Source organism: Paenirhodobacter sp. (assembly GCF_050177655.1).
GTDB lineage: Bacteria > Pseudomonadota > Alphaproteobacteria > Rhodobacterales > Rhodobacteraceae > Rhodobacter.
Genome location: NZ_JBFXGV010000002.1, coordinates 1 through 110939, shown reverse-complemented (window position 1 = coordinate 110939; position 110939 = coordinate 1). Strand labels below are relative to the sequence as shown.

Annotated in this window: 106 protein-coding genes, 1 tRNA gene and 2 pseudogenes (1 of these 109 running past the window's edge); 58 read left to right on the top strand and 51 right to left on the bottom strand. The window is 67.6% G+C overall.

Annotated features, from left to right (window positions below):
* On the top strand, window positions 1-1168 hold the 3' portion of the coding sequence (locus tag AB7U46_RS01625; protein WP_428335180.1) for a TolC family outer membrane protein. The gene continues 233 nt to the left of window position 1, outside the view; 1168 of the gene's 1401 nt are visible here — the last part of the coding sequence; its start codon lies beyond the left edge, outside the window; the stop codon is at window positions 1166-1168.
* 134 nt (window positions 1169-1302) lie between these two features.
* Window positions 1303-2556: a hypothetical protein gene (locus AB7U46_RS01620; protein ID WP_428335179.1), complete on the top strand. Its 1254-nt coding sequence runs from the start codon at window positions 1303-1305 to the stop codon at window positions 2554-2556.
* Between the two features lie 92 nt (window positions 2557-2648).
* On the opposite strand, the gene AB7U46_RS01615 is transcribed toward AB7U46_RS01620, so the two are convergent.
* The 3 genes from AB7U46_RS01615 to AB7U46_RS01605 all read right to left on the bottom strand — a co-directional run bounded on the left by AB7U46_RS01615 (window position 2649) and on the right by AB7U46_RS01605 (window position 5828).
* Entirely contained in the window at window positions 2649-2969 is a 321-nt protein-coding gene (locus tag AB7U46_RS01615) for a DUF6280 family protein (RefSeq protein ID WP_068765522.1), read from the bottom strand.
* 347 nt (window positions 2970-3316) lie between these two features.
* Complete coding sequence (locus AB7U46_RS01610) at window positions 3317-4045, bottom strand: YgfZ/GcvT domain-containing protein (RefSeq protein WP_428335178.1); 729 nt, start codon at window positions 4043-4045, stop codon at window positions 3317-3319.
* A gap of 31 nt (window positions 4046-4076) precedes the next feature.
* Window positions 4077-5828: an ABC transporter ATP-binding protein gene (locus tag AB7U46_RS01605; protein ID WP_428335177.1), complete on the bottom strand. Its 1752-nt coding sequence runs from the start codon at window positions 5826-5828 to the stop codon at window positions 4077-4079.
* Between the two features lie 160 nt (window positions 5829-5988).
* Here AB7U46_RS01605 and AB7U46_RS01600 point away from each other — a divergent pair, with 160 nt between their 5' ends.
* Window positions 5989-7188 carry a pyridoxal-phosphate-dependent aminotransferase family protein gene (locus AB7U46_RS01600; RefSeq protein WP_428335176.1) on the top strand — a complete coding sequence of 400 codons (1200 nt, stop codon included), beginning with the start codon at window positions 5989-5991 and terminating at the stop codon, window positions 7186-7188.
* 91 nt (window positions 7189-7279) lie between these two features.
* On the opposite strand, the gene AB7U46_RS01595 is transcribed toward AB7U46_RS01600, so the two are convergent.
* From AB7U46_RS01595 to AB7U46_RS01585, 3 genes are all read right to left on the bottom strand, one after another.
* Complete coding sequence (locus AB7U46_RS01595; protein ID WP_428335175.1) at window positions 7280-7675, bottom strand: DUF305 domain-containing protein; 396 nt, start codon at window positions 7673-7675, stop codon at window positions 7280-7282.
* 109 nt (window positions 7676-7784) lie between these two features.
* Window positions 7785-8177: a DUF6858 family protein gene (locus tag AB7U46_RS01590; protein WP_428335174.1), complete on the bottom strand. Its 393-nt coding sequence runs from the start codon at window positions 8175-8177 to the stop codon at window positions 7785-7787.
* A 65-nt stretch (window positions 8178-8242) separates the two neighbouring features.
* On the bottom strand, window positions 8243-9361 hold the full coding sequence (locus AB7U46_RS01585; RefSeq protein WP_428335173.1) for a pyridoxal phosphate-dependent aminotransferase: 1119 nt from the start codon (window positions 9359-9361) through the stop codon (window positions 8243-8245).
* 120 nt (window positions 9362-9481) lie between these two features.
* On the opposite strand from AB7U46_RS01585, the gene AB7U46_RS01580 reads away from it, so the two are divergent.
* Window positions 9482-10267 (top strand): crotonase/enoyl-CoA hydratase family protein, encoded by a 786-nt coding sequence (locus tag AB7U46_RS01580; RefSeq protein WP_428335172.1) that lies wholly within the window; start codon window positions 9482-9484, stop codon window positions 10265-10267.
* Between the two features lie 158 nt (window positions 10268-10425).
* On the opposite strand, the gene AB7U46_RS01575 is transcribed toward AB7U46_RS01580, so the two are convergent.
* From AB7U46_RS01575 to AB7U46_RS01565, 3 genes are all read right to left on the bottom strand, one after another.
* Complete coding sequence (locus tag AB7U46_RS01575; RefSeq protein WP_428335171.1) at window positions 10426-13509, bottom strand: valine--tRNA ligase; 3084 nt, start codon at window positions 13507-13509, stop codon at window positions 10426-10428.
* A 73-nt stretch (window positions 13510-13582) separates the two neighbouring features.
* On the bottom strand, window positions 13583-14320 hold the full coding sequence (locus tag AB7U46_RS01570) for a VOC family protein (RefSeq protein ID WP_428335265.1): 738 nt from the start codon (window positions 14318-14320) through the stop codon (window positions 13583-13585).
* A gap of 92 nt (window positions 14321-14412) precedes the next feature.
* Entirely contained in the window at window positions 14413-14844 is a 432-nt protein-coding gene (locus AB7U46_RS01565; protein WP_428335170.1) for an Lrp/AsnC family transcriptional regulator, read from the bottom strand.
* A 226-nt stretch (window positions 14845-15070) separates the two neighbouring features.
* On the opposite strand from AB7U46_RS01565, the gene AB7U46_RS01560 reads away from it, so the two are divergent.
* Both AB7U46_RS01560 and AB7U46_RS01555 read left to right on the top strand, forming a co-directional pair.
* On the top strand, window positions 15071-16216 hold the full coding sequence (locus AB7U46_RS01560; RefSeq protein ID WP_428335169.1) for a type III PLP-dependent enzyme: 1146 nt from the start codon (window positions 15071-15073) through the stop codon (window positions 16214-16216).
* A 114-nt stretch (window positions 16217-16330) separates the two neighbouring features.
* Window positions 16331-17524 carry a DUF2235 domain-containing protein gene (locus tag AB7U46_RS01555; RefSeq protein ID WP_428335168.1) on the top strand — a complete coding sequence of 398 codons (1194 nt, stop codon included), beginning with the start codon at window positions 16331-16333 and terminating at the stop codon, window positions 17522-17524.
* On the opposite strand, the gene AB7U46_RS01550 is transcribed toward AB7U46_RS01555, so the two are convergent.
* Both AB7U46_RS01550 and metF read right to left on the bottom strand, forming a co-directional pair.
* On the bottom strand, window positions 17426-17917 hold the full coding sequence (locus AB7U46_RS01550) for a PaaI family thioesterase (RefSeq protein WP_428335167.1): 492 nt from the start codon (window positions 17915-17917) through the stop codon (window positions 17426-17428). The genes AB7U46_RS01555 and AB7U46_RS01550 overlap by 99 nt on opposite strands.
* Window positions 17918-18007: 90 nt before the next feature.
* Entirely contained in the window at window positions 18008-18874 is an 867-nt protein-coding gene (gene metF / locus AB7U46_RS01545) for a methylenetetrahydrofolate reductase [NAD(P)H] (RefSeq protein ID WP_428335166.1), read from the bottom strand.
* Window positions 18875-18965: 91 nt separating this feature from the next.
* Between metF and AB7U46_RS01540 the strand changes: the two genes are divergently transcribed.
* The 5 genes from AB7U46_RS01540 to AB7U46_RS01520 all read left to right on the top strand — a co-directional run bounded on the left by AB7U46_RS01540 (window position 18966) and on the right by AB7U46_RS01520 (window position 24700).
* On the top strand, window positions 18966-19871 hold the full coding sequence (locus tag AB7U46_RS01540) for a LysR family transcriptional regulator (protein WP_428335165.1): 906 nt from the start codon (window positions 18966-18968) through the stop codon (window positions 19869-19871).
* Between the two features lie 78 nt (window positions 19872-19949).
* Window positions 19950-21149, top strand: a complete 1200-nt coding sequence (locus tag AB7U46_RS01535) for an MFS transporter (protein WP_428335164.1) — start codon at window positions 19950-19952, stop codon at window positions 21147-21149.
* 63 nt (window positions 21150-21212) lie between these two features.
* Window positions 21213-23087, top strand: a complete 1875-nt coding sequence (locus tag AB7U46_RS01530) for a hypothetical protein (protein WP_428335163.1) — start codon at window positions 21213-21215, stop codon at window positions 23085-23087.
* A 70-nt stretch (window positions 23088-23157) separates the two neighbouring features.
* Window positions 23158-23949: an inositol monophosphatase family protein gene (locus AB7U46_RS01525; protein ID WP_428335162.1), complete on the top strand. Its 792-nt coding sequence runs from the start codon at window positions 23158-23160 to the stop codon at window positions 23947-23949.
* Between the two features lie 112 nt (window positions 23950-24061).
* Complete coding sequence (locus tag AB7U46_RS01520) at window positions 24062-24700, top strand: hypothetical protein (RefSeq protein WP_428335161.1); 639 nt, start codon at window positions 24062-24064, stop codon at window positions 24698-24700.
* A gap of 3 nt (window positions 24701-24703) precedes the next feature.
* Here the strand turns inward: AB7U46_RS01520 and AB7U46_RS01515 are convergent, their stop codons facing one another.
* The gene (locus tag AB7U46_RS01515) at window positions 24704-25399 is read right to left on the bottom strand and encodes a glutathione S-transferase N-terminal domain-containing protein (RefSeq protein WP_428335160.1); all 696 of its coding nucleotides are present in this window, start codon (window positions 25397-25399) and stop codon (window positions 24704-24706) included.
* A 119-nt stretch (window positions 25400-25518) separates the two neighbouring features.
* Here AB7U46_RS01515 and mscL point away from each other — a divergent pair, with 119 nt between their 5' ends.
* Window positions 25519-25938 carry a large conductance mechanosensitive channel protein MscL gene (gene mscL, locus AB7U46_RS01510; RefSeq protein WP_428335159.1) on the top strand — a complete coding sequence of 140 codons (420 nt, stop codon included), beginning with the start codon at window positions 25519-25521 and terminating at the stop codon, window positions 25936-25938.
* 51 nt (window positions 25939-25989) lie between these two features.
* On the opposite strand, the gene ald is transcribed toward mscL, so the two are convergent.
* The gene (ald, locus tag AB7U46_RS01505) at window positions 25990-27108 is read right to left on the bottom strand and encodes an alanine dehydrogenase (protein WP_428335158.1); all 1119 of its coding nucleotides are present in this window, start codon (window positions 27106-27108) and stop codon (window positions 25990-25992) included.
* 143 nt (window positions 27109-27251) lie between these two features.
* Here ald and AB7U46_RS01500 point away from each other — a divergent pair, with 143 nt between their 5' ends.
* Window positions 27252-27710, top strand: coding sequence for an Lrp/AsnC family transcriptional regulator (locus AB7U46_RS01500; RefSeq protein ID WP_428335157.1), 459 nt, complete (start codon window positions 27252-27254; stop codon window positions 27708-27710).
* Here the strand turns inward: AB7U46_RS01500 and AB7U46_RS01495 are convergent.
* Both AB7U46_RS01495 and rpsU read right to left on the bottom strand, forming a co-directional pair.
* Complete coding sequence (locus AB7U46_RS01495; RefSeq protein ID WP_428335156.1) at window positions 27707-29155, bottom strand: TrkH family potassium uptake protein; 1449 nt, start codon at window positions 29153-29155, stop codon at window positions 27707-27709. The two genes, AB7U46_RS01500 and AB7U46_RS01495, sit on opposite strands and share 4 nt — an antisense overlap.
* A 188-nt stretch (window positions 29156-29343) precedes the next feature.
* Window positions 29344-29550 (bottom strand): 30S ribosomal protein S21, encoded by a 207-nt coding sequence (gene rpsU / locus AB7U46_RS01490; protein WP_011748553.1) that lies wholly within the window; start codon window positions 29548-29550, stop codon window positions 29344-29346.
* Between the two features lie 105 nt (window positions 29551-29655).
* Between rpsU and AB7U46_RS01485 the strand changes: the two genes are divergently transcribed.
* Genes AB7U46_RS01485 through AB7U46_RS01475 form a run of 3 tightly spaced genes read left to right on the top strand, consistent with a single transcriptional unit; the run spans window position 29656 to window position 31810 of the window.
* Window positions 29656-30327: a COQ9 family protein gene (locus tag AB7U46_RS01485; protein ID WP_428335155.1), complete on the top strand. Its 672-nt coding sequence runs from the start codon at window positions 29656-29658 to the stop codon at window positions 30325-30327.
* Window positions 30327-31322, top strand: coding sequence for an NAD(P)H-quinone oxidoreductase (locus AB7U46_RS01480; RefSeq protein WP_428335154.1), 996 nt, complete (start codon window positions 30327-30329; stop codon window positions 31320-31322). Before AB7U46_RS01485 ends, AB7U46_RS01480 begins: the two co-directional genes overlap by 1 nt.
* 20 nt (window positions 31323-31342) lie before the next feature.
* Window positions 31343-31810 carry an STAS/SEC14 domain-containing protein gene (locus AB7U46_RS01475; protein WP_428335153.1) on the top strand — a complete coding sequence of 156 codons (468 nt, stop codon included), beginning with the start codon at window positions 31343-31345 and terminating at the stop codon, window positions 31808-31810.
* A 61-nt stretch (window positions 31811-31871) separates the two neighbouring features.
* Here AB7U46_RS01475 and AB7U46_RS01470 read toward each other — a convergent pair whose 3' ends face one another.
* Window positions 31872-32507 (bottom strand): ribonuclease T2 family protein, encoded by a 636-nt coding sequence (locus AB7U46_RS01470; RefSeq protein ID WP_428335152.1) that lies wholly within the window; start codon window positions 32505-32507, stop codon window positions 31872-31874.
* Between the two features lie 135 nt (window positions 32508-32642).
* On the opposite strand from AB7U46_RS01470, the gene AB7U46_RS01465 reads away from it, so the two are divergent.
* Entirely contained in the window at window positions 32643-33398 is a 756-nt protein-coding gene (locus tag AB7U46_RS01465; protein WP_428335151.1) for a DUF1013 domain-containing protein, read from the top strand.
* Between the two features lie 55 nt (window positions 33399-33453).
* Here the strand turns inward: AB7U46_RS01465 and AB7U46_RS01460 are convergent, their stop codons facing one another.
* Window positions 33454-33690, bottom strand: a complete 237-nt coding sequence (locus AB7U46_RS01460) for a hypothetical protein (protein WP_428335150.1) — start codon at window positions 33688-33690, stop codon at window positions 33454-33456.
* 111 nt (window positions 33691-33801) lie between these two features.
* Window positions 33802-35280: an NAD-dependent succinate-semialdehyde dehydrogenase gene (locus AB7U46_RS01455; RefSeq protein WP_428335149.1), complete on the bottom strand. Its 1479-nt coding sequence runs from the start codon at window positions 35278-35280 to the stop codon at window positions 33802-33804.
* Between the two features lie 89 nt (window positions 35281-35369).
* Here AB7U46_RS01455 and AB7U46_RS01450 point away from each other — a divergent pair, with 89 nt between their 5' ends.
* Window positions 35370-36158 carry an alpha/beta hydrolase gene (locus AB7U46_RS01450; RefSeq protein WP_428335148.1) on the top strand — a complete coding sequence of 263 codons (789 nt, stop codon included), beginning with the start codon at window positions 35370-35372 and terminating at the stop codon, window positions 36156-36158.
* Here the strand turns inward: AB7U46_RS01450 and AB7U46_RS01445 are convergent.
* From AB7U46_RS01445 to AB7U46_RS01400, 10 genes are all read right to left on the bottom strand, one after another.
* A complete protein-coding gene (locus AB7U46_RS01445; protein WP_428335147.1) occupies window positions 36155-37141 on the bottom strand; it encodes a P1 family peptidase in 987 nt (328 codons plus the stop codon). The two genes, AB7U46_RS01450 and AB7U46_RS01445, sit on opposite strands and share 4 nt — an antisense overlap.
* Window positions 37142-37154: 13 nt before the next feature.
* On the bottom strand, window positions 37155-38840 hold the full coding sequence (locus AB7U46_RS01440) for an ABC transporter ATP-binding protein (RefSeq protein ID WP_428335146.1): 1686 nt from the start codon (window positions 38838-38840) through the stop codon (window positions 37155-37157).
* The gene (locus AB7U46_RS01435) at window positions 38837-39652 is read right to left on the bottom strand and encodes an ABC transporter permease (protein WP_428335145.1); all 816 of its coding nucleotides are present in this window, start codon (window positions 39650-39652) and stop codon (window positions 38837-38839) included. The genes AB7U46_RS01440 and AB7U46_RS01435 overlap by 4 nt, the downstream gene beginning before the upstream one ends.
* A complete protein-coding gene (locus AB7U46_RS01430; RefSeq protein WP_428335144.1) occupies window positions 39649-40593 on the bottom strand; it encodes an ABC transporter permease in 945 nt (314 codons plus the stop codon). The genes AB7U46_RS01435 and AB7U46_RS01430 overlap by 4 nt, the downstream gene beginning before the upstream one ends.
* Window positions 40594-40625: 32 nt before the next feature.
* Window positions 40626-41861 (bottom strand): glycosyltransferase, encoded by a 1236-nt coding sequence (locus AB7U46_RS01425; protein ID WP_428335143.1) that lies wholly within the window; start codon window positions 41859-41861, stop codon window positions 40626-40628.
* The gene (locus AB7U46_RS01420; RefSeq protein WP_428335142.1) at window positions 41858-43450 is read right to left on the bottom strand and encodes an ABC transporter ATP-binding protein; all 1593 of its coding nucleotides are present in this window, start codon (window positions 43448-43450) and stop codon (window positions 41858-41860) included. The genes AB7U46_RS01425 and AB7U46_RS01420 overlap by 4 nt, the downstream gene beginning before the upstream one ends.
* Window positions 43447-44553: an ABC transporter permease gene (locus AB7U46_RS01415; protein WP_428335141.1), complete on the bottom strand. Its 1107-nt coding sequence runs from the start codon at window positions 44551-44553 to the stop codon at window positions 43447-43449. The genes AB7U46_RS01420 and AB7U46_RS01415 overlap by 4 nt, the downstream gene beginning before the upstream one ends.
* Complete coding sequence (locus tag AB7U46_RS01410) at window positions 44553-45707, bottom strand: microcin C ABC transporter permease YejB (RefSeq protein WP_428335140.1); 1155 nt, start codon at window positions 45705-45707, stop codon at window positions 44553-44555. The genes AB7U46_RS01415 and AB7U46_RS01410 overlap by 1 nt, the downstream gene beginning before the upstream one ends.
* A gap of 25 nt (window positions 45708-45732) precedes the next feature.
* Window positions 45733-47622, bottom strand: a complete 1890-nt coding sequence (locus tag AB7U46_RS01405; protein ID WP_428335139.1) for an extracellular solute-binding protein — start codon at window positions 47620-47622, stop codon at window positions 45733-45735.
* 142 nt (window positions 47623-47764) lie between these two features.
* Window positions 47765-48304, bottom strand: coding sequence for a c-type cytochrome (locus tag AB7U46_RS01400; protein ID WP_428335138.1), 540 nt, complete (start codon window positions 48302-48304; stop codon window positions 47765-47767).
* A 181-nt stretch (window positions 48305-48485) separates the two neighbouring features.
* Here AB7U46_RS01400 and AB7U46_RS01395 point away from each other — a divergent pair, with 181 nt between their 5' ends.
* From AB7U46_RS01395 to AB7U46_RS01385, 3 genes are all read left to right on the top strand, one after another.
* A complete protein-coding gene (locus tag AB7U46_RS01395; protein ID WP_428335137.1) occupies window positions 48486-49334 on the top strand; it encodes a prephenate dehydratase in 849 nt (282 codons plus the stop codon).
* A 152-nt stretch (window positions 49335-49486) separates the two neighbouring features.
* Window positions 49487-50692, top strand: coding sequence for an aminopeptidase P family protein (locus AB7U46_RS01390; RefSeq protein WP_428335136.1), 1206 nt, complete (start codon window positions 49487-49489; stop codon window positions 50690-50692).
* 261 nt (window positions 50693-50953) lie between these two features.
* The gene (locus AB7U46_RS01385; RefSeq protein ID WP_428335135.1) at window positions 50954-51811 is read left to right on the top strand and encodes a L,D-transpeptidase; all 858 of its coding nucleotides are present in this window, start codon (window positions 50954-50956) and stop codon (window positions 51809-51811) included.
* Between the two features lie 24 nt (window positions 51812-51835).
* Here the strand turns inward: AB7U46_RS01385 and AB7U46_RS01380 are convergent, their stop codons facing one another.
* Entirely contained in the window at window positions 51836-52174 is a 339-nt protein-coding gene (locus tag AB7U46_RS01380) for a cupin domain-containing protein (RefSeq protein WP_428335264.1), read from the bottom strand.
* 99 nt (window positions 52175-52273) lie between these two features.
* Window positions 52274-53743, bottom strand: a pseudogene (locus tag AB7U46_RS01375) (ABC transporter substrate-binding protein); the annotation flags it as partial.
* Between the two features lie 201 nt (window positions 53744-53944).
* Between AB7U46_RS01375 and panB the strand changes: the two are divergent.
* Both panB and panC read left to right on the top strand, forming a co-directional pair.
* The gene (gene panB / locus AB7U46_RS01370; protein WP_428335134.1) at window positions 53945-54769 is read left to right on the top strand and encodes a 3-methyl-2-oxobutanoate hydroxymethyltransferase; all 825 of its coding nucleotides are present in this window, start codon (window positions 53945-53947) and stop codon (window positions 54767-54769) included.
* Complete coding sequence (gene panC / locus AB7U46_RS01365) at window positions 54766-55605, top strand: pantoate--beta-alanine ligase (RefSeq protein WP_428335133.1); 840 nt, start codon at window positions 54766-54768, stop codon at window positions 55603-55605. Before panB ends, panC begins: the two co-directional genes overlap by 4 nt.
* Before the next feature lie 128 nt (window positions 55606-55733).
* Here panC and AB7U46_RS01360 read toward each other — a convergent pair whose 3' ends face one another.
* Window positions 55734-57014 (bottom strand): acetylornithine deacetylase/succinyl-diaminopimelate desuccinylase family protein, encoded by a 1281-nt coding sequence (locus tag AB7U46_RS01360; RefSeq protein ID WP_428335132.1) that lies wholly within the window; start codon window positions 57012-57014, stop codon window positions 55734-55736.
* Between the two features lie 147 nt (window positions 57015-57161).
* On the opposite strand from AB7U46_RS01360, the gene AB7U46_RS01355 reads away from it, so the two are divergent.
* From AB7U46_RS01355 to AB7U46_RS01310, 10 genes are read left to right on the top strand one after another with little or no spacing between them, the layout of a single operon-like run.
* Window positions 57162-58238, top strand: coding sequence for a hypothetical protein (locus AB7U46_RS01355; RefSeq protein ID WP_428335131.1), 1077 nt, complete (start codon window positions 57162-57164; stop codon window positions 58236-58238).
* Between the two features lie 50 nt (window positions 58239-58288).
* A complete protein-coding gene (locus AB7U46_RS01350; protein ID WP_428335130.1) occupies window positions 58289-59008 on the top strand; it encodes a hypothetical protein in 720 nt (239 codons plus the stop codon).
* A complete protein-coding gene (locus AB7U46_RS01345) occupies window positions 59001-60128 on the top strand; it encodes a hypothetical protein (protein WP_428335129.1) in 1128 nt (375 codons plus the stop codon). Before AB7U46_RS01350 ends, AB7U46_RS01345 begins: the two co-directional genes overlap by 8 nt.
* Window positions 60125-61693: a hypothetical protein gene (locus tag AB7U46_RS01340; protein WP_428335128.1), complete on the top strand. Its 1569-nt coding sequence runs from the start codon at window positions 60125-60127 to the stop codon at window positions 61691-61693. Before AB7U46_RS01345 ends, AB7U46_RS01340 begins: the two co-directional genes overlap by 4 nt.
* Window positions 61690-63627, top strand: coding sequence for an ATP-binding protein (locus AB7U46_RS01335; protein WP_428335127.1), 1938 nt, complete (start codon window positions 61690-61692; stop codon window positions 63625-63627). Before AB7U46_RS01340 ends, AB7U46_RS01335 begins: the two co-directional genes overlap by 4 nt.
* A complete protein-coding gene (locus AB7U46_RS01330) occupies window positions 63624-63983 on the top strand; it encodes a hypothetical protein (protein ID WP_428335126.1) in 360 nt (119 codons plus the stop codon). The genes AB7U46_RS01335 and AB7U46_RS01330 overlap by 4 nt, the downstream gene beginning before the upstream one ends.
* Window positions 63980-64291 (top strand): hypothetical protein, encoded by a 312-nt coding sequence (locus AB7U46_RS01325; protein WP_428335125.1) that lies wholly within the window; start codon window positions 63980-63982, stop codon window positions 64289-64291. Before AB7U46_RS01330 ends, AB7U46_RS01325 begins: the two co-directional genes overlap by 4 nt.
* A 4-nt stretch (window positions 64292-64295) precedes the next feature.
* On the top strand, window positions 64296-65690 hold the full coding sequence (locus AB7U46_RS01320) for a DUF6638 family protein (RefSeq protein WP_428335124.1): 1395 nt from the start codon (window positions 64296-64298) through the stop codon (window positions 65688-65690).
* Window positions 65687-65959, top strand: a complete 273-nt coding sequence (locus AB7U46_RS01315; RefSeq protein ID WP_428335123.1) for a hypothetical protein — start codon at window positions 65687-65689, stop codon at window positions 65957-65959. The genes AB7U46_RS01320 and AB7U46_RS01315 overlap by 4 nt, the downstream gene beginning before the upstream one ends.
* A 9-nt stretch (window positions 65960-65968) precedes the next feature.
* Entirely contained in the window at window positions 65969-66655 is a 687-nt protein-coding gene (locus tag AB7U46_RS01310; RefSeq protein ID WP_428335122.1) for a DUF1523 family protein, read from the top strand.
* A gap of 90 nt (window positions 66656-66745) precedes the next feature.
* On the opposite strand, the gene AB7U46_RS01305 is transcribed toward AB7U46_RS01310, so the two are convergent.
* Together AB7U46_RS01305 and deoC are read right to left on the bottom strand one after the other, a co-directional pair.
* Window positions 66746-69091, bottom strand: coding sequence for an aldehyde dehydrogenase family protein (locus tag AB7U46_RS01305; RefSeq protein WP_428335121.1), 2346 nt, complete (start codon window positions 69089-69091; stop codon window positions 66746-66748).
* Between the two features lie 21 nt (window positions 69092-69112).
* Window positions 69113-70063: a deoxyribose-phosphate aldolase gene (gene deoC / locus AB7U46_RS01300; protein WP_428335120.1), complete on the bottom strand. Its 951-nt coding sequence runs from the start codon at window positions 70061-70063 to the stop codon at window positions 69113-69115.
* 208 nt (window positions 70064-70271) lie between these two features.
* On the opposite strand from deoC, the gene AB7U46_RS01295 reads away from it, so the two are divergent.
* Window positions 70272-70613: a hypothetical protein gene (locus AB7U46_RS01295; protein WP_428335119.1), complete on the top strand. Its 342-nt coding sequence runs from the start codon at window positions 70272-70274 to the stop codon at window positions 70611-70613.
* 30 nt (window positions 70614-70643) lie between these two features.
* Here the strand turns inward: AB7U46_RS01295 and grxD are convergent, their stop codons facing one another.
* From grxD to AB7U46_RS01270, 5 genes are all read right to left on the bottom strand, one after another.
* Entirely contained in the window at window positions 70644-71003 is a 360-nt protein-coding gene (grxD, locus tag AB7U46_RS01290) for a Grx4 family monothiol glutaredoxin (protein WP_428335118.1), read from the bottom strand.
* A 28-nt stretch (window positions 71004-71031) separates the two neighbouring features.
* Entirely contained in the window at window positions 71032-71274 is a 243-nt protein-coding gene (locus AB7U46_RS01285) for a BolA/IbaG family iron-sulfur metabolism protein (protein ID WP_428335117.1), read from the bottom strand.
* Between the two features lie 209 nt (window positions 71275-71483).
* A complete protein-coding gene (gene purL, locus AB7U46_RS01280) occupies window positions 71484-73646 on the bottom strand; it encodes a phosphoribosylformylglycinamidine synthase subunit PurL (protein WP_428335116.1) in 2163 nt (720 codons plus the stop codon).
* Window positions 73647-73778: 132 nt separating this feature from the next.
* Window positions 73779-74342: a hypothetical protein gene (locus AB7U46_RS01275; RefSeq protein ID WP_428335115.1), complete on the bottom strand. Its 564-nt coding sequence runs from the start codon at window positions 74340-74342 to the stop codon at window positions 73779-73781.
* A 466-nt stretch (window positions 74343-74808) separates the two neighbouring features.
* A complete protein-coding gene (locus AB7U46_RS01270; RefSeq protein WP_428335114.1) occupies window positions 74809-75717 on the bottom strand; it encodes a LysR family transcriptional regulator in 909 nt (302 codons plus the stop codon).
* Window positions 75718-75874: 157 nt separating this feature from the next.
* On the opposite strand from AB7U46_RS01270, the gene AB7U46_RS01265 reads away from it, so the two are divergent.
* Both AB7U46_RS01265 and AB7U46_RS01260 read left to right on the top strand, forming a co-directional pair.
* Window positions 75875-79279 carry an indolepyruvate ferredoxin oxidoreductase family protein gene (locus AB7U46_RS01265; RefSeq protein ID WP_428335113.1) on the top strand — a complete coding sequence of 1135 codons (3405 nt, stop codon included), beginning with the start codon at window positions 75875-75877 and terminating at the stop codon, window positions 79277-79279.
* Window positions 79280-79359: 80 nt separating this feature from the next.
* Window positions 79360-80172, top strand: a complete 813-nt coding sequence (locus AB7U46_RS01260) for a glutamate racemase (protein WP_428335112.1) — start codon at window positions 79360-79362, stop codon at window positions 80170-80172.
* A 16-nt stretch (window positions 80173-80188) separates the two neighbouring features.
* Here AB7U46_RS01260 and AB7U46_RS01255 read toward each other — a convergent pair whose 3' ends face one another.
* Window positions 80189-80899 carry a DUF805 domain-containing protein gene (locus AB7U46_RS01255; RefSeq protein ID WP_428335111.1) on the bottom strand — a complete coding sequence of 237 codons (711 nt, stop codon included), beginning with the start codon at window positions 80897-80899 and terminating at the stop codon, window positions 80189-80191.
* A 104-nt stretch (window positions 80900-81003) separates the two neighbouring features.
* On the opposite strand from AB7U46_RS01255, the gene argC reads away from it, so the two are divergent.
* From argC to AB7U46_RS01235, 4 genes are all read left to right on the top strand, one after another.
* Window positions 81004-82032, top strand: coding sequence for an N-acetyl-gamma-glutamyl-phosphate reductase (gene argC, locus AB7U46_RS01250; RefSeq protein ID WP_428335110.1), 1029 nt, complete (start codon window positions 81004-81006; stop codon window positions 82030-82032).
* A gap of 73 nt (window positions 82033-82105) precedes the next feature.
* Window positions 82106-82558: a cytochrome c maturation protein CcmE gene (gene ccmE, locus AB7U46_RS01245; protein WP_428335109.1), complete on the top strand. Its 453-nt coding sequence runs from the start codon at window positions 82106-82108 to the stop codon at window positions 82556-82558.
* A 69-nt stretch (window positions 82559-82627) separates the two neighbouring features.
* Window positions 82628-83239 (top strand): holin-associated N-acetylmuramidase, encoded by a 612-nt coding sequence (locus AB7U46_RS01240; protein WP_428335108.1) that lies wholly within the window; start codon window positions 82628-82630, stop codon window positions 83237-83239.
* Window positions 83230-83745 carry a holin family protein gene (locus AB7U46_RS01235; protein WP_428335107.1) on the top strand — a complete coding sequence of 172 codons (516 nt, stop codon included), beginning with the start codon at window positions 83230-83232 and terminating at the stop codon, window positions 83743-83745. Before AB7U46_RS01240 ends, AB7U46_RS01235 begins: the two co-directional genes overlap by 10 nt.
* Here the strand turns inward: AB7U46_RS01235 and rocF are convergent, their stop codons facing one another.
* The 3 genes from rocF to nikR form a co-directional block, all read right to left on the bottom strand.
* Entirely contained in the window at window positions 83746-84669 is a 924-nt protein-coding gene (rocF, locus tag AB7U46_RS01230; RefSeq protein ID WP_428335106.1) for an arginase, read from the bottom strand.
* A 179-nt stretch (window positions 84670-84848) separates the two neighbouring features.
* Window positions 84849-86558: a methionine--tRNA ligase gene (gene metG, locus AB7U46_RS01225; protein ID WP_428335105.1), complete on the bottom strand. Its 1710-nt coding sequence runs from the start codon at window positions 86556-86558 to the stop codon at window positions 84849-84851.
* Between the two features lie 96 nt (window positions 86559-86654).
* Window positions 86655-87125, bottom strand: coding sequence for a nickel-responsive transcriptional regulator NikR (gene nikR / locus AB7U46_RS01220; RefSeq protein ID WP_428335104.1), 471 nt, complete (start codon window positions 87123-87125; stop codon window positions 86655-86657).
* 129 nt (window positions 87126-87254) lie between these two features.
* Between nikR and AB7U46_RS01215 the strand changes: the two genes are divergently transcribed.
* From AB7U46_RS01215 to AB7U46_RS01195, 5 genes are read left to right on the top strand one after another with little or no spacing between them, the layout of a single operon-like run.
* Entirely contained in the window at window positions 87255-88025 is a 771-nt protein-coding gene (locus AB7U46_RS01215) for a DUF4198 domain-containing protein (protein WP_428335103.1), read from the top strand.
* Window positions 88025-88639 (top strand): cobalt transporter CbiM, encoded by a 615-nt coding sequence (cbiM, locus tag AB7U46_RS01210; RefSeq protein ID WP_428335102.1) that lies wholly within the window; start codon window positions 88025-88027, stop codon window positions 88637-88639. The genes AB7U46_RS01215 and cbiM overlap by 1 nt, the downstream gene beginning before the upstream one ends.
* On the top strand, window positions 88636-89184 hold the full coding sequence (locus AB7U46_RS01205; RefSeq protein WP_428335101.1) for a cobalamin biosynthesis protein CbiL: 549 nt from the start codon (window positions 88636-88638) through the stop codon (window positions 89182-89184). The genes cbiM and AB7U46_RS01205 overlap by 4 nt, the downstream gene beginning before the upstream one ends.
* The gene (gene cbiQ, locus AB7U46_RS01200; RefSeq protein WP_428335100.1) at window positions 89181-89891 is read left to right on the top strand and encodes a cobalt ECF transporter T component CbiQ; all 711 of its coding nucleotides are present in this window, start codon (window positions 89181-89183) and stop codon (window positions 89889-89891) included. Before AB7U46_RS01205 ends, cbiQ begins: the two co-directional genes overlap by 4 nt.
* Window positions 89888-90595 carry an energy-coupling factor ABC transporter ATP-binding protein gene (locus AB7U46_RS01195; RefSeq protein ID WP_428335099.1) on the top strand — a complete coding sequence of 236 codons (708 nt, stop codon included), beginning with the start codon at window positions 89888-89890 and terminating at the stop codon, window positions 90593-90595. The genes cbiQ and AB7U46_RS01195 overlap by 4 nt, the downstream gene beginning before the upstream one ends.
* A gap of 6 nt (window positions 90596-90601) precedes the next feature.
* On the opposite strand, the gene AB7U46_RS01190 is transcribed toward AB7U46_RS01195, so the two are convergent.
* Together AB7U46_RS01190 and AB7U46_RS01185 are read right to left on the bottom strand one after the other, a co-directional pair.
* Window positions 90602-91057, bottom strand: coding sequence for a hypothetical protein (locus AB7U46_RS01190; protein WP_428335098.1), 456 nt, complete (start codon window positions 91055-91057; stop codon window positions 90602-90604).
* A gap of 82 nt (window positions 91058-91139) precedes the next feature.
* Window positions 91140-91214: transfer RNA gene (locus AB7U46_RS01185), tRNA-Gln, on the bottom strand.
* 97 nt (window positions 91215-91311) lie between these two features.
* Here AB7U46_RS01185 and AB7U46_RS01180 point away from each other — a divergent pair.
* Window positions 91312-92502 carry an NAD(P)/FAD-dependent oxidoreductase gene (locus tag AB7U46_RS01180; RefSeq protein WP_428335097.1) on the top strand — a complete coding sequence of 397 codons (1191 nt, stop codon included), beginning with the start codon at window positions 91312-91314 and terminating at the stop codon, window positions 92500-92502.
* 121 nt (window positions 92503-92623) lie between these two features.
* On the opposite strand, the gene kdsA is transcribed toward AB7U46_RS01180, so the two are convergent.
* The 3 genes from kdsA to AB7U46_RS01165 are packed head-to-tail and all read right to left on the bottom strand — an operon-like array spanning window position 92624 to window position 95963.
* Window positions 92624-93457 carry a 3-deoxy-8-phosphooctulonate synthase gene (gene kdsA / locus AB7U46_RS01175; RefSeq protein ID WP_428335096.1) on the bottom strand — a complete coding sequence of 278 codons (834 nt, stop codon included), beginning with the start codon at window positions 93455-93457 and terminating at the stop codon, window positions 92624-92626.
* A 12-nt stretch (window positions 93458-93469) separates the two neighbouring features.
* Window positions 93470-95326, bottom strand: coding sequence for a capsule biosynthesis protein (locus AB7U46_RS01170; RefSeq protein WP_428335095.1), 1857 nt, complete (start codon window positions 95324-95326; stop codon window positions 93470-93472).
* Window positions 95310-95963: an ABC transporter ATP-binding protein gene (locus AB7U46_RS01165; protein WP_428335094.1), complete on the bottom strand. Its 654-nt coding sequence runs from the start codon at window positions 95961-95963 to the stop codon at window positions 95310-95312. The genes AB7U46_RS01170 and AB7U46_RS01165 overlap by 17 nt, the downstream gene beginning before the upstream one ends.
* Window positions 95964-96128: 165 nt before the next feature.
* Between AB7U46_RS01165 and AB7U46_RS01160 the strand changes: the two genes are divergently transcribed.
* Window positions 96129-96713, top strand: a complete 585-nt coding sequence (locus tag AB7U46_RS01160) for a uracil-DNA glycosylase family protein (RefSeq protein WP_428335263.1) — start codon at window positions 96129-96131, stop codon at window positions 96711-96713.
* Window positions 96710-97507, top strand: coding sequence for an SseB family protein (locus tag AB7U46_RS01155; protein ID WP_428335093.1), 798 nt, complete (start codon window positions 96710-96712; stop codon window positions 97505-97507). The genes AB7U46_RS01160 and AB7U46_RS01155 overlap by 4 nt, the downstream gene beginning before the upstream one ends.
* Before the next feature lie 144 nt (window positions 97508-97651).
* On the opposite strand, the gene AB7U46_RS01150 is transcribed toward AB7U46_RS01155, so the two are convergent.
* Complete coding sequence (locus tag AB7U46_RS01150) at window positions 97652-98065, bottom strand: DUF1489 family protein (protein ID WP_428335092.1); 414 nt, start codon at window positions 98063-98065, stop codon at window positions 97652-97654.
* A gap of 205 nt (window positions 98066-98270) precedes the next feature.
* Between AB7U46_RS01150 and AB7U46_RS01145 the strand changes: the two genes are divergently transcribed.
* Complete coding sequence (locus AB7U46_RS01145) at window positions 98271-100535, top strand: adenosylcobalamin-dependent ribonucleoside-diphosphate reductase (protein ID WP_428335091.1); 2265 nt, start codon at window positions 98271-98273, stop codon at window positions 100533-100535.
* Window positions 100536-100943: 408 nt separating this feature from the next.
* Here AB7U46_RS01145 and AB7U46_RS01140 read toward each other — a convergent pair.
* Together AB7U46_RS01140 and AB7U46_RS01135 are read right to left on the bottom strand one after the other, a co-directional pair.
* Window positions 100944-101473: pseudogene (locus AB7U46_RS01140) on the bottom strand (IS5/IS1182 family transposase); the annotation flags it as partial.
* Window positions 101474-101521: 48 nt separating this feature from the next.
* Window positions 101522-102166, bottom strand: a complete 645-nt coding sequence (locus tag AB7U46_RS01135) for a TetR/AcrR family transcriptional regulator (protein WP_428335090.1) — start codon at window positions 102164-102166, stop codon at window positions 101522-101524.
* A 298-nt stretch (window positions 102167-102464) separates the two neighbouring features.
* Here AB7U46_RS01135 and AB7U46_RS01130 point away from each other — a divergent pair, with 298 nt between their 5' ends.
* The 9 genes from AB7U46_RS01130 to AB7U46_RS01090 all read left to right on the top strand — a co-directional run bounded on the left by AB7U46_RS01130 (window position 102465) and on the right by AB7U46_RS01090 (window position 110325).
* Complete coding sequence (locus AB7U46_RS01130; protein WP_428335089.1) at window positions 102465-103334, top strand: ABC transporter ATP-binding protein; 870 nt, start codon at window positions 102465-102467, stop codon at window positions 103332-103334.
* A gap of 14 nt (window positions 103335-103348) precedes the next feature.
* Entirely contained in the window at window positions 103349-104623 is a 1275-nt protein-coding gene (locus AB7U46_RS01125) for an ABC transporter substrate-binding protein (RefSeq protein ID WP_428335088.1), read from the top strand.
* Window positions 104620-105441, top strand: coding sequence for an ABC transporter permease (locus AB7U46_RS01120; protein WP_428335087.1), 822 nt, complete (start codon window positions 104620-104622; stop codon window positions 105439-105441). The genes AB7U46_RS01125 and AB7U46_RS01120 overlap by 4 nt, the downstream gene beginning before the upstream one ends.
* 35 nt (window positions 105442-105476) lie before the next feature.
* Complete coding sequence (locus AB7U46_RS01115) at window positions 105477-106040, top strand: OsmC family protein (RefSeq protein ID WP_428335086.1); 564 nt, start codon at window positions 105477-105479, stop codon at window positions 106038-106040.
* Between the two features lie 88 nt (window positions 106041-106128).
* Entirely contained in the window at window positions 106129-107238 is a 1110-nt protein-coding gene (locus tag AB7U46_RS01110; protein WP_428335085.1) for an acyl-CoA dehydrogenase family protein, read from the top strand.
* 111 nt (window positions 107239-107349) lie between these two features.
* On the top strand, window positions 107350-108207 hold the full coding sequence (locus AB7U46_RS01105; protein ID WP_428335084.1) for a sulfurtransferase: 858 nt from the start codon (window positions 107350-107352) through the stop codon (window positions 108205-108207).
* Between the two features lie 36 nt (window positions 108208-108243).
* Window positions 108244-108696, top strand: a complete 453-nt coding sequence (gene cynS / locus AB7U46_RS01100) for a cyanase (RefSeq protein WP_428335083.1) — start codon at window positions 108244-108246, stop codon at window positions 108694-108696.
* Between the two features lie 61 nt (window positions 108697-108757).
* The gene (locus AB7U46_RS01095; protein ID WP_428335082.1) at window positions 108758-110005 is read left to right on the top strand and encodes an NAD(P)/FAD-dependent oxidoreductase; all 1248 of its coding nucleotides are present in this window, start codon (window positions 108758-108760) and stop codon (window positions 110003-110005) included.
* Window positions 110002-110325 (top strand): 2Fe-2S iron-sulfur cluster-binding protein, encoded by a 324-nt coding sequence (locus tag AB7U46_RS01090; RefSeq protein ID WP_428335081.1) that lies wholly within the window; start codon window positions 110002-110004, stop codon window positions 110323-110325. Before AB7U46_RS01095 ends, AB7U46_RS01090 begins: the two co-directional genes overlap by 4 nt.
* A 261-nt stretch (window positions 110326-110586) precedes the next feature.
* Here AB7U46_RS01090 and AB7U46_RS01085 read toward each other — a convergent pair.
* Window positions 110587-110939: CHAT domain-containing protein (locus AB7U46_RS01085; protein ID WP_428335080.1), on the bottom strand; the 353-nt coding region annotated here is incomplete at its 5' end.

Below are 110939 nucleotides of genomic sequence, written 5' to 3'. Positions count from 1 at the left end.
TACGAAGAACGACGCGACCGCCGCGACCTACAAGGCCGCCGGTCGGACCTATGACCGGCTCACCGCCTACAGCTCGCTCGTCGCTTCGGTGACGCTGTTCGATTTCGGGCGCGGCCGTCTTGCCGTCGACATGAAGAAGGAAGCGGTGCTCTCCACCCGCGAGGGGCTGCGTTCGGTCGAGCAGCAGGTGCTGCTTTCCGCGATCTCCGCCTATACTTCGGTGAAAAGCACCGCGGAGCAGGTCGCGATCAACGAGAATTCGGTGCGCGTGATCGGCGAACAGCTGAAGGCGGCGCAGGATCGCTTCGATGTGGGCGAGGTGACGAAGACCGACGTGTCGCAGGCCGAGGCCTCCCTCGCCGGGGCGCGGGCTTCGCTCGCTGCGGCGCGCGGCAATTACCAGATCGCGCGCGAATCCTACAAGGCGGCGATCGGCCATTATCCGGAGAAGCTCTCGGCGCTGCCGAAGGCGCCGGTGCTGCCGAAAACGCTCGACACCGCGCGCACCACCGCGCTGCGGGCGCATCCCTCGATCAAGCAGGCGCAGCACAGCGTTTCGCTCGCCGAGCTGAGCGTTTCCGCCGCGGTGGCGGAGCGGCTGCCGGAGATCGACGGTTCGGCCAGCTTCACCGTCTATGAGCGCGGCACGAAGAACACCGCGGCCGGGGTCGGCCTGACGCAGACGATCTATGCCGGCGGCAAGCTCTCCTCGGTGCATCGCCAGGCGATCGCCGGGCGGGACCAGGCGAAGGCCGCGCTGCGCGAGGCCGGGGTCGAGGTGTCCGACGCGGTGGCGCAGGCCTGGGCCTCGATCGACGTCTACCGCGCGCAGATCCGCGCCTATGACGAGCAGATCCAGGCCGCCGACATCGCCTACAAGGGCGTGAAGGAAGAGGCGACGCTGGGCGCGCGCACCACGCTCGACGTGCTCGACGCGGAACAGACGCTGCTCGACGCGCGGGCGTCGCGGATCACGGCCGAGGCCGATTTGCAGGTAGGATATTATTCACTACTTTCCGCTATGGGTCTTCTTACGGTAGAAGACCTCAAGCTCGGGATCCCGACCTATGACCCCGCAGGCTATTACAATGCGGTGCAGAAAGCGCCGATCACCAGTGTTCAGGGCAAGAGCCTTGACCGTGTGCTCAGCGCGATCGGCAAGAACTGAGGTTCTTGCACCCCGGAGTGTAGCGCGGTGGGAGTCCCATTCGCTTGGTTGCGGCGCATGTCCTGCAGCGGCGTCTTCTGTATGCAACAGAGGGCTGGACAGAGTCGCAGCCGGATCGCAGGATTGGGGACATGATGTCTGAACCCGGAAAGACCCTTGAGATTGAAGATGTGCTGTCGTCGATCCGCCGGCTCGTGTCGCAGGATACGGCGGTGCCGCGTGCGGCCGGGGCGCCGCATCGCGCCGCAGCGGGGGGCGCGGAGGCGCAATGCCTGGTGCTGACGCCGGCGCTGCGCGTCGAGAGCGAGGAGGGGGCCGAGGAGCTTCCCGCGGTCGAGGCGGCGGAGGAGGCTCCGGAGGCTTTCGACGAGGCGCCCTTCGCGCAGGACGTGCCTGAGACGGCGGAGCCCATCGCGGAAGTCGTTGAATTCTCGACCGAGACGCCTGTGGAAGCCGCAGCGGAGATCGAGGATGCGGCGGAGCCGGAGATGTCCGAGGCGGCGATTCCCGAACCCGAGATGAGCGAGACCGAGGCGCTTCTGCGCGCGGCGGAATCGGCGCTTGCGGAGAGCGGGGCCCTGCTTGACGACGCCGATGCGGCGCTTGGCGAGGCGGTCGAGGAAGAGGATGCCGAGGCCGAGACGCTCGGCGACGAGCTCGCGCGGCTCGAGAGCACGATCGCGGAGATGGAGGCGGCCGTGACCGGAAGCGAGGTCGAGTTCGAGCCCGAGGAGGGCGACCGCTTCGAGGCGGAAGGGGCCGAGCCGCTCGTCGATCTGCCCGAGAATTTCGATGCGGAGGCCTTTGCGGAGGCCGCCGTGCTGAGCGAACCGGAGGCGGCGCCTGCGGTGGATGACGATGCCGAGGCCTTCGCTGCGGAGGAGGAGGCGCTGTCGATGGCGGCGCGTTTCGGCTCGCCCGCGGAGATCGACGAGGCCGAATTCGTCGAGGAGGCGCCCGAGGCGGTGGCCGAAGCTGACGGGGATGCGCCCGGAGAGGTCGATCCCGATCTGCAGGATGCCTCCTGGGCGGGGCAGGACGCCGGCATGGACTGGGCGGAGGCGGCGCTTTCGCTGGCGCAGCCGAAGACCGCGCGGCGGCTGCATCTCTCCGATGCGGAGGAGCCGGCGCATCGCCCGGAGATCCGGCGATCGAGCTACGACGAAATGCGCGCGGAATTCGAGCGTGACAGTGACGACGACGTCGCAGAGGCTGCCGAGGCGCCCTTTGCCGAGCCGCTGATCGACGAGGAGACGCTGCGCGAGATGGTGGCGCAGATGATCCGCGAGGAGCTGCGCGGCACGCTGGGCGAGCGGATCACCTCGAACGTGCGCCGTCTGGTGCGGCGCGAGATCCAGCGCGCGCTGATGGGCCAGGATTTCGACTGAGCGCGGTCGGCGCCGCGTCCCCCCGATGACCTTCTGAAAAAGCAGCGGCGCGCCCGAGGGCGCGCCGTCTGACTTTCGATGCCTGGGGCGGATCAGGCCGCCTCGGCCTCTTCCGCCGCCATCCGGCGCTCGCTTTCCTCCCGCGAGAGCGCGACCGAGGTCCGCACGCCCTTCGAGACGAATTCCATCAGGCCCTTCACCACGCGTTCGTTGGGGTCGATGCCGGCACAGGACAGAACCTCGCGCCCGTCGCGCGAGCGCGCCCAGCGGGCGATCTGTTCGGGTCCGTTGCCATATTTTTTGTCATCGGCAATCGCATCATCGAGAGCAGCGAGCACAACGGCGGCGAACAGCTTGCGCGCCCTTTGCCCTTGCTCATAGTTGAATGCGGAGCCGTCAACGAAATCGCGCATTATTCCGTCCTTTTTTATTGCTCTTGCGTTTCCTGGCGTGGGGGCCATCTAGGGCGCTTGGCCCCCGATTCGATATGGCTCCGAAGGCATGGCTGATATGCGTCGGTGACATGCCTCTCGCGGGCTCCCCACAGGATTTAGGTGCTGTTTGCGGAAACAACCGCGCATATGTAGGCACGCGAAGGGGTGGGTCAAGGCCGGAGCCAAGAAATAAAGGGGTTTGCGGAGGCCCGCGTCGCCCCGCTGTGCCGGCGATCGGGTGCGGCGGAGAGCTTTGCACCCCTTGCAGGACTGCGCCGATCCCCATGATTTCTCTGCATGGCTCGCGCAGAAGTGAACTGGAGAGTCTATTCCGCGAAGAGCCGTGCGGCGCCGGCGTTCAGCGGTCCCTCCAGCCGGTCGAACCGAAGCTGGGCAAGCGCCCGCCCGCCCGATTGCGTGAAGAGCGTGCCGACCGGTTTGCCCTCCGCCTCGATCGGGGTTCCGACCGCTGCGCTCCCCTCGATCCGCAGCCGCATGAGCCCCTTGCGCAGCTCGGTCTTGTGCTTCATCCGCGCCGTGACCTCCTGGCCGACATAGCAGCCCTTGCGGAAATCGACGCCATGCAGCCGCTCAAACCCGGCCTCGAGGATATAGGTCTCGGGCGTCAGCTCGATCCCGGTTTCGGGGATCAGATGCGCGACGCGGATCGCATCCCAATCGCTGCCGTCATCGCCCGAGGCTTCGCCGTAAAGCCGCCAGCCGAGCGCCGGATCGCGCGGATCGGCGATGGCCCCCTCGGGTGCCGCACCAGTGCCGCGGAAGACCTGCAGCGCGGAGGGGGCGATCTGCACATCGGCGCGCAGCCGATACATCATCAGCCGCTTCACCGTCGCCTCGGCGATGCCTTCGTCGATGTCGAGCAGGATCGCCTCGCCCCGCGGGACCAGCAGGAAATCGGCGAGGTATTTCCCCTGCGGCGTCAGCAGCGCGGCATAGACCGGCCCCTCGGAGAGGTGCCGCACGTCGTTGCTGACAAGGCCCTGCAGGAAATGCTCGCGGTCCGTGCCGGTGATCTCGAAAATCTTGCGCATCATCGCCTCCTCGCCCCGATATGGGGCGCATGGCTCACTCGACAAGCTGCATCCGGCACAGGCCGGCATAGGCGCCGCCCTGCGCGATGAGCTCGTCATGCGTGCCCTGTTCCACCACCTGGCCCTCGACGATCACCACGATCTTGTCGGCGTCGCGCACGGTCGAGAGGCGATGCGCGATCACCAGCGTGGTGCGCCCGACCGAGAGCTTGTCGAGCGCCTGCGCCACCTTCGCCTCCGAGGCGGTGTCGAGCGCCGAAGTCGCCTCGTCGAGAAGCAGGATCGGCGCATCGCGCAGCACCGCGCGGGCGATGGCGACGCGCTGGCGCTGCCCGCCCGAAAGCGCGGAGCCACGCGGCCCCGCCGGTGTGTCGAGGCCGAGCGGCATCGCCTCGGTGAATTCGGTGACATGGGCGGTGTCGAGCGCGCGGGCGAGATCGGCCTCGGGCACATCGGCGCGGCCGAGCAGAACGTTCTCGCGGATCGTCTCGTCGAAGAGCGCGGCATCCTGCGTGACGACCGAGAAGAGGTCGCGCAGCGCGCCGAGATCGAGCGCAGTGACCGGCACGCCGCCCACCGCGATCAGCCCGCTGTCGGGGTCGATGAGCCGGGTGAGCAGGTTGAAGACGCTCGACTTTCCCGCGCCGGAGGGGCCGACGAGGGCGGTGGTCTTGCCCGCCTCGGCGGTGAAGCTGAGCCCGCGCAGCACCGGTTTCGCGCCATAGCTGAGCCGCACGTCATGCAGCTCGATCGCGGTCGTCGCGGGAACCGGCAGCGGTGCGGCGGGGGAGGTGATCGCCGGGCGGATGTCGAAGACGCGGTAAAGCCGCTCGAGGCTGGCCGCCGCGGTCTGCCAGGTGCCGGCAAGGCCGCCGAGCCGGCGCAGCGGCTGGAAGGCGAGCGCCATCGCGGTGAAGAAGGACATGAATTCGCCCACCGTGCGCTTGCCCTCGACGATCTCGGGCGCGCCAAGGAGCAGCACCGCGAAGAAGCCGAAGCCGGTGACCACGTCGATCAGCGCCGGGATCATCGACTGCGACACCGCCATCTTCACCATCGCGCGGCGGATGAAGGCGACGAGCTTCTCGAACCGCCCGATCTGATAGTCTTCCATCCGGTTCAGCTTCACCGCGGCGATGCCGTGGAACACCTCGTCGAGCCGGGTCGCGCGCTGGCTCGCCTGGGCGCGCATCTGCCGCGTCTTCTTGCGGATGTAGCGCTGCGCCATGCCGGTGGGCAGGATCAGGAGCGGCGCGCCGATCAGCGCGGCAAGCGTCCAGCGCGGGTCGATCGAGATCGCCACGCCGAAAAGCGAAATGAGCGCGATCGCGTCGCGCCCGGCGCCGGTGATGAAGGTCGTCCAGACGCCCTGCACGGCCAGCGTGTCGCCCTGCACCCGCTCGATCAGCGCGCCGGGCGGGTTCTCCTGGAAGAAGCTCTGGTCGAGGGTGAGGATATGGCGCACCAGATCGACCTGCATGTCGGAGGAGGAGCGCTGCGACACGTCGGAAAGCAGCGCGCGGGAGCCGACCGAGGTCACCGCGCGGATCAGGAAAAGGCCGAAGATCGCGCCGCCGACGAGCGGGATCATGCCGGAATGGCCGCCGCGGAACACCTTGTCGAAGAGCGGTTCGAGCATCGCGCTCAGCGCGCCGAGCGTCGAGCCCTCGATCACCATCAGCACCATCGCGGCCGCCATCTTCGGCCAGTGCCGGCGCAGGTAGCTGCGCCACATCCGGCCGAAGAGTTCGCGCGATCCATAGGGTGTTTCGGGGGACTCGGGCACGCGGACCTCGGCTTTGGCGCCTCGTGGCGCGGTTCCTGCCGATCTAGCGCGAATGCGCCCGCCCGGCAAGCAAGCCCGGTTTGTGCCCGATACATCCGCGGCGTTGACCCTCCGGGCGCGGTTCATTACCCCGGACGGGTATCTTCCGCAGGAGTGAACCATGAGCCTCGCGCACGGCCGTCCCTATCTCGCCATTCCCGGCCCCTCGGCGATGCCGGACCGGGTGCTTGCCGCGATGCACCGGGCCGCGCCGAACATCTACGAGGGCGACATCGTCGACATGACGAACCGGATCGTCACCGACCTGCGCCGCGTCGCGCTCTCGACCGCGCATGTCGCGATCTACATCGGCAATGGCCACGGCACCTGGGAGGCGGCGATCGCGAACCTGTTCTCGCGCGGCGACAAGGCGCTTTCGCTGGCGACCGGGCGGTTCGGCGTGAACTGGGCGGGGCATGCGCGGGCGATGGGGATCGGGGTCGAGATGATCGACTTCGGGCTGAAGGCGCCGGTCGATCCCGCCCGCGTCGAGGCGGCGCTGCGCGCCGATCGAGGCCATGAGATCAAGGTCGTGCTGCTCACCCATCTCGACACCGCGACCTCGATTTTGAACGACGTCGCCGCGGTGCGCGCGGCGATCGACGCGGCGGGGCATCCGGCGCTGCTCGCCGTCGATTGCATCGCCTCGCTCGGCTGCGACGAGTTCCGCTTCGACGACTGGGGCGTCGACGTGATGGTCGCGGCCAGCCAGAAGGGGCTGATGGTGCCGCCGGGTCTCGGCTTCGTCTGGTTCTCCGACAAGGCACTGGCGGCGACCAAGGGCGCCGATCTGCGCACGCCCTATTGGGACTGGACGCCGCGCGCCTTCCCGCAGTTCTACTACGAGCATTTCGCCGGCACCGCGCCGACGCATCACCTCTTCGGGCTCGCCGAGTCGCTGCCGATGATCCTCGACGAGGAGGGGCTGCCCGCGGTCTGGAAGCGCCACGAGGTGCTTTCGCGCGCGGTCTGGGCGGCCTTCGACACCTGGGGGCAGGGCGGCGACATCGAACTCAACGTGGTGAACCCTGACTGGCGCGGCCATTCGGTCACCGCGGCGCGGATCGGTGGCGGCGGCGCGACGGCGCTGCGGCGCTGGTGCGAGGCGGAGGCGGGGGTGACGCTCGGCATCGGGCTTGGCATGGCCGAGCTTGGCGCGCCCGAGGGCGACGATTTCCTGCGCGTCGCCCATATGGGCCATGTCAACGCGCATATGACGCTCGGCGTGCTCGCGGTGATGGAAGCCGGGATGCAGGCGCTCGAGATCCCGCATGCGCGCGGCGGGCTTGCCGCGGCGGCGGCGGTCTGCGCCGGCAAATAGGCGGTTTGTGCGGGCGACGCGGCAGGGGAAGACCGCGCCGCCCGACATCCTCCGGCCGAAGGGGCGACAGCCGGAGGGGGAGAGCAAAGGCTTACTGGTTGCCGTGTTTCTCGAGCCAGCCGACCATCCAGTCGAGATCGGCCTGCTGCTGTTCGATCATCTTCTCGGCCATCATCCGGACCTCCGGATCGTCGCCATAGTCGCGCGCGACCTTGGCCATTTCGACCGTGCCCTCATGGCTCGGGATCATCGCATGCACGAAATCCAGGTCGGCATCACCGGTATAGGGCGTCGCGGCGGCGTCGCGCAGCTTCGCGCTCGCCATCATGAAGGCGGCGGTGGAGGGGGCGGCATCGGCGGTCGCTGTGGCCGCGGCGGGGGTGAAGCCCTGCGCGGCATTGGTTTCCTGCGCATAGGCGCCAAAGGCGAGGGCGAAGGCGATGGGGCTGAGCATCGCGATGCGTCGGGTGCGGTTGATTCTGCTCATCTGCGTCTCCTGTTCCCGGTGAGGGGAAGGTGCGCTTCGAGACGGGCTGCGGCAAATCACCACTGAGAGAGGCTTTTGTGAGCGGCGGCACCCCGCCGCCCACCACGACTCAGGCCTTGTCGGCGAGCGCCTTGCACCAGGCTTCCATCTCCTTCGTCGCCATTTCCATCGGCGGTTCGAGGAAGGTGATGTGGAAGGCCTCGCCCGTATCGGCCACGCCGATCGCGCGCGGCCGCACCGCGAGCACCGCGGCATTGGGCAGCATCATGCCAAAGCAGAAGACGATGTTCTTCGCATCCTTGATCGTGTCGGCGATGGTGCCGCCGATCGCCTGCGTATGCGCGTAATGGTCGAAGGTGGCGATATAGGCGACCTTCGGATGGGCGTCGATCTTCGCCTTCAGCGCGGCGATGATGTCGTCGACCGTGGCGCAGGAGGTCTCCGCCTTCGGCAGGGTGAGGTCGTAGACCGGGTATTTCTCCATCAGCAGGGACTGGCGCATCGGGATATCCTTTCTCTGGAATGTATCTTTTCCAGAGACCCGAGTGCCCCGCCCGGCGCTGGGGGTCAACGTGACGGCAGGTCGCGGGCGCGCGCGAGTGCGCCGGGCAGCGCGGCTGCGAAGGCTTCCATCTCCGCCTCGGGCCCGCAGGAGACGCGGATGCAGCGGTCGAGCGGCGCGACGCCCGGCATCCGCACGAAGATATCGGCCGCGGTCAGTTCCTCGAGCACGCGCCGCGCGAAGGCGCCGTCGCGCCCGCAGTCGATCGCGACGAAATTGGTGGCGGAGGGCAGGGGGGTGAGCCCGTTCGCCCGCGCGATGGCGCCGATGCGATCACGCGCGGCGCCGACGAGGCGGCGCATATAGGCCTGCCAGGTGGTGTCGGAAAGCGCGGCGAGCGCGCCGGCCTGGGAAATCCGGCACATGCCGAAATGGTTGCGGATCTTGTCGAAGGCCTGGATCAGCGGCGCCGCCCCGATCGCATAGCCCACGCGCGCGCCGGCCAGCCCATGCGCCTTGGAAAAGGTGCGCATCCGGATCACCCGCGGATCGTCCGCGTCGATCGGCGCCGCGGTGCCCTCGGGCGCGAGCTCGACATAGGCTTCGTCGACGATGAGCAGGCTGCCCTCGGGTACGCGCTCGACCATCGCCGCGATCGTGGTGCCGGGGTGATGCGAGGCCATCGGATTGTCGGGGTTGGCGATATAGATCAGCTTCGGCGCGACCTCGGCGGCCTTCGCCAGCAGCGCCTCGGGGTCTTCGGCATCGCCCGCATAGGGCACCTTGTGCAGCACGCCGCCATAGCCCGCGACGTGGAAATTGAAGGTCGGATAGGCGCCCTCCGAGGTCACGACCTCATCGCCGGGCTCGATCACGAGCCGGCAGAGATAGCCCAGGAGCCCGTCGATCCCCTCGCCCACCACGATGTTTTCCGGCCGGCAGTGATGCTGCGCGGCGAGCGCCGCCTTCAGGTCGTGGTTCTCCGGATCGCCGTATTTCCACGCCTCGCCGGCCGCCGCCGCCATCGCGGCGATCGCGCGCGGCGAGGGGCCGAAGCCGTTCTCGTTCGCGCCGAGCCGCGCGGCGAAGGCATGGCCAAGGCGGCGCTCCTGCGTTTCGGGCCCGACGAAGGGCACGGTGGCGGGAAGGCTCTCGATCAGGGGGGTGAAACGCGGTCCAGTCATGGCGATTGGCTACGGGCAAACGCGATTTCGGGCAAGAAGATTTCGTTGCGTCATGGGCGTGGCGTCAGCACTCGCGCGGGGGCGCGGCGCTGCTAGGGTGGCGGCAAAGAGGAGGAGACCATGGCCCAGATCGAGATTACCTGGCACGGCAGGGTGGCCGAGCTTGCCCTTGCCCGGCCCGAGAAGATGAACGCCGTTTCGATGGAGATGATCGCCGAGGTGATCGCCGCGGCGGACATGCTGGCGGCGCGCGACGACCTGCGCGCGGTGGTGCTGAGCGGGCAGGGGCGCGCCTTTTGCGCCGGGCTCGACGTCGCGAATTTCGCGGCGCTCGCGATGGGCGACCCCGAGGCGCTGATCATGCCGCGCGAGCATGGCGCGGCGAACCGGTTCCAGCAGTTCTCCCTTGCCTGGCGCGCGCTGCCGGTGCCGGTGATCGCGGCGCTGCACGGCGTGGCCTTCGGCGCGGGGCTGCAACTCGCCGCCGGGGCCGATCTGCGCGTCGCCGCCCCCGGCACGCGGCTTTCGGTGATGGAGATGAAATGGGGCCTCGTGCCTGACATGGGGGGGATGGTGACGCTGCCCGAACTGATCCGCGCCGATCAGCTGCGCCGGCTGACCTACAGCGCCGAGGAGATCGCGGCGGAGGAGGCGCAGCGCATCGGTCTGGTGACCGAGATCGCAGAGGATCCCCGTGCCCGGGCGCTTGATCTTGCGCAGGCGATCGCCGGCCGCTCCCCCTCCGCGATCCGCGCCGCGAAACGGCTGGTGACCCGGGCCTATACCGCGCCCGAGGCCGAGGTGCTGCTGACCGAGAGCCGCGAGCAGACCGATCTGATCGGCAAGCCCGACCAGATGGCAGTGATCGCGGCCAATATGGCTGGCCGTGCGCCCGATTTCGGCTGAGGATTTTCGAGTATTTGGGCCAAGAAAAAGCCCCGACTTCTATAGAGGTCAAATATCCCCCGCGGAGCGTCCGCGCTCAACAGAAAGGCCCGGGATCGCCCCCGGGCCTCGTTTCCAAAGTGCTCAAATATCCCCGCCGGAGGCTTCCCCGGCCGGGCTCAGCCGAGCTCGGCCAGACGTTTCACCGCCGCCGCGACCTTCGCCGCCTCGTCCTCGCGCGCGGCCAGGTTGTCGCGGCTTTCCTCGATCACCTCTTCCGAGGCATTGGCGAGGAATTTCGGATTGTCGAGCTTGGCCTTCAGCCCCGCGGCTTCCTTCTGCAGCTTGGCGAGCGATTTCTCGAGACGCGCCTTCTCCGCCTTGACATCGATCACCCCTTCGAGCGGCAGCCCGAAGAGCGCGCCGGCGACCGGGATCGAGATCGCGCCTTTCGGCACCGCGGTTTCGGTCACGCTGTCGATCCGCGCAAGGCGCAGGATCAGCGCCTCGTTCCCCGCGATCGCGGCACGCGCGGCGCCGTCGGCCTCGGCGAGCACCATCGGCAGTTTCAGCCCCACCGGCACACCCATCTGCGTGCGCGCCGAGCGGATCGTCTCGATCAGATCAATGACCCAGTTCATCTCGCGGTCGGCCTCGGCGTCGATCAGTTCCGCGCCATAGCTCGGCCAGTCGGCATGCACGAGCATCTTCGCGCGGCCGCCCTCGGGCGCGGTGAGCCCCCAGAGCTCCTCGGTGATGAAGGGCATGATCGGGTGCAGCAGGATATAGCACTGATCGAGCACCCAGCGCATCGTCGCGCGGGTTTCCTCCGCCTCCGGCCCATCGAAGAGGGGCTTCGCGAATTCGACATACCAGTCGCAGACCTTGCCCCAGACAAAACCATACAGCGCCAGCGCCGCCTCGTTGAAACGATAGCTGCCAAAGGCCGCATCCACCGCGGCAAGGGTCTTCGCCGTCTCGCCGATGATCCACTTGTTCACGGTATGCGTGGGCGTCGGCATCGCGCCCGCCGGCCCCTCGAACACGCCGTTCATTTCGGCAAAGCGCGTGGCGTTCCAGATCTTCGTGCCGAAGTTGCGATAGCCCGCGATCCGGTCCTTCGAGAGCTTCAGCACGCCACCGATCGCCGCCATCGAGGTATTGGTGAAACGCAGCGCGTCGGCGCCGAATTCGTCGATGATCTCCAGCGGGTCGATCACGTTGCCCGTGGTCTTCGACATCTTCTTGCCCTTCTCGTCGCGCACGAGCTGGTGCAGGTAGACGGTGTGGAAGGGCACCTGGTCGACGACGGCCAGCTGCATCATCATCATCCGGGCGACCCAGAAGAAGAGGATGTCAAAGCCGGTGACGAGCACATCGGTCGGGAAATATTTCGAGGTGCTCTCGTCCCAGTTCGGCCAGCCGAGCGTGCCGATCGGCCAGAGGCCCGAGGAGAACCAGGTGTCGAGCACGTCGGGATCGCGGAAGATCGGCATGCGCTTCGGACTAAAGAGCGTCTTGACCTCATCTTCCGAGGCGGCCTCGATCACCTCGATCCCGTCCGAGAACGTGGCATAATAGGCCTCGGCCTGTTCCTTGGCCGCCGCGAAGCTGGGCGCACAGAACACGGCATATTCCCCGTGATTGTGCTTCGCCATCAAGGCGATGCGCTCCGGGTTCGGAACGATACCGTCGCAGCGCTGCTTCGGCCCATACCACACCGGGATCTGGTGTCCCCACCAGAGCTGGCGCGAGATGCACCAGGGCTCGATGTTTTCCAGCCAGTGGTAATAGGTCTTCTCGCCCGCCTCGGGCATGATGACGGTGTCGCCGTTGCGCACGGCGTCGAGCGCCTTGCCGACGATCTTTTCCGCGTCAACATACCACTGGTCGGTCAGCATCGGCTCGATCACCACCTTCGAGCGATCGCCGAAGGGCTGCATGATCGGCTTCGCCTCGACCAGCGGCACGAGGGTCTGCGGCTCGTCGCGCTCGTCGCCGCCTTCCTCGCTTTCGACCGGGGCCTTCGCGGCGGCCTTGCCAAGGCGCGGATCGTTTTCCGGCACCATCACGGCAAGCCCCTCGCGGGTGATCGCCTCAACAACCGCCTTGCGCGCCTCGAACCGGTCGAGACCGCGCAGCTCCTCGGGCACGAGGTTCAGCGTGTCGACCTCGGCCTCGGTGAACGCCGCGCCCTTCGAGATCTCCATCGCGCGGGTGGCGCAGGTGTTGTAGCTCGCGCCATCGGCACGCATCGCGCCCTTGGTGTCGAGCAGGCGATACATCGGCAGACCCGCGCGTTTCGCCACCTGATAGTCGTTGAAATCATGCGCGCCGGTGATCTTCACCGCGCCCGAGCCGAAGGTCGGATCGGGGTATTCGTCGGTGATGATCGGGATCAGGCGGCGGTGTTCCTTCGGCCCCACCGGGATCTCGCAGAGCATGCCGACGATCGGCGCGTAACGCTCGTCCGAGGGATGCACCGCCACCGCGCCGTCGCCCAGCATCGTCTCGGGGCGCGTCGTGGCGATCGAGATGTAATCGCGTTCCTCGGTGAAGAGGACGTTCCCCTCTTCGTCCTTCTCGACATAGGTATAGGTCGCCCCGCCCGCGAGCGGGTATTTGAAGTGCCACATATGACCCGCGACCTCGATATTCTCGACCTCGAGGTCGGAGATCGCGGTCTCGAAATGGGGGTCCCAGTTCACCAGCCGCTTGCCGCGGTAGATCAGGCCCTTGTTGTACATCTCCACGAAGACCTTGATCACGGCATCGTGGAAATTGCCCTCCTCGCCCGCCGGCGCGCCCGGGGCGCCCGACATGGTGAAGGCGTTGCGCGACCAGTCGCAGGACGAGCCCAGCCGCTTCAGCTGGTTGATGATGGTCGAGCCGTATTTGCCCTTCCACTCCCAGACCTTTTCGAGGAAGGCCTCGCGGCCAAGGTCCGTGCGCTTCGGCTGGCCGGTCTTGGCCAGTTCCTTCTCCACCATCAGCTGAGTGGCGATGCCGGCGTGATCCTGCCCGGGCTGCCAGAGCGTGTCGAAGCCGCGCATCCGGTGCCAGCGGATCAGGATGTCCTGGATCGTGTTGTTGAAGGCATGGCCGACATGGAGCGCGCCGGTGACGTTGGGCGGCGGGATCATGATGCAGAAGGTTTCCGGGCGGGAGGCATTGGCGCCGGCCTTGAAGGCGCCGGCCTCTTCCCATTTCGCATAGATCCGCGGCTCGGCTTCGCGCGCGTCGAACTTGGTTTCCATCGTCATCGGTCTGATCCTTTCGGGCTTGACGCTCTTTAGCGTGCAGGCCCTGCAAGGAAAAGCCTTTGCCGCAGACTGCTCAGGGTTTCGGGCCGACCACGGCGAAATGCGCGCCCTGCGGATCGCAGAGCACGGCAATCAGCGCGGGGCCGGTCACCTCCTGCGGGCCGAATTTGAGCAGAGCACCGCGCGCGGTGGCGGTCGCGATCGTGGCGGCCACATCCGCGACGCCGAAATAGGGCAGCCAATGCGGCATCGGTGCGGGGCCAAGGCCCATCATGCCGCCGATCTGCGCCGCCCCGTGGGCAAAGATGTGGTAGCCGCCCATCTCCCCCATCGGCATGACGCGATCCTCGGTCCAGCCGAAGAGCGTGCCGTAAAAGCCGAGCGCCGCGCCCGGATCGGTGCTCATCAGCTCGATCCAGTTGCCGTGGCCATTGCGGCCCTGTTCGAAGGCGCCGCGTTCGGGCGGGTTTTCCATCGGCGCCGGCTGCAGGATGCCGAAGCGCGCCCCCTGCGGATCGGCGAGCACGGCGAAACGCCCGGTGCCGGGGATGTCGGCGGGGGCCTTCAGCACCTTGCCGCCCTCGGCCTCGGCGCGGGCGGCGGTGGCGTCGCAATCGTCGACGGCGAGGTAGATCTTCCAGTTCGGCGGCACGCCGGGCTGCACCATCGCCAGCGGGATCATCCCCGCGACCATGTCATTGCCGCAGGCGGCGAGGCGATAGTCGAAGGCGGAAAGCGCGCTCACGCCCACCACCCAGCCGAAAAGGGCGCCGTAGAACTCCGCCGCCGCGTCGAGATTTCCGGTCGACAGTTCGAACCAGCAGGGATTGCCGTGCCAGGACGTGGAAATTTCCTCCGCATCGGGGGCATTCTATCACGTTTCCCCTAGGGAAACAGGAGGGGTCACACCGCCCGGTCGAGTTTCGTCGAGAGGTGGATCAGGCTTTCGGAGCTTTTCACCCCCTGCATCTCGCCGATCTGGTCGAGCACATTGTCGAGCTGCGTCGTCGAATTGGCGGCGACCTGCAGCAGAATGTCGACGCGCCCCGAGGTGGTCGAGATCCGCTCGACCTCGGGGATCGCCTTCAGCCGGGTCAGGATCGCGGCCTGCGCGCGCGGCTCGATCGTGAGCAGCACGGTGGTGCGCAGCCGCCCGGCCCGCGCCGCCTCGCCCAGCTTGACGGTATAGCCCGCGATCACGCCCGAGGTCTCCAGCCGCTCGAGCCGGGCCTGGATCGTCGAGCGCGCGACCTTCAGCCGCCGCGCCAGCACCGCCACCGACATCCGGGCGTCGCCCGAAAGCAGCCCGAGGATCGCCGTATCGAGCTCATCCATCGTCTCACCTGCAATTTGACCGGTTGTTTCGTCATTGTAACGACAATGCGCCACAAATCTACTCTTTTGATCGGTGAAAACGTGCCCCATTTAGCGCAAACTGAAAAGACGGGAAAAGGGCGGCTCATACGCACCTGGCCCGGGTATGGTTGAAACGCGCAAGCGTCTCCCGACCCGTCAAGCCGGGGCAAGAGGTGGCTGCATTCTGTTGGCGAGGGAGAAGCCGATGGGACTGTCGAAGACTATCTGGGCGCAACCGTCCGAAATCATCCGTCACAAGCGGCCCGAGAACCCGGTGCTGGTGTTCTCGCCGGCCGCGTTGCAGGCCTCGGCGCGCCGCTTCGTCAAGGGTTTTCCGGGGCTTGTCACCTTCGCGGTGAAGTCGAACCCCGAGGAGATGGTGATCCAGAACCTCGTCGCCGCGGGGATCCGCGGCTTCGACGTCGCCTCGCCTTTCGAGATCGACCTCGTGCGGCGCCTCGCCCCGGGGGCGGCGCTGCATTACCACAACCCGGTGCGCGCCCGCGCCGAGATCGCCCATGCGGTGAAGGCGGGGGTGAAGAGCTGGTCGGTGGATTCGCGCTCCGAACTGGAAAAGCTGATCGAGATGGTGCCCGCCGAGGGCTGCGAGATCTCGGTGCGTTTCAAGCTGCCGGTGGCCGGGGCGGCCTATGACTTCGGCGCGAAATTCGGCGCCTCGGCGGAGCTGGCCGCCGTGCTGCTGCGCCGCGTGGCGGAGGCGGGGTTCACCCCCTCGCTCACCTTCCACCCGGGCACGCAATGCACCGATCCGGAGGCCTGGGGCGCCTATATCCGCACCGCCGCACAGATCTGCGCCGAGGCCGGCGTGACCGCCGCGCGGCTCAATGTCGGCGGCGGCTTTCCGAGCCATCGCCGCGCCGGTGCCGCCCCCGCGCTCGAGGAGATCTTCGCGCTGATCGACCGCGTCGCGACCGAGGCCTTCGGCGCCGCCCGCCCGCAGCTTGTCTGCGAGCCGGGGCGCGGCCTCGTCGGCGATGCTTTCGCGCTCGTCACCCGGGTGAAGGCGCTGCGCGACGAGAGCCACGTTTTCCTCAACGACGGGGTCTATGGCACGCTGGCGGAGATGCCGCTGATCGGCGCGATCGACCGGATCGAGGCGGTCTCGCCCGAGGGGATCGCCCGCACGGGTGCGCCGGTCGGGCGTGTGGTCTTCGGCCCGACCTGTGATTCGGTCGACCGGATGCCGGGGGAGGTGGCGCTGCCCGGCGATCTCGCCGAGGGCGATTTCCTCGTGATCCAGGGCATGGGCGCCTATTCCGCGGCGACCAACACGCGCTTCAACGGCTTTGGTTCGCTGGAGATCATGACGGCGCTCGCGCTCAAGGGCTGAGCAGGGGCGGCGCCTGACGCCGCGGCGCCGGGCGATTTCACGCAAAGGTCAATGAACGTTAACGAACCTTGCCCTATCCTTGGGGCAAGGTTTTTTCAGCATCGGGGGGATGCAGTGCGCGGCCTGTTCGAAAGGCTTCTGTCGGCGATCAGGCGCCGGTTCCGCCCGCCGGTGGAACAGGTGCCGGTGGCTGCCGGGCGCGGGCCGGTCGACCATGTGATCCTGCTCGACGGCACGATGGGCGCGCTCGACGAGGCGCGGCTGACCTCGATCGGCATCCTCTATCGCTACCTGCGCCGGCGGGTGCCGCGCGCCTCGCTCTATTACGGGCAGGGGCTGCAATATCGCGAATGGCGCGATCTGCGCGACGTCTGGCTGGGCTGGGGCGTCGATGCGCAGATCCTGCGCGCCTATGGCTGGCTTGCGATGCGCTACCGGCCGGGGGACCGGATCTTTCTGATCGGCTATTCGCGGGGCGCCTTTGCCGCGCGTTCGCTCGCCGGGCTGATCGACCGGGTGGGCCTTCTGCGGCCGGAGGAGGCGACGGAGCGCAACGTCACCCTCGCCTGGCGCCATTACGAGGGGGAGGCCTCGCCCGTCGCCTTTCGCCACGCGCATTGCCATGCCGAGGTGACGATCGAGATGGTCGGCGCCTTCGACACCGTCGCCGCGCTCGGCTTCCGCTGGCCCTTCCTGTGGATGTTCCTACCGCGCCGCTACCGGTTCCACGACCATCGCCTCGGCCCCTCGGTGCGCCACGGGGTGCAGGCGCTGGCGCTGCACGAGACGCGCTCGGTGCTCGAACCGCTGGTCTGGGCGAGCGGCGAAAGCGACGCCACGCGCATCGAGCAGGTCTGGTTCCGCGGCTGTCACGCCGATATCGGCGGCCAGCTTTCCGGGGCGGAGGCGGCGCGCCCGCTCGCCAACATTCCGCTGGCCTGGATGCTGGGGCGGGCGGAGGCGGTGGGCCTCGCGCTGCCGGCGGATTGGCGCACCGATTTCCCGATCGACGCGGAGGCGCCCTCGGTCGGCTCCTGGCATGGCTGGGGGCGGCTTTTCCTGCTGCGCGCGCCGCGCGTCGTCGGCCGCGACCCGTCGGAGCGGATCCACGAGACCGCCTTCGTCGCCGGGCGCGAATGGTGGCTCACGATCCGGCCCTGGCTTGCCAATCGCGCGCCGCAGATCCTGCGGTTGCGGCGCGCGGGCGGCTCAGACCGCCTCGCCCATGACGAAGCAGGTGGCGGTGCCGAGCGCGTAGAGCCGCCCGTCGGCCGCGCCGCGGATCTCGCCGCGCGCGATCCCGGTTGAGCGCCCGAGATGTTCGAGCCGCCCGGTGCCGATCACCTCGGCGCCGATCGGGATCGCGCGCAGCAGGTTGACCTTGTATTCGAGCGTCGTCTGGAACTGCCCGCGCGGCAGGCCGGTGATCACCGCGCAGGTCAGGCAGGTGTCGAGCACGGCGCCGTACCAGCCGCCATGCACGCCGCCGAAAGCGTTGGAATGACGGAATTCCGGCGTGCCGCGGACCTCGGCGAGCCCCTCCTCGACATGGCTCAGCCGGTAGTTCATCTCGCGCGCGAGCGCCATCGTCGGCACCTCGCCAGCGACCACCTTCTGCATGAAGGCAAGCCCGGTCATCTCCCGCAGCGCTGCGAGCGGCAGGAAATCCCCGGGGTTTTCGGCATATTTCGGTTCGGTCATCGGCGTCTCCCTTTGCGCGGGAGCCTAACGTGACGGCAGACAGCGAAAAGGGGGCCGAGGCCCCCTTGCGCTCATTCCGTTACGTCACTTTCAGGCGACGTTCTCGAGCGTCACATCCGGGGTGACGCCCAGCGCGTGGCAGACGTCGCGGGTCATCTGCGGCCGGTTGAGCGTGTAGAAATGCAGATCCTCGACCCCGCCCGCGATCAGATTGTCGCAAAGCTCGGTGCAAAGCGCGGTGGCGAGCAGGCTCTCGCGCCCGTCGCGGATCGCGGCCTCGAAGGCCTCCTCGACCCAGGCGGGAATCGAGGTGCCGCAGCGCTGGGCGAAGGCCTTCGCGCCCTTCCACGACTGGATCGGCAGGATGCCGGGGATGATCTTCGCGGTGATCCCTTCCTTCACGCAGGCGTCGCGGAAGCGGAAGAAGGTCTCCGCCTCGAAGAAGAACTGGGTGATCGCCGAGGTGGCGCCCGCCTCCGTCTTGCGCTTGAGCCAGCGCACGTCGGCGAGCGCATCGGCGGCCTCCGGATGCGGTTCGGGATAGGCGCCGCAGCGGATGGTGAAGCGGCCATCCTGCGCCAGCGCCTCGATCAGCTCGACCGAGCTGGCGAAACCGTCGACGGCGGGGGTGAATTTGCCATGACCCTTCGGCGGATCGCCGCGCAGCGCGACGATCTCGGTCACGCCGGCCTCGGCATAGGAGTTCACGATCTCCAGCGTCTCGGCCTTTGTCGCCTCGACGCAGGTCAGATGCGCGGCGACGTTGAGGCCGTAGTTCTTGTGGATCGTCGCCACTGCCTCATGCGTGAGCTTGCGGGTGGTGCCGCCGGCGCCATAGGTCACGGAAACGAATTCGGGTTTCAGCGGCGCGAGCTGCTGCGCCGTCTCCCAAAGCCGGAACGAGGCGTCGAGCGTCTGCGGCGGGAAGAACTCGAAACTGATCTTCGGCGTGGTCATGGCGGCATCCTTTCGTTGGCCCCCTTGTGCCAGATTCGCGGATGTGAGACAAACTCATAATCTTCAAGAAGTTTATGAGTTCTTCCTCAAGATGCACCTCGAGTTCCGGCACCTCCGAACGATCAAGGCGATCCACGATGCGGGCGGACTCGCCCGTGCGGCCGACATCCTTCATATCACGCAATCGGCGCTTTCGCATCAGGTGAAGGGGATCGAGGATCAGGCCGGGGTCGAGCTTTTCGTGCGCCGTTCGAAGCCCTTGCGGCTTTCGGCGGCGGGGATGAAGCTTTTGCGCCTCGCCGAACGGATCCTGCCCGAGGTCGAGGCCACCGAGGCGGAATTCGCCGCGCTGCGCGAAGGGCGCGCCGGGCGGCTGCATATCGCGATCGAATGCCACGCCTGTTTCGACTGGCTCTTTCCGGTGCTCGAACAGTTCCGCCGCGCCTGGCCCGAGATCGACATCGACATCCGCCCGGGCCTCGCCTTCACCGCGCTGGCCGCGCTCGCGCGTGAGGAGGTGGACCTCGTGATCTCCTCCGACCCGGAAAAGCTCGAGGGGATCACCTTCAACCCGCTCTTCGACTACGCGCCGACCTTCATCGCCGCCTCGACCTCGCCGCTCGCCGCGAAGCCCTTCGTCGTGGCGGAGGATTTCGCCGATCAGACGCTGATCACCTATCCGGTCGATCGCGCGCGGTCGGACGTTTTCTCGATGCTGCTCACCCCCGCGCATGTCGAGCCGAAGGCGCATCGTCAGGTGGAGCTGACCGCGGTGATCCTGATGCTCGTCGCGGCGGGGCGCGGGGTTTCGGTGCTGCCCGACTGGGTGCTGCGCGAGGTGAAATATCAGCCCGACTACATCACCCGCCCGGTGACGGAGGGGGGGCTGACGAAACGCCTCTACGCCGCGACGCGGGAGGAGGATGTGACCGAGCCCTTCATGGCGCATTTCCTGCGTCTGGCGCGGAGCGAGCCGGTGAAGCTGCAGCGCGCGTGATGTAACCGTCACAATTGCGCGCGTGACGCGGGGGCGGCTGTGCGGTGTAATCGCCGTCTTGCCCTACAGGATAGTCCGATGACCGCCATCCCGCAGCCCGCCCGCACGGCCTCCGCGACCGTTTTCCCGATCCTGATCGCGATCTCGGCCTGCCACATGATGAACGACGTGATGCAGTCGATGCTCTCGTCGATCTATCCGATCCTGCGCGACCATTTCGCGCTCGATTACTGGCAGATCGGGCTGATGACGCTGGCGTTTCAGGGCACCGCCTCGCTCCTGCAGCCGCTGATCGGGATTTACACCGATGCGAAGCCGCTACCCTGGTCGCTGCCGCTCGCCTCGGTCTCGACCTTCTTCGGCGTGATGGTGCTGGCCTTTGCGCCCACCTATCCGATCCTCATTGCGGGGGCGATGCTGGTGGGCTTCGGCTCGGCGATCTTCCATCCCGAATCGAGCCGCGTCGCGCGGCTCGCCTCGGGCGGGCGCTTTGGCCTCGCGCAGTCGCTCTTTCAGGTGGGGGGCAATTTCGGCACCGCGATCGGGCCGCTTCTGGCCGCCTTCATCGTGCTGCCGCTCGGGCGCAGTTCGATCGCGCTTTTCGGCCTGCTCGCGGTGATCGCGGGCACCGTGCTGACCCGGGTGAGCCGCTGGTATGGCGCGCATCTGAGGGAACGCGCGCGCAAGGCGATGGACAAGACGCTGCCGCTCCCGCGCAACCGCGTCGCGCTGGCGCTTGCGGTGCTCGCCTTCCTCACCTTCACCAAGAACATCTACATGGCCTCGATGAGTTCCTATTACACCTTCTACCTCATCGACACCTTCGGGGTGGAGACGCGCACGGCGCAGCTGATGCTCTTCCTCTTCCTCGGTGCGGTGGCGGCGGGCACCGTGCTTGGCGGGCCGGTCGCCGACCGCTGGGGGCCGATGACGGTGATCTGGATCTCGATCCTCGGCGTGCTGCCCTTCACCCTCGCGCTGCCGCATGTGGGGCTTGTCGGCTCCGGCATCCTTTCGGTCTGCATCGGGCTCATCCTCGCCTCCGCCTTCTCGGCGATCGTGGTCTTCGCGCAGGAGCTTCTGCCCGGTCGTGTCGGCATGGTGGCGGGGATCTTCTTCGGGCTGAGCTTCGGCATCGGCGGCATCGCCGCCGCGGCGCTCGGCGTGCTTGCCGATCAGCACGGCATCCGCTTTGTCTATCTGATCTGCTCGGGCCTGCCGGCGCTTGGCATCCTCACCATCCTGTTGCCGAAGCGCAGCGAGTTCATCCGCGCCTGATCTCGCCGCAGTTTTGCCGGGATTGCCTGCGAAAACCCCTGCAAGAACAAGGGCAGGTTTGTGATGTCGGGTTTTGGCAAATGGATTTCGCGCGGTGGAGCCTCCGGGCAGGGCAGGGGCGGCAGCCGGCCGCCGCCGCTTCCCGGGGCGCCGCCCGAGGGGCGCAGCTGGCGCGACGGCGCCTTCGCCTTCGACCTGATCACGCTTCTCCTGCTGGCCCCCGCGGTGATCTACTGGCTCTTGCCGGGTTTCATACTGATCGCGATGATCAGCATCATCGGCCTGCCGATCGCCATCGTCGCGATGCTCGCCGGGCTGATCGCCTTCCCGCTGCTCCTCGGTCATGCGATCTACTGGGGGCTCGTCCGCGGCTTTCCCGGGCGCCGGCGGGGGCGGCAATGGCTTGCCGGGGTCGGGCTTGGCGTGCTCCTCTTCGCGCTGGCCGGTGTCGCGATGAACCTGCCCGGGCGCCGTGCCGCGCGCGAGCTGATCGCGCAGGACCACACCGGGGAGATCCAACCGATCGCCCGGGGCGCGGTGCTCGGCTATCTCGGCAGCTCCGGCTGTGACACGACCTGCCAGCGGCTCCTGCTCAACGGTCAGGCGCGGGCGGTGGTGATCGCCGCGCGTCCGCGGGAGGCGTCGGCGGATCCGCTCGCCCTGCCGGCGACGCGCTGGTGGCTCGAGCGCAGCGGCGCGCCCTGCCCGAAGGTCAATCTGAGCCAGGGCGGCGACATCGAGCCGCGCAGCGGCGGGGAGGATGCACCCCCGACGGATCTGGTGATGGCGGCGCGGATCGCTTCGGGGGAGTGCCTGCTCTCCGCCCGCGCGACGCTCGCCGAGGCCGATACCGTCTGGGCGGGACAGCAGCTGCAGACGGCACCGCTTTACAGCTTTGCCTCCGGCACTGCGGCGCTGACCGTGAACCGGCGGCAGATCTGGCAAAGGCAGGGGGAGGCGCTGGTCGAGGTCTCGCGCCTGACCTCCGTGCGCGCCGAGGAGATCTTCCCCTGGCCGGTGCCGGTCTGGCACTGGGGCGGGATCGAGAAGCCGCACGGCGGTTATCCGCGCCGCGGCGTCAACTGGAACCGGGCCTCGCGCTATGAGGCACTGCCGCCGATGCGCGATCTGCTGCTCGACACGCTCAGGCTCGACCTCGACTTGCCGGCGGGGGGCAGCGATGCCGCGGTTGCCGCGCAGATCGCCGCGCTGCTCGACACCCCCGGCCCGCTCGCGCCCGAGGTGAGCGCGCTGATCGCGCGATTTCAGCAGAGCTTCAGCGTGAACACGAAGATCACGCCCGAGGACTGGCCCTTCTACCTGCGGCTCTTCTCCGATCCGCGGCTGACGCCCGACGCCGATATCGGCTTTGCGCTCTCGCATGCCGCCACGGCGCGCCCCGCGCTCTGGCCGGTGCTGGCCGAGGCCGGGTTCACCCGGCTTGCCGGCACGAAGAAGGAGCGTCGCGCCGCCGTCGCCGCGCTGCGCGAGGCGCCGGTCGAGGTGCTCGCCCCCTATCGCGACCGGATCTTCGCCCTCGCGTGCGATCCGGAGCGGCGCATTGAGGCCGGCGGCCTGTTGCAGCGGCTGCGCGATTTCGGGCCGGAGGGGCAGGCGGCGCTGCTCTGGCTGATCGACGATGCCGGGCGGTTCTCGGGCGAGGCCTGGCAGGCGCCCTATCTCGCCGGGATGATCGGGCTGTGCAAGGCGGGCCCCGCGGCGCAGGCGCTCGCGCCCGGGATGCAGGCGCGGCTGAACGCGGGGCAGATCCGGCAGAACGGCGCCTACCTCGATCTCGCGCTCTCGACGCTGCTGCAACTCGGCATCCCGCCCGAAGATTTCCGCGCCCCTTTCGAGACCGGGGAGAACGCGATCACCCCGACGCATTTCGACCTGTTGGTGAAACGGTTCCGCGCGCAGCCCGACTGCGGCTATTGACCGCCGGAACCCCCTTGGAATCCACGGCCCGCGCGTGTAATGCAGGCCCCTGAACCGAAGGAGCCCCCCGATGCAAGGCAGTGCCAATCTCAACCTGATGATCAAGGCCGCGCGCAAGGCGGGGCGTTCGCTGGTGAAGGATTTCCGCGAGGTCGAGAACCTGCAGGTCTCCTCCAAGGGGCCGGGCGACTTCGTGTCGAAGGCCGACCGCGAGGCGGAGCGCATCATCAAGGAAGAGCTGCGCGCGGCGCGCCCCTCCTATGGCTGGCTCGGCGAGGAGACCGGCGAGGACGCGGGCGAAGACCCGACGCGCCGCTGGATCGTCGATCCGCTCGACGGCACCACCAATTTCCTGCACGGCCTGCCGCATTGGGCGGTCTCGATCGCGCTCGAGCACAAGGGCGAGGTCGTCGCCGGCGTGATCTTCGACGCCGCGAAGGACGAGATGTATTACGCCGAGAAGGGCTTCGGCGCCTATATGAACGAGACCCGCCTGCGCGTCTCGGGGCGGCGCAACATGCTCGAGTCGATCTTCGCCACCGGCGTGCCCTTCGGCGGCCGCTCGACCCTGCCCGCGACGCTGCAGGATCTCGCCCGGCTGATGCCGGTCTGCGCCGGCGTGCGCCGCTTCGGCTCCGCCGCGCTCGATCTCGCCTATGTCGCCTCGGGCCGCTACGAGGGCTACTGGGAACGCGGGATCAACGCCTGGGACATCGCTGCCGGGCTGATTCTCGTGAAGGAAGCGGGCGGCTTCATCGGCCCCGTGCGCGAGGGGCGCGAGATCTTCGACTCGAATTCGGTGATCGCGGCCAATGCCGAGATCTTCGAGCCCTTGTGCAAGATCATCCGCCAACCCGCTTGATCTTGTGCTGACTTCGTTCACGTGAACGGAATGCGAACATTCGCACGTGTCGTTCACGAGTTGTTCACTGCGTCGTGACAAGGTTATCCCATCACCAGAAGGGGATAGCCGAATGTTTCAAGATGCTGCCTGGACGCTCGACGGGGAATTCGACGTTTTCGCTCACCCGGTCGCGGCCCTGTTTCCGATCGAATCCGCGATGGAGGAGATCGGCCGCGCCGCGCGCGACATCGCGTTTTGTGAAAGTGCCGATGCGATCGCCTGTGGCCGGATCTCGGTGCTGCGCGACATGATCGCCGCCTGCCGCACGGAGATCGCGCAGCAGGAGGATGACGAGGTCGCGGCCGAACTTCTCGTCGCGATCGACGGGCTGGGCGAGGATCTCGCCTCCTTCGAGGAAACGCTGCCGCTCGAACGCGCCTTCCGCGCCGATCAGCGCGACCATGCCGTCACCCGGATCGAGGCGGCGCAATCGCGGCTGCGCGGGTTCATCGCCGATCCGCAGATCGAGGCGGGGCTGTTCGACCCGCGGCTGAGCCGGGCGGAAGTGGTGGACCTCGCCGAGGCCGCGCTTGCGCGCAGCCCGGCGGAGATCGTGGCGAGCGCCCGGGCCGAGGCGAAGGCGCGTCTCGCCGGCGCACCGATCCCTTCGCCGGAGGGGGCGCCCTACCATTTCACCCAGCCGGAGGGCTGGATGGCCTGGCTCGTCACCCGCATCGCCGAGCGCGTCGGCCAGCGGCTGACGCATTAGGGTTCAGTCGCGCTTCGGCACGTTCAGCCCGCGCTGCACCGCGGGGCGGGCAAGGAACCGCTCGAGATAGGCGGTGACGTTCGCAAGCTCCGCCATGCCGACAAGATCGGCGGCCTTGTAGCCGTCGCGCAGCGAGCGCAGCCAGGGCGCGATGGCGATATCGGCGATCGAATAGTCACCCGCCACCCAGTCGCGCCCGGCAAGCTGCGCGTCGAGCACCTTGAGCAGGCGCGCGGTTTCGGCGCGGTAGCGTTCCTTCGGGCGCGGATCCTCGATCTCCTTGCCGGCGAAAGCATGGAAGAAGCCAAGCTGGCCGAACATCGGGCCGATCCCGCCCATCTGGAACATCAGCCATTGCAAGACTTCGTAGCGGTTCGCATCCGGCAGGAATTTCCCGGTCTTCTCCGCCAGATAGATCAGGATCGCACCACTCTCGAAAAGCGGCAGCGGCTGGCCCCCCGGCCCATCGGGGTCGATGATCGCGGGGATCTTGTTGTTCGGGTTGAGCGAGAGGAACTCGGGCGTCGTCTGGTCGTTCCGGTCGAAACGCACCAGATGCGGTTCATAATCGAGGCCGCATTCCTCGAGCATGATCGAGACCTTCACGCCATTCGGCGTCGGCAGCGAATAAAGCTGGATCGCCGCCGGGTTGGTGGCGGGCCAGCGGCGGGTGATCGGGAATTGGGAAAGATCGGTCATCGGAACCTCCGGTTTTGCCGCAAGGGTGGCGGATTTTCCCCCGAAGGAAAAGATGCGCCACCGCAGAGGCTGTGTTAACCTTCGCACGCTGTCACCTCCCACAGCATCACGAGGGAAAAATGCTCAAAGAGTTCAAGGATTTCATCGCCCGGGGCAATGTCGTCGACATGGCCGTGGGTATCATCATCGGCGCGGCTTTTACGGCGATCGTGAATTCGCTCGTCGCCGACCTCATCAACCCGATCATCGGCGTGATCACCGGCGGGCTCGACTTTTCGAACCTGTTCGTGAACCTCGGCGCGGGCGATTACGCCTCGCTCGCCGCGGCGAAGGAAGCCGGCGCGCCGGTCTTCGCCTATGGTTCCTTCATCACCGCGGTGATCAACTTCCTGATCATCGCCTTCGTCGTCTTCCTGCTGGTGAAGGCGGTGAACCGCGTCAAGGATGCGGCCGTGAAGAAGGAAGAGGCCGCGGCGGCGCCGGCCGGCCCGACCGAACTCGACGTGCTTCTCGAGATCCGCGATTCGCTGAAGAAGTGAGGCGCCGGAACGGTATGCAAAGGCCCGGTCATGCGACCGGGCCTTTCTCGTTCAAAGCGCCAGCGCCTCGGCGCCGGTGATCGCGGGCAGGCCAAGCGCCGCCCCCACCGCCGGATAGGTGATCTGCCCGGCATGGACATTGAGCCCCGCAAGCAGATGCGGATCGTCGGCGCAGGCCTGCCGCCAGCCCTTGTCGGCCAGCGCCAGAACGAAGGGCAGGGTGGCATTGCCGAGCGCCTGGGTCGCGGTGCGTGCGACGGCCCCCGGCATGTTCGCGACGCAATAATGCAGGATGCCCTCGACCTCGTAGATCGGATCCTGATGCGTCGTCGCATGCGAGGTCTCGAAACAGCCGCCCTGGTCGATCGCGACATCGACGAGCACGGCGCCCGGCTTCATCGTCTTCAGCATCGAGCGGGTCACGAGCTTCGGCGCGGCGGCGCCCGGAATCAGCACGGCGCCGATCACCATATCGGCCGCGGCGACGAGCTCGGCGGTGGCGGCGCGGTCGGAATATCGCGTCGTCAGCCGCCCCATGAAGACATCGTCGAGATAGCTCAGCCGCGGGATTGAGCGGTCGAGCACGGTGACATGGGCGCCCATGCCGGTCGCGACGCGCGCCGCCGCGGTGCCGACCACGCCGCCGCCGATGATCACGACATTCGCGGGCCGCACCCCGGGCACGCCGCCCATCAAGACGCCGCGCCCGCCATTCGCCTTTTGCAGCGCCCAGGCGCCGACCTGCGGCGCGAGCCGCCCCGCCACCTCCGACATCGGTGCGAGCAGCGGCAGCCCGCCATTGCGGTCGGTCACCGTTTCATAGGCGATGCAGGTTGCGCCCGATTTCACGAGATCCGCGGTCTGCGCCGGGTCGGGGGCGAGGTGCAGATAGGTGAAGAGCAGCTGCCCCGGGCGCAGCATCGCGCGCTCGATCGCCTGCGGCTCCTTCACCTTCACCACCATCTCCGCTTCGGTCCAGACCGTGGCTGCATCGGGGGCGATCCGCGCCCCGGCGGCGGTGTAATCGGCATCGCTGAAGCCCGAGCCGGTCCCGGCGCCCGACTCGATCAGCACGTTGTGCCCATGCGCGACGGCCTCATGTGTCGCCGCCGGCGTCAGGCCCACGCGAAATCCCTGCGGTTTGATCTCCCGCACGCATCCGATCTTCATTGGCTCCTCCCAGAGCTGTCCTCTCCTCGGCCCATCCTGCGCGCCAAGGCGTGAAAACGGATTGAATTCCGGTTGCGGTTTTCCGCGTTTTGCACGCATATCTTCCGTCAAACCATAAAACGACCGAAGAATGTTGCGCGACCATGAACCTTGACGCTACGGATCGTCGGATCCTCTCCGTGCTGCAACGGCAGGGGCGGATCTCCAATGCGGAACTGTCGGAGCGGGTGAATCTTTCCGCCTCGGCCTGCCATCGCCGGGTGCAGCGGCTCGAGGAGGAGGGTTATATCCGCGATTACGTCGCGCTGCTCGATGCGCGCAAGCTGGGCTGCCCGACCACGGTTTTCGTCGAGATCACGCTTTCGGGGCAGGCGGACGAGGTGCTCGAGGCCTTCGAACGCGAGGTGAAGAAGATCCCCGACGTGCTCGAATGCCATCTGATGGCGGGCTCGGCGGATTACCTGCTCAAGGTCGTGGCCGAGGATACCGAGGATTTCGCCCGCATCCACCGCGCGAAGCTCGCGCGGCTGCCGGGCGTGCAGGGGATGCAGTCGAGTTTCGCGCTGCGCACCGTGTTCAAGACGACGGCGCTGCCGGTTTAGTCGCGCCAGAACCGCGGCAGGAACAGCACGAAGATCGCAAGCATGCCAAGCCGCCCCAGCAGCATCGCGATCGACATGATCCAGGTCGAGGCGTCGTTGAAATCGACCATCGTGCCGGTGCGCGCCACCATCGGCCCGACGCCGAAGCCGATATTGCCGAGGCAGCCCCAGATCGCGAAGAGCGCCGAGGTGAAATCGACGCCGGCCATCGACATCGCCACCGACAGCACGCCGAGCGTCAGGATATAGCCCGAGACATGGAGCATGAGCGGGCCCATCGTCGCCTCGTCGAGCGGCTTGCCGTCATAGCGCGGCTGCACCACGCGGTTGGGCGAGTGCAACTGCCGGATCGCGGCGGAAAGCGCCGAAAGCACCACCTGCACGCGGAAGACCGAAAGCGCGCCGGAGCTTGACCCGGTGCAACCGCCGATCAGGCCAAGCAGGAAGGCCACGACCATCGCGAAGGCGCCCCAGGGCTCGATCGCGCCGACGCCGAAGCCGGTGCCGGTGAGCAGCGAGGCGAAGTTGAAGGTGGTCTGGCGCACGATCGCCTCGAAGGGCGCCTGCTCGCGAAAGGTGCGATAGGCGATCACGATCACGCTGAAATAGACGAACCAGCGGAGGAAGGCGCGCACCTGGCTGTCGCGCCAGAGCGCCTTGCTTTGCCCCTGCAGCAGCTGGAAGAAGCGGATATAGGGCATCGCGCCGAGCATCATGAAGACGGTGCCGGCATATTGCGCGGCGGGCGACCAGGCGGAGAAGCCCGCGTCCGAGGTGCCGAACCCGCCGGTGGCGATCGCCGCCATCGCATGCACCACCGCGTCGAAGACCGGCATTCCGGTGATCACGAAGACGATCGCGCAAAGCACGGTGAGCCCGGCATAGACCTCGAGCAGCGAGATCGCGATGTCGCGCGCGCGCGGCAGCACCTTGCCCAGCGTGTCGAATCCCTCGGTCTGGAAATAGCGCATGCCACCGATGCGCATGACCGGCAGGAAGATCATCGCGACGAAGGCGATGCCGAGACCGCCCATCCAGTTCAGCATGCCGCGCCACAAAAGCACCGAGCGCGGCAGCTCCTCGAGCCCGGTGAAGACGGTGTATCCGGTGGTGGTGATGCCCGAGACCGCCTCGAAATAGGCGTCGGTCAGGCTCACGTCGGGCTTGCCGTGGATGAAGGGCAGCGCGCCGAAGGCCGGCACCACGATCCAGATCCCGGCGGTGAGCAGATAGGCCTGGCGCAGGGTGAGGGCGGCGGGCGCCTCCGAGCGCGAGGCCATCGCGACGAGCGTGCCGAAGAGAATCGTCTCGAGCGCCGCCTCGAAGAAGGGCCAGCCGTTCGGATTGCCGTCGAGGAGGTCGATTCCCACCGGCGCCAGCATCGCGACGCCAAGGGCGAGCAGGATCAGGCCGAGGTTGTGGAAGACGGGGCCGAAGTCGGTCATCGGAGGCTCGGCGATGCGACGGGGGGCTGGGGCAAGGCGCTCACGTTCGATGCGGTGCGGGTTGGGCCAGAGAGGGGCCGTATCGGCGCGAGATTGGCCGATCGGCAGGTAAAAAACAACCAAAAACCCCCGAGGAATCCCCGGGGGTCAAGGTGCGAGACCAAAGCCCCGCCAGCGTTTTCAAACGCTTAGAGAGCGCCTTCGCGCTGGGCCTTCTTACGCGCCAGTTTACGGGCACGGCGGACGGCTTCAGCTTTCTCGCGCGCTTTCTTGACCGAAGGCTTTTCGAAATGCTGCTTGAGCTTCATTTCACGGAAAACCCCCTCGCGCTGAAGTTTCTTCTTCAGAGCACGAAGCGCCTGTTCGACGTTGTTGTCGCGAACGCTGACCTGCATGTGGTGTCACCACCTTCCTAAGTTAGAGTTGCATCGAGGTGCAGGAAGCGGCCATATAGCAGGGGTCCGGGCTTTTGTCCATCACCTGCGCGAAAGGGAAAAGCCATGAAAAACGACCATTTGGATGTGGCCCGCGCGAAGGCGGAATTGCTTGCCGCGATCATGCCGCATGTGCCCTTCGACGGCTGGTCCGATCCCGCCTTCGATCAGGCGGTGCGCGATCTCGGGCTCGAGCCGCGGCTCGCCCGGCTTGTCTGTCCGCGCGGCGCGGTCGATCTGGCGGTCGAATATCACCGGGCGGCGGATCGCGCCTTGGTGGCGAAGCTCGCCGAGACCACGCTCGAGGGGCTGAAATTCCGCGAGAAGGTCGCCGCCGCGGTGCGGATGCGGCTCGAACTCGTCGATCCGGAACTGGTGCGCCGCGCCGCCTCGGTCTTTGCGCTGCCGCAGCATGCGGCGACCGGCGCGCGCCTCGTCTGGGAGACGGCGGATGTGATCTGGCGCGCGCTCGGCGACACCAGCGAAGATTACAACTGGTATTCCAAGCGGTTGACGCTTGCGGGCGTGATCTCCTCGACCGTGCTCTACTGGATGGGCGACGAGAGCGAGGGCCATGCGAAAAGCTGGGAGTTCCTCGACGGGCGCATCGGCGACGTGATGCAGTTCGAGAAGGTGAAGGGCGCGGTGATGAAGCTGCCCTTCGTCGGCGGTTTGCTCGGCGCGATCCGCGCCCCCGGCCCGTCCTCCGCGCCCGGAACGACGGGGGAGGGCGCATGATGACGCTTCCGACGCAGATGCGGGCGGTGGAAATCTCGGCGCCGGGTGGCCCCGAGGTGCTGAAATCGGTGAGCCGCGCGGTGCCGGTGCCGGGCCCCGGCGAGATCCTGATCGAGGTGGCCTATGCCGGGGTCAACCGCCCCGATGCGCTGCAGCGCGCGGGCGCCTACAAGGCGCCGCCCGGGGCTTCCGACCTGCCCGGGCTCGAATGTTCGGGCCGGATTGCGGCGCTTGGCGCGGGCGTCGGCGGTTGGGAGATCGGCGACGCGGTCTGCGCGCTGCTGCCCGGCGGCGGCTATGCCGAATATGTCACCACCCCCGCAGCCCATGCGCTGCCGGTGCCGCCGGGCATCAGCCTGCGCGACGCCGCCTGCCTGCCGGAAACCTGCTTCACCGTCTGGTCGAATATCGTGATGCGCGGCGGGCTCGCCGCGGGCGAGCGCTTCCTCGTCCATGGCGGCTCCTCCGGCATCGGCACCACCGCGATCCAGATCGCGACCGCGCTTGGCGCCCGGGTCTGGGCGACGGCGGGCTCGGCCGAGAAATGCGCCGCCTGCGCCGCGCTCGGCGCCACGGCGATCAACTATCGCGAGGAAGATTTCGTCGAGATCCTGCGCGCCGAGGGCGGCGCCGATCTGATCCTCGACATGGTCGGCGGCAGCTATATCGCGCGCGACATCAAGGCGCTTGCCGATGACGGGCGGCTCGTCTTCATCGCCTTCCTCGAAAGCCCGAAGGCCGAGATCAACTTCGCCCAGGTGATGCTGCGCCGGCTCACGATCACCGGCTCGACGCTGCGCCCGCAATCCGACGTGGCCAAGGCCGAGATCGCGCGCCAATTGCGCGAGCGGGTCTGGCCGATGGTCGAGGCGGGCAAGCTGCGGGTGATCCACGATTCGACCTATCCCCTCGATCAGGCCGCCGCGGCGCATGCGCGGATGGAAAGCTCCGCCCATATCGGCAAGATCGTGCTCGCCGTGAACGCCGACCTCTGACCGAAGCGAAAGGACCGACCATGACCACCCCCGCGGCCAAGGGCCATTTTACCATTCTCGACGGCTTTCCGAGCGACGTTCTCGCGATCGAGGCGCATGGCCGGATCGACCACGACAGCTACACCACCGAGCTGATCCCCGCGATCCAGGCGAAGATCGCGGCCGAGGGCAAGGTGAAGCTCTTCTACCGGATCGGCGCGGAGTTTTCGGGCTACACGATGGGCGCGGCGATGGAGGATGCGAAGGTCGGCTTCCTGCATCTGGCCGATTTCGCGCGCGTGGCCTTCGTCAGCGACGTCGAGTGGATGAACCTCGCGGTGAAGCTTTTCGCGCCGATGATCCCCTGCCCGGTGCGCGTCTTCTCCGAGGCGGAGACGGCGGCGGCGAAGGCCTGGATCGTGGCGACGGACGAACCGAAGGGCGGCCCCGAGGTCGCGGCCGATCACAAGCTGCTGACGATCGAAGACCGGATGCCCCCGGCCGACTGACTTTTTCTTGGCGAAAATACTCCGCGGGGGTCCGGGGGCGCGAAGCCCCCGGCGGCCTGCGTCAGCGCACCCGCTCCATCAGCGCATCTTTCATCGTGCAGTCGCGGATCACGTCGGCCCCGCATTTGCGCAGCTTCATCTCCTTCGTCAGGCAGATCCGCGCCTCCTGGATCCGGCCGTCGGCGCAGGTGATGGTGATCTCCTCCCGCGTCATTCCCGGATTGGCCTCGAGAAAGGCCTGCTCGACCACCGCGGCGGGCAGTTTCACGTCGCGGTTCAGGCGCTTGAACACATCCGGGATGGCGATGCTGGCATAGGCCATGCGCGCCGAGGCGTAGTAATCGGCGGCGGAGAGGCCCGAGCAGCGGCCGTGTTTCTTCCACTGATACCAGGCCGCGCCATCCGACCCCATCACGTCCTCCATCGCCTCCGACTGGCGGCGCGTCGGGTCGCGCTCGGTGGTGCGGCAATAGCTCGGATAGCCGCGCTCATTTTGCGGCCAGAGCCCGTGGAGCACGAAATTCGCATCGCGGAACGGATCGCATTGCGAGGCGCCGCGCCCGGCGCCCTCGGTCGCGCACCAGGAGGGCGACCAGCTCAGCGAGAGAACATAGTAGTCGAAATCCCCCGCGCGCTCGCCCTCGGCGTGGGCCGCCGAGGCCGCCAGGAGCGCCGCTGCCAGCAGTGAAAAACGCATTTTCTCTTCCCTCCGACCCGTTTCGGCCCTATATACGAGCGCAATTCCCCACCAGAGATGGACCGCGGCCGGGGGGAAGCCCAGGCCGCAGCCGATTTCTCGGCCCGGGAGAGATATGTTTAGAGGATCGCAAAGATGACGAACAAGCCCCTGATGGCCAAGGCCACCGCCGTGTGGCTCGTGGACAATACGACCCTGACCTTCAAACAGATCGCCGACTTCTGCGGCATGCACGAACTCGAGGTGCAGGGCATCGCCGACGGCGACGTCGCGGTGGGGGTGAAGGGCTTCGACCCGGTCGCCTCGAGCCAGCTCGACCCGAAGGAGATCGAGAAGGGCGAGGCCGATCCGATCTACAAGCTCAAGCTGAAATTCAACGCCGCCGCCGTGGGCGAGGACAAGCGCCGCGGGCCGCGCTACACGCCCCTTTCGAAGCGGCAGGACCGGCCGAACGCGATCCTCTGGCTGGTCAAGTTCCACCCGGAACTCGCCGATGCGCAGATCGCGCGCCTCGTCGGCACCACCAAGCCGACGATCGCCTCGATCCGCGAGCGCACCCACTGGAACATCCAGAACATGACCGCGATCGACCCGGTCGCGCTTGGCCTCTGCCGGCAGTCGGAGCTCGACGGCGAAGTGCAGAAGGCCGCGAAGAAGCGCGCCGCCGAGGGCGTGATGTCCGATGACGAGCGGCGCAAGCTGGTTTCGACCGAGCAGTCGCTCGGCATGTCGACCGAGCCGCGGATGCCTTCCTCAATCGCCGGTCTGGAGAATTTCTCGCTCGGCACCAGCGAGGAGGAAGAGGCCAATCCGAAGGATTTCTCGGATGCGGACAGCTTCTTCAACCTGCCGCATGGCGAGGACGACGAAGAGGAAGACGATCAGCACTGAGCCCCGCGCGGGCCTGGCCGAGCGTCAGACGAAAGGCCGCCCCGGGGCGGCCTTTTCATTTGCGGCGATGGTGCAGGGTGAGGGCGCGCAGGATGCGGCGCAGCCGGCAGCGGGCGGCCTCGGTTTCCTCGCCGGCGGGATCGGAGGCCAGGATCTCGGCGAGGCGATAGGCCTCCTGCACCGCATGGTGCCGGTCCTGCGTGGACATCGCGGGAGCGTCGCGCCGCTCGGGCTCCTCCGCCTCTGGCGCCCTGTCGCGCCCCGGAAACCGGATGACGTTTTTCCCGCCCATTCTAAGGCCTCGCATTGCGAAAACGCATCGCGAGACCCTTTAGCACCGGGGGCGTCTGAACGCTTTGGTTCAGATCAATTCCCCCGGCTTACGCTTGCGTCATCTTGTCGCTCAGATCGAGAGACAGATGTATTTCAGCTCGAGATAATCCTCGACGCCGTGGTGCGAGCCCTCGCGGCCCAGCCCCGACTGTTTCACCCCGCCGAAGGGGGCGACCTCGGTCGAGATGATGCCGGTGTTCACGCCGACGATGCCGTATTCGAGCCCTTCCTGCACGCGGGTGATGCGGCCGATGTTCTGGGCGTAGAAATAGGAGGCAAGGCCGAAGATCGTGGCGTTCGCCTTCTCGATCACCTCTTCCTCGGTCTCGAACTTGAAGAGCGGCGCGACCGGGCCGAAGGTTTCCTCGGTGGCGACCTTCATCTCCTGCGTCACGCCGGTGACGACGGTCGGTTCGAAGAAAGTACCGCCGAGCGCGTGGCGCTTGCCGCCGGTGACGACGGTGCCGCCGCCTTTCACCACATCGGCGATATGGCTTTCGACCTTCTCGACCGCCTCGGCCGAGATCAGCGGCCCGGTGGTGATGCCCGCCTCGAGCCCGTCACCCACGGTCAGCTTCGCGACCGCCGCCGACAGTTTCGCGGCGAAGGCGTCATAGACCCCGGCCTGCACATAGATCCGGTTCGCGCAGACGCAGGTCTGGCCGTTGTTGCGGAACTTCGACATCATCGCGCCCTCGACCGCCGCGTCGAGATCGGCGTCGTCGAAGACGATGAAGGGCGCGTTGCCACCCAGCTCCATCGAGCATTTCATCACCTGGTCCGCCGCCTGACGCAGCAGGATCCGGCCGACCTCGGTCGAGCCGGTGAAGGTCAGCTTGCGCACGGTGTGGTTCTCGCAGAACTCCTTGCCGATGTCGGAGGCCTTGGTCGAGGTGATGACCGAGAAGATCCCCTTCGGCAGGCCGGCGCGTTCGCCAAGCACGGCAAGGGCGAGGGCCGAGAGCGGCGTGTCCTCGGCCGGGCGCGCGACGAAGCCGCAGCCCACCGCCAGCGCCGGGCCGCATTTGCGGGTGATCATCGCGTTCGGGAAGTTCCACGGCGTGATCGAGCCGACGACACCGATCGGCTGCTTGATCACCTGGATGCGCTTGTCGCGCATGTGGCCGGGGATCGTCTCGCCATAGATGCGCTTCGCCTCTTCCGCGAACCATTCGATGAAGGAGGCGCCATAGGCGATCTCGCCCTTCGCCTCGGGCAGCGGCTTGCCCATTTCCGCGGTGAGGATCGCGCCGAGGTCGTCCTGGTTCGCCATCATCAGCTCGAACCACTTGCGCAGCACGTTGGCGCGTTCCTTGGCGGTGCGCGCGGCCCAGTCCTTCATCGCGACGCGGGCGGCCTCGATCGCGCGGGCGGTCTCGGCGCGGCTCAGGTCGGGGACGGTGCAGATCACGTCGCCGCGGGCGGGGTTCTTCACCGCGAAGGTGGCGCCGTCATCGGCGTCGATCCACTCGCCGGCCACATAGGCCTTGGTGCAAAGCAGCGAGGGATCCTTGAGAAGGGATTTGAGGTCGGTTGCGGTATCGAGCATGTTTGGTCTCCCTGGGTTGGGCATTCCCGCAGGGAAGCACGGGGCCGCGGGCTTGTCCATTGGCCGCCGTGGAAAGTGAGGAGGGGAAAGTGACCGATCTGGACGACGCCTATGCCAATATGGCCTATGCCCCGGGAGGTCCGCATTACCCCGCGCTCTGGGCCGAGACGGCGGCGGCCTTTCGCGGCGCGGCATTGGCGGCGGGGATGGCGCAGCTCGACCTGCCCTATGGCCCGGGGGAGCGGCAGCGCCTCGACCTCTTCGAGCCGCAGGGGCGGCGGCGCGGCCTCGTCATCTGCTTTCACGGCGGCTACTGGATGCATCTCGATGGCAAGGGCTGGTCGCATCTGGCGCGTGGCCCGCTCGCCGAGGGCTGGGCGGTCGCGCTGCCCTCCTATGCGCAATGCCCCGAGCAGCGCATCAGCGGCATCACCCGGCAGATGGTGCAGGCGGTCGAGGTGCTGCACCGGCGTCTGGGCGGCCCGATCCGGATCTGCGGCCAGGTCGGTGGCGGGCATCTGGCGGCGCGGATGCTCTGCCCCGGGGTGCTCGCGCCCGAGACCCGGGCCGCGATCGAGAAGGTGGTGGCGATCTCGCCGCTCGCCGATCTTGCGCCGCTGATGCGCACCTCGATGAACGCGGCGCTGCAACTCGATGCGCAGGAGGCGGTGGCGGAAAGCCCGATCCATTGCCCGCCGCCCGAGGTGCCGGTGCATGTCTGGGTCGGCGCGCGCGAGCGGCCGGTCTTCCTCGAGCAGGCGCGGGGCCTCGCCGCGGCCTGGCATTGCCCGCTCACGATCGAACCGGAGCGGCACCATTTCAACGTGATCGAGGGGCTCGAGGGGCCATCGCCCTTGCTCGAGGCGCTGCTCGGCTAGCGCAGGCTCTGCCAGCTTGGCTGCAGGTCGCCCGGCATCGGTGTCGCGGCAAAGACCGCGCGCGCGATCGCCCGGGCAAGGCAGTTCGCCGCGGCATGGCCGAGCGCGAAAGTATCGGCGAGCGGATCGGTGAGCGGGCGCGCCCCGGTCGCCGCCGCAAAGACGAGATCGCCGTCGAGCGGCGTGTGGCTCGGCACCAGCGCGCGCGCCATGCCGTCATGCGCGGCGACGGCCATGCGGGCCGCCTGCGCCTTCGTCAGCATGGCATCGGTGGCGACGATCGCGATCGTCGTCGCCTCGCCCAGCCGCTTCGTGGGCGCGGGCTCCGCCGTCGCGGGATAGGCGCGCGCGGCACCGAGGCCGCCGAATTCCGCGCCGATCTCCCAGGGCGCGGCCCAGAACGACCGGCCCTCGCCCACCGTCGCTGATCCCAGCGCATTCACCGCGACGAGCGCGCCCACGGTGAGCCCGCTTTCGAGCCGCGCGGAGGCCGAGCCGAGCCCGCCCTTCAGGTTCCCGGTCATCGCGCCATAGCCGGCCCCCGCCGAGCCGATCGCGAACTCGCGCCCCGCGCTTGCCAGCGCCGCGCGGCCGAGCGTTGGGTAGGGGTTTTCGCTCCAGCGCTTCTCGCCGCCGTTGAGCAGATCGAAGAGGATCGCGCCCGGCACGATCGGCACGCGGATCTCGCCCACGGCAAAGCCGCGCCCGGCTGCGCGCAGCCCCTCGGCCACGCCCGAGGCCGCCTCGAGCCCGAAGGCCGAGCCGCCCGAAAGCACCAGCGCATCGACCTCCTGCACCAGCCGGTCGGGGGCGAGCAGGTCGGTCTCGCGCGTGCCGGGGGCGCCGCCCATCACATGGACCGCGGCGGTGAAGGGCCGCTCGGCGGTGAGCACGGTCACGCCCGAGCGCAAGCCCGCGTCCTCGGCATTGCCGACGATCAGCCCGGCGACATCGGTGATCAGGTTCCGCGGCCCGGTGCGCATCGCTCGCTCCCTTTCATCTTGCCGAAAATACCTCGGGGTCCGGGGCGGCGCCCCGGTCCTCGGCCTCCGCCTGCCACTCTGCCGGAATGCGCGGCGCGGCGGCAAGCAGGCGCTGCGTGCAGGAGTGTTCGGGTGCCGTGAAAAGCCGCTCGGTCGGCCCCGACTCGACGATCTTGCCCGCCTGCATCACGAGGCAGCGCTGGGTCACCGCGCGCACCACGTTGAGGTCGTGCGAGATGAAGAGATAGGCGAGATCGTGGCTGCGCTGCAGCCGGGCGAGAAGCTCGAGCACCTGCGCGCGGATCCGCAGATCGAGCGCGGAGACCGCCTCGTCGAGCACGATCAGCTTCGGTCGGATGATCAGCGCGCGCGCGATGGCAAGGCGCTGGCGCTGGCCGCCGGAAAACTCGTGGATGTATTTCGTGGCGTCGCCGGGGCTAAGGCCGACCTCCTCGAGCGCCTGCGCCACGCGCGCGCGCCAGTCGTCGGGGCGGCCGGTGAGGTGGAAGGGCTCGGCCAGAAGCCGCTCGACGCGCTGGCGCGGATCGAAGGAGGCATAGGGGTCCTGAAACACCGCCTGCACATCGGTGCGCCGCTGCCGCGGCATCTGCGGCGAGACGGCATGGCCCGAAAGCGTGATCCGCCCGGCGCTGAGCGGGTCGAGGCCGAGGATCGCGCGGGTGAGGGTGGATTTACCGCAGCCCGATTCCCCGACGAGGCCGAGGCTTTCGCCCGGTGCGAGGGTGAAGCTGACGCCATCGACGGCGCGCAGTTCGGGATGCGGCGCGAAGGGGGAAGGGCGCGGCAGGCGGTAGCGGCGCACAGCCCCTTCGACGGCGAGCAGCGGGGCAGCGTCGGATTTCGAGTATTTTTGCCAAGAAAAAGACGCATCTGTTTTTTCTTGGTCCAAATACTCCTGCGACGGTGCCGCCGGGCGCGGCGTCGCCGCGGCGAGCAGGGCGCGGGTGTAGGGCACCTTCGGTGCGCGGAAGAGCGCCTCGGTCGGCCCTTCCTCGACGATGCGCCCGGCCTGCATCACCGCCACGCGGTCGGCCATCGTCGCGGTGACGGCGAGGTCGTGGGTGATGAGCAGCAGGCCCATCCCCTCCTCCCGCACGAGGTCGCGCAGCAGGCTCAGCACGCCGGCCTGGGTGGTGACGTCGAGCGCCGTCGTCGGCTCGTCGGCGATCAGCAGGCGCGGGCGAAGCGCGATGGCGAGCGCGATCGCGACGCGCTGGCGCTGCCCGCCCGAGAGCTCGTGTGGGTAGAGCGTGAGCGGGAAGCGCGGCTCGGTCAGGCCGACGCGGTCGAGCCGCTCGCGGGCGATGGCGCGGGCCTCGGCGCGGCCGAGGTGGCGGTGGATGCGCAGCGTCTCCGCGACCTGATCGCCGATCGTCATCAGCGGGTCGAGCGCGGTCATCGGCTCCTGGAAGATCATGCCGACCTCGGCGCCGCGCAGCCGGCAGAGCGCAGGTTCGTCGAGCGCGGTGATCTCGCGCCCGTCGAGGCGGATCGCGCCCGCGCGCGCCGCGCGATGGGGCAGCAGGCCCATCACCGCAAGCGCCGTCATCGACTTGCCCGAGCCGCTTTCGCCGACGAGGCCGAGGATCTCGCCGGGGGCGAGCGTGAGCGAGACCTCGCGCAGGATTTCCGTGTCGTCGATCGTGACGGAGAGGGTGTCGATGGCAAGCAGGCTCATGCGCGCCGCTCCCGCAGCCGCGGGTCGAGCGCGTCGCGCAGCCCGTCGCCAAGCAGGTTCAGCCCGAGCACGGTGAGCACGATGGCGAGCCCCGGGAAGATCGCGACATGGGGCGCGAGGGAGACCATCGTCTGCGCCTCGGCCAGCATGCGGCCCCAGCTTGGGGTCGGGGGCTGTGCGCCAAGGCCGACATAGCTCAGTCCCGCCTCGGCGAGGATGCCGAGCGAGAACTGGATCGTCGCCTGCACGATCAGATAGGGCGCGATATTGGGCAGGATGTGCTCGAGCGAGATCAGCGGGCGGTGCTTGCCGGCGACGCGGGCGGCGGCGGTGAAGTCGAGCGTCCAGAGCGGCAGCGCCGCGGCGCGGGTGACGCGGGCGAAGACGGGGATGTTGAAAAGCCCGATCGCGAGGGTCGCATTGGTGGCCGAGGGGCCGAAGCTTGCGGTGATCAGGATCGCGGTGACGAGCGCGGGAAAGGCGAAGATCAGATCGTTGAGCCGCGCGATCAGCGCATCGAGCGCGCCGCCGTGCCGCGCCGCCGCGGCAAGGCCGAGCGGCACGCCGAGGCCAAGCCCGATCGCCACGGCCAGAAGCGCTGTGGCGAGCGAGACCCGCGCCCCCGCCATCAGCATCGAGGCGATGTCGCGGCCGAAATGATCGGTGCCGAACCAATGCGCGGCCGAGGGCGGCTGCAGCTTGTGCGCGATGGCGAGCGCGGTCGGATCCCAGGGCGTCCAGATGAGCGACAAAAGCGCGGCGGCAAGGGCCGCGGCGGAGAGCGTCGCGCCAAGGGCAAGGGCGGGCCTCATCCGCGCCTCCGCAACCGGGGGTCAATCGCGGCATAGGCGAGATCGGTGACGAAACTCACCATGATCACCGCGACGACGAGCAGGAACACGGCGGATTGCACCACGATCAGGTCGCGCTGGGTGATCGCCTGAAAGATCAGCCGGCCAAGGCCCGGCAGGTAGAACACGTTCTCGATGATGATCGCGCCGGCGAGCAGGAAGGAGAATTGCATGCCGAGGATCGTCAGCACCGGGATCAGCGCATTGCGCAGCGCGTGGTGGAGGAGCGCCTGCGCGCGGCTCAGCCCCTTCGCGCGCGCGGTGCGGATGTAGTCCTGCGCCAGCGCCTCGATCAGCGCCGAGCGCAGCACGCGCGCGAGGATCGCGGCCTGCGGCAGGGCAAGCGCGAGCGCGGGCAGCACGAGGGCGCGCAGCGCGGCAAGCGGATCGGCCCAACCGGGGAAGCCGCCCGCCGGCAACCAGTGCAGGCGCAGCGCGAAAAGCGTGACGAGCAGCATCGCGAACCAGAAGTTCGGCACCGCGACGCCGAGCTGCGTCGCCCCCATCAGCATCGCGTCGGCGGCGCGCCCGCGCCGTGCGGCGGCGATCAGCCCGACGGGCAGTGCAAGCGCGGTGGAGAGCGCGAGCGACAGCGCCGCGAGCGGCAGCGAGAGCGCGAGCCGGTCGGCGATCAGCCCGGCGACCGGCACCTTGTAGGTGTAGCTCAACCCGAAATCGCCCCGCGCCATCCCCGCGATCCAGTGCAGGTAGCGGCTGGCGATCGGCGCATCGAGCCCCATCGCCTCGCGCAGCGCCGCCACCGTGTCGGGCGCCGCGTTGAGCCCCAGCATGTAGCGCGCGGGATCGCCCGGCATCAGCTGCAGCGCCGCGAAGATCACGACACTCGCGGCGAGCAGGCTTGCCGCGAGCGACAGCGTTCGGGTGAGAAGAAAGCGGCCCATCGCGGCGAGAGTTCACCGCCGCGGCGCAGCGGTCAAGGGGCGGCGGCGCGCGGCCCGGCGCTTTCGACGAATTCGATCAGCCGCGGCAGGCAATGGGTGGCGAGATCGTAATTCTCGACGATCGTGCGCCGCGCCGCCTCGCGCAGAGGCAGATATTTTTCCGGGTTCGCCAGCGCGTCGGTCAGCGCCGCCGACCAGCCCGGCACGTCGAAGAAATCGACGAGCCGTCCGTTCACCCCGTCGGTCACCACCTCGCGCAGCGGCGCGGTGTCGGAGCCGATCAGCGCCACCCCGGCCGCCATCGCCTCCATCGAGGACCAGCTGAGCACGAAAGGATAGGTCAGATAGGCATGCGCCCGCCCGACCTGCAGGACCGAGAGGAAATCGGGATAGGGCACGCGGCCGAGGAAATGCACGCGGGAGAGGTCAAGCCGCCCGGCGACCTCGTCGAGCATCTTCTGCTTCCAGCTTGTCGCATCCTTCGGCGCAGCGCCATAGCTCTGCCCCTCGTCGCCGATGATCAGCACATGGGCCTCGGGGCGCGCGGCGAGCACCGCGGGCAGGGCGCGCATGAAGCTGTGAAAGCCGCGATAGGGTTCGAGCGAGCGGTTGACGAAGGTCAGCACCTCGTCGCCCGGGCGGAAGGTCAGCGTGGTGCCGGGCACGGTGTAGCTGGCCTGCGGGTTCGGGGCGACGCGGCGGGTCTCGATGCCGTCATGGCAGACGGTGATCTTCGCGCGCAGCTCGGGCGGGAAGGTCGAGGCCTGGAACCGGGTCGGGCTCAGCGCGGCATCGGCCTGCACCATCGCCTGGATCAGATGCGCCGCGCGCGCGGTGGTCGAGATCCGGCTTTCGAGCGAAGGGCGGGCGAATTCCGGGTCGAAATCGGTGTCGAGCCCGGTGGTGCGATACATCAGCTCGGCATAGATCAAGAGCTTCGCCTCTGGCCAGACCTCCTTGAGATAGAGCGTCTCGCCCCAGCCCGAATGGCCGAAGATCACGTCGGGCGTATAGCCGTGCTGATCGCGCATCTGCCGCGCCGCCAGCGCCGCCTTCAGCCCGCGTTCGGAGACATCGGCATACATCTTCGTCAGCCGCGGCTCGATCTTCACCTCGGCGGGCTTGCGGTATTTCACCACCTGCACCGGCGTGGGGCGGTTGTTCGTCTCGGCGGTCAGCGCCAGCACCTCGTGGCCGCGGCCGGCGAGCGCGGGGGCGAGATGGGGGAACTGGCCGGGGAAATTCTGGTGAACGAAGAGGACTTTCAAACGCTTGCTCCCAGGGCGGCACTCATCAGCGCGCGGGTGTAATCGGTTTTCGGGGCGGAAAAGATCTCGCGCGCGGGGCCGGCCTCGACGACATCGCCGCGCTTCATCACCATCACCTTGTGGGCGAGCGCGCGCACCACGCGCAGGTCGTGGCTGATGAAGAGATAGGCGAGGCCGTGGCGGCGCTGCAACTCGCGCAGGAGCTCGACGATCTGCACCTGCACCGTCATGTCGAGCGCCGAGGTCGGCTCGTCGAGCACGACGACGCGGGGGCGCAGGATCATCGCGCGCGCGATCGCGATGCGCTGGCGCTGCCCGCCGGAGAATTCGTGCGGATAGCGCGACATCGCGGCGGGGTCGAGGCCGACCTCGGCCATGATCTCGGTCACCATCTCGCGCCGGTTGCGGCCGGGATCGACACCGTGGACGGTGAGCCCCTCGGCGATGATCTGCTCGATCGTCATCCGCGGGCTGAGCGAGCCGAACGGGTCCTGGAACACGATCTGCATGTCGCGGCGCAGCGGGCGCAACTGCTTTGCCTGCCAGCGGGAAATGTCCTGCCCGGCATAGACGATCGGCCCCTCCGAGGCGATCAGCCGCATCACCGCGAGCGCCAGCGTCGTCTTGCCCGAGCCGCTTTCGCCGACGATCCCGAGCGTTTCGCCCGCGCGCAGGCTGAGCGAGGCGTCGTTCACCGCCTTGACGTGCCCCACCACCTTGCGCATGAAACCGCGCTGGATCGGGAACCAGACCTTCAGATGCTCGGTGGTGAGCAGCGTCTCCGCCCCCTCGGGCACCGGATCGGCGTGGCCCTTCGGCTCCGCGGCGAGGAGTTTTTTCGTGTAGGGATGCTGCGGATTGGCGAAGATCTCCTCCGCCGGGCCCTGTTCGACGATCTCGCCGTTCTGCATCACGCAGACCCGGTCGGCGATGCGCCGCACCACGCCGAGGTCGTGGCTGATGAACAGGAGACTCATGCCGAGATCGCGTTTGAGTTCCGCCAGCAATTCGAGGATCTGCGCCTGGATGGTGACGTCGAGCGCGGTGGTGGGTTCGTCCGCGATCAGCAGTTCGGGGCCGTTGGCCAGCGCCATCGCGATCATCACGCGCTGCCGCTGCCCGCCCGAAAGCTGATGCGGATAGTCCTGCAGCCGCGTCTCCGGATCGTTGATGCCGACGCGGGTGAGCAGCTCGAGGATCCGTGCGCGCGCGGCTGCCCCCTGCAACCCCTGATGCAGCGCGAGGCTCTCGCCGATCTGCCGCTCGATCGTCTGCAGCGGGTTGAGCGAGGTCATCGGCTCCTGGAAGATAAAGGAGATGTCGTTGCCGCGCACCTCGCGCAGCCGCGCCTCGTCGGCGCCGATCATCTCCCGCCCGTCGTATTTGACCGAGCCTTCGAGGAGCGCATTGCCGCCGAGCAGCGCCACCGTCGAAAGCGCGGTGACCGACTTGCCCGAGCCGCTCTCGCCCACCAGCGCGACGGTCTCGCCCTTGCCCACGGCAAAGCTGACCCCCTTCACCGCGGGAACGACCTTGCCGTCCTGCTTGAAGGAGATGCGGAGGTTTTCGACCGACAGGACCGGGCTCATCGGAACACCTTTCTCGGGTCGAAGGCGTCGCGGATGCCCTCGAAGATGAAGACGAGGAGCGAGAGCATCGTGGCGAAGGTGAAGAAGGCGGTGAAGGCGAGCCAGGGCGCGTTGAGGTGCTGTTTCGCCTGCAAGGCCAGTTCCCCCAGCGAGGGCGCGGAGGAGGGCAGGCCGTAGCCGAGGTAATCGAGCGTGGCGAGGCCCGAGATCGCGCCGGTGATGACGAAGGGCAGCATCGTCAGCGTCGCGACCATCGCGTTGGGCAGGATGTGGCGGAACATGATGACGCGGTCCGACACGCCAAGCGCCCGGGCCGCGCGCACATATTCGAAGTTGCGCGCGCGCAGGAACTCGGCGCGAACGACGCCGGTGAGCGCGGGCCAGCCGAAGAGGATGGTGACGCCGACGAGCAGCCAGAACGAACGCCCGAGGATCGCGAAGAGGATGATGATGACGTAAAGCGAGGGGGTGGAGGACCAGATCTCCAGCATGCGCTGGAAGATCAGATCCACGCGCCCGCCGAAATAGCCCTGCACGGCACCGGCGGCGACGCCGATCACCGAGGAGACGAGCGTCACGATCAGCGCGAACATCACCGAGATCCGGAAGCCGTAGATCACCCGCGCCGCGACGTCGCGCGCGGTGTCGTCGGTGCCGAGCCAGTGCTTGCCATCGGGCGCGGAGGGCGCCGCGCCGACATTGTTGATGGTGCGGTAATGGTAGGGGATCGGCGGCCAGAGCATCCAGCCGCGCTCGATCTTTTCCCCCGCAACCATGCCGGTCTTTTCCGCCTCGGCCATCGTGTCCTCGGGCGTGTCCCAGCATTCCTCGCGCCCGCCGGTGACGATCAGGCATTGCACGGAAGGGTCGCGATAGAGCGCCTCGGTGCGGAAATCGCCACCGAAGGCGGTCTCGGGGTAAAAGCGGTAGACCGGGAAGAAATATTCGCCCCGGTACTTCGCCACGATCGGCTTGTCGTTCGCGATCACCTCGGCAAAGAGCGAGAGGATGAAGAGCGTGCCGAACAGGATCAGCGACCAGAAGGCCCGCCGGTTGGCGCGGAAATTGCGCCAGCGGCGCTGGTTGAGCGGCGAAAGCGCCATCAGCCCGCCCTCTTCTCGAAGTCGATCCGCGGATCGACGAGCACATAGGTGAAATCGCTGAGAATGCCGATCACCAGCGAGATCAGGCCAAAGGCATAAAGCGTGCCGAAGACGACCGGGTAATCGCGGCTCACCGCTGCCTCGAAGCCGAGCCGGCCGAGACCGTCGAGCGAATACATCGTCTCGATGATGAGCGAGCCGGAGAAGAACACGCTGAGAAACAGCCCCGGGAAGCCCGCGATCACGATCAGCATCGCGTTGCGGAAGACATGGCCGTAAAGCACGCGGCCCTCGGTCAGGCCCTTGGCGCGGGCGGTCATGACATATTGCTTGTTGATCTCGTCGAGGAAGGAGTTCTTCGTCAAAAGCGTGAGCGTTGCGAAGGAGGAGATCGTGATCGCGATCACTGGCAGCGTGATGTGCCAGAGGTAATCGAGCGCCTTGCCGATCAGCGACATCTGATCCCAGCCGTCCGAGGTGAGGCCGCGCAGCGGAAACACCTTCCAGTAGCTGCCGCCGGCGAAAAGCACCATCAAGAGCACCGCAAAGACCAGCGTCGGGATCGCATAGGCGACGATCACGGTGGCCGAGGTCCAGGTGTCGAAACTGGTGCCGTCCTTCACCGCCTTGCGGATGCCGAGCGGGATCGAGATCAGATAGGCGAGCAGCGTCGACCAGAGGCCAAGCGAGATCGAGACCGGCATCTTTTCCAGCACCAGCTCGACCACGGTCTTGTTGTGGAAGAAGCTCTTGCCGAAGTCGAAGCGCAGATAATCGCCCATCATCTTCACGAAACGCTCGGTCGCGCCGATCTTTTCCTTGTGGCAGGCGGGATCCTTCAGATCGGGCGTGCCGGCAAAGCCCGGCGCGCAGACCACCCGCGAAAAGCCCATCTGCACCTCGAGCTGGGCGAGCAGCTCGGGCGAGATGCCGCGCGCGCCCTGATAGCCGTTGTCCTCGGCGCCCTGGGCCTGGGTGCCGGCATCGGCGCCGCCGGAGATGTTGCGCGTCGCGTCGGCCTCGCCCTGGACCTTGGCGATGATCTGCTCGATCGGCCCGCCGGGGACGAATTGCGTCAGCGCGAAATTGATCAGCATGATCCCGAACAGCGTCGGGATGATGAGTAGCAACCGCCTCAGAAGATAGGCGCCCATGCCTTCTGCCCCCTCGAGACCCGGATCAGAACGCGCCCGCGGCCTTCAGTTTTTCGCCTTTTTCGGCGTTATACCACCAGAAATCCAGCTCGCCCAGATCATGGGGCGGCAGCGTCTCCGGGTGCTCGTACATGTCGTAATAGGCGACGGTATAGGCCGCCTTGTACCACTGCGGCACCCAGAAATAGAGCGATCGCAGCGCCCGGTCGAGCGCATGGACGCGGGGATTGAGCTCTTCATGTGTCGTCGCCGCCTCGACCAGCGCGATCAGCTTGTCGATCGCCGGATTGGCGATGCCCGCGGCGTTGAACACGTCGCCCACCGAGCCCGATCCGAAATATTGCTGCAAGCCGGCGCCCGGGATCTCCTCCTGCCCGAAATGGGTGGTGATGAGATCGAAGTCATGGCTCGCCCGGCGGTTCTCGTATTGCGCGTCATCGACCCGCGCCATCGCGGCATCGACGCCAAGGGCACGCAGGTTCTCGACATAGGGGTTGATGACGCGATCGAAGCTCTGGTCGTCATTGAGGAATTCGACTTTCAGCGTCTCGCCCTTCGCGTTGCGGCGCATGCCGTCGTCGCCGGTGACCCAGCCCGCCGCGTCGAGCAGCGCCGCCGCCTTGCGCATGTTGCCGCGGTCGAGCTGGCGGGGGCCGGAAACCGGCGCCATCGCCGCAGGATCGGTCAGCACCCCTTCGGGCAGATCGGCGGCAAGCGGCTTGAGCAGCGCGAGCTCCTCGCCCTCGGGCACGCCGGAAGCGGCGAGGGGAGAGTTCTCCCAGATCGAGTTGATGCGCGAATAGAGCCCGTAGAACAGCGTCTCGTTCGCCCATTCGAAGTTGAACATCAGCCCCAGCGCCTCGCGCACGCGGATGTCCTGGAACTTCTCGCGGCGCAGGTTAATCGCGAAGCCCTGGCCCGAGGCGATATTGCCGTTCGGTAGTTCGGCCTTGATCACCTGCCCGTTCTTGAAGGCGGGGAAGGTGTAGCCCGTCGCCCAGGAAATCGAGGAGGCCTCGTTGCGGAACGTATAAGTGCCGCCTTTGAACCCCTCGAAGGCGGCCTGGTAATCGCCGTAATATTCGACGCGGATCTTGTCGAAGTTCCAGCGGCCCCGGTTGATCGGCAGATCGCGGCCCCAGTAGTCGGGGTTGCGCTTCCAGACCACGGTGCGGCCGTCCTTCGCGCTGTCGAACATATAGGGGCCGGAGCCGATCAGCACCTCGTTCGAGCTTTTCTCGAGGTCGAGGTGGTCGCGTTCGAACTGCGCCTTCGAGAGCACCGGCAGCCCGCCCGCGGTCTGGATGATGTCGCGGCGCGGATAGTCGGGCTTGAAGGTGAATTTCACGCGGCGGTCGTCGAGCTTCTCGACCGAGGCGATCTGCTGCGCGACGACGGCGCGGAAGCTCGAGAGCCCCTTGTCGCGGAACTGCTCGTAGGAGAAGAGCACGTCGTCGGTGGTCATCGGCGTGCCGTCGGAGAAGGTGATCCCCGGGCGCAGGGTGAAGATCACCCAATCCTTCGAGGGCGGATATTCGAGGCTCTCGCAAAGCAGGCAATAGGCCTCGCCCACGGTGTCGGCGGTGCCGGTGAGCATCGCCTCATGCGGGCCGTTCGAGAGTGCCGCGGCGCGGCCCTCGATCGTGTAGGGGTTGAAATTGTCGAACCCCCCCGGCGCCCATTCCGAGATCTCGCCGCCCTTCGGCGCATCCGGGTTGACGTAGTCGAGATGCTGGAAATCGGGCGCGTATTTCAGCGAGCCGAGCGTCGCGATCGCACTTGCCGTGATCGTGTCCTCGGCGCGGGCGGCCTGCGCGAGCCCGGTGAGCAGCGCGGCGCCGAGGAGCAGCGCCCCGCCCATCCGCATCGTCGCGTTTCGCGCATCCCGCGCCCTCACCGCTGCCGTCACCCGCATCCGCTTCCCCTCTTGGTTTTGGCCACTAAAGCGGCGCGGGGCGGCGGGGGCAAGTTGCAATAGCGTGAGAGCGCCGCGAGCCATGCAAAAGGCCGCCCCGGGGGCGGCCTTTCGGTCGGTTTCGCGATCTGCGGGGCCGCGTTTACTGCAGCGTCTCGAGATAGGCGATGACATTCGCGCGGTCGGCCGGTTTCTTCAGGCCGGCGAAGGACATCTTGTTGCCCGGAACCACCCCCTTGGGATCTTCGAGATAGGCGAAGAGGTTCTCCGGGGTCCAGTCGCCGCCATGGCTCTTCATCGCGTCCGAATAGCTGAAATCGGGCACGGTGCCGGTCGGGCGGTTGACCACGCCGTTCAGATGCGGGCCGACCGCATTGGTGCCGTCGGTCTTGTGGCAGGCCTTGCACTTGCCGAAGACCTTCTCGCCGGCGGCGGCGTCGCCCTCGGCGAGGATCGCGGCCACGTCGACCGGCGCGGCTTCGGCCGCCGGGGCGGCGTCCGCGGCGGGGGCGTCACCACCCGGGGCGGCCGTCATCATCGCGACCTGCGTCTCGCCTTCGGCCGGAGCGGCGGGCGAATGCAGCGCGAAGAGCCCGTTCGAGGCCCAGTTGGCGATGAGGAAGACGAGGAAGGCGACCAGCACGCCTCCCACGGCCTTGGTGAAGGTGGTCGAATTGAGCATGGCTCTCCCCGAGGTTGGCTGTCCAGTTTTGCCGCATCTATCCGGTTTGGGGGCTTCGTTTCAAGGATGTTTCGGGGTGGGAGGGGTGAAATCCCCGCGAAACACGGGGATTTCGCGCATCCCGCCGCTTCCCCTGCGGCGCGGCGCGGTATAGGGAACGCCGAAACAGGAGGAAGACGGCATGACCACGCATCAGACCGGTGTGATCGCCTTTCAGGGGGAGTTGGGCGCCTATTCGCACGAGGCCTGCCGTCAGGCGCGGCCCGGGATGAAGGTGATGCCCTGCGCCACCTTCGAGGAGGTGATCGAGGCGGTGCGCCGCGGCGACGCCGATCTCGCGATGTTGCCGGTCGAAAACTCGACCTATGGCCGCGTGGCCGACATCCACCGCCTGCTGCCCGAGTCGGGGCTGCATATCCATGACGAGCTTTTCGTGCGGGTGCGGATCGCGCTGATGAGCATGCCCGGGCGCAAGCTCGAGGAGATCAAGCTGGTGCGCGCGCATCTGGTGCTCTTGCCGCAATCGGCGCGCTTCCTGCGCGAGCATCAGATCGTCGGCCATGCCGCCGCCGACAGCGCCGGCGCCGCCGCCGATCTCGCCCGCACGCAGACGCCGGGCGAGGGCGTGCTCGCCTCCGATCTCGCCGCCGAGATCTACGGTCTCGAGGTGCTCGCCCATGACATCGAGGATCACGCCCACAACACCACCCGTTTCCTCGTGATGGGGCGCGAGCCGGATCTGAAACGCCGCGGCCATGGCCGGATGATGACGACCTTCGTGTTCCAGGTGCGCAACATCCCCGCCGCGCTTTATAAGGCGATGGGCGGTTTCGCGACCAATGGCGTGAACATGACGAAGCTGGAAAGCTACATGGTCGACGGCAATTTCACCGCGACCCAGTTCTACGCCGATATCGAGGGGCATCCGGACGACACCAATGTCCGCCTCGCGCTCGACGAGCTGCGCTATTTCACCACCCATATGAACCTGCTCGGCGTCTATCCGGCGGACCCCGGCCGCAATCACTGAGGGGATTGCGCGGGGCGCCGCGCTTTGGCACGATGCCTGCGAGCCGTGGCGATGGCGTCGCCACAGGGCAGTCGCCCGATGCTTGCAGCTGCGCTGCGATCGTCCTGAACGCCGGGATCTTTCGGGATCCTGGCGATCCCACGGAGACGATGATGCAAAGACCCGAATTCTACAGCTGCGAGAACGGCGAAAAGGTGGTGCTGCCTTTCGCGCCCGAGGAATACGAGGCGCGCCTTGGCGGGCTGCGCGATCTGATGGCGCTGCACGGGCTCGACGCCTGCCTGCTCACCTCGATGCACAATATCGCCTATTACTCGGGCTTTCTTTATTGCAGCTTCGGCCGGCCCTATGGGCTGGTCGTCACCGCCGACCGCTCGGTGCTGATCTCGGCCGGGATCGACGCGGGCCAGCCCTGGCGGCGCTGCCACGGCGAAAGCCTGACCTATACCGACTGGGCGCGCGACAATTACTGGCGCGCCGTCGCCCATGTGATCGGCACCGGCCGCGCGGTAGGGGTCGAGGCCGATCATCTGACCATGGTCAATGCCGAGAAGTTCAACCATTTCCTGCGCCCGGGCCGCGGGCTCGATATCGCGCCGGGCACGATGGCGCAGCGGATGGTGAAATCGCCCGCCGAGATCGAGCTGATCCGCCATGGCGCGGCGGTGGCCGATATCGGCGGCTTTGCGATCCATGGCACGATCAAGGAAGGTCTGCGCGAGATCGACGTGGCGATGGCCGGGCGCGACGCGATGGAGGCGGAGATCGCCGCGCGCTTCCCCGATGCGGAATATCGCGACACCTGGGTGTGGTTCCAGTCCGGGCTGAACACCGATGGCGCGCATAACCCCGTCACCGCGCGCAAGCTGAAACGCGGCGATATCCTCTCGCTCAACTGCTTTCCGATGATCTCGGGCTATTACACCGCGCTCGAACGCACGCTCTTCGTGGGTGAGGTCGATGCGGCGAGCCGGAAGATCTGGGAGGCGAATGTCGCCGCGCATGAATATGGCATGAGCCTGCTGAAACCCGGCGCCCGGTGCGATGAGATCACCGCCCAGATCAACGCCTTCTTTGCCGAGCGGGATCTCTTGCAGTACCGCACCTTCGGTTATGGCCACAGCTTCGGCGTGCTTTCGCATTACTACGGCCGCGAGGCGGGGCTCGAGCTGCGCGAGGACATCGACACCGTGCTCGAGGAGGGGATGGTGATCTCGATGGAGCCGATGCTGACGCTGCCGCTCGGCCTGCCCGGCGCCGGCGGCTATCGCGAGCACGACATTCTGGTGATCGGCGCCGAGGGGGCAGAGGACATCACGAAATATCCCTACGGTCCGGCCTTCAACGTGGTCGGCTGACCGATGCGGGGACCGGAGGCGGGCCATCGCCCGCCTTCGGATCGCGCCGGATGTCGTGGCGCGGCGCCCCGGCCGGATCGGGGGGCGTGCCCAAGAGCTGCGCAACTTGTGGCCGCGAGGCGTGGTTTTCCTGCCCTATTCCCGCCGATGCGGAACCGCAGACGGGTCTCGGGGGTTGACCTTGGGGCGCCGGGCGGGAACGTAAGTCAATCGGAACCGGGCCGCGCCCGGGGATTCGCTCTTTCAAGATCAGGTGCTGCCGTGGGTCGTCGTTCAGTTTCGCGTAGTCGTGTCATCGTTTCGGGGCTTCTGGCCGCGGCCTTGCTTGCGGGCTGTGCCGCCGAGCCGATGCAACCGGCTTCGGTTTCCTCCTCTTCGGCGGTGCCGCCGGAATATCAGGACCGGCCCGACGGCGACATCGTGGTGCCGGCGGTGAACCCGAAATACCTCAATGAGCGCAACCGGCGCCGCTGGGTCGATTACACCGGGCCGGAAGAGCCGGGCACGATCGTCGTCGACCCCTATGCGCGGCTGCTTTATCACGTCGTGGAACCGGGGCGCGCGATGCGCTTCGGCGTCGCCGTGGGCAAGGCGGGCAAGGGCTTTTCCGGCAATGCCGTCGTCGGGCGCAAGGAAGAATACCCGCACTGGACGCCGACGAAGAACATGATCCGCAACGATCCGGCGCTTTACGGCCCGCTCGCCGGCGGGCTCAAGGGCGGGCTCGACAACCCGCTCGGTGCGCGCGCGCTTTACCTCTACCGGGGCGGCAAGGACACTTATTACCGCATCCACGGCACGATGGATCCGTCCTCGATCGGGCGGGCGACCTCGGCCGGCTGCATCCGCCTGTTCAATCAGGACATCATGGACATGTTCGACGAGGCCGCGCTCGGCACCAAGGTGAAGGTGCGTTCGCGCGCCGAGAGCCTGATGATGGAGGGGCCGGTGGTCGAGCTGCACACCGGCTACGTCGTGCCCGCCGATGCGACCGATGTGATCGCCCAGGACGAGGCCGCCTATCAGGCCGGGCTCGAACAGGACTACACCCAGTTCGAACAGGAACAGCACGCCGCCGCCGTCGCCTCGGCGGAGGAACGCGGCGCCTCGGGCAACTGAGGCCCCGCGCCGCGGCCGGAGGCCTCAGCGGCAGAGGATGACGTAATCCTTGCGGGTGGTCTCGATCACCCGCCAGATGCCGGTGAAGCCCGGGCGCAGCACGAAAGCGTCGCCCGGCCCCACCTCGAGCCGCGATCCGTCGTCGCCCTCGATCACCGAGCGGCCGGCGAGGATGCGGCAATATTCCCATTCGTCATAGCTGACGCGCCAGGCGCCCGGGGTGCTTTCCCAGATGCCGCAGTAAAGGCCGCGGTCGTCCTCGAGGTTCCAGGTGCTGTGCACCGGATCGCCCGCGACGAGCTTCGCGGCCTCGGGGCGGGTGATTTCGGGCGTGCCTTGCGGGGTGAGGGCTTCGATCAGCATCGGTGTTCCTGGGATTTGGGGCGAGGGGGCGCTGCCCCCGCCGAGGCGGGGCCTCGGCCCCCCGAGGTATTTTGGGCAAGATGAAAGGGCGGGGGGTCGGTCGGTCCAGTGCACCTCGGTGAGGTCGTTCGCCTGGGTCGGCGCATTCTCCCAGAGCCCCGCGATCTTCGCATTGGCGACGCCGGTCTTGGCGAGCTGGAAGAGATAGCCGTTGACGTAATCCTTCGCGATCATCTCCTCGGCGGCGCGGGTCAGCCGGCTGCGGTCGGCGGGCGCCGTGGCGCGGTCGAGCTCGCTCATCAGCGTCACGAATTCGGGCTTGCCATAGCCGAAGTAATAATCGGGCCGCGCGTAGATGTTGAGATCGTTCGGCTCGGTATGGCTGACGATCGTGAGGTCGAAGTCATGGCCCTTGAACACCTGTTCGAGCCACTGCGCCCATTCGAGATTGGTGATCTTCGTCCTGATCCCCACCGCGGCAAGCTGCGCCGCCACGATCTCGCCGCCGCGCCGCGCATAGGAGGGCGGCGGCAGCGCGAGGCGCAGGGTCAGATCGCTCACCCCGGCCTCGGCCAGAAGCTGTTTCGAGAGCGCGGGGTCATAGGCGGAAAGCCCGGTGAGATCGACGTAATCGGGGCTGTGCGGCGGGAAATGGGTGCCGATCGGCGTGCCATAACCGAACATCGCGCCGTCGATGATCTCCTGGCGGTCGATCGCATGGGCGATCGCCTGACGCACCTTGATGTCGTTGAGCGGCGGGTTGCGGTTGTTCATCGCGAGGATCGTCTCGCCCTCGGTGGTGCCGACGATCACGCGAAAGCGCGGATCGGCCTCGAACTGCGCCAGCGTCTCGGGGGCGGGGAAGTTCGGGAAGGCGTCGACATCGCCCGACATCATCGCGGCGAAGGCGGCGGTCGGGTCGGAGATGAAGCGGAAGGTCGCCTTCGCCAGCGCCGGTTTCAGCCCGCGATAGCCCGGGAAGGCGGTGAGCGTGATGTGATCGCCCTGCACCCAGTCGGCGAACTGGAAGGGGCCGGTGCCGACCGGATGGGTGGCCTCGGTCGCGGCGCTTTCGGGCGCGACGATCACCGCGTCACCCCAGGCCATCTTCACCGGAAAGGCGCCGTCGGGGGCGGCAAGCGTCACCTGCACCGTCAGCGGGTCAAGCACGGTGACATCGGTGATCCCGGCGAAAAGCGCCTTCTGCGCATTGGCGCTGTCCTCGGCGCGCGCGCGGTCGAGGCTGAATTTCACGTCGCCCGCGTCGAAGCTGGTGCCGTCGTGGAAACTCACCCCGGGCTGCAGGTGAAAGGTATAGACCTTGCCATCTTCGGAAACATCCCAGCTTTGCGCGAGGTCGGGGCGGATCGTGCCGTCGGAGGCAAAGCGCGTCAGCCCTTCGAAGACATTGGCATAGACCACCTCGTCGATCGCGGCGGCGGCGCCGGCGGTCGGATCGAGGTTCGGCGGTTCGAGCACCATGCCGATGGTGATGCTGTCGGGCGCGGCCAGGGCGGCACCGGTCGAAAACGCAAGCGCGGCGGCCGCGGCGAGAAGGCGGGATTTCATGAGGCCTCCCTGAGGGTTGGAGGGGTTTTGCGCATGATCTGCGGCTTGCGCGCCGCAATCAAGCCCTTCTGCGCGGCGGTCACGGCGGGGCGAGGGGGATGACGCGGCGTGCTTTCCCCCTCGCCGCCGCGCTGCGGCAGTCTTTCTTTGCAATGCGGGCGCGGGGCGAGTAGGAAGCGCGCCAAGCGAGAGGAGGACGCGATGAGTGCAACCGGGTCCGGGCGGCAGCTGATGCCGGCCGATATCGCGGCGATGAAGGGCAAGGCCCCGATCGTCTGTCTCACGGCCTATACCACGCCGGTGGCGAAGATTGCCGATGCCGCCTGCGACGTCGTGCTCGTCGGCGACAGCGTGGGGATGGTGCTGCATGGGCTGCCCTCGACGCTGGGCGTGACGATGGAGATGATGATCCTGCACGGCCAGGCGGTGGCACGCGGGCTTGGCCATGCGCTGATGGTCGTCGACATGCCCTTCGGCAGCTATGAGGAGGGGCCGGCGCAGGCCTTTCGCAACGCGTGCCGGCTGATGGCGGAGACCGGCGCCGGGGCGGTGAAGCTCGAAGGCGGGCGGCACATGGCGGAAACGATCGCCTTTCTCACCGCGCGCGGCGTGCCGGTGATGGCCCATGTCGGGCTGACGCCGCAATCGGTCAACACGCTTGGCGGCTACAAGGTGCAGGGCAAGGGCGCGGATGCGGCGCGGCTGCGCTCCGATGCGCTGGCCGTCGCGGCGGCGGGGGCCTTTGCGGTGGTGCTCGAGAAGGTGCCGGCCAAGCTCGCACGAGAGATCACCGCGGCGATCGGCATTCCGACGATCGGCATCGGCGCCGGCGTCGATTGCGACGGCCAGGTGCTGGTGATCGACGACATGCTCGGCCTGTTCTCCGATTTCCGGCCGAAATTCGTGAAACGCTATGCCGAGCTTGGCGCCACGGCGGCCGAGGCGGTGGCAAATTACGCCGCGGAGGTGCGCGCGCGCGCCTTCCCCGGGGTGGAACATTCCTTCGTCGACGAGGGCGGCAAATGACTCAGGTGATCCGGAGCTCGGCCGAGCTGCGCGAGAAGGTCGCGGGCTGGAAACGCTCGGGCATGCTGGTCGGCGTGGTGCCGACGATGGGGGCGCTGCACGACGGGCACATGAGCCTCGTGCGGGCGGCGCGCGAACAGTCGGACCGGGTGATCGTGACGATCTTCGTCAACCCGATGCAGTTCAACAATGTCGACGATCTGAAGAAATATCCCCGCGACGAGGGCCATGACATCGGCATGCTCGAGGCGGAGGGGGTCGACGTGCTCTTCGCGCCGGGCGTCGACGAGGTCTATCCCGAGGGCTTCGCCACGGTGGTCTCGGTCGCGGGCGTCTCCGAGCCGATGGAGGGCGCCTTCCGCCCGGGCCATTTCGACGGCGTGGCGACGGTGGTCGCGAAGCTCTTCGGCATGACGCAGGCGGGGCGCGCCTTCTTCGGCGAGAAGGACTGGCAGCAGCTGCAGGTGGTGAAACGCCTCGTCACCGATCTCAACATCCCGGTGCGGATCATCGGCTGCCCGACGATCCGCGAGGCGGACGGGCTGGCGATGTCCTCGCGCAATGTGCGGCTGAGCGCGGAGGAACGCGCGGTGGCGCCGCGGCTGCATGCGGTGATGCAGGCGGCGGCCGAGGCGCTGCGGCAGGGGGCATCGGTTCAGGAAACGCTGCAGACCGCGCAGGCGGAGATCCTCGAGGCGGGTTTCGCCGATGTCGAATATCTCGAACTGCGCACGGTCGAGGGGCTGCGCCCGGCCTGCGATCTGAGCGCGCCGGCGCGAATGCTCGTCGCCGCGACGCTGGGCGATGTGCGCCTGATCGACAATATCGCGGTGTGATCGCCGGCCGGGGGCGCCGCCCCCGGACCCCCGAGGTATTTCGGGCAAGATGAAGGGACGGGCTTTCATCTTGCCGAAAATACCTCGGGGGGAGTCCGCAGGACGGGGGGCAGCGCCCCCCTCCGCGCTCAGTCCAGCAGCAATTCGGCCAGCACGAGGGCCATGACCTTCGCGCTGTCGACCATGTCCCCGATCCCGACCCATTCATCGGGCTGATGCGCCTGTTCGAGCTGCCCCGGCCCGTAGGCGATGCAGTTCTTCAGCCGTCCGATGCGGTCGATGTGTTTCTGGTCATAGGTGCCGGGCGAGACGACATAGCCCGCGACGCGGCCCAGAACCGCCTCGATCGCCATGGCGGTCGAGCGCACGACGGGCGCGTCGCGGTCGGTCATCGTGGGCTGCACCTCGAAGAGGTCGCGGATCTCGCAGGAAAATCCCGGGCGGTTCTCGGTGAGGCGCGCGATCAGGTCGGTGATTTCCGATTTTACCTGCGCGATGTCCTCCTCGATCAGAAACCGCCGGTCGATCACGATGCGGCAGCGATCGGCGACGCAGGGGGCGGGAAGGGCGGTCGAACCCGGTTCGGGCTCCGCCTCACCGCCGTGGATCGAATTGATGTTCAGCGTCGATTGCCGCGCGCCCGCGGGGATCACCGGCATTGCCGTGTGTTTCGTGGCGAGGAGCGGGTAGAGCACCTCCTCGATTTCCGCGAGCAGCGCGCCCATGTGGCGGATCGCGCTATCGCCCAGAAACGGCATCGAGCCATGGGCGATGCGGCCCTTCGTCTCGATCTCGGCCCACCAGACGCCGCGATGGCCGAGGCAGATCTGGTCCTTGTGCAGCGGTTCGGGGATGAGGACATGCTGCACGCGGTCGGGCGCGAAATAGCCGCGTTCGGCCAGCCAGGCGACGCCGCCATAGCCGCCCGATTCCTCGTCCGCCGTGGCCGAGATCTCGATCGCGCCGGCGAACTCGGGGAAGATGGCGAGGAAGGCCTCGGCGGCGATCACCGCGCTCGCGAGGCCGCCCTTCATGTCGCTCGCCCCGCGGCCATAGAGCCGGTCGCCCTCCACCGCGCCGCCGAAGGGATCGCGGGTCCAGCCGTGGCCGACCTCGACCACGTCGTGATGGCCGTTGAAATGCACGCAGTCGCCGGGCCGCACCCCTTCGCGTCGCGCGACGAGGTTCCAGCGCGGATAGGCCGCGCAATCGCCCGGCGCGCCCTCGGCGCGCAGCAGTTCCACCGCGAAGCCCTGCCGCGCCAGCCGTTCGGCCAGCAGATCGCAGATCTCGCGATAGTTGCGCCCGGGCGGGTTCAGCGTCGGGATCCGCACCAGATCCTGCGCCAGCGCCACGAGATCGTCGCGGCGGCGCTCCACTTCGGCGCTGAGGCGGGCGGGATGGTCCATGCCCTGAGGCTAGCGCCGCCGCACCCGGCCGTAAACGGGAAACGGCTGGCACTGCCGTGCCGATTTCGCTAGCTTTTCGATGGACGGGTCTTCACAACTCCGTGTCGGCGACCCATTTGGTAAATACGATTAACATTGGAGGGTGCGATGGCCGATTTCGGCACGCAGATCGAGAAGAGCCAGCGCGACTTCGCGCAGGCCCAGGCGCAGATTTCGCAGATCACCGAGCGGATCGCCGTCGCGCGGGCCAAGATCGGCGCCGCGGGGGAGATCGGCCTCGACATCGAGAACGCGACGCTCGCCGATGTGCAATCCCATACCGATGCGATGAACGCCAATATCGCCGAGCTGATCATGGGGCTTGACGATGTCACCGCCGGTTTCTCGAAGGATTTCGAGGAGTTGCGCTCGAAGACCGGGTGGGAGAGCTTTGTCGGCGTCTTTGCCAAGGGCAAGTCGGAGTCGATGCGCGCCGAGCGGCTGCGCTCCGCCTCGATCGACGAGAAGCTGCAGGATCTGATCGCGAAATCGGACACGATCGTGAAGCTGCTCGATGGCCAGCTTTCGGTGCTGAACGCGCAGAAGGCGAAGGTGGAATCCAATCTTGGCGATACGCTCACCGAGCGGGAGGAGACGGTCGCCGGGCTCGAGGGGCTGCGCGCCGAGATCCTCGCGATGGATCCGAAGATCATCGAGCTCGAGAACCGGATCTCGATGGAGCAGGACGCGGCCGCGCGCACCCGGCTGGAGACGGAACTCGCGGATCTGAACATGCGCTACAACGCGCTCGTGCAGGACGAACAGGTCGCGATCGCGAAAAGCCAGACGCTCGAGCGCTATATCGAGCAGGGCAAGACCTGGGTCGACAGCCTGACCAACCAGGCCGCGACGCAGATGGTGCTGATCAACAAGCTGATGACCGACACGAAGCAGCGCGTGGTTCTGTACGATGCGCTGACGAAATCGCTCAAGACCGCGCAGCAGCAGGACATCGCGCATCGGATCAACGAGATCGGGGTGAAGACCGATCAGGAGGCGCAGGTCGCGATGGCGGGGATCGGGGCGGCGACGAATGCGCGGATGGCCGAGATGCTGGAGGCGCATGGCGACCAGATGGTCTTCGCGCGCAAGGTGCTCGAGGACAAGGCGAAGGCGGACGAACGCTTTGCCCGCCGCTTTGCCGCGATCGTCGAGAAGCACGACAAGAACCTCTACGGCAGCTGAGGCGGCGACGCCGGTCGCGGCACCGAAGAGGCCCGGGGAGGGCGGCAAGGATGAACTGGCTCAGACGACGTTTCGCGCGCTGGCACCCGCCGGAGGTGCCCGCGGGCCTGCGGATGGTGATCGTGCATATCGGCAAGACCGGGGGCACCGCGCTCGCCTCCGTTTTCGCGCAGGATCACGCGGTGCGGGGGCACGAACGCGCCCGCGTGCTTGGCCATTCCGAGACGCTGACGCGCGCGGCGCAAAGCTTCCCCGGGGTCGAGATCGGATTTTGCCTGCGCGACCCGGTCGAGCGTTTCGTCTCCGGTTTCTACAGCCGTCAGCGCAAGGGCCGTCCGCGCTACAACAGCGACTGGACGCCGGTCGAGGCCGAGGTCTTCACCCGCTTCCCGACGCCCGACGCGCTGGGCCGGGCGCTGGCCGCGGGCGATCCGCTGGCGGCGCGGGCGATGGAAGGGGTGGTGCATCTCAAACGCGGGCTCGCGCATTACCTCGAGGGGGTCGCGGCGCTGGAGCGGCATGGCGCGCGGATCGGCTTCATCGGCATGCAGGAGAGCCTTGCGCGTGATGTCGAATGGCTGCGCCGGCGGCTCGATCTTGCGCCGGAGGCGGTGCTGCGGCTTGACGATGTCGGCGCGCATCGCAACCCCGCCGCGGTCGACAAGACGCTTTCGCCCGAGGCGCGTGCGGCGCTAAAGGCGCATTACGCGGGTGATTACGCGGTGCGCGACTGGTGCCGGGCGAAGCGACGGGAGCTTGGCCTTGACTGAGCTGGGCGAGGCGCTCACCCGCGACCATCGGGTGCTGAGCGACGAGATCGAGACCCGGCGCTATTTCGCGAAATTCGCGCGGATCACCGGGCTGATGGGCTCGGTCGCGCGCGAGATGGGGCAGGGTGGCGCGCTGGCCCCTTCCGACAGCGAGATCCTGGTGCGCTATGCCGAGGCGCTGGCCGCCACCTTCCGGGCGCTGTCGCTGAAATACCTGATCGCGGGGCGGATCGGCGGCCCGGCGCAGCGGCATCTGACGATCGACCTGCACGAGAGCGGTTTCCCGATCTATCAGGAACTCGCCACGATGGCGAATGACGCGGCGCAGGCGCCGGCGCGGCTGGCCACGATGGCCCCGGCCGAGGAGCTGAAGGACCGGATGGTGCGCCAGATCGTCGGCGCGCGGGAGGTGCCGGTCGACCTGCAATATGCGCTCAGCCAGCGGCTTTACTGCGAGGCGCTGGCGGTGGGCGGGCTGTTCTTTCCGGCGATGCCGCCCGAGCTGCGCGGGCTGGGCGAGATCGGCGGCACGCGGCGCAGCTACCGGCTGCACTGGGCGGTCTATGACAGCCAGCTGAACGTGCCCGTGGTGCATATCCTCGAGCTCGAGGACAGCGGGCGGCAGGCGCTTGCGCAGGATGAGGGGCGGCTTGCGCGGCTTCAGGCGCATCTGATGGCGCAGGCGGGCAGCGGGCTGAAGCTCGTCACCATCGCGCGCGGGATCGACACCGATTTCGCCGATCTGCACCCGAAGCGGCTGCGCCGGATCCATCTCGGCCCGATGTATTCGAGCGTCTACACGCTCCAGACGGGGCCGATCCGCGAGGTGCTGGAACAGGCGCGCAGCTCGGAGGGCGATGACTGGGCGCTCGCCTGGACGATCGAGGAGCTGGAGAGCGCGCGGGTGGAACTGGAAAAGGGCTGGTTCTCGACGACCGAGCGGCAGGTCTTCGCGCTCGACCCGCTGGCGGGGGCGGAGGATCTTGGCGCGACGCGGATGCGCCGGGCGATCATCCTGCCGCAGCTGCCCTATCAGGTGCTCGCCGAGCAGGATCCGCCGGGCTTCCGCGACGTGCGCAAGTTCGTCGTCGGCCGCGACGGCAGGATCATCGTGCAATGACGGCGGCGGTACAGGGGCGCGTGCGTGCCACGCCGGGGGCGGAGGCGGCGGCGGTTCTCGTCGCGCTCGCCTTTTTCGGCTTCGGGCTCTGGCAGAACCGGTTTTTCTTCCATGACGACGCCTATATCTCGCTGCGCTATGCGGTGAACCTGCTGCATCACGGCGCGCTCGACTGGAACCCGGGCGAGCCGGTCGAGGGCTATACCAACTTCCTGCACGTGCTGCTGGCCGCGGGGGCGATGGCGCTCGGCCTTGGCCCGGAGGCGGCGCTGCGGGCGATCAATGCGCTCTCGGGGCTTGCGCTGATCGCGCTGATGGTGCCCGCCGCGCGGCAGGTCGCGCCGGGGCCGGAGCGTGCGGTCGAACGCGCGCTGGCGATCGTCACCGTGGGGGCGACGCCCGGGATCGCGACCTGGGTGATGGGCGGGCTCGAGCCGGTGATGCTTGCGGCGCTGCTGCTCGCGGGCATCCTCGGCGCGCTGCGGATCGCGCGGGAAGGGATGCGCCCCGGGGCGCTCGCGCTCGCGGCGGGGGGATTTTCGGCGGCGGTGCTGACGCGGATGGATGCGGCGGTGGTGATCGCCGCGGTGGGGGCGGCGCTTTTGCCCGTGCGCGGGCCGGACGGGCGGTGGATGCTCGCGGCCGGGGCGCTGGTGGTCGCGATCCCCGCGGCGGTCTCGCTTGCGCATATGGCCTGGCGCTACCAGACCTATGGGATGCTGATGCCGCTCACCTTCGCGGCGAAGACCGGCCTGCCCTGGGCCGAGCGCGCGACGCTCTTGCCGGCCTATCTGCGCACGATGGTGGCGGCGGCGCCCGTCGTCTATCTCGGGGCGCTGGGCGCGGTGCTGGGGCTGGGGCGCGGGCTGCGCGATCCGGCCTTCCGGATCCCGGCCTTCGCCCTTGCCGCGCAGCTCGCCTATGTCGTCTGGAGCGGCGGCGACCATATGCCGGGGGGGCGCGTGCTCCTCGTGGCGGTGGCGCCGGCGGCGCTTGCGCTGCTTGCCGTGCTGGCGCCGCGCCCGCTCCTGATGCGCCGCGGGATGCTCCTTTTCGTCACGCTGGTGACGATGGGCGCCGCGCTCACCGCGCCGGAGCGGCGGATGGACACGGCGGCCTTCATGGGCACGGTGATCGGGCGCCACATCGCCGGGGCCTGGCCCGAGGGCAGCCTCGTCGCGCTGCACACCGCCGGCTCGACCCCGTTCTTCGCCAATGACCGGCTGCGTTTCATCGACATGCTCGGCCTCAACGACCGGGCTATCGCCGAGCGCCGCGACGTGCCGAAACGCGCGCTCCTGCAGATCCTGCCGGGGCATTTCAAGGGCGACGGCGCCTATGTGCTCGCGCGGCGGCCCGATTACATCATCGCCGGCGTGTCGGAGGGATCGCCGGTCGAGGCCGGGCTGTTCCTGAGCGACGTCGAGCTGGCCGAGCAGCCCGATTTTGCGCGCTGCTATGCGCTGCACCGCGAGGGTCTGCCGGTGCCCGCCGATCTGCTCCCCGCCGCGCCGATCGCCGATCGCGAGATCATTTTCCAGTATTATCAACGGATTTGCCCATGAGACCCGCCGAAAGCCAGATGGATCTGAAGGAAGAGGCGATCCGCGCGCATTACCCCGCGGCCGAGGCGATGCTCGCGGGTTTCGACCATGCGCCGCGGCTCGCGAAACCCTCGGCCCCGGCGCCGGTCGAGCACTCGCCCGGCATCTCCACCGGTGTGCGGCGGTTCCGCTCGACCACGCCGGGGCTGATCACGCGCGCGACGGCCCGCCCCGAAGGGGTGCGGCTGATCGAACGGATCGAGGCGGCCTCGGGCGATGCGCTGCCCTCGCCCGCGGTGGCGACGGTGCTGCAGGTGCTGCGCCGGTCGCTTGCGATCGCGCTGGCGGTGGGCGGCGCCTATGCCGAGGTCACCGGGCTTGCCGAGCTGAAGAAGGCGAACCTCGAGGGCCGTCTGCCCGAGCCAAAGCGCGCGGAGTTTTCCGAACTGCTGAGCGCCGAGGCCTTCGCGGTGCTTTCGGTCTTCGCCAATGCCACGGCCTTCCTGCTTGCGCCGCAGGCGGGGGAGGCGACGGTCGAGATCGGCGCGGTCGAGGAGGTGCTGAGCGACAATGCCGCGCTCGCGCTGCATGGCGCGCTTTGGGAGCTCGATCAGGACATCGCGACCCATGTCGATGGCGAGGATACGCGGCTCATCGCGACCGTGCTCGCCTTTGCCGAGGCGCTTTCGGCCAAGGCGCGGGCGCGGGGCGAGGCGGCGCCGCGGATCGGCCCCTTTACCGCGGCGGAATGGCGGGTGGAGGCGGACGATCTGCCGATCGCGGGCTTCGCGCCGGCGCGCAAGGCGCGGGGCACGCAGCTCGTGATGACCTTCAGGAAACCCGAGGAGGTCGTCGGCAACCATATCGCGAAATATCAGGCGATGCGGCTTGCGAAGATGCTGATGGCCTATGATTTCGAGCGGAAGATGAACCCTTTCGCCGAGATGGGCGGCTTCATCTTCACCTTCATGGGCGATGGCGCGCCGGGCACCGGCAAGACGACGCTGATCCAGATGATGGCCGGGTTGCTGAACGACTATTGCACGGCGGCGGGCTATCCGTTCCGCTACCAGAACTTCGGCATCGACAATATCGACAGCTATCAGGGCAAGTCGGGGCAGAACGCCAAGGCCTTCATTCAGTCGGTGATGGATCCGGCGGTGATCGGTTTCGGCACGGTGGACGACATCGACCAGATCGCGGGCAAGCGCGGCGACAAGCAGAGCTCGGCGGGCCAGCAGGAAGTGACCGCGGTGCTGATGGAGGCCTTCGCGGGCGCGAATACCGTGGTGCGGGGGAATTGCACCTTTGGCATGTTCTCGAACTACCCCGAGAATGTCGACGATGCGCTGCGCCAGCGCGCGGGGGCGCGGTTTCTGGTGGATGGCCCACAAAGCCGTGCCGATTACATCGACATCCTTGCGCTGCTTCTCGGCAAGAAGCACGACATCCCCTTGGGTCACCACGACCTTTTCGCCGCGCAGGCGATTCAGCGCGCGGTGGCCGAAAGTTTCGCCCGCCATGCGCGCCCTGCCGAGGCCGGTCTGATCGCGGTTTTCGAGGCGGTGCAGGCGCAGGTCGGCGCGCTCGACACGATCGAGAAGCTCGGCACCTATCTGAAGGCGATCCAGGAGGCCGATCCGCGCTTCACCGGGCGCGCGATCAAGAACATCACCGATGCGGTGAAGGTGCGGGCGATGGATTTCGAGCTGCCCGACGCCTGGATGGAAAAGCCGGAGCTGTTCCTCTTCCGCAGTTACGAGGAAAAGACCGCGATGATCGCCGAGCTGCGCCGCCCGATCACGGCGGAGATGGTGGTGCAGGAGATCAACCGCTATGCCGACAGCGAATTCCGCTATGCCGACAAGTCGGACGAGGCGGCGATCGAGGGCATGCTGCGCGACATGAAACGCGCGGAAGAGGCGAAGCGGCGTTATCTGGAGGGCAAGGCATGAGCTGTCTCAGCCTCGTCCTGCAGGCGCTGATCTACTCGGTGCCGATCTGCGGCGTGGCTTGGGCGACGGTGCGGATCGTGTCCCTACTTACCGCGCCGCCGAAATATGTGTTCTTGCAGATCCTCGCCCTACTGGTGTGGCTGATCGGATTGGCGCTGATGATCATTCCGAGCTTCTTCGGCGTCCTTTTCTGGGATTGGCCAGACGTTTGCGGCTTCGGCATCGACCAGGCCTCTGCACTTTACATACAATTCTGCTGGCTGCCTTTCCTTGCCTTTTTCCTGAGGCGAGAGAGCCGGGCGCGCGCCGCCAAAGCTGCCAGCGCTGCCCCTGACCTGGAGGAAGAAACCCCATGAACAATTTCCTGATCTATTTCGCGATCATCGCGCTCGCGGTCGGGTTTTTCCTGTCGCGCGCGGGCTGGGGCAAGATGCTGCTCCTCGTGCCGGTGGGGGCACTCGTTCCGGCCTTCTTCGGCACCGCCTCGGGCTGCGGCGCGGATTTCGCGCTGCACGCCCTCGAAGCCGGGCGCTGCCGGATCGGCGAGGCGGAACCCTTCCGCTTCTTCGCGGCCTATTTCGCCTTTGGCCTCGTCGCGGTGCTGGTGGCGAGCGTCCTGGTGAAGGGGCTGCGCGAGGTGATCGGAAAGGCGAAAGGGGCCTGAGGGCATGAAACGCCTGATCGAAAAGGGGCTGATGTTCGGCAATCTGGTGCGGGTCGATGCGCCCGCGCTGGTCGAGCGTTACAATCGCGCGCTTGAAAAACTCGCGGGCAAGCGTACGGCGCTGAGCGCGTTTCACATCGACCTTTCCGGTTTCTCGCCCGAGATCGGCGACGAGCTGGGCGACGATCTCTACCTCAACCCGAACGGCTGTAACCGGCAGTTCATCCTGCTCTCGACCGAGCAGAAATCGGCGCCGCTGCTCAACGCGAAATTCTCCACCTCGCGCACGATCCTGCGCCGCTTCATCGAGGAGAACGAAGCGCAGCTTTTTTCGCTGACCGCGCGCGACGCGGTGGCAGGGGAGCTCGAGAACACCGTCTTCGAACTGGACACCGCCGCCGCGCTTTTCGACATCCGGAGCGTCACGGTGATCGCCGACACCACCGGCAACCATGTCGCCGAGGCGGAAAAGCTTGCCGGCCTCGTCACCCGGTTCCGCACCGAGCCGGAGGGCTGGCATGACGACCGGCTGATCGCCGAGATGATCGCGCTGGCGGAAAAGACCGGCGACGTCACCCGCAACCCGATCGCGCTGAAGGCGACGCGCTTCGAGACGCCGGATTTCTGGACGGCGCATTTCGGCGGGATCTACATCTTCCGTTCGGTGGCCGAGCCTGCTGCGCTCTGGATGGGCGATCCGCCCGGGGCGCTGCCGATCCCCGCCTACGGCCGTGCGAGCCGCAACGAGATCGCGCGCTTTCTCGACCGCAACGCGCTGGTCGAGCCGATCGTTCAGGCGCGCGGCACCGATGCCGGCGCGATCCTGCGCCAGAAGATGGATTTCATCCTCGTCGAGGCGGCGGCGGCGCTGGGCCTCGATGCCGGATCGGGTTCGCGGCGGGAGCTGCGCGCGGTGGCGCAGCGGCTTGGCGCCGCGCTGCCCGAGGAGTTCCGCGCGCTCGCCGATCTTCTGCGCTGGGTCGAGGCGGGGGGGAACTGGCCGCTGATCTCCTCGAGCCATCCGGCCTATTTCTACACTTTGCGGGCGGCGCCCGGCCCGCTGCGCGACCTCGTCAACATGCTCCTGGCCGAGCTGAGCCCGCTCGACGTGCGCCAGCTTTTCATCTGCCACAAGGAGCTCTTCTATCGCCTCTACGCCACCTGGCCCGAGGCGAAGAAGGCCTATGTGGCGGATTTCCTCGAAAGGGAGTATCAGATCGACAAGGCGGGCGCGCGTGCGCAGCTGTTCGGGCCGGAGCCGGGCATGGCCGAGGAGGCGCCGGTGCGGGCCGCGGCCGGGCCCTGGGGCGCGGCGGGCAAGGCCACCGAGGCGGCCCCGGCGCGCGATCCGATCGACCTTGTGGGGCCCTGGGGGCCGGTATTGAGGGGGCGCAGGTGATGCGGTTCTTTCGGATTGCCCTTGTCTGGATCGTCGCCGTCTTTGCGGTGCACGGGATCCTGCGGATCTATCTGCGCTCGCTCAAGCGCGAGGCGCTGGAAAACGCCTGGGATCGCGGCGAGGCGGGCGGTGCGCTTTCGCGCGACGACTATGTCGCGGCGGAGATGGTGCGTTTCGATCGCTCGCTGCTTCTGAAGATCATCGCGCTGGTCTATGTGCTGCCGGTGATCGTGGTCGGCGTGATCATCTATTTCGTGAATTACAACTGAGGACGGACGATGCTGCGCAAGATCAAATGGATTCTGACGGGGATCGTGGTGCTGATCGTGGCGCTGTTCCTGAACTACGTGATGCCGCATCACAACACGGTGCGGGTGACCAATGTCTACAACAAGCTCACCCATGTCGACACCGGGATCAGCTCGATCTTCTATGCCTCGCCCGACAGCGGTTCGGCGGCCTCCGCGACCGGCGATCGCGACATCCTCTTCATCCAGACGGTGCGGCCGAACGGCAAGGTGCTGGTGTTCCGCAACGAGGATACCGGCTGGATCTGGCCGCCCTATTTCAAATACGACAGCTCGAATCTGCAGGCGGAGGCGGCGAATGCAGTCTCGCAGGAGCCGAATGCGAAATGGGTTTCGGTGACCTCGTATGGCTGGCGTATCGCCTGGCTTTCGGCCTTCCCGAACGCGGTGCGGATCGTGCCGGTGGACGGGCCGGAGGCGACGATCTTCCCCTGGCTGAACATCGTGATCCTGGGGATCCTGCTGCTGATCTTGCTGCTGATCCGGGCGATGTGGCTGCAGTTCCGGCAGCGCACGATCGACCCGCTGCTCGAGGACGCCTCCGAGGCCTGGGACGAGGTCGAGGAGCGCGCCGATGCCGCGGGCGATCATGCGCGGGGCGTCTGGGGGCGGTTCACCGGCTGGCTCGGCACCTGGTCGGGCAAGCCGCGGAAGTGAGGGGGAGGCCGGGGAGGGGGCTCCGCCCCCGGCCTGCGGCCTCCCCCGAGGTATTTTCGGCAAGATGAAGGGGCGCGGCGGCGCCCCTTTTCAGGCGCCGTAGGGCGTCCAGACGGTTTTCACCTGCACCGCATGGCCGAGCGTCTCGCGCGGATCCTGCGCGGCCCAGTCGCGCGGCCCGGGGCACCAGACCGCCTTGAGGTTGCCGGTGCTCTCGCGCTCGACCATCGCCGCCTCCTCGGGGCCGCCCGCATGCCAGAGCGCGGCGACATCGTCGTGCTGGGCAAGCGTCTTCGCCAGTTCCTCGCGCGGGCCGGTGACGAGGTTGACCACCCCGCCCGGCAGGTCGGAGCAGTCGAAGACCTGCGCGAGATCGGTCGCGGCGAAGGGCTGCGCCATGGCGGGGATCGCGACGACGCGGTTGCCCATCGCGATCGCCGGCAGCACGAGCGCGGCAAGGCCCAGAAGCGGCTGGGCATTGGCGCAGGCGATGCCGATCACGCCCCAGGGTTCGCTCAGCGCGAGGGTCAGCATCTTCGCCCGCGTCGCGGCGACCTCGCCCGCCATTTTGTCCGCCAGTGCGGCGGCGCGGAAGGCAAGGCGGATCGTCGCTTCGACCTCGGCCGGGTCATGGCCGCTCTCGCGCAGCCGCGCCTCGAACTCCGCCTGCCGCGTGGCGAGGTTCTCGGCGAGGAAATAGAGCACCTGCGCGCGGGCGTGGCCGGTCATCTTTCCCCAGCCCGCGGCCTTCTGCGCCGCCTCGACCGCGTTGCGGATGTCCTTGCGCGAACCGGTGGGGGCGAGGCCGATCTCGGCGCCCGCGGGGGAAAGGATGCGCCAGCTTTGGCCCCCTTCGGGGCGCTTCTGCGCGCCGCCGATGTAGAGCTTCGCGGTGCGGTCGATGGTGGTTTCCGTCTTCGCCGTGCCGGGCGCGGGGGCGGCGGAAAAGTCGGGGGCGGGGGCCTCGGTCAACATACTCGGCGCGGGGGCGCGGAGGTATTCGGCAAAGCCGGCGCGCCCGCCCTCGCGGCCAAAGCCGCTCTCGCGCATGCCGCCGAAGGGGGCGGCGGCGTCGAAGACATTAGCGCAGTTGATCCAGACGGTGCCGGCCTTCAGCCGCGCGGCGATGTCGTTCGCGAGCGTGATGTTTTCCGACCAGATCGCGGCGGCGAGGCCGTAGCGGGTGTTGTTCGCAAGCTCGACCGCCTCGGCCGGCGTGCGGAAGGTGGTGAGCGTGGCGATCGGGCCGAAGATTTCTTCGATGCTTGCCGGGTTGGCGGGTTCCGCGCCCAGGAGCAGCCCCGGCGCGCAGAAGCAGCCCGTCGCGGGCAGTTGCCCCTCGGGCCGGATCAGGCGCGCGCCCGCGGCCTCGCCCTGCGCCACCAGATCGCGGATCCGGGCGAGCTGCACCGGGTGCACGATCGCGCCGATGTCGGTGCATTTGTCGAGCGGGTCGCCGATGCGCAGCCTGGCCATGCGGGCGGTGAGCAGGGCGGTGAAGCGTTCGGCCACCGCTTCGGCGACGAGCAAACGCGAGCCCGCGCAGCAGACCTGCCCCTGGTTGAACCAGATCGAATTCACCACGCCCTCGACCGCGGCGTCGAGATCGGCGTCGGCGAAGACGAGGAAGGGGGATTTGCCGCCGAGTTCCAGCGTCAGCGCCTTGCCCGAGCCGGCGGTGGCGGCGCGGATCGCACGGCCGACTTCCGTCGAGCCGGTGAAGGCGATCTTGTCGACCTTTTCGGCGACGAGGGCGGCACCGGTGCGCCCGTCGCCGGTGACGACGTTCACCACGCCCTTCGGCAGGCCGATCTCGGCGCAGATCTCGGCGAAGGCCAGCGCCGTGAGCGGCGTGTATTCGGCGGGTTTCAGCACCACGGTATTGCCGGCGGCGAGGGCGGGGGCGAGCTTCCACGCCAGCATCAGCAGCGGGAAATTCCAGGGGATCACCGCGCCGACGACGCCATGGGGGGCATGGCCGGGGAACTCGGTCTCGGCGAGCTCGGCCCATCCGGCGTGATGGTAGAAATGCCGGATCGCGAGCGGCAGATCGGCCTCGCGCGCCTCGCGCAGCGGCTTGCCGGTGTCGAGGCATTCGAGCACGGAAAGGAAGCGCTCGCGTTTCTGCAGATGCCGCGCGATCGCGTAAAGCCATTTCGCGCGCGCGTGCCCCGCAAGCGCCGCCCAGCCGGGCGCCGCCGCCCGCGCCGCGGCGACGGCCTGCGCGATGTCGGCATCGCTGCCCTGCGTCACCTCGGCCAGCACCGCGCCGGTGGCGGGGTTTTCGCTGGTGAAGGTCTCGCCCGGCGCGGTGAAGGCGCCGTCGATGTAATGACCAAAGCGCCCGCGCGCCTTGAGCCAGCCCTGCACCTCGCCCGTCGCCTCGGGGGCGGGGCCGTAGTCCATCGTTTCGAGAATTTCCATGACGGTCGGCATCTTTCCCTCGGGCCCCCTGGTTCAGGCCAGCGCGTGGCGGTGTGCGGCGGCATAGCGCCCGGTGACATGGGTTTCGAGCTGGCGCTCGATGTCGCCCAGCATCGAGGAGGCGCCGAGGCGGAAGAGATCGGGGCGCAGCCAGTCGCGGCCCATCTCCTCGCGCATCAGGATCTGCCAGGTGAGCGCGTCCTTCGCCGTTTTCATCCCGCCCGCCGGCTTGAAGCCGATGCGCTGGCCGGTGCGCGCGCCGTAATCGCGCAGCGCCCGCACCATGGTGAGCGAGACCGGCAGCGTGGCGTTCACACCCTCCTTGCCGGTCGAGGTCTTTATGAAATCGGCGCCCGCCTGCATCGCGACCATCGAGGCCTTGTAGACATTGGAGAGCGTCTGCAGATCGCCGGTGGCGAGGATCGCCTTCATATGGGCGGTGCCGCAGGCCTCGCGCATCGCTGCGATCTCGTCGTAAAGCGCGGACCAGTCGGCGCGCAGCACATGGGCGCGGGTGATGACGATGTCGATCTCGGCGGCGCCCTCGTCATGCGCATAGCGGATCTCGGCCAGCCGCAGCGGCAGCGGCATCAGCCCGGCCGGGAAGCCGGTCGCGACCGAGGCGACGGGGATGCCCGAGCCCGCGAGCGCGCGCACCGCGGCGGAGACCATCGTCGGATAGACGCAGACGGCGCCGGTGGTGAGGTGCTCGAGCCCGAGGCCCGCGAGGATGTGACTGGCGAGCGGCGCGCGCGCCTTCGCGCAAAGCCGGGCGACGCGCGCCTCGGTGTCGTCGCCGGCAAGCGTCGTCAGGTCCATGCAGCGGATCGCATTGACGAGCCAGGCCGCCTGATAGTTTTTCTTCAGCCCGCGGCGCGCGGTCAGATCCGCGGCGCGGGCCTCGGCGGCGGGGGTGTTCACGGCCACGTCCTCGAACCAGGAGGGGGTGAGGTCGGTGCCGGGATTGCGGTGATCTTCGGTCATGGCGGTCCTGCGATGGGGTCCGGGGGCGCTCGCCGCAGGCTACCCGGGCCGGGCGCCGGCTTCAACGGGAAGGCGCGGGGGCGATGTCGGCGCCGGGGCTGCGACCGATCGCCCCGACCCCTGTCGCGCGCGGGAATTTTGCCGAAAATCGGAACGGGGCGGTTGCCACATGGGGTATTTTCGGCAAGGTGCGCTCGGGGTGAGTGTGATGACGATGACGATGGTTGGTGCACAGGAGCGGGAAGCCTTCGCGATCGAGCGGTTGCTCGACGGGCAGGGGGGCTGGCGCAGCCTCGTGCGAGAGATGGTGGCGCTCTGGCCGGAGGAGGCGCCGCTCGAGATCGGATTCGCGCTGGTTTCGGCGGCGGCCGCGATCGAGGCGAATTTCGCCCCCGGAAGCCCCGCGCGCGAGGCGGCCTTGCACGGCTATCGGCTGGCGGCGCTCCTGAGCATGGACGTTCATGCGATGGGCCTGCTCGGCATGTCCCACGCGCGGGCGGGCGATCTCGAGACCTATTGGGAGATCGACCCGTTCTTTGCCCGGCTTTAGGGGGCGGCGCACCGCCCCCGGCCGTTCGGATCAGGCGTTGGCGGCGCGGATGTTCTCCGCCGCTTCCTTGTTGTAGGTCACGCCCTTGTCGTCGAAGAGCTTGTCGAGCTCGCCCGAGAGGGTCATCTCGGTGACGATGTCGCAGCCGCCGACGAATTCGCCCTTGACGTAGAGCTGCGGGATCGTCGGCCAGTCGGAGAAGTCCTTGATCCCCTGACGCACCTCGGCATCGGCGAGGACGTTGACGTCCTTGTAGGCCACGCCGAGATAGTTCAGCACGCCGGCGACGCGGCTCGAGAACCCGCATTGCGGCATTTCCTTCGTGCCCTTCATGTAGAGCACCACGTCATTGCCTTCGATTTCCGCCTTGATCTGGTCGATCGCGCTCATTTCCGTGTCCTTTCTCACCCGGGGAGGTTCATTCCGGGGCTTTGGTGGTGAGGGCGAGCGCGTGGAGCGGCGCATTCGGCCCGTCCATCGCGCCTTTCAGCGCGGCGAAGACGGCGCGTTGCTGCTGCACCCGGTTCAGGCCCTTGAAGGAGGCGTCGACCACCTCGGCCGCCCAGTGATTCCCGTCACCGGCCAAGTCGGTGATGGTGATCTTCGCGTCGGGGAACCCGTCGCGGATCAGGGCCTCGATATCATGCGCTTCCATCGGCATCTGGCTCTCCTCGTCCTTTGCCCCAATCTAGGCTGCGGGCCGGGAGGGGGCAAGGGGCGGCGGTTGTGCGCGGGGCGGCCGGGGACGCCTCCGGCGGGAGTATTTTCGCCAGGAAAACGCATGCTCCGGAAAGAGGAGAGGCCTGCCCATTTTCCTTGGAGAAATACTCTCGGGGGGTGCGGGGGGCGGAAAGCCCCCCGTCCGCAGTGTCAGCCCTCGATCGCCTGGGCAAAGGCGGAGCGGTAGAGCAGCGAGAGCGCGGCCATCGGTTCCGCCTCGGCGCCGAAGGTGACATCCTTGCCGCCGAAGGTGCCGACGCGGGTGAGCGGCACGTCGGTCACGAGGGCCGCCGCCTCGAGCGCCGCGGCGCCGGCCGCGTCGCAGGCCACGAGGTAACGCGCCTGATCCTCGCCGAAGAGCGTGCCGATCTCGGTCGCGTCGAGCTGCAGGCCGATGCCGGCGCCCTCGGCCATCTCGAAGGCGGCGAGCGCCAGCCCGCCATCGGCGAGATCGGCCGCGGCCTTCACCAGCTTGCCGTTCGCGCGCAGGAATTCACCGTGCTTGCGTTCGGCTTCCAGATCGACGGCGGGGGCATCGCCCTCCTCGAGGCCGAAGGCCTCGGCGGCAAGCGCCGACTGGCCCAGATGGCCGAAGGTCTCGCCGATCACCAGCGCGATGTCGCCCTCGCCCGGTTCGCCGGCGATCAGATCGTCGAGCGATTTCAAGAGGCCCACGGCGCCGATCGTCGGGGTGGGCAGGATGCCCGAGCCGTCGGTTTCGTTGTAAAGCGAGACGTTGCCCGAGACGATCGGGAAGTCGAGCGCCTTGCAGGCCTCGGAGATGCCTTTGATGGAGCCGACGAACTGGCCCATGATCTCGGGCTTCTCGGGGTTGCCGAAGTTCATGTTGTCGGTCGTGGCGAGCGGCAGCGCGCCGACGGCGGAGAGGTTGCGATAGGCCTCGGCCACCGCCTGCTTGCCGCCCTCGTAGGGGTTCGCCTTGACGTAGCGCGGCGTCACGTCACTGGTGAAGGCCACCGCCTTGTCGGAGCCATGCACGCGCACGACGCCCGCGCCAAGGCCCGGGCGCACCACGCAATCGCCCATCACCTGGGTGTCGTATTGCTCGAAGACCCAGTTCTTCGCGGCATAGTTCGGCGACCCGATCAGCGCCTTCAGCGCCGCCATCGGGGTGATCGCGGGCAGCGCGCCCAGCGGCTTCGCCGGCGGCGTCTCGACCCAGGGGCGATCGTATTCCGGCGCGGCGGAGGAGAGTCTCGAGAGCGGAATATCCGCCTTCACCTCATTGCCGTGCAGGATCAGGAAGCGGTCCTCGGCGATCGTCTCGCCGACGATGGCGAAGTCGAGATCCCATTTCTGGAAGATCGCGCGGGCGACGTCTTCCTTTTCGGGCTTGAGCACCATGAGCATGCGCTCCTGGCTTTCCGACAGCATCATCTCATAGGCGGTCATGTTGCGCTCGCGCTGCGGTACGGCGTCGAGCTGCAGCTTGATGCCGAGGCCGCCCTTGTCGCCCATTTCGACGGCCGAGCAGGTCAGGCCCGCGGCGCCCATGTCCTGAATGGAAATCACCGCGTCGGTCTGCATCAGCTCCATGCAGGCCTCCATCAGGCATTTCTCGGTGAAGGGGTCGCCGACCTGCACGGTGGGGCGTTTTTCCTCGATCGTGTCGTCGAATTCGGCCGAGGCCATGGTGGCGCCGCCGACGCCGTCACGGCCGGTCTTCGCGCCAAGGTAAACCACCGGCATGCCGACGCCCGAGGCGGCGCAGTAGAAGATGTTGTCGGTGTCGGCGAGGCCCGCGGCGAAGGCGTTCACCAGGCAGTTGCCGTTGTAGGATTTGTGGAAGCGCACTTCGCCGCCGACGTTCGGCACGCCGAAGCAGTTGCCGTAATGGCCGACGCCCTCGACCACGCCCTTCACCAGATGCGGGGTCTTGGGGTGCGAGGGCACGCCGAAGCTCAGGCTGTCCATCGCCGCGATCGGGCGCGCGCCCATGGTGAAGACGTCGCGCAGGATGCCGCCGACGCCGGTCGCGGCGCCCTGATGCGGCTCGATATAGGAGGGGTGGTTGTGGCTCTCCATCTTGAAGATCACCGCCTGCCCATCGCCGATGTCGACGACGCCGGCGTTCTCGCCCGGGCCGCAGATGACCTGCGCGCCCTCGGTGTAAAGCGTGCGCAGCCATTTCTTCGAGGATTTGTAGGAGCAATGCTCGTTCCACATCGCCGAGAAGATGCCGAGTTCGGTGAAGCTCGGCGTGCGGCCCATGATGCCCAGAAGGCGCTCATATTCGTCGGGTTTCAGGCCATGGGCGGCGACGAGGTCGGGGGTGATCTGCGGCTCGGTCATCGGGATCCTCCGGGGAAGGCGCGGTTGGCTTCCCTTAAGCCATCAGGGCCTGCGGGGAAAGGGGCGGCATGCGAAAAGGGGCGGCTTGCGCCGCCCCTTGCCGCCCGGTCCGGGGCAGAACCGGGTCGCGTGTCAGGCCTGGGCCTGCAGCTTGTCGAGCAGGTCCGACATCGTCCAGCCGAGACGCAGCATGTGGTGATGCACCGCGCCCTTCGGCACGTCGATCTTGAACATCGAGACGGTGCGGTCCTTCACATTGTCGGAGACGCGCACGAAGACGGTGTCCGAGGTGGCGCCGCGGATGACGTGGTCGATGGTGCCGACCGCGCCGCCGTCGGCGGTGACCACCGCGTCACGCGCCATCGCGTCGGTGGTGTTGTCGGCGATGCCGACATCCGTCTTGAGCTGTTCGGAGACCGGCAGCGCGGCGCTGTTGTCCGAGGTGACGACCGCCGGCGCGGTGCCGAGCTTCAGATCGGCGAGGCCATATTGGTCGAGCTGACCCGACTGGGTGCCGATCGTGGGCGTGACCACCGCAACCTGCATCGGGGTTTCGGTGCTGGGCGGGGTGGCGATGCCCATCTTGTAGTCGATCAGGCCATATTGCCCGTCCGCGTCGCTCGCTTGGGCCGCGAGGGGCAGGGCGAGGGTGCTGGCGGTAAGGATCGAGGTAAGAACGAGAGCAGTGCGTTTCATCGTGATCTCCTTTCGGATCTTTTCCCTTCCGGGCTTGTGAATGGAGAACACCGGACCCTGCCTTTCGGTTCAGACGCATCTTCGTGAACGTATCGTGAGGGGCGAGTGAGCCGCGGCGCGGCGGCGCGATCCCGGGCGATCAGGTGCGGCGGGGGCGCGAAAGCGGCCGACCCTAGCGGCGGATAAAAAAATGGCCGAGACAAGCTCGGCCTTAGTCCAACAGGGAGGTAGAAGGTGATGAGAGTTTCCTCGTATCATCCCCTTCGACGCCTGATTTATGGGCAGAGTGTGAACCATTCAAGGGGAATCGTGCTGCAGATGCATCATACGAGCTATGCGTTGCTGTAATGCCTCAGTGCAACCCTGAGTTGATGCGCCCCTGCATGGATTTTCACCGGATGCGCGCGGATGTGCCGCGCGCTCCGGCGTTTTGGTGAATTCGGAGGGGTTTCGGCCGCGCGCGCGGTCAGTCGATGGCGAGATCGCCCATCTGCAGGCGGCGATAGGCCATGATCTCGTCCTGCACGAAATCGCGGAAGGCGGTGACGCGGCGCGACTGGCGCAGCTCTTCCGGATAGGCGAGGAAGACCGGCACCTCGACCGACTCGACCTCTGGCAGCACGCGCTCGATATTGGGGAAATCGACGGTGAGGTAATCGGGCAGGATGCCGATGCCGATATGGTTCAGCACGCCCTGCAACACGCCGTAATAGTTGTTCACCGTCAGCATCGAATGCACGTCATGCGCCATCACGCTATGCGCCAGCTGCGCGCCGGCCTGCACCTGCGGCGTCGAAGGGTTCTGGCAGATCAGCCGATGCGCGCCCATGTCCTCGAGCCGCTCGGGGCGGCCTTCGCGGTCGAGGTATTCCGGCGTTGCATAGAGGCGCATGCGAATGTTCAAAAGCCGCTTGCGCACCAGATCGGCCTGCGCCGGCTCCTTCATGCGGATCGCGACATCGGCCTCGCGCATCGGCAGGTCGAGCACGCGCTCCTCGAGCATGAGGTCGATTTTCAGGTCGGGGAAGCGGTCATAAAGCTTGATCAGCCGCGGCGCGAGCCAGAGCGTGCCGAAGCCGACCGTGGTCGTCACCTTCAGCTCGCCGAAGACTTCCTCCTCGCTGTCGCGGATGCGGGCGGCGGCCGAGTCGAGCTTTTTCGCCATCGTCGAGGTGGCCTCGAACAGCAATTCCCCCTGTTCGGTGAGAATCAGCCCGCGGGCGTGGCGGTGGAACAGCGTGGTGCCGAGCGATTCTTCCAGCGCCCGGATCTGGCGCGAAACCGCCGATTGCGAGAGGTGCAGTGCGTCCCCGGCATGGGTGAGCGAGCCGGCGTCCGCCACCGCGTGGAAGATTCGCAATTTGTCCCAGTCCATGCCGTTCATTTTTTCGAACTTTCATAGCAGCCTTGCGCAAGATGCTTATCTAAATCCGGCGCAGTTAACAAATGGGTTTCGCCGGAAAATTCCCTTTGTGGGTCAGCATTTTTGACCTACCATCGTGCATATGCCTTGAAAGCAAGGGAGGTGCTCAATGGGCAAGCAGGATATCGGCCGCGAGGTGCGCCTCGCGGATCGCTTCGATCTATCCAGAACCCCGGTTTTGCTGAACGGAACGCAGGCGCTGGTGCGGCTCGTGCTGATGCAGGCGGCGCGCGATCGCGCGGCCGGGCTGCAGACGGCGGGCTATGTCACCGGCTATCGCGGCAGCCCGCTCGGCGCGGTCGATCTGCAGATGGCGAAGGCGGAGGCCGAGCTGACGGCGGCGCAGATCCGCTTTCAGCCCGGGCTGAACGAGGATCTCGCCGCGACCGCGCTTTGGGGCACGCAACAGGCGGAGCTGCGCGGCGAGGGGAAATACGACGGCGTCTTTGGCCTCTGGTATGGCAAGGGGCCGGGGGTGGACCGCTCGGGCGACGTGATGCGGCACGCGAACATGGCCGGCACCTCGCGCCACGGCGGCGTCTTGATGGCGATGGGCGACGACCACACCGGGGAAAGCTCGACGGTGCTGCATCAGTCCGACTGGGCTATGGTCGATGCCTATATGCCGGTGCTCTCGCCCGCGGGGGTGCAGGAGATCCTCGATCTCGGGCTTTACGGCTATGCGCTGAGCCGTTTCGCCGGGGTCTGGGTCGGGCTCAAGACGATGAAGGACACGGTCGAGGCGACGGCGGTGGTCGATGGCGATCCGCTGCGGCTGAGTTTCACCGCGCCCGAGTTCCGGATGCCGCCGGGCGGGCTGAACATCCGCCTCGGCGACACGCCCGTCGCGCAGGAGGCGCGGATGATCGACTTCAAGCGCTTCGCCGCCGAGGCCTTTGCCCGGGCGAACCGCGTCGACCGGCGGATGCACGGGCAGGCGGGGGCGAAGATCGGCTTCGTCGCGGCAGGGAAGAACTGGCTCGATCTCGTCCATGCGATGAGCCTGCTCGGTCTGAGCGAGCCGGAATGCCAGCGCCTTGGCATCACCACCTGGAAGGTGGCGCAGACCTTCCCGATGGACATGCGCTCCTTCGCGGACTGGGCCGAGGGGCTCGAGCTGATCGTCGTCGTCGAGGAAAAGCGCAAGCTGATCGAGGTGCAGGTCAAGGAGGCGATCTTCGACAATCGCAAGGGGCGGCGGGTGCTGGGCTGGCACCACGACCGCACGGGCGAGGAGCTGTTCCCGACGCGCTACGCGCTCGACCCGATCCTGATCGCGGAAAAGCTCGGCGGCATCCTGATCGAGGAGGGCCGCGGCACCGAGGCGGTGAAGGCCGGCATCACCCGGCTGGCCGAGGCGCGGCGCGCCGACAACGCGCCCGAGATCGCGGTGCGCACGCCCTGGTTCTGCTCGGGCTGCCCGCATAACAGCTCGACGAAACTGCCCGAGGGCAGCCGCGCCTATGCCGGCATCGGCTGCCACTACATGGTGCAATGGATGGGGCGGGAGACCAGCGGCTTCACCCATATGGGCGCGGAGGGCGCGAACTGGGTGGGCGAGGCGCCGTTCTCGAACCGCGCCCATGTGTTCCAGAACCTCGGCGACGGCACCTATAACCACTCGGGCAGCCTCGCGATCCGCGCGGCGCTCGCGGCGGGGGTGAACATCACCTACAAGATCCTCTTCAACGATGCCGTCGCGATGACCGGCGGGCAGCGCAACGAAGGGGGCCTCAGCGCGCAGCAGATCACCCGCGAGATCCTTGCCATGGGGGTGAAGCCGGTGGTCGTCGTCTATGACGAAAAGGAGGGGCTCGATCTTTCAAGCTTCCCGGCGGAGGTGGACAAGGTCGAACGCGCCGGGCTGATGGCGGTGCAGGAGCGGCTGGCGCGCGAAAAGGGCGTCTCCGCGCTCGTCTATGTGCAGACCTGCGCGGCGGAGAAGCGGCGGCGGCGCAAACGCGGCGCCTTCCCCGACCCCGATCGCCGCGTCTTCATCAACACCGATGTCTGCGAGGGCTGCGGCGATTGCGGCGTGCAGTCGAACTGCGTCTCGATCGTGCCGGTGGAGACCGCATTCGGCACGAAACGCGCGATCGACCAGTCGAGCTGCAACAAGGATTTCTCCTGCCTGAAAGGCTTCTGCCCGAGCTTCGTCACGCTCGAAGGGGCGCGCCCGCGCAGGGCGCAGGCGAAGGAGTTCGCGCTGCCCGATCTGCCCGAGCCCGTGCTGCCCGCGATCTGCGGCACGCGTAACGTCGTCATCACCGGCGTCGGCGGCACCGGCGTCGTCACCGTCGGCGCGGTGCTCGCGATGGCCGCCCATGTCGACGGCAAGGGCGCGGGGATGATGGAGATGGCGGGCCTCGCGCAGAAGGGGGGCGCCGTGCATATCCATCTGCGCATCGCCGAGCGGCCCGCCGACATTTCCGCGATCCGCGTCGCGGTGGGGGAGGCGGATTGCCTGATCGGCGGCGATCTCGTCGTCAGCGCGGGGGCGAAGACGCTTGGCCTCACCACCACCGGGCGCACCGGGGCGGTGGTGAACAGCCATGAGATCGTCACCGGCGAGTTCACCCGCAACCGCGATTTCCGCCTGCCTGCGGGGCAGTTGCGGCTGGCGCTCGAGGCGCGGCTGCGGGAAAAGGTGGCCTTCTTCGATGCCTCCGAACTCACCCGGCATCTGCTCGGCGATTCGATCTATTCGAACATGGCGGTGCTCGGCGCGGCCTGGCAGGCGGGCACGCTGCCGCTCAGCCATGTCGCGATCATCCGGGCGATCGAGCTCAACGGCGCGCAGCCGGAGGCGAACCGGCGCGCCTTCGAGATCGGGCGCTGGGCCCTCACGCATCCGCAGGAGGCCGCGGCGCTTTGCGCGGGCGCGCCGGAGCTGGCGACCGATCCGGTCGCCACGCGCGCGGCGCATCTGGCGGCCTATCAGGACGCGGCGCTGGCGGCGCGGTTCGAGGCGCTGGTCGCTCGTGCGCCCGCGGGGCTGCGGCTTTCGGTGGCGAAGGGCTATCACAAGCTCCTTGCCTACAAGGATGAATATGAGGTCGCGCGGCTGCACCTTCAGACCGTGGAAAAGGCGCGGGCGGAGTTCGAGGGCGATTTCCGCCCGGTCTTCCACCTCGCGCCGCCCTTCCTTGGCGGCTCCGATCCCGACGGGCGCCCGAAAAAACGCGCTTTCGGGCCGTGGATCTTGCCCGCGTTCCGGCTGCTCGCGGCGATGAAACGCCTGCGCGGCACCGCGCTCGACCCGTTCGGGCGCTCGGCCGAGCGGCGCACCGAACGCGCGCTGATCGCCGCGTTCGAGGCGGATATGGCGGAGATCCTGCCGCGCGTCACGCCGCAGACCGAGGCGATCGCGCGCGAGCTGGCCGAACTGCCGCTCGCGATCCGCGGTTTCGGCCCGGTGAAGGAAGCGGCGGTCGCGCAGGCGGCGGCGCGGCGGGAGGAGCTTCTGGCCGCCTTCCGCGCGGGAGGCACGCCGCTGCCGCTGGCGGCGGAGTGAAATCCGCCGTTTATTTCCGCCCCGGCAGGGCCTAAAAGAGCGCACCGCCGATCCGGCGGGGCGCGTCGCGGGAGGCAGGCATGGCGGTTGGGGTGTTCGACAGTGGGCTCGGGGGGCTCACCGTCTACGAGGCGGTCTCGAAACGGCTGCCCGATGTCGCCTTCGTCTATTACGGCGACAACGCCCATGCGCCCTATGGCGTGCGCGATGCGAACGACATCTTCAACCTCACCTGCAAGGGCGTCGAGCGGCTCTGGGACGAGGGTTGTGACCTCGTAATCCTCGCCTGCAACACCGCCTCGGCCGCCGCGCTCAAGCGCATGCAGGAAACCTGGGTGCCGAAGGACAAGCGGGTGCTGGGCGTCTTCGTGCCGATGATCGAGGCGCTGACCGAGCGCAAATGGGGCGACAATTCCCCGCCGCACGAGGTCGCGGTGAAACATGTGGCGCTGTTCGCGACGCCCGCGACGGTGGCGAGCCGGGCGTTCCAGCGCGAGCTGGCCTATCGCGCGATCGGCGTCGATGTCGAGGCGCAGCCCTGCGGCGGCGTCGTCGACGCGATCGAGACCGGCGACGAGATCCTGGCCGAGGCGCTGGTGAAATCCCATGTCGAGGCGCTGAAGCGGCGGATGCCGCACCCCGAGGCGGCGATCCTCGGCTGCACCCATTACCCCTTGATGCAAAAGACCTTTCAGGAGGCGCTCGGCGCTGACGTGACGGTCTATTCGCAGGCGACGCTGGTCGCCGAGAGCCTTGCCGATTACCTCGCGCGGCGGCCCGAGTTCGTTGGCACGGGGACGGTGTCGAAATACCTCACCACCGGCGATCCTTCGTCGGTTTCGGCGCATGCGACGCAGTTCCTGCGCCGCGCGATCCGGTTCGAGGCGGCCTGAGCCGCCCCCGACCGGCTTAGCCGAAGCGGTTCGGCCCGGGCGTGCCGCGCCGCACCATGAAGATCAGCAGCGTGATCATATAGCCGATGATCGCGAGACCGCCGATGCCGAGCAGCGTCACGGCGGCGGGGTTCGGATCGTCGCCCGAGCCGGAGACCGCGACGAGGCCGCCGATCAGCCCGCCGCCGAGGATCATCCCGAGGTAGAAGCCGCCGATCCACCAGCCGGAATGGTCGGTGTCGTGCAGCCGCCGCACCGTGACCGCGAGCGAGGGCAGGAAGGTCGCGATGCCGAAAAGCGCCGAGATCGCGGAGCCGTCATTGCCCATCGCGGTTTCGAGCAGGCTGCCGAAGCCGCCGAGCAGGCTGGTGAAAAGGGCGAAATACCAATATTCCGAGCGGCTCGCGCGGCCCTTGAAGGTGGCGTATTTCGAGAAGCAGACCCTGATCGCCTCGACGAAGCCGCGCGGCGGGGCGGCGGCGTAAAGCCCGCCCGAGGTCGAGGAGGCATAGGAGCTGGCATAGCCCTGCGCCGGCATCGGCGGGGGGGCGCCCGCGGCGCTGCCGAAGGCGAAATGGTTGGAGGCCGGCTCCCAGTTCGCCATGCCTTCGGACCAGATCAGCGTCTCGGGGCGCACGCGGCCGGCGCGGATCAGATCTTCGAGCGCCTCGTCGCTCACCGGGCCATGGCTTTGGCCCTGCCAGGCGTAATGCCAGTCTTTCGTCATCAAACTCTCCAACCGCGCCACGCTGCAGGCGCGGCATCTGCAAACTTCGCTTGCGCGGAAAGGTAGCCTGAGGCAGGACAGACCCACAAGCGCGGGAGAAACACATGACCCAGAAAATCGCGATCCTTGGGGCTTCGGGTTACACCGGGGCGGAACTGGCCCGGATCATCGCCACTCACCCCTCGATGGAAATCGTCGCGCTTTCGGGCGACCGGAAGGCGGGGATGAGCATGGGCGAGGTGTTTCCCCATCTGCGTCACATGAAACTGCCCGATCTGGTGAAGATCGAGGAGATCGACTTTTCCGCCGTCGATCTGGCGTTTTGCGCGTTGCCGCATGCGACCTCGCAGGCGGTGATCTCCGAACTGCCGCGCGATCTGAAGGTCGTGGACCTTTCCGCCGACTTCCGGCTGCGCGATCCGGCGGCCTATGAGAAATGGTATGGCAAGCCGCATGCCGCGCTCGAGCTGCAGAAGGAGGCGGTCTACGGGCTGACCGAATTCTACCGCGACGAGATTCGCGGCGCGCGGCTTTGCGCGGGCACCGGCTGCAACGCGGCGGCGGGGCAATATGCGATCCGCCCGCTGATCGAGGCCGGGGTGATCGACCTTGACGAGATTGTGATCGACCTCAAGGCGGGCGTCTCGGGTGCCGGCCGCTCGCTCAAGGAAAACCTGCTGCACGCCGAGCTTGCGGGCGGCACGATGCCCTATTCGGCCGGCGGCAAGCACCGGCACCTGGGCGAATTCGATCAGGAATTCAGCCTCTTGGCCGGGCGCCCGGTGCTCGTGCAGTTCACGCCGCACCTGATGCCCTTCAATCGCGGCATCCTCGTCGACGCCTATGTGCGCGGCGAACCGGAGGCGATCCACGCGGCGCTCGCGAAACGCTATGCCGAGGAGGTCTTCCTCGAGGTGCTACCTTTTGGCACACTCCCCTCGACGCGCTCGATCGCAGGCTCCAATTACGTTCATGTCGGCGTGGTCGGCGACCGCATCCCGGGCCGGGCTGTGGTGATGGTGGCGCTCGACAACCTGTGCAAAGGGTCTTCGGGGCAGGCGATCCAGAACGCCAACCTGATGCTGGGGCTCGAGGAAACCGCGGGGCTGATGCTTGCGCCGGTCTTCCCCTGAGCCTTGACCTAAGTCAGGGAGCGGTCAGGGGAGACGCCGCATAAAGGCGGGTGCGAAAGGCGGAGGAAACGCGATGAAGAGCCTCAAGAAAAAGCGGCGCATCCAGGTGCTGGTTGTGGCGGCGCTGGCGCTGCTGATCTCGACCGCGATGATCGGTTACGCGATGCGCGACGGCATCAATTTCTTCCGCGCGCCCTCGCAGCTCGCCTCCGAACCGCCGCGCCCGGGCGAGACCTTCCGCCTTGGCGGGCTGGTCGAGGAAGGCACGCTGAAACGCGGGCAGGGCGAGACGATCACCTTCAACGTCACCGACGGCGGCGCCTCGGTTCCGGTGAAATTCACCGGCGTGCTGCCGGACCTTTTCGGTGAGGGCAAGGGCATGGTCGGCACCGGCAAGATGGAGGACGGCACTTTCGTCGCCTCGGAAATCCTGGCCAAGCACGACGAGAACTACATGCCGAAGGAAGTGATCGAGGCGCTCAAGGATCAGGGCACCTATGTCGATCCGGCGGCGCCGCAGTCGTAACGTTCGGCCGTTTACACCCGTCTTAACCTGATCGCGTGAGCCTTTCCCCGGGAGCATGGGGAATGGATCATGAAATCAGTTCAGCAGATCGCGCGCGAGATCGTGGCGCGCGAAGGTGGGTATGTGAACGACCCGGACGACCCGGGCGGCGCCACGAAATTCGGGGTGACGCTGGCCACGATGCGGCAGCTCGGCCTCGACCTCGATCACGACGGCAAGGTGGGCGTGGCCGATGTGAAGGCGCTGAGCCGCGAGCAGGCCGAGCAGATCTTCGTGCAGCACTACTTCGCCGCGCCGCGGATCGACGCGCTGCCCGAGGCGGTGCAGGCCTCGGTTTTCGACATGCAGGTGAATGCCGGGGCGAATGCGGTGAAGATCCTGCAGGAGCTTCTGAACCGGATGGGGCAGAAGGTTTCCGTCGACGGAAAGATCGGGCCGCAGACGATCGCCGCCGCCCATGCCGCGGCCGCCGCCGATCCGCAGCTTTTCTCCGACGCCTATGGCATCGCGCGGCGCAATTACTACTACGAACTCGCCGATCGCCGCCCGGCGAGCCGCAAATACGCGACGACGGTGAAGGGCACGAAAGGCGGCTGGATCCTGCGCGCGGAGGAGTTCATCTCGCCGCGCTTCCATCTGAGCGAGGCGCAGCACAAGGCACGGGTGGCGAAATGGGGCTGATCGGCAGGATCCTCGGTTCGCCCGCGGCGGTCTCGACGCTGGGCACGGCGGTGAGTTCGGTGGCGGAGGTCTTCACCCCCAATGCCACGAAGAAGATGGAGGTAGACGCCCAGACCTATCAGGCCGCGCTGGATGAGCACGGCGCCGAGTTCCAATATGCGCGGCCCGGGTTTTTCGACCGTTTCGTCAATGGTCTCAACCGCTTGCCGCGGCCGATGCTGGCGCTCGGCACGCTCGGCCTTTTCGTTTATGCGATGGTGGATCCGGTCCATTTCGCGCAGCGCATGGTCGGGCTGAACTATGTGCCCGAGCCGCTCTGGTGGCTTCTGGGGGCGATCGTCGGCTTCTATTTCGGCGCGCGCGAGGCCTATTACGCGCGCCATCGCACCGCGGTTCCGGCGAATGCCGCCGCCGTGGTGGCGGGCGCCGCGCCGGAGAGCGAGGACAATGCCGCGCTCTCCGAGTTGATGGCGAAGGGCGCGGCCTCGGCGGCGCCGGCCGGCTGATCAGAACGAGCGGGTGGGCCGGTCGAAGACCTTCCGGCCCATCAGCGAGCCCACCAGATCGACCATCAGCTTTGCGGTGCGGCCGCGATCGTCGAGGAAGGGGTTCAGCTCGACGAGGTCGAGCGAGGTGACAAGCCCGGATTCGTGCAGGAGCTCCATCACCAGATGCGCCTCGCGGAAGGTGGTGCCGCCGGGAACGGTGGTGCCGACCGCGGGCGCGATCGCCGGGTCGAGGAAATCGACGTCGAGCGAGACATGCAGCAGCCCGTTTGCCGCCCGCACCCGGTCGAGGAAATCGCGCAGGGGCGCGATGATGCCGCGCTCGTCGAGCACGCGCATGTCGTCCATCTCGATCTCGGTCTCGAGCAGCGCGGCATGTTCGGCCGGATCGACCGAGCGGATGCCGAAATGGCAGATCTGCGCACCCGGCACCGGGGCGGGGAAGGGCGGGAAGGCGTCGAACCCCGGCCGGCCGGCGATATAGGCGACCGGCGTGCCATGCAGGTTGCCCGACTCGGTCGTCTCCGGCGTGTGGAAATCGGTATGCGCATCGAGCCAGAGCACGAAGAGCGGCCGGCCCAACGCCGCCGCATGCGCCGCGATCCCCGCGACCGAGCCGAGCGAGAGCGAATGATCGCCGCCCATGAAGATCGGAAAACCCGCGCCCGCGGCCTCCTCGCCGGCCTGCGCCAGCGCCTCGGTCCAGCCCACGGTCTCGGCCAAGTGATGCACCGCGGGGTTCGGATGGGCCATCGGCGGATGCGCGACGGGCGCGACATCGCCACGGTCGATCACGCTGTGGCCAAGCGCGGTGATCGCCTCGGCGAGCCCCGCGACGCGATAGGCGGCGGGGCCCATCAGGCAACCCGCGCGTTTCTGGCCGGTATCGACTGGCGCGCCGATCAGGATGCAGGTGAGGGGCATGGGCATCTCCTTTGCGGCGATGATGCCGGGGAGGGGCGGAAAAGGAAAGGGGCGCTGCCCCTCTTGCCCCTGCGGGGCAATTCACCCCGAGGTATTTTCGGCAAGATGAAGGGGCTTTCATCTTGCTAAAAATACCTCGGGGGAGTCCGCAGGACGGGGGCGGAGCCCCCTTCGCGGGATCAGTCGCGGGTGCCGGCGAAACGTTTTTGCCAGTCTTCGCGTTCCTCGTCGGCGATCTTGCGGAAGAGCACCTCGGGCGTGGCGAAGGCATGGCCCACGGGCAGCAGCGCCAGCGCCGCGGCGATGTCGCTGGGCCAGCTGCGATCCTCCGTCTGCATCGCGGCGAGCATGGTTTCCGCGGCATCCGGGATGAAGGGCGCCGAGAGCACCGCGTAAAGCCGCACGAGGTTGAGTGCGAGCCGCGTCTGTGCCGCGGCCTGCGCCGGATCGGTCTTGAACACGGTCCAGGGCGCGGCCGATTGCAGGTATTCGTTGCCTGCGACCCAGATTGCGCGCAGCTCGGTCGCGGCCTTGCGGACCTCTTTCTCGTCCATGTAGCGCTCGTAATCGGCAAGGCGCGTCGTCAGTTCGGCGATCAGCGCCGCCTCGCGCTCGCCCCATTCGCCGCCCTCGGGCAGGGCCTCGCCGAATTTCGAGCGGCAGAATTTCGTTATGCGCGAGACGAAATTGCCCAGCACATCGGCCAGATCCTTGTTCACCGAGGTCTGGAAATTCTCCCAGGTGAATTCGGCGTCCGAGTTTTCCGGCGCGTGGGAGAGCAGCCACCAGCGCCAGTAATCGGCGGGAAGCAGGCTCAGCGCCTGGTCCATGAACACGCCGCGCCCGCGCGAGGTGGAGAACTGGCCGCCGTCATAGTTCAGGTAGTTGAAGGACTTGATGTAATCGACGAGCTTCCACGGCTCGGCCGAACCCAGGATCGTCGCCGGGAAGGAGAGCGTGTGGAAGGGCACGTTGTCCTTGCCCATGAACTCGGTATAGGTCACGTCCTCGGCGCCCTTGTCGGTGCGCCACCAGCGCGCCCAGTCGCCGCCGGTCTTGTCCGCCCATTCCTGGGTCGCCGCGATATATTCGATCGGCGCGTCGAACCAGACGTAGAAGACCTTGCCCTCCATGCCCGTCCAGGGCGCGCCCTCGAACTGCGCCGGCACGCCCCAGCTCAGGTCACGGGTGATGCCGCGGTCCTGCAGCCCGTCGCCGTCGAAGAGCCATTTCTTCGCGATCGAGGTCGTCAGCACCGGCCAGTCGGTTTTCGAGTCGATCCACTCCGCCAGCTTGTCCTTCATCGCGGATTGCCGCAGGAACAGATGCTTCGTCTCGCGCATTTCGAGATCGGTCGAGCCGGAGATCACCGAATGCGGGTTGATGAGGTCGACCGGGTCGAGTTGCTTGGTGCAGTTGTCGCACTGATCGCCGCGCGCCGAGGTATAGCCGCAATTCGGGCAGGTGCCTTCGATATAGCGGTCGGGCAGGAAGCGGCCATCCGCGACCGAATACATCTGCTTTTCGGTGACCTCGCGGATCAGCCCCTGTTCGGCAAGTTGCTTGGCGAAATGCTGGGTCAGCACGCGGTTCTGCGCCGAGGAGGACCGGCCGAAATGGTCGAAGCTGAGGCGGAAGCCGCGGGCGATCTCGGCCTGCACCTCGTGCATCTCGGTGCAATAGTCGGCGACCGGCTTGCCGACCTTGGCGGCGGCCAGCTCGGCGGGGGTGCCGTGCTCGTCGGTGGCGCAGATGAACATCACCTCATGGCCGCGCCCGCGCAGATAGCGCGCGAACAGATCCGCCGGCAGCTGCGAGCCGACGAGATTGCCGAGGTGCTTGATGCCGTTGATATAGGGAATCGCCGAGGTGATGAGGTGACGCGCCATGATCCCGCCCTTGCTCCGGTTTTGCGGGGGTTTAGCGTGGATGCGGGGCCAAGGCCAGAGGCTTTGCCGCTGCGTTTTCGACGGGGGTGACGGGGGTCAGAAGCTTGGCAGCACCCGCAGATGGGTGTGGACATGGCCCTGCCCGCCGTGGCTGTGGCTGTGCTTTTCCTCGAGCACCGGAATGAGGCCGAGCGATCCGTGCATCACGCCGCGCTCGCAAAAGAGCGCCTCGGCATAGGCGCGCACCGTGCCCGCCGCGCCGCGCATCACCGCCACCTCGAGCGCCGAGCTGTGGTCGAGCGGCACCGAAAGCGCGGCGATCGTCTGGTCGTGGCGGTCGAGCCGGCCCTGCGGCAGGCGCGCCGCGAGGTTGCGCACGGAAGGGTCGACGACATAGCTGACGACGCCGAAAGCGGGCGCCTTTTCCGGGGCTTGCGGGCGGGCGGCGAGGCCGCGGCGCACCAGATCGCGGATCGCCTCGGAGCGGCTGAGCGCGCCGGTCTCCGCCATGAAAGCGTCGATCCCCGCGACGAGATCGTCGTCGATCGTCATCGTCATGCGCTGCATGGAAAGCCTCCCTTTTCACTGGTCATCATCTTATCAGTTTGATTTTTCACGGGAAAGCGGGATTTGCGCTTGCCCTTTTCAGCATCGGTATGCACTATCCATCAAAACTGCATACCGATGGACTCGCCGATGCCGACCCGCCTGATGCCGCTTTCCGCCCTGATCCTTGCACTTGGCGCCACTGCGGCGCAGGCGCATTTTCAGGAGATCATCCCCTCGGAAGACGTGCTGCCCGAGGGCGGTGCCGTCAGTCTCGATCTCCTCTTCACCCATCCGTTCGAGGGCGGCCCGGTGATGGAGATGGCGCGCCCCGCCGAGGTCGGCATGGTGCAGAACGGGGCGAAGACCGATCTGACCGACAGGCTCACCCCCGCGCCGGTCGACGGCAAATCGGCCTGGCGCCTCGAGGCCGATCTGGCCGAGCCCGGCGCTGCGGTCTTCTACGTCGTGCCGCAGCCCTATTGGGAGCCGGCCGAGCAGAAATTCATCCGCCATTTCGCGAAGGTCGTGGTCGACAGCTACGCCTCGGGCGAGGGCTGGGACGCGCTCGTCGGCCTGCCGGTCGAGATCGCGCCGCTCACCCGCCCGACCGGGCTCTGGGCGGGCAATGCTTTCGCCGGTGTGGTGCTGAAGGGCGGCAAGCCGGTGCCGGGGGCCGAGATCGAGGTCGAGTTCATCAACGATGGCTCGGTCACCGCCCCGAACGAGGCCTTCATCACCCAGGTCATCAAGGCCGATGCGGGCGGCACCTTCTCCTACACGATGCCGCGCGCGGGTTGGTGGGGCTTTGCCGCGCTGACCGAGGGGGATGCGCCGATGACCTCGCCCGAGGGGCGCGCGGTGCCGGTCGAAGAGGGCGCCTTGATCTGGGTGAAGGCCACCGCGATGGGGGGCAACTGATGGCGCATATTCCGGACGGTATCCTTTCCGCGCCGGTGCTGATCGGCGGGGCGGTGCTGGCCGCCGCCGGGGTGGCGCTGGCGCTGCGCCGGCTCGATGACCGCGCGATCATCCGCACCGCGCTGCTTGGTGCGGGGTTCTTCACCGTCTCGCTGATCTCGGTGCCGCTCGGGCCGACGAGCGTGCATCTGCTGCTTGGCGGGCTGATCGGGCTGATGCTCGGCCCCGGCGCCTTCGTCGCGGTGCTGGTGGCGCTTTTGCTGCAGGTGCTGCTCTTCGGTGTGGGCGGGCTGACGACGCTCGGCGTGAACACGGTGAACATCGCGGCGCCGGGGGTGATCCTGGCCGCCCTGCTTGGCCCGGTGATCCGGCGCACTCCCCGGGCGCCGCTGCGCGCCGCGCTCGCCTTTGCCTGCGGCGCGGGGGCGGTGCTTGGCACCGGGGGGATGGTCGCCGCATCGCTTGCGCTTTCCGCCTCCGATTACACCCCCGTCGCCGCGATCCTGCTCGCCACCTACCTGCCGCTTGCCGCGATCGAGGGGGCGATCACCGCCGCGGTCGTCGCCTTCTTCGCGCGCGTCGAGCCCGAGGCGCTGCGCCCGGTCGCGTCATGAAACGGCTGCTGCTTGCCCTTGCCGCGCTGATCGCGCTGGCCAGCCCCGCCGCGGCGCATCGGCTGAAACTTTTCGCCACCGTCGAGGGGGGCGAGGTCGGGGGCTACGCCTTCTTCATCGGCGGCGGGCGGGCGCAGGGCACCGACTGGCGCGCGAACGACGCCGCGGGCGCCCAGATCGCCGCGGGTCAGACCGGGGCCGACGGAACCTATCGTTTCGCCGTGCCCGCGGGGCCGCCGCAGCCGCTCACCATTACCGTCGACACGCATGAGGGGCATGGCGCGACGCTGACCCTCCCGGCCGAGCGCTTCGGCGGCGCGCCCGTGGCCCCGGCGCCGGTGGTGCAAACGACACCGGCGGTGCCGCGCGACGATGCCGCGCTGGCCGCGCTGGTCGAGGGGGCGGTCGAACGCGCGGTCGCGCCGCTCGAGGCGCAGATCGACGCGCTGCAATCGCGGATGCGGCTCACCGACATCGTCTCGGGCGTGTTCCTGATCCTCGGCCTCGGCGGCATGCTCCTCTATGTCCGGGGGCGGCGCGGATGATCCCTGCGGATCTTCGGCTGCGGCTTGTCACCGCCTTTGCGCTCGCGCTTGCGATTTCGGCGCTCGGCCATCTGCGCGGCGCGCTCACCGCCCTTGCGCTCTCCGCGCTGCTCGCAGCACTCGCCCGCCCCGGGCGCGCGATGCTGCACCGCCTCGCCCATGTCGAGGGGCTGGTGGCGCTGCTCCTCATCACGCTGCCCTTCACCACCCCGGGCGCGGCGCTGTTCACGCTTGGCCCGCTCACCGCCTCGGTCGAGGGGCTCACCCGCGCCGCGCTGCTCGCCGCCAAGATCACCGCCGTCGCGCTGGCCCTCATGGCGCTTCTCGGCGCGGCCGAACCCGCCCGCATCGGCGCCGCGCTCGCCGCGTTGCGCCTGCCCGAGCCGCTGGTGCGCGCGCTCACCCTCACCCTGCGCTACCTCGCCGTGATGCGCGGCGAGGCGCATCGGCTGGGCGAGGCGATGCGCGCGCGCGGCTTTGCGCCGGGCACCAACCGCCACACCTGGCGCAGCTACGGCAACCTGATCGGCATGCTGCTTTTGCGCGCGCTCGACCGCGCCCGCCGGATCGACGAGGCGATGCGCGCGCGCGGCTTTTCCGGCCGCTTCCCTCATGCGGTGCAGGCGCGCATCGCGCCGCGCGACTGGGCGGGTGCGGCGCTGATCGCCGCCGGCGCGGTGTTTGCCCTGGGGGTTGACCGGCTGTGATCCCGATCCTCACGCTTTCCGATCTTTGCGTCAGCCGCGCCGGGGCCGAGGTGCTCTCGGGCGCCTCGCTGACCCTCACCGCGCGCGAGCGCCTCGCGATCGTGGGGCCGAACGGTGCCGGCAAGACGACGCTTCTGCGCGCGATCCTTGGCCTCGAGCGGGCGACGTCGGGCAAGATCCGCCTTTTCGGGCAGGACTGCGCAAGCGAGCGCGATTTCCGCGCGCAGCGCCCGCGCATCGGCTTCCTGTTCCAGGACAGCGACGATCAGCTGTTCTGCCCGACGGTGGTCGAGGATGTCGCCTTCGGCCCGCTCAACATCGGCCTCACCCCCGCCGAGGCCGAGGCGCGTGCGCGCGAAACGCTCGCCGATCTTGGCCTTTCGGCACTGGCCGAGCGCGTCACCCATCGCCTCTCAGGCGGCGAGAAGCGCCTCGTCTGCCTCGCCGGTCTGCTCGCGATGCGGCCCGAGGTGCTGCTCCTCGACGAGCCGACGAATGGCGTCGATGCGGCGAACGGGGCACGACTGCGCGCGGCGCTCAGCGCCTTTCCCGGCGCGATGATCCTCGTCTCGCATGACGATGCCTTCGTCGCGGAACTCGCGAGCCGCGCGATGCTTTTGCAGGGCGGGCGCCTCGTGCCGGCGGAGATCCACGCGCATCCGCATCTGCATGCGCATCCGCATATCCACCCGCATCACGGCTGAGACGCGTCAGTAAAGCAGCTTGTAGGTATTGCCGCGGGTGTCGGTGACGGTGCCGGTGCCGCTTTGCGTGCCCGAGCCCGAGATGAAGGTGCCCTGCACCCGCGTCCCGTCGGAGCAGACCGCATAGATCTCGCCCGAGTTGATGCCGCCGACATCGGTCGTCTTGTTGCCGATCTTGCCGCCGATATTGCTCAGCCCGAGCGAGATGCCGCGTTCATGCGAGATCTCCTTCGGCGCGACCGAGGTCCAGGTGCCCTTGCAGGAGGCCTTCTCCGGCTTCGGCAGGCGGAAGGTGATCACGCCCGAGGTCTTGCTCTCCTCGGAGAGGTTGACCGGGATCACGAGCTCCGGTTCCTTCTCGGCGATCGGGCCGGAAAGCGGGTAGAGGCGCATGTCGCCGTAACCGCCGCAGGCGGAGAGGAGCGACATCAGGCACAGGGCAGGGAGGGGGCGCAGCGTCACGGGCGAGACCTTCGGTTTCGGGCCGCTCCCGCGGCTGTCAGCCGGGGGGCCGGCGTCGCGCCGCAGAGTGACCGGAGAAAGATGGCTGGGGCGGTAGGATTCGAACCTACGGTACGCGGTACCAAAAACCGATGCCTTACCACTTGGCTACGCCCCAACGTGGAGGGCTGTTTAGCCAAGCAACTGCGGTGTCGCAAGTGAAAAATATGCGATAACTCTGGCCTGCGGCGGGGCCGGAACGGGGAAGAACGACGATGGAAAACTGGGATGTTGCGATCCTCGGCGCGGGGGCGGCGGGGCTTTTCGCGGGGGCCGAGGCGGCGCGGCGCGGGCGGCGGGTGATCGTGCTCGACCATGCCGAAAGCCCGGGGGAGAAGATCCGCATCTCGGGTGGCGGGCGGTGCAATTTCACCAATCGTGACCTCACGCGGCAGAACGCGCCCACGCGGTTCCTGTCGGAAAACCCGCGCTTTGCACTCTCCGCGCTGAGCCGCTTCACGCCTGCCGATTTCATCGCGCGCCTCGACCGCGCCGGCATCGCCTGGCACGAGAAACACTCGGGCCAGCTCTTCTGCGACGGCAAGGCGGTGCAGGTGGTGCGGCTGCTCACCGAGGATCTCGCTCAGGCCGGGGGCGCGCTGCGCCTCGGCGTCACGATCGAGGCGGTGCGGCGCGCGGGCGAGGGGTTCGTGATCGACACGGCCGAGGGGCCGATCGCGGCGGCGCGCGTGGTGGTGGCGACGGGGGGCAAGTCGATCCCGAAGATCGGGGCGAGCGGGCTTGGCTATCGCATCGCCGAAGGCTTCGGGTTGCGGGTGACGGAGACGCGCCCGGCCCTCGTGCCGCTCACCTTCGCGGAACAGGATCTGGCGAAGACCGCCCCGCTTGCCGGCATCGCGGTCGAGGCGCGGGTGCGCCATGGCCGCACCGCCTTCGACGAGGCGCTGCTCTTCACCCATCGCGGGCTCTCGGGCCCGGCGATCCTGCAGATCTCGAGCTACTGGCGCGAGGGCGAGGCGATCGAGATCGACCTCGCGCGCGGGCGTGACATCGCCGCCGAGCTTGCGGCGATGCGGGGGCAGGGCGGTCGCGTCGCGCTGCACAATGCGCTGGGCCGGTTGCTGCCGGAAAAGCTCGCCGATTTCGTGGTGGCGGAGACGGGGCTTTCCGGGCGGCTCGCCGATCAGAACAACCGTGCCCTCGAGGTGCTCGCCGCGCAGCTCCATCGCTGGACGCTGCGCCCGGTGGGCTCGGAAGGCTACCGCACCGCCGAGGTGACGCTCGGCGGCGTCGCCACCGAGGAGCTCGACGCGAAGACGTTCGAGGCGAAGCGGGTGCCGGGGCTTCATTTCATCGGCGAGGTCGTCGACGTCACCGGCTGGCTCGGCGGCTACAATTTCCAGTGGGCCTGGTCCTCGGGCTGGGCCGCGGGACAGGTGATCTGAGGCCGGACCGGGGCGCTGCCCCGGACCCCGGGATATTTCGGCACTTTGGAAGGGGTTTCCAAAGTGCGGAAATATCCCGGGGGAGTCCGCAGGACGGGGGCAGCGCCCCCCGCGCGCGGGGTCAGAGGCGGATCGGATCGGCCTTCGCCAGCCGGTCGAACTCCATCAGCGAGGCGATGAGTTTCGGCATCGCCTCGAGGCGGATCATGTTCGGCCCGTCGGAGGGGGCGTTGTCCGGGTCTTCATGCGTCTCGATGAAGACGCCCGCGATGCCGAGGCTGACGGCGGCGCGCGCCATCACCGGCGCCATCTCGCGCTGACCGCCCGAGGCGCCGCCAAGGCCGCCCGGCTGCTGCACCGAATGGGTGGCGTCCATGATCACCGGGTAGCCCGTCTTCATCATCGTCGGCAGCCCGCGCATGTCGGCGACGAGCGTGTTGTAGCCGAACGAGCTGCCGCGCTCGGTCAGCAGGATCTTCTCGTTGCCGGTCGAGGCGACCTTGTCGGCGACATTCGGCATGTCCCAGGGGGCGAGGAACTGCCCCTTCTTGATGTTGACGACGCAGCCGGTCTCGCCCGCGGCGAGCAAGAGGTCGGTCTGCCGGCAGAGGAACGCCGGGATCTGGATCACGTCGACGACGGCGCCCGCGGCACGCGCCTGTTCGATGTCGTGCACATCGGTCAGAACCGGGCAGCCGAGGCGCGCGCGCACCTCCTCGAGCATGCGCAGCCCCGCCTCCATGCCGACGCCGCGCCGCCCCTTCAGGCTGGTGCGGTTCGCCTTGTCATAGCTCGCCTTGAAGACATATTGCGCCCCGGCATCGGCGCAGGCCTTCACCATCGCCTCCCCGATCATCAGCGCATGATCGAGGGTCTCGAGCTGGCACGGCCCCGCGATCACGGTCAGCGCACGGTCGTTGGAGACGGTCAGACCGCCGATGTTCACGTCTTTCATGATGTCCTCCGGTCAGCTCGAAACCTGTTCGCGCAGGATCGACGCGGTCAGCGAGAGCATCAGATAGATACCCGAAAAGATCAGGAAGGCCAGCAGCGTATCCTCGAAGGCGCGCGGATAGGTCGGCTCGTCCGGCGCGATCGGGCGCACGCCCATTTCAAGATAGCGCACCTGCTTGTTCGCCTCGATCCGGGCGGTTTCCATCTGCTGCGCGGCAGCGGCGAGCAGCGTCTGGCGCGTTTCCAGCTCGGCCTCGGCGATGCGCAGCTGACCGGTGACCGCGGCGAGCGATTCGCTCTGCCCGGTCTTTTCGGTGAGCTGCTTGCGCAGATCGGCGATCAGCTGTTCGAGCCGCGCGATGTCCCCCTTCACACCCGCGACGCGGGCGGCGTTGGGGCGGTCGTTGTCGAGCAGCTGGCCAAGCTCCAGCCGCTTCTTTTGCAGCTCGGTCTCGAAGCCGGTGACCTGGGTCATCACCGCGTTGCTTTCGCTCACCGGGTCGAGGATGCCGACCTTCTCCTGCAGCCCGAGCACCTTGGCCTGGGCGGCGAAGACCTTCGCCTCGGCGTCCTCGTAGCTGTCGCGCGCGCCCTTCATCTGGTCGCCGCGCAGCCGCGAGGTGAGCTGGTCGACCTGTTCTTCGGCATAGGAGATCAGCGCCTCGGAAAAGCGCTTCGATTCCTCGGGGTTGGGGGCGGAAACCTCCAGCCGCACGATGCCCTCCGACGGGTCGTAGCCGATCTTCACGTTGCGCTTGTAGATCTTGTAGGCCGCCTCGTTCGAGGCATCCGGCGCCAGCCGCTGCAGCGGGTCGATGTCGGGCTCCGAGAACACCTTCTTGAAGCCCTGGTCCTGATCGAGCCGCATCATCGCATCGCGCGACTGCAGGTAACTCTGCACCGTCACCGAATCCTGGTTGGTGGCGAGCTGGGTGCCGGAGAACAGGCTGCCAAGGCCCGAGGCCCCCGCCATCCCCTCCGCCTTCTGGATCACGAAGGCCGATTTCGTCGCATACATCGGCGTCGCGAGGGCGAAATAGTAGAACCCCGCGAGCAGCGTCGGCAGGAACACGAAAAAGGCGAGCCGCGCGGCGAGCAGCGCGAGCTTGCGCCGGCGCCGTTTCGCGATGTCGCGCTGGATCTTGATGATCTCCCGCGCGCGCTGCCCCTCGTCGAGGGGGGCGGGCGGCGGCGCTTTGCCCTCCTTCATCGTCTGCGGCAGCTGCACCCTGGTGTCGGCGCCGGCGCCGTCGATCTTGGCGAGCGCCTTGGTCGTGGCCGAACCGCTGGTCGCGGGCAGCTGCGCGTCGGTCTCCGGCGCGGCGGGGCTCGCGTGTTCGAGCGCCATCAGCGCGCCGCGGTCGAAGGGGTCGATGCCGCGCCGGCGCAGGATGCGCACCGCCTCGAAATCGGAGGTCGCCTCGATCCCGTGTTTCTGCGCCATCCGCCGCGCGAGGCGGAGCTGGCGCCCGGTGAGCCCCTCGGCGCGGATCGCGGCGATCTCCTCTTCCGAGGTCAGCTCGGCCGGGGCGAGCACCTCGCCCTGCGTCCCGCCCTTGCCGGCGAAGATCTCCGGGTCGAACCCGTCCTCATGCGGTTCGAAAAGCGCGGCGGGATCGTCCGCGGCCGCGGGTTGCGAGGGCGGGGTCTGCGGGGGCGCCGCGGCCTCGGTCGCAGCGGCGGCCGCGGGCTCCGGTTCGGCGCGGCCCTCCGCGCGGGCGAGGCGATGCGCCTCGAGATCGTCGATCGTCGCGCTGCCGGGCGGCAGCGGCGCGAGCGGTTCCGGCGCGACCACGGATCCCGACGCCTCGGCCAGCATCTGGCTCGCACGGCGGATGCGGTATTTCATGGCCTTAGGATGAGTAGTCATACAGCCGCTTCGCTTCTTCAAGGGTGTCGAACATGTAGAGCTGCCCGTCGCGCAGCACGGCGGCCGAGCGGGCGAATTTTTCCAGCGTCGAGGGCTGGTGCGAGACGATCACCACCGTCGCCTCCTTCAGCCGGTCGCGCAGGATCGCGCCGGCCTTGCGGTTGAACTCGACGTCGGTGGTCGAGGGCATGCCCTCGTCGATCAGATAGATGTCGAATTCCAGCGCCAGCATCAACGCGAAGGTGAAGCGCGAGCGCATCCCCGAGCTGTAGGTGCCGACCGGCATGTCGAAATATTCGTGGATATTGCACAGCCAGCGGCAGAAGGCCTCGACGTAATCGGGGTCGAGCCCGTAGAGCCGGGCGATGAAGCGCGAATTTTCCCGCGCGGTGTGCTTGCTCACCACCCCGCCCATGAAGCCGAGCGGGAAGGAGACGCGGCAGGTCTTGCGGATCTCGCCCTCGTCGGGTTTCTCGAGCCCGGCCATCATGTTGATGATCGTGGTCTTGCCGGTGCCGTTCGGCGCGAGGATGCCGAGCGAATTGCCCAGTTCGACGCGGAAGCTGGCACGGTCGAGGATGACCTTGCGCTGCTTGCCCGTCCAGAAGGACTTGCTGACATTCTCGAATTCGAGCATCGCTTCGGCCTGCCGTCCGCCTCTTGCCCCGGTCTGTCGAAGATGACCGGATATCGTTAACAAAACCGCCTACACGGGCATTCGGGCGACATTATGTCCGAACTCTTGATCGAGATACAATCCGTCCCAAATTGTAGCGTCTCACGAAACTATGAGGAAGCCGTGATCGCCGCCCCCGCCCTGGTTGCCCGGATCGAGGCCTGCCGCCTTTGCGCCGGGCGTTTCGCCGCGACGGCGAGCGGCCATATGCCGCGCCCGGTGGTCTGGTTCCGGCCCGGGGCGCGGGTGCTGATCGTGGGGCAGGCGCCGGGCGCGCGGGTGCATGCCTCGGGCCGGCCCTTCACCGATGCCTCGGGCGACCGGCTGCGCGACTGGATGGGGATCGGGCCGGAGACCTTCTACGATCGCGACCGGGTGGCGATCGTGCCGATGGCCTTCTGCTTTCCGGGCTATGACGCGAAGGGGGCGGATCTGCCGCCGCCGCCGCTTTGCGCCGCGACCTGGCGCGCGGAGGTGATGGCGGCGCTTGGCCCGATGGATCTGACGCTGCTCGTCGGCGGCGCGGCGCAGCGCTGGCATCTCGGCACGCGCAACGTCACCGCGGCGGTGGCGGACTGGCGCGCGCAGGCACCGCGCGTGTTTCCCTTGCCTCATCCGTCCTGGCGCAATACGGCATGGCTGAGAAAAAATCCGTGGTTCGCCGCCGAGCTGCTGCCGGCGTTGCGGGCGCGGGTGAAGGAGCTGCTATGACCCCCTATGACCGCGCCCATGCCGCGATGGAAGCCGATCCGGAAAACGAGGCCGCACGCCTCGCCGTCTACGACCGGCTCGCCGATGCGGAGCTGTTCCTCCTGCTCGAGAGCGAGCCGGAGGACGAGGACATCACGCCGCAGCTCTTCGAGACGGAGGAGGGCGATTTCGTCCTCGCCTTCGACCTCGAGGAGCGGCTGGCGGAATTCGTGGGCGAGCCTGCGCCCTATGCGGCGCTGCCCGGGCGGGTGATCGCGCAGCATCTGGCGGGGGAGGGGGTCGGTCTCGGCATCAACCTCGGCGTCGCCGACTCGGCGATGCTGCTGCCGCCCGAGGCGCTCGAATGGCTGAGCCACACGCTGACCCACGCGCCCCAGCCCGCCGCGGCGCGGCCGGTGGCCTTCGATGCGCCCGGGCTCTCGCCGGCGATCCTCGGGCTCCTGCTGCCGGCCTTCGAGGCGAAATTCGATCAGCTCGCGGGGCTCGCCTCCCACGCGCTCCTCGGCGGCGTGACCTATGAGGACGGTCGGCGCGGCCATGTGCTCGCGGTGATCGGCGCGCCCGAGGCGGCGCAGCCCGGCATCGCCAAGGCGATGGGCGAGGCGCTGACCTTTTCGGGCCTCGAGGCGGGGGAGCTCGACGTGACCTTCCTCGGTGAGGACGATCCGGCGGCGCAGGTGCTGCTCGAAAAGGCGCTGGTGCTGCACCTGCCCGAACGCGAGGAAGAAGAGGTGCAGGAGCTGAAGCCGACGATGCCGGGGATGGACCCGTCAAAACCGCCGATCCTGCGGTGAACGCGCAGGGGGCCTTCCGCCCCCTCTGGCCTGCGGCCATTCACCCCCGAAGGTATTTGGGGCAAGATGAAGCCCGGGGCCTATTCTGCTTTCATCTTGCCGGAAATACCTCGGGGGTCCGGGGGCGGCGCCCCCGGCCTTGCCTCAGCGCAGCCCGATCTCGGCCAGTGCCGCCTGCAGCTCGCGCGGCAGGACATCTTCGCGCGCGCGGTCGGTGCGCAGATCGGCGGGGGCATCCTCGGGGGCGAGGTAGCGCCAGCCCTGGAACGGGCGGCGCGGCATCGCCTCGGTACGCACCACGTCGCGGTCGAGCACGATCGCGCAGCGCGGGATGCCGTCGGCGCCCATCACCTCGTCGAGCGCGCGGATCCGCTGGCGCGCGAGCACCACGCCCTTGAACACCCAGTAGAGCGAGCCGCCGGCGAGGATCTCCTCGCCGCGTTTCGGGGTCATGCGGGTGATGTGCATCGCCGGGCCGTCGCCATAGCGCGCCCTTTGCCAGTCGATCAGATCCTCGACCTTCTCGGCGCCCACGCAGAGTTTCAGCATATGAATCATCGCAGCCCCCTATCGCCCCAGATCTAGGCCGCCGGGGGCGCCACGGCAACCGGGGGATCGGCGGGCATTCGGTCTGGCCTCCCGCCGGCATACGCGGTATGGTGGGTATCCGCCCCGGTCGCACCAGATGTTCCGGGGCTTTGCCGTTTTCGACGGATTCACCCCGACCCGCCCAGACGCAGCACTCAGAAGAACCGAGGAAAAGATGACCCGTTTTGCCGCCCCGATCGCCGAACAGATCTGGGACATGAAATATCGGCTGAAAGAGGCGGATGGCACGCCGGTCGATGTCACGGTGGAGGACAGCTGGCGCCGCGTCGCGCGCGACCTCGCCTCGGTCGAGGCGGATCCGGCGCAATGGGAGGAGCGCTTCTTCCACGCGCTCGAGGATTTCAAATTCCTGCCGGCGGGGCGCATCCTTGCGGGCGCCGGCACCGGGCGTTCGGTCACGCTTTTCAACTGCTTCGTCATGGGCACGATCCCGGATTCGATGGGCGGGATCTTCGACATGCTGAAGGAGGCCGCGCTGACGATGCAGCAGGGCGGCGGCATCGGCTACGATTTCTCGACGATCCGGCCGCGCGGCGCCGAGGTGAAGGGCGTCGCCGCCGATGCCTCCGGCCCGCTCAGCTTCATGGATGTCTGGGACGCGATGTGCCGCACGATCATGTCGGCGGGCTCGCGCCGCGGCGCGATGATGGCGACGATGCGCTGCGACCACCCCGACATCGAGAGCTTCATCACCGCCAAGCAGGACTCGGCCCGGCTGCGGATGTTCAACCTCTCCGTGCTGGTCACCGATCCCTTCATGGCGGCGGTGAAGGCGGACGGGCCCTGGGAGCTGAAATTCGACGGCAAGGTCTATCACACCGTCAACGCGCGCGATCTGTGGAACAAGATCATGCGCGCGACCTATGATTTCGCGGAACCCGGCGTGATCTTCATCGACCGCATCAACGCGATGAACAATCTCAACTATATCGAGACGATCGCGGCGACGAACCCCTGTGGCGAGCAGCCCTTGCCGCCCTATGGCGCCTGTCTGCTCGGCTCGATCAACCTCGCGCGGCTGGTCGAGCGGCCCTTCGAGCCGCAGGCGATGATGAATTTCGACAAGCTCGACACGCTCGTGCGCACCGCGGTGCGGATGATGGACAATGTCGTCGACGCCTCGCGCTTTCCGCTGCCGCAGCAGGCGGAGGAGGCCCGCAACAAGCGCCGCATCGGCCTGGGCGTCACCGGGCTTGCCGACGCGCTTTTGATGCTCGGCCTGCGCTATGGTTCGGACGAGGCCGCGGCGGCGACCGAGCTCTGGATGAAGGCGATCGCGCGGGCGAGCTATCTCGCCTCGGTCGATCTCGCGCAGGAGAAGGGGGCGTTTCCGCTGTTCGACGCGGAGCGCTACCTCGCCTCGGGCAATATGATGCAGATGGATGACGACGTGCGCGACGCGATCCGCGCCCACGGCATCCGCAACGCGCTGCTCACCTCGATCGCGCCGACCGGCACCATCTCGCTTTACGCGGGCAATGTGAGCTCGGGGATCGAGCCGGTCTTCGCCTATGCCTATACCCGCAAGGTGCTGCAGAAGGACGGTAGCCGGACCGAGGAAGAGGTCGTCGATTACGCGGTGCAGATGTGGCGCGACAAGAAGGGCGACGCGCCGCTGCCCGACTATTTCGTCAATGCCCAGACGCTGGCGCCGCTCGACCATGTGCGGATGCAGGCGGCGGCGCAGAAATGGATCGACTCGAGTATTTCGAAGACGATCAACTGCCCCGAGGACATCGCCTTCGAGGCCTTCAAGGAGGTCTACATGGAGGCCTTCGAGACCGGCTGCAAGGGCTGCACCACCTACCGGCCGAACGACGTGACCGGATCGGTGCTGAGCGTGTCCGAGACCTCGGAAAAGACGCCCGAGGCCGACACGGGCGCCGAGGTCGTCTATCTGACCGAGCCGCTCGACCGCCCCGCCGCGCTCGAGGGGCAGACCTACAAGCTGAAATGGCCGGGCTCGGAACACGCGATCTACATCACGGTGAACGACATCGTGCAGGGCGGGCACCGGCGGCCCTTCGAGGTCTTCATCAACTCGAAGAACATGGAGCATTACGCCTGGACCGTGGCGCTGACGCGGATGATCTCGGCGGTGTTCCGGCGTGGCGGCGACGTCAGCTTTGTCGTCGAGGAACTGAAGGCGGTGTTCGACCCGCGCGGCGGCGCCTGGATGGCGGGGCAATACATCCCCTCGATCCTCGCCGCGATCGGCGGCGTGATCGAGCGCCACCTGATCGCGATCGGCTTCATCGCGGGCGAGGGGATGGGGCTGAAGAGCGACCCGAAGGCCGAGGTGATGGCGGTCGGCGAAGCCCCCCGCGGCCCGGCCTGCCCGAGCTGCGGTTCCTATGCGATGCGCAAGGTCGAGGGCTGCATGACCTGCGCCGACTGCGGCCATTCGAAATGCGGCTGAGCGTGTCGCGCCGCATGATTGTGGCGTGTCACATGACATGACCTGAACGTTCCAAAAGGTCATTTTGCCGAATGAAGCGATCAAGCAGCCTCGGGGCGATGCCCCGAGGCTTTTGTGTATATGTCTGAAGCAGAGGCCGCGGGGCGGTCTTACCTTTCTGCGGGGTCCTTACGGGCGACGTGCGCAGGCGGCTTTCGCCGATGGGTTCTTCGCCCGTGAAGGTCGAAACTGGCCCGTAGCAAACTTCCGTTGTCCTCGTCGGCTCTGCTGCACGGCATCATCGAAGCGGTCGTTCCGGACCCGGCGCAGCATGCTGCTTTGGCTCCGATGTCAGCTGCGCGGGGCGAAGCGGGCGTGCGCTGCAATCATCCTGACGGCGGCTTTTAACTTCGTGTCTAGGGGCAGGATTCAAAACCGACAAATGACGAGAGCCGCGAATGCGATGGCCGTGAGGAACACCTTCGGGCAGCGGCCATGACGAGGCGCCACGCGCCTCCCGTCTTGAGCCCGCTGAACATGATCTCGATGCGGTCGCGCCGCTTGTATCTGCGCTTGTCGCATTTGACCGGTGTCTTGCCCTGAAACGATTCTCCGAGCCAGTCAGCGTCATGGCCGTGATCCCCTGGCGGCCATTTGACGTTTGGCAGGCCGCGCGGCGGGGCCTGTGCGCTTCACCCGTCCGGCGGTAACGAACAGGTCGATCGCTCGCCGCCGGCTGTCGCAGATGGCGTGCAGCTTGGTGTTCGTGCCGCCTTTGGTTCGACCGATCAGACGACCACGCCCCCATTTTGGGCCGCCATGCCGGTCGCCGTTCGATGGGCCTTGAGCTGTCTCGTGTCGATCGTCACCGCTTTCTTTTCGCCGTGTTCCGCCGCCCGCCCGGCCATCATTCGTGCGAAGATGCCCTTTGCGCTCCGAGGCTTCCCATGACCCCAGACGATGGACAGCAGATGGGCTGATCGGAATGCAAGGCGCCGCGCGCGCGTTCAGCCTTTCCGGCTTGGCGGAGCCCCCAGACTATCGAGATAAAGCGCGGCCAATGTCTGCGCATTGCGCGCGAAACTCGGGTCGCGGCTGTGCTGGGCTGCGACGATGGCGCCGTCGATCAGCACCGCAAAGCTGCGTGCGACCTCGGAAATGTCGCGCGCCTGCAATTCGATCGCCTGTGCCTTGAGCCAGGTGATCAGGTGCTCCTTATGGAGTGCGGCCGCGCGGCGCACCGCGTCGTTTCCGGTGTCGAACTCGGCCACCGCATTGATGAACGGGCAGCCGTAGAACCCGGGATCGGCGAACCAGTCCTGTAGCACGTCAAAAACGGCGAGCAGCCTGTCGCGCGCCGACCCCTCGACCTGCGCAAGCCGACCGAAGAACCACTCGCGCCAGGTCTCGCCCTCGGCCTGGAGCACCGCGGCGATCAGCTCTTCCTTCGAGGCGAAATGATTATAGAGCGTCGCCTTGGCGGTTTCGGCTCGCGCAAGGATGGTGTCGATCCCGGTCGCGGCGAAGCCGTGATTGCAAAACAGATAGGACGCCGCGCGCATCAGCCGCTCGCGCGCGGTTTTCGACGGTCGCGCGGCAAAGCTCCAGCTGAGGGCGGCGTTGGGGCAGATATTTTGCACACCGTCTTCCATGAAATCACCTTAACGCATGGGAGAGATTTGTAACAACTCTGGGTTTTGATGGCATAGAGCGCCGAATAAAGCAAGACAGATTGGTCCAATTTTCCGCGGATGAACGCGGCCTGAGAATCGAAGTTTTTCGCATTTCTTGGCAAGGCTTAGACCAAATGCGGTCAGTCTACCCCTTTTTTCGCTTATTTTTCTCTCAGTTTTGGAAATTGAGCGCCGAAACGGTCGGTTCGATTGACGGCCTCCCTCACGGTGCGGTGAATAGACAGATCTGTTCGTTCATCCCCGGAGAGGAGATCCGATGGCCATGACGCTGACCCTGTCTGACAATGCTGCGCAAGGCGCTCAAGACGCCCCGCGCCGCCGCCCTGTTCCGGTCGGGGCGCATGTCGCGATCAAGGGGCTGAGCCATGCCTATCGTCGCCATGACGGCAAGGTGCTCGACGGGATCGACTTTGAGATCAAGGCCGGTGAGGTCGTGGCGCTGCTGGGGCGCTCGGGCTGCGGCAAGTCCACGCTTTTGCACATGCTCTCGGGGCTGACGCATCCGTCCGAGGGCGAGGTCGTCATCAACGGCAACACGATCCGCGAGCCCTCGCCGAAATGGGTGATGATGTTTCAGGCGCCCTCGCTGTTTCCCTGGATGACGGTGGCGCAGAATGCGGCGCTCGGGCTGAAATTCACCCGTCGCACCGATCAGATCGCGCGTCGCATCCCCGAGATCCTCGATCTCGTCGATCTTGGCGCTTTCGCGACCCGCAATGCGCAGGAGCTTTCGGGTGGGCAGCAGCAGCGCGTGGCGCTGGCCCGCTCGCTCGCGCCCGAACCCGAGATGCTGCTGCTGGACGAGCCGTTCTCGGCGCTCGACGCCTTTACCCGGCGCAACCTGCAACGCGACGTGCGCCAGATCGCCCGCGATCTCGGGCTGACGCTGGTGCTGGTGACCCATGACGTCGGCGAGGCGGTCCGCATGGCCGACCGGGTCATCGTGCTCAAGGCCAATCCGGGCCGGGTTTTCGAGAACACCGCGATCACGCTTTCGGAAGAGCAGCGCAGCGGCGGTTCCGACGAATTCCAGGCCGAGCACAGCCGCCTGATGGCCATCTACGCCCAGGCCGCGGACGCGCCGGGTGAGAGTGCCGAAACGACCAATGACTTCACTCAGATCTGAAGGAGACGGGACCGATGACCAAGAAAACTTGCTCTCACAACCACCCGCACGACCTGCACGCCGCCTGCTGCGGTGGCGAGGAGGGGTTTGATCCGGGCCGCCGTCAGACGCTCGATCTGCTGGCCAGGGGCGGGCTCGCGGCGATGCTGGGCGGTTTGGCCGCCGGCCTGCCGCAGATGGCGCGCGCGCAATCCGACGAGGTTCTGCGCATCGGCTATCTGCCGATCACCGACGCGACGCCGCTCCTGGTGGCCCATGCCAAGGGCTATTTCGAGGAAGAGGGCATCAAGGCCGAGAAACCGACGCTGATCCGGTCCTGGCCGGCGCTGATCGAAGGCTTCGTCGCGGGCAAGTTCAACCTCGTGCACTTCCTCAAGCCGATCCCGGTCTGGATGCGCTACAACAACAAGGTGCCGGTCAAGATCATGGCCTGGGCACATACCAACGGCTCGGCGCTGGTGGTGGGCAAACATACCGACGTGACCGATTTCGCGGGGCTGGGCGGCAAGCAGGTCGCGGTGCCGTTCTGGTATTCGATGCACAATATCGTGCTGCAATACGCGCTGCGCGCCAATGGCATCAAGCCGGTGATCAAGGCGCAGGGCGAGGCGCTGGCGCCGGACGAGTGCAACCTGCAAGTGCTGCCGCCGCCGGACATGCCCCCCGCGCTCGCGGCGCGCAAGATCGACGCCTATATCGTGGCCGAACCGTTCAACGCGCTGGGGGAGCTGAAGGCCGGCGCGCGGATGCTGCGTTTCACCGGCGACATCTGGAAGAACCACCCCTGCTGCGTCCTGTGCATGCACGAGGAGGACACCACCGCCAAGCCCGAATGGACGCAAGGGGTGATGAACGCACTGGTGCGCGCCTCGGTCTATGCCAGCCAGAACAAGGCCGAGGTGGCGGAGCTACTGTCCAAGGATGGTGCGGGCTACCTGCCGGCACCGGCCCCGGTCGTGACCCGCGCGATGACGCTTTATGCCGATCACAAGGAATATATCGACGAGGGGGCGATCAAGAACGAGGCCGAGTTCCACAACGGCCGGATCGACTTCCAGCCCTGGCCTTACCCTTCGGCGACCAAGCTGATCGTCAAGGCGATGAACGAAACGGTCGTGGCGGGCGAGACCACCTTCCTCGACGGGCTCGATCCGGAATTCGTGGCCACTGACCTCGTCAATTACGACTACGTAAAAGCCGCGCTCGAGAAATACCCCGAGTGGAAGGCCGACCCGTCCGTCGCGGGCAGCGCCGATCCCTACGCCCGCGAGGAGATCTTCAAGCTATGAGCGACGCGGTCCAGCTCCCCTCGACGATCCTGCGTATCCCGCGCCTCGGCTCGCTGCGCAGCCTGATCAACGCGTTGATCGGGACCGCTGCCCTTCTGGGGCTGTGGTGGCTCGGCGGGTTCGTCGTCGAGAACGATCCCGACCTTTACGCCTTCGCCGATTTCGCCCCCGCGCCGACGCTCGAGCGGCTGTGGGAGATGATCGCCTCGGGCGAGGTGCTCACCATGTCGGGGCCGTCGCTGCAACGGGTGGGACTGGGCCTGCTGTTCGCCGCGGGTTTCGGGGTGCCGGTCGGCATCCTGATCGGCCGGGCGCCGAGGATCCACGAGGTCACCAACGTGCCCTTCCAGTTCCTGCGGATGATCTCGCCGCTGAGCTGGATGCCGATCGCGGTCATGGCGTTCGAGACCTGGGACGGGGCGATCGTGTTCCTGATCGCGATGGCCGCGCTCTGGCCGATCCTGTTCTCGACCGCGGCCGGCGTGCGCCGGATCGACCCGGCCTGGCTCAAGGTGGCGCGCAATCTCGGCGCAAGCCCGTTGCACTTGCTGGGTACGGTGATCCTGCCCGCCATTGCGGTCGACGTGATGCAGGGGATCCGGCTCGCCCTCGGGGTGGCCTGGGTCGTCCTCGTGCCCGCCGAATATCTCGGCGTCACCTCGGGCCTCGGTTTCGCGATCAACGATGCGCGCGACACGCTCGACTATTCCCGGCTGGCGGCGACGGTCGTGGTGATCGGGGTGATCGGTTTCGCCCTCGACGCCGCCATTGGCCAGCTCGTCAAAAAGTTCAACTGGGTCCGCGCCGCCGCGCATTGACCTGCCATTCACAGACAGCAACAGGAGGTATTCCCATGTCTGAACCCGCCACCGCTCTCACCGGCTGCCTTGCCCCCACCGCCGAGACCTCGTGCCTCGCGCCGATCTCGAAGGAAGGTCTCGAAGACCTGATCGCCAAGGGCAAGGCCGATCCGAAAGCCGTCAAGACGCTCAAGTGCAAGACCGTCGCCGAGGGCCGCTTCCGTCACGCGAACTACATCCGCAATCTCGAGCCCTACATCGTCGACGAACCGCCGGGGCTCTTGGGCGACGATACCGCGCCGAACCCGTCCGAAGCCTCGCTGGCGGCACTCGGTTCCTGCGTCGCGGTCGGCCTGCATGCCAACGCCATCGCCCGCGGCATCACGATCAGGAAGCTCGAGCTCGAGCTGGAAGGTGACCTGAACATCACCGCCGTCTGGGGCACCGGCGATGTGTCGGAAAAGCCCGTGGGTTTCACCGATGTGCGCATCAAGGTCGATATGGAAGCCGATTGCCCGCAAGAAGAGATCGACGCGCTGATCACCCATGTCTCGCAGTGGTCGCCGGTGTTCAACACCTTCGCGCGCCCGGTGAACATGGTCGTGGAATCCGTCTGAGCCGGGTCGGCCGAATGCGCTGACCCAGATGCCGCGCCCTCTTCGGGCGGGCGCGGCCCTCTCCTCCCTGAGCAAAGGACCCGAACCGATGAACGTTGCAGCCCCCATTACCGCCTATGATCCGGCAGAGGTCGAGCGCATCTCGGCCGAGATGCTGGCGCCGCTCGCGCGCAAGATCGACGACGAGCGGATCTACCCCGAAGAGATCGTGCGCGCCTATGGCAAGGCCGGCGCCTATGGCACCCATGTCGGTGGCAAGGACAGCGATGTCGACCTGACGACCGCGGTGCTGGCGATGGCGCGCGCATCGGAGGAGTGCCTCTCCACCGGTTTCTGCCTCTGGGCGCAGGATACGCTGGCCTGGTATATCGCGAGCTCCGACAACGACCATCTCAAGACCGAGCTTCTGCCCCAGGTCGCGCGCGGTGAGGCGCTGGGCGGCACCGGCATGTCGAACCCGATGAAGGCGCTTGGCGAGATCGAGCCGATGCGCCTGAAAGGCGCGCGCGTCGCGGGCGGCTACAAGGTCAAGGGGCTGCTGCCCTGGGTCTCGAACCTGCCCGAGGACGGCTATTTCGGCACCATCTTTCACGTCGAGGTCGAAGGCCAGGACAAGCCCAAGCGGGTGATGGCGATCATCCATGCCGGCTGGGAGGGCATCAGGCTCAAGCTCGACCACGAATTCGTCGCGATGGGCGGCACTGCGACCTGCAATGTGCAGTTCCGCGATGTCTTCGTCTCCGACGACTGGGTGCTGGCCGACCCCGCAGAGCCCTTCGTGAAACGGATGCGTCCGGGCTTTACCCTGCTGCAATGCGGGATGGCCGCCGGGATCATCAAGAACTGCATCGACCTGATCCGGCAGGTGGAAACCCCGCTGGGCCATGTGAACAAATACCTGCCCGTTCAGGCGAGCGATCTCGAGGCCGAATATGACGCCTTGCTCGCCGATGTCGTCGAGATGTGCGCCACGCCCTATGACGAGAGCGACGCGTTCTACCTTCGCGTGCTCAAGGCCCGGCTCGCGGGCGGGGAATTGGCGATGAAGGCGGCGCATTGGGCGCAGCTTCATCAGGGCGCGCGCGGCTATGTCACCCATGGCGCGGCGCAGCGCCGTCTGCGCGAGGCCTATTTCGTCGGCATCGTGACGCCCGCGACCAAACATCTTCGCATGCTGATTGATCAGCTCGGAGGCTGAGCCTGACGGGCGCGGCGCGGGAAGAGTTCCGCGCGCCGCGCCGCCCCGCGACTTTCACGAGATCCAACAAGGCGCCGTTCCCGTGACGGCGTGATCAGGGAGTATTGTCCAATGGAAACGAAACTTATTACCGCCGCCGAGCTGCACGCGCTCAACGATGCCGGGCTGGCTGTCGTGATCGACACGCGCGATCCCGACAGCTTTGCCGCAGGCCATGTCGCAGGCGCGGTGAACATGCACGACATCTTCACCTTCCTCGCTACCTCGGATGCCGCGGGCATGGCCGCGCTTCAGGAGAAATTCGCCGCCGAGTTCGCAGCCGCCGGTCTCGATGGCGAGAAGACGGCCGTCATCTACGAGGCTTCGATGAATACCGGCTTCGGCCAGTCCTGCCGCGGCTTCTTCCTGCTGTCCTTCCTCGGCTATCCCAAGGTGAAAGTGCTGCATGGCGGCTTTGCCGCCTGGGCCGCCGAGGGCCTTCCGGTCTCGACCGCGCCAGTCGCGCCCACGCCTGGCGGGTTCGAGCTCGACCCCGCCGCCGCTGCGATCATGATGGATGTGGCCGACATGAAGGCCGCGATCGACGACCCCGAGGCGGTGATCCTCGACGTGCGCGACATCGACGAATGGATCGGCGAAAGCTCCTCGCCCTATGGCAAGGATTTCTGCCCGCGCAAGGGCCGCATCCCCGGTGCGGTCTGGATCGAGTGGTATCGCATGATGAAACCCGGCGCCCATGGCCCCGAGATGAAATCGAGCGCCGAGGTGCTGGCCGAATGCGCGACCGTGGGCATCACCCGCGACACCCCGGTCAAGATCTATTGCTTCAAGGGCGCGCGCGCCTCGAACACCTTCCTCGCGCTCAAAGAGGCCGGTGTGAAGGATGTCGCGATCTATTTCGGCTCGTGGAACGAATGGTCGCGCGATCCGTCCCTGCCGATCGAGGAAGGGCTGCCCTACGGCGCCTGATCCAGCAACCCCATCATCTGACAAGGAGAATTCAAGATGACCACCCGTGCCGAACTCACCGAGAAGATCGTCGCACACAAGACGTTCAACGACATCAAATGGGCCGATGTGGCCGCGGCCGTCGGCCAGTCCAAGGAATGGACCACCGCGGCGCTGATGGGCCAGATCTCGCTGTCGAAGGAGCAGGCCTATGCCGCGGGCAACGCGCTGGGGCTGAACTTCTCGGATGAGGAAGTTGCGCTTCTGATGACCGTGCCCTATCGCGGCTCGCTGCCGACCGCGGTGCCGACCGATCCGCTGATCTATCGCCTCTACGAGGTGGTGAACGTCTACGGCACCACGATGAAGGCGCTGATCGAGGAAGAATTCGGCGACGGCATCATGTCGGCGATCGACTTCACCATGGACATCACCCGCAAGGCCGATCCCAAGGGCGACCGCGTGCAGATCGTGCTCGACGGCAAGTTCCTCGGCTACAAGATGTATTGACCGGCAAGGGGGCGGGCCTTTGCTGCCCGCCCCGATCGCCCCTGAAAAGGCATAATCCTCCATGAAACCGATCGTCATCGTCGGCGCGGGGCAGGCAGGCCTCGCCCTTGCCGCAAAGCTGCGCGCCCTTGGCTGCGAGACGCCGATCAAGCTGATCGGGGCCGAGCCCGCGCCGCCCTATCAGCGCCCGCCGCTGTCGAAGAAATACATGCTTGGAGAGCTGGAGCGCGAGCGGCTCCATCTGCGCCCGGAAAGCTTCTACGCGGAGAATGCGATCGAGCTGGTCACCGGCACCTGCGTCGCAGCCGTCGAGGCCGCCGAAAAGATCGTCGTGCTGGACAACGGCACCCGCATCCCCGCGTCGCATATCGCGCTTTGCACCGGCGCCGATCCGATCCGGCTGCCGAAGGCGATCGGCGGTGATCTGGCGGGCGTCCATACGATGCGCAACCTCGCCGATGCCGATGCGATGGCTGACGAATTCCGCCCCGGCGCGCGCGTGCTGATCGTCGGTGGCGGCTATATCGGGCTCGAGGCGGCGGCGGTCGCCGCGGCGAAGGGGCTCAGGGTGACGCTGGTCGAGATGGCGCCACGCCTGCTGGCCCGCGTCGCCTGCGTCGAGACGGCCGCCTGGTTCAAGGCTTTGCACGAAAGCCATGGCGTCGATATTCGCGAGGGCGGTGGCCTGTCGGAACTGAAGGGCCAGGACGGGCGCGTCACACGTGCACATCTGTCGGATGGCACCGATATCGACGTTGATTTCGTCATCGTGGGGATCGGCGTGCGGCCGGGCGTGGCGCTTGCCGAAACGGCCGGTCTTGCCATCGAAAACGGCATCAGGACCGATGCGTTCGGCGCGACCTCCGCGCCCGGGATCTGGGCTGCGGGCGATTGCGCCTCCTTCCCGCACAAAGGGTGTCGGATACGTCTGGAATCGGTGCCCAATGCGATCGACCAGGCCGAGGCGGTCGCGGCCGCGATGCTGGGCCAGGGCGCGCCCTATGTTGCAAAACCGTGGTTCTGGTCGGACCAATATGACGTGAAACTTCAGATTGCGGGGCTCAATACGGGCCATGACCGGGTGATCACGCGCGCGGGCGACAAACCCGGTACGGTTTCGCATTGGTATTTCGCGGGCGCGCGGCTGCTCGCGGTCGATGCGATGAACGACCCGCGCGCCTATATGACCGCAAAGCGCTGGATCGAGGCCGGCCAGTCGCCCGACGCAGCGGCGCTGGCCGATCCCGCCACCCCGCTGAAATCCGTGCCGCTTGCGGCCCCCCAACCCGAACTCGCAGAGGCTCCATGATCACCGTGACCTTCGAGGGCGCCGACGGCACCCGCATGACCACTCAGGCCCGACCGGGCACGACCCTGATGGAAGCCGCCCGCGCGGCCTCGGTGCCCGGCATCCTGGCCGAATGCGGCGGGGCTTGTTCGTGCTCGACCTGCCATGTCTATGTGGCACCCGACTTTTTCGATCTGTTGGAGCCTGCGGGCGAAATGGAACTGGACCTTCTGGACTTCGCCTGGGAACCCGATCCGGCGCGTTCGCGCCTGTCCTGCCAGGTCGTGCTGAGCGAGGCGCTCGACGGGCTCGTGGCACGTGTTCCGGAGCGGCAGGGTTAGATAGAGCGCAGCCTGTTCGGCGGCCGCCGTTCGTGTCGAGCGCAGCGAAGGCCGGCGGTCCGCCCCTCACGGTCAAGACCGCCCGATCAACGCCCCGGCCCCGCCGCGCATGTCCGCGGGAAGTCGATCTTGACGCCGAAGGGAAGAGAACCCGCAATATGACGTGGGGAATTCGCCAGGCGAAGACCGGCATAACATTCTGAACCTAAGTGGTTATTTGCACGAAGGCGGGGGTGGGGCGACCTCCGTGCAAATTGCCGTTCAGGGCGCGCCGAACAGCATCAGCCCCGCCCAATAGCCCGGCTTTGCATGGTCCCCCCCCGCTGCAATCATCTTGCGTTGCGCCTCGCTCAGCGCCGCCGCATTGCCCGCCCCCTCCATGCGCTTGGCATAGAAAGTCTCGGCCAGTTCGCGGGTCGCCTCGTCATCCACCTGCCAGAGCGTCGCGATCACCGCCCGCGCGCCCGCGAGCACGAAAGCATGCGAGAGCGTGCGGTATTCGAGCCCATCCGCCCCGAACCCGCTTTCGCAGGCCGACAGGAACACAAGCTCGGTCTCTGGCATCGCAATCGACATGATCTGCGCCAGATCCATATGACGGTTGCCCGCCAGGA

Bases quoted from the DNA above. Each gene is read 5' to 3' on its own strand.
- AB7U46_RS01620 (WP_428335179.1), top strand. From the start codon at position 1,303: ATGTCTGAACCCGGAAAGACCCTTGAGATTGAAGATGTGCTGTCGTCG.
- AB7U46_RS01615 (WP_068765522.1), bottom strand. From the start codon at position 2,969: ATGCGCGATTTCGTTGACGGCTCCGCATTCAACTATGAGCAAGGGCAA.
- AB7U46_RS01610 (WP_428335178.1), bottom strand. From the start codon at position 4,045: ATGATGCGCAAGATTTTCGAGATCACCGGCACGGACCGCGAGCATTTC.
- AB7U46_RS01600 (WP_428335176.1), top strand. From the start codon at position 5,989: ATGAGCCTCGCGCACGGCCGTCCCTATCTCGCCATTCCCGGCCCCTCG.
- AB7U46_RS01595 (WP_428335175.1), bottom strand. From the start codon at position 7,675: ATGAGCAGAATCAACCGCACCCGACGCATCGCGATGCTCAGCCCCATC.
- AB7U46_RS01590 (WP_428335174.1), bottom strand. From the start codon at position 8,177: ATGCGCCAGTCCCTGCTGATGGAGAAATACCCGGTCTACGACCTCACC.
- AB7U46_RS01585 (WP_428335173.1), bottom strand. From the start codon at position 9,361: ATGACTGGACCGCGTTTCACCCCCCTGATCGAGAGCCTTCCCGCCACC.
- AB7U46_RS01580 (WP_428335172.1), top strand. From the start codon at position 9,482: ATGGCCCAGATCGAGATTACCTGGCACGGCAGGGTGGCCGAGCTTGCC.
- AB7U46_RS01575 (WP_428335171.1), bottom strand. From the start codon at position 13,509: ATGACGATGGAAACCAAGTTCGACGCGCGCGAAGCCGAGCCGCGGATC.
- AB7U46_RS01565 (WP_428335170.1), bottom strand. From the start codon at position 14,844: ATGGATGAGCTCGATACGGCGATCCTCGGGCTGCTTTCGGGCGACGCC.
- AB7U46_RS01560 (WP_428335169.1), top strand. From the start codon at position 15,071: ATGGGACTGTCGAAGACTATCTGGGCGCAACCGTCCGAAATCATCCGT.
- AB7U46_RS01550 (WP_428335167.1), bottom strand. From the start codon at position 17,917: ATGACCGAACCGAAATATGCCGAAAACCCCGGGGATTTCCTGCCGCTC.
- metF (WP_428335166.1), bottom strand. From the start codon at position 18,874: ATGACCACGCCGAAGATCAGTTTCGAGTTCTTCCCGCCGCAGACGCTC.
- AB7U46_RS01540 (WP_428335165.1), top strand. From the start codon at position 18,966: ATGCACCTCGAGTTCCGGCACCTCCGAACGATCAAGGCGATCCACGAT.
- AB7U46_RS01535 (WP_428335164.1), top strand. From the start codon at position 19,950: ATGACCGCCATCCCGCAGCCCGCCCGCACGGCCTCCGCGACCGTTTTC.
- AB7U46_RS01530 (WP_428335163.1), top strand. From the start codon at position 21,213: ATGTCGGGTTTTGGCAAATGGATTTCGCGCGGTGGAGCCTCCGGGCAG.
- AB7U46_RS01525 (WP_428335162.1), top strand. From the start codon at position 23,158: ATGCAAGGCAGTGCCAATCTCAACCTGATGATCAAGGCCGCGCGCAAG.
- AB7U46_RS01520 (WP_428335161.1), top strand. From the start codon at position 24,062: ATGTTTCAAGATGCTGCCTGGACGCTCGACGGGGAATTCGACGTTTTC.
- AB7U46_RS01515 (WP_428335160.1), bottom strand. From the start codon at position 25,399: ATGACCGATCTTTCCCAATTCCCGATCACCCGCCGCTGGCCCGCCACC.
- mscL (WP_428335159.1), top strand. From the start codon at position 25,519: ATGCTCAAAGAGTTCAAGGATTTCATCGCCCGGGGCAATGTCGTCGAC.
- ald (WP_428335158.1), bottom strand. From the start codon at position 27,108: ATGAAGATCGGATGCGTGCGGGAGATCAAACCGCAGGGATTTCGCGTG.
- AB7U46_RS01500 (WP_428335157.1), top strand. From the start codon at position 27,252: ATGAACCTTGACGCTACGGATCGTCGGATCCTCTCCGTGCTGCAACGG.
- AB7U46_RS01495 (WP_428335156.1), bottom strand. From the start codon at position 29,155: ATGACCGACTTCGGCCCCGTCTTCCACAACCTCGGCCTGATCCTGCTC.
- rpsU (WP_011748553.1), bottom strand. From the start codon at position 29,550: ATGCAGGTCAGCGTTCGCGACAACAACGTCGAACAGGCGCTTCGTGCT.
- AB7U46_RS01485 (WP_428335155.1), top strand. From the start codon at position 29,656: ATGAAAAACGACCATTTGGATGTGGCCCGCGCGAAGGCGGAATTGCTT.
- AB7U46_RS01480 (WP_428335154.1), top strand. From the start codon at position 30,327: ATGACGCTTCCGACGCAGATGCGGGCGGTGGAAATCTCGGCGCCGGGT.
- AB7U46_RS01475 (WP_428335153.1), top strand. From the start codon at position 31,343: ATGACCACCCCCGCGGCCAAGGGCCATTTTACCATTCTCGACGGCTTT.
- AB7U46_RS01470 (WP_428335152.1), bottom strand. From the start codon at position 32,507: ATGCGTTTTTCACTGCTGGCAGCGGCGCTCCTGGCGGCCTCGGCGGCC.
- AB7U46_RS01465 (WP_428335151.1), top strand. From the start codon at position 32,643: ATGACGAACAAGCCCCTGATGGCCAAGGCCACCGCCGTGTGGCTCGTG.
- AB7U46_RS01460 (WP_428335150.1), bottom strand. From the start codon at position 33,690: ATGGGCGGGAAAAACGTCATCCGGTTTCCGGGGCGCGACAGGGCGCCA.
- AB7U46_RS01455 (WP_428335149.1), bottom strand. From the start codon at position 35,280: ATGCTCGATACCGCAACCGACCTCAAATCCCTTCTCAAGGATCCCTCG.
- AB7U46_RS01445 (WP_428335147.1), bottom strand. From the start codon at position 37,141: ATGCGCACCGGGCCGCGGAACCTGATCACCGATGTCGCCGGGCTGATC.
- AB7U46_RS01440 (WP_428335146.1), bottom strand. From the start codon at position 38,840: ATGAGCCTGCTTGCCATCGACACCCTCTCCGTCACGATCGACGACACG.
- AB7U46_RS01435 (WP_428335145.1), bottom strand. From the start codon at position 39,652: ATGAGGCCCGCCCTTGCCCTTGGCGCGACGCTCTCCGCCGCGGCCCTT.
- AB7U46_RS01430 (WP_428335144.1), bottom strand. From the start codon at position 40,593: ATGGGCCGCTTTCTTCTCACCCGAACGCTGTCGCTCGCGGCAAGCCTG.
- AB7U46_RS01420 (WP_428335142.1), bottom strand. From the start codon at position 43,450: ATGAGCCCGGTCCTGTCGGTCGAAAACCTCCGCATCTCCTTCAAGCAG.
- AB7U46_RS01415 (WP_428335141.1), bottom strand. From the start codon at position 44,553: ATGGCGCTTTCGCCGCTCAACCAGCGCCGCTGGCGCAATTTCCGCGCC.
- AB7U46_RS01410 (WP_428335140.1), bottom strand. From the start codon at position 45,707: ATGGGCGCCTATCTTCTGAGGCGGTTGCTACTCATCATCCCGACGCTG.
- AB7U46_RS01405 (WP_428335139.1), bottom strand. From the start codon at position 47,622: ATGCGGGTGACGGCAGCGGTGAGGGCGCGGGATGCGCGAAACGCGACG.
- AB7U46_RS01400 (WP_428335138.1), bottom strand. From the start codon at position 48,304: ATGCTCAATTCGACCACCTTCACCAAGGCCGTGGGAGGCGTGCTGGTC.
- AB7U46_RS01395 (WP_428335137.1), top strand. From the start codon at position 48,486: ATGACCACGCATCAGACCGGTGTGATCGCCTTTCAGGGGGAGTTGGGC.
- AB7U46_RS01390 (WP_428335136.1), top strand. From the start codon at position 49,487: ATGCAAAGACCCGAATTCTACAGCTGCGAGAACGGCGAAAAGGTGGTG.
- AB7U46_RS01380 (WP_428335264.1), bottom strand. From the start codon at position 52,174: ATGCTGATCGAAGCCCTCACCCCGCAAGGCACGCCCGAAATCACCCGC.
- panB (WP_428335134.1), top strand. From the start codon at position 53,945: ATGAGTGCAACCGGGTCCGGGCGGCAGCTGATGCCGGCCGATATCGCG.
- panC (WP_428335133.1), top strand. From the start codon at position 54,766: ATGACTCAGGTGATCCGGAGCTCGGCCGAGCTGCGCGAGAAGGTCGCG.
- AB7U46_RS01360 (WP_428335132.1), bottom strand. From the start codon at position 57,014: ATGGACCATCCCGCCCGCCTCAGCGCCGAAGTGGAGCGCCGCCGCGAC.
- AB7U46_RS01355 (WP_428335131.1), top strand. From the start codon at position 57,162: ATGGCCGATTTCGGCACGCAGATCGAGAAGAGCCAGCGCGACTTCGCG.
- AB7U46_RS01350 (WP_428335130.1), top strand. From the start codon at position 58,289: ATGAACTGGCTCAGACGACGTTTCGCGCGCTGGCACCCGCCGGAGGTG.
- AB7U46_RS01340 (WP_428335128.1), top strand. From the start codon at position 60,125: ATGACGGCGGCGGTACAGGGGCGCGTGCGTGCCACGCCGGGGGCGGAG.
- AB7U46_RS01335 (WP_428335127.1), top strand. From the start codon at position 61,690: ATGAGACCCGCCGAAAGCCAGATGGATCTGAAGGAAGAGGCGATCCGC.
- AB7U46_RS01330 (WP_428335126.1), top strand. From the start codon at position 63,624: ATGAGCTGTCTCAGCCTCGTCCTGCAGGCGCTGATCTACTCGGTGCCG.
- AB7U46_RS01325 (WP_428335125.1), top strand. From the start codon at position 63,980: ATGAACAATTTCCTGATCTATTTCGCGATCATCGCGCTCGCGGTCGGG.
- AB7U46_RS01320 (WP_428335124.1), top strand. From the start codon at position 64,296: ATGAAACGCCTGATCGAAAAGGGGCTGATGTTCGGCAATCTGGTGCGG.
- AB7U46_RS01310 (WP_428335122.1), top strand. From the start codon at position 65,969: ATGCTGCGCAAGATCAAATGGATTCTGACGGGGATCGTGGTGCTGATC.
- AB7U46_RS01305 (WP_428335121.1), bottom strand. From the start codon at position 69,091: ATGCCGACCGTCATGGAAATTCTCGAAACGATGGACTACGGCCCCGCC.
- deoC (WP_428335120.1), bottom strand. From the start codon at position 70,063: ATGACCGAAGATCACCGCAATCCCGGCACCGACCTCACCCCCTCCTGG.
- AB7U46_RS01295 (WP_428335119.1), top strand. From the start codon at position 70,272: ATGACGATGACGATGGTTGGTGCACAGGAGCGGGAAGCCTTCGCGATC.
- grxD (WP_428335118.1), bottom strand. From the start codon at position 71,003: ATGAGCGCGATCGACCAGATCAAGGCGGAAATCGAAGGCAATGACGTG.
- AB7U46_RS01285 (WP_428335117.1), bottom strand. From the start codon at position 71,274: ATGCCGATGGAAGCGCATGATATCGAGGCCCTGATCCGCGACGGGTTC.
- purL (WP_428335116.1), bottom strand. From the start codon at position 73,646: ATGACCGAGCCGCAGATCACCCCCGACCTCGTCGCCGCCCATGGCCTG.
- AB7U46_RS01275 (WP_428335115.1), bottom strand. From the start codon at position 74,342: ATGAAACGCACTGCTCTCGTTCTTACCTCGATCCTTACCGCCAGCACC.
- AB7U46_RS01270 (WP_428335114.1), bottom strand. From the start codon at position 75,717: ATGGACTGGGACAAATTGCGAATCTTCCACGCGGTGGCGGACGCCGGC.
- AB7U46_RS01265 (WP_428335113.1), top strand. From the start codon at position 75,875: ATGGGCAAGCAGGATATCGGCCGCGAGGTGCGCCTCGCGGATCGCTTC.
- AB7U46_RS01260 (WP_428335112.1), top strand. From the start codon at position 79,360: ATGGCGGTTGGGGTGTTCGACAGTGGGCTCGGGGGGCTCACCGTCTAC.
- AB7U46_RS01255 (WP_428335111.1), bottom strand. From the start codon at position 80,899: ATGACGAAAGACTGGCATTACGCCTGGCAGGGCCAAAGCCATGGCCCG.
- argC (WP_428335110.1), top strand. From the start codon at position 81,004: ATGACCCAGAAAATCGCGATCCTTGGGGCTTCGGGTTACACCGGGGCG.
- ccmE (WP_428335109.1), top strand. From the start codon at position 82,106: ATGAAGAGCCTCAAGAAAAAGCGGCGCATCCAGGTGCTGGTTGTGGCG.
- AB7U46_RS01240 (WP_428335108.1), top strand. From the start codon at position 82,628: ATGAAATCAGTTCAGCAGATCGCGCGCGAGATCGTGGCGCGCGAAGGT.
- AB7U46_RS01235 (WP_428335107.1), top strand. From the start codon at position 83,230: ATGGGGCTGATCGGCAGGATCCTCGGTTCGCCCGCGGCGGTCTCGACG.
- rocF (WP_428335106.1), bottom strand. From the start codon at position 84,669: ATGCCCCTCACCTGCATCCTGATCGGCGCGCCAGTCGATACCGGCCAG.
- metG (WP_428335105.1), bottom strand. From the start codon at position 86,558: ATGGCGCGTCACCTCATCACCTCGGCGATTCCCTATATCAACGGCATC.
- nikR (WP_428335104.1), bottom strand. From the start codon at position 87,125: ATGCAGCGCATGACGATGACGATCGACGACGATCTCGTCGCGGGGATC.
- AB7U46_RS01215 (WP_428335103.1), top strand. From the start codon at position 87,255: ATGCCGACCCGCCTGATGCCGCTTTCCGCCCTGATCCTTGCACTTGGC.
- cbiM (WP_428335102.1), top strand. From the start codon at position 88,025: ATGGCGCATATTCCGGACGGTATCCTTTCCGCGCCGGTGCTGATCGGC.
- AB7U46_RS01205 (WP_428335101.1), top strand. From the start codon at position 88,636: ATGAAACGGCTGCTGCTTGCCCTTGCCGCGCTGATCGCGCTGGCCAGC.
- cbiQ (WP_428335100.1), top strand. From the start codon at position 89,181: ATGATCCCTGCGGATCTTCGGCTGCGGCTTGTCACCGCCTTTGCGCTC.
- AB7U46_RS01180 (WP_428335097.1), top strand. From the start codon at position 91,312: ATGGAAAACTGGGATGTTGCGATCCTCGGCGCGGGGGCGGCGGGGCTT.
- kdsA (WP_428335096.1), bottom strand. From the start codon at position 93,457: ATGAAAGACGTGAACATCGGCGGTCTGACCGTCTCCAACGACCGTGCG.
- AB7U46_RS01170 (WP_428335095.1), bottom strand. From the start codon at position 95,326: ATGACTACTCATCCTAAGGCCATGAAATACCGCATCCGCCGTGCGAGC.
- AB7U46_RS01165 (WP_428335094.1), bottom strand. From the start codon at position 95,963: ATGCTCGAATTCGAGAATGTCAGCAAGTCCTTCTGGACGGGCAAGCAG.
- AB7U46_RS01155 (WP_428335093.1), top strand. From the start codon at position 96,710: ATGACCCCCTATGACCGCGCCCATGCCGCGATGGAAGCCGATCCGGAA.
- AB7U46_RS01150 (WP_428335092.1), bottom strand. From the start codon at position 98,065: ATGATTCATATGCTGAAACTCTGCGTGGGCGCCGAGAAGGTCGAGGAT.
- AB7U46_RS01145 (WP_428335091.1), top strand. From the start codon at position 98,271: ATGACCCGTTTTGCCGCCCCGATCGCCGAACAGATCTGGGACATGAAA.
- AB7U46_RS01135 (WP_428335090.1), bottom strand. From the start codon at position 102,166: ATGGAAGACGGTGTGCAAAATATCTGCCCCAACGCCGCCCTCAGCTGG.
- AB7U46_RS01130 (WP_428335089.1), top strand. From the start codon at position 102,465: ATGGCCATGACGCTGACCCTGTCTGACAATGCTGCGCAAGGCGCTCAA.
- AB7U46_RS01125 (WP_428335088.1), top strand. From the start codon at position 103,349: ATGACCAAGAAAACTTGCTCTCACAACCACCCGCACGACCTGCACGCC.
- AB7U46_RS01120 (WP_428335087.1), top strand. From the start codon at position 104,620: ATGAGCGACGCGGTCCAGCTCCCCTCGACGATCCTGCGTATCCCGCGC.
- AB7U46_RS01115 (WP_428335086.1), top strand. From the start codon at position 105,477: ATGTCTGAACCCGCCACCGCTCTCACCGGCTGCCTTGCCCCCACCGCC.
- AB7U46_RS01110 (WP_428335085.1), top strand. From the start codon at position 106,129: ATGAACGTTGCAGCCCCCATTACCGCCTATGATCCGGCAGAGGTCGAG.
- AB7U46_RS01105 (WP_428335084.1), top strand. From the start codon at position 107,350: ATGGAAACGAAACTTATTACCGCCGCCGAGCTGCACGCGCTCAACGAT.
- cynS (WP_428335083.1), top strand. From the start codon at position 108,244: ATGACCACCCGTGCCGAACTCACCGAGAAGATCGTCGCACACAAGACG.
- AB7U46_RS01095 (WP_428335082.1), top strand. From the start codon at position 108,758: ATGAAACCGATCGTCATCGTCGGCGCGGGGCAGGCAGGCCTCGCCCTT.
- AB7U46_RS01090 (WP_428335081.1), top strand. From the start codon at position 110,002: ATGATCACCGTGACCTTCGAGGGCGCCGACGGCACCCGCATGACCACT.